Genomic DNA, 115,343 nt, shown 5'->3' on the forward strand with positions numbered 1-115,343 from the left:
CTTCAGGAAGGATTAAGCTTAGCAGGGATAGGTCAGTCTCTTTATTCACTGGATAATATTTATCTACAAAGAAAACTATTTTTCACTCTAGACCCAACTTTTGAGATTGATCCGATATTTTTAAACTTCCACCTTTTTTTATGGTTTTCTAAAACCTTTTATGGCGGCATATTTTTGATTTAAAGGCAGGTAACCAGTATTTTTCGCAACTAACCTGGTAGCTTGGGACAGGCTGTCATTCTAATACATTTACATAAAGCAACTTGAAATAATGGAAACTGAAAATTATACTTTGAAGGAGATACAGGATTTTGACGTAAATAATATTTATAAAGGATTGTCAGACCCTGAAATCACAAAATATTACGATGTCCATTTTGCCACTTTAAAGGAAACAGAAAAGCAAATGGAATGGTATAGAAACTTAAAAATAGAAGGAACAGGGGTTTGGTGGGGAATCTATGATAAACAGAATAATAAATTTTGTGGAGCTGCAGGTTTTAACAGTCTGGAAAAACAACATAAAAAAGCAGAAATTGGATTATGGTTATTGAAAGAGTTTTGGGGAAAGGGAATATTGAAAGAAGTTATGCCTAAGCTCTTTGAGCAGGGGTTTTTAAAATTAAACTTAAATAGAATCGAAGGATATGTAGTGAGTGACAATGCTAAATGTAAGAATGCATTAGAAAAAATCTATTTTACTTATGAAGGAACAATGAGAGAGTGTGAAATTAAAAATGGAGAGAAAATAGATGTCGATATATACTCGGTATTAAAAGCAGAATGGAAAAAATACAATCATTATAATAACTAAGCTTTTTTTGGTATTATTCCCCAACATAAATGCTCTCCTGATTAAACCCGTTCTTAGTCTCTTATCTTTATGTAAAGAATACCCTGTTTTAGGAGTTAAAATATTTTAGTTCCCGCACTTCATGTTACACTTCATTCAAAGAATTAGTCAGGCAAAATAAAAATTATAGTTTTGCAGAAAGCACTATATCCATAGAAATGAAAAAAGCAGTTAAACTATTTAGAATTGGTCTCTTATTAATGGTAGGAATCTCTTTAATAAGTGCTTGTGCTACAGTTAAAAAAACAAAACCGGTGATTAATAAAGAGAATACTGATTGGGAAAAGCTGAATTTAATAGGAAATGTGAAAGCTGTAAATGAAACTTCAACTACGAAATATCCCGATGAAGAAGCAAAAATAAAAACATCAAAGTATACTTTTAACCGGTATGGGAAGCAAGTGCTTTTTGAAGGGCCTAAATACTCGCATAAGAGTGTCTATAACGCTGAAGGGAAAATTTTAGAACAGAAACAATATTTTGAAAATAGACTGGAAAAGAAAATAACTTATAACTATTCCAGTGAAGGCAAAAGAACTGGTAAGAGTACCTATATGACCCCTACCTTTCAAACCAAGGAAGAATGGGAAGCCCATGAAGCCAATATAGAAAATCTTCCAAATGAAGGGCTATACCTTCAAAATAGACTTGACATTCAGGATAACGGCAACCAAACTATAACTGTGTACAAAGAAAATAAAGAAATTGATCATATACAGTACGAGGTTTACAAGGGGTCGAAATTAGTAGAAATTAGTGTAAAATATCCTTTTTCAGAAGTTTTTGGATATAAAAAGACCTGGAAATATGATGCGGACAATAACCTTAAAAAGTTTAAAAAATATGTAGGGTCTGCCGAAAGATTAGAACTTATTTGGGAGTATGATTATGATGAAAACGATAGAATAGTTAAAGAGACGTATTTGCGCTACATGCCTAAAAGCTCGTCGTCATTTAATGAAAATGGCCATCTTAAGGAACAGATTAACGCTTATTATTTAGATGAGGAAATTTCGGCTATTTCCTCATACCAGTATGATGCTAATGGAAGTCTAATTTCCAAAAAAAGGAAGAAATATAATGGTGAATTAGCACGTGAAATAACTTATGAACTCACTTACGATTCCAACCAAAATTTAATACAGGAAAACGTACACGATTCTAAAAAAGCCAGCGTTAATAACTATATGGAATATGATGAAAATGCTAATGAAATATATTATAAATCTGTTGATGCTAATGGAGATTTAATAGCAAAAGTTACCAGAAAATTTGATTCTGTTTCAAATATGATAGAACGTGTTGTTTATAAGGCTGATGAAAGCATAAGTTTAAAAGAGTCTTATGTTTACAATGCTAATAATAATGTAAGCAAACATATAGTTGAAAAACCTTTAGAAGAAACCATAGAGATAAAAACCCGTGATTATGACCACAAGGGTAACTGGATAAAATTTGAACTCAAATTTCTTTCTTCAATAAATAATGAGCTCTTTCAACAAGTGATTAAAGAGCGTGAAATAGTTTATTTTGAGTAATTGGCACGTATATATTGTTGCATTCAGGATAAGACAATTTCTTTTAAAGTATTTATAGAGTTCCTGGTGTAAAATCCTTATTCCAAGAAATGTAACCTAGATGATAGTAGGTGGTTGATTTAAAATGCTTTGGACTATTTTAGATACGGGGCAGCTTTTCCTGAAAAACCTTCCGTAGTAATCATTTGATTTGCAATGATTTCTCGATAATTGAGGTTTATCCCAATAATTATCGGGACTCCCGGGCTAGTCTCAAACAAAAAACTTTCCATTTAAAAACACGTTGTAACAATTTTATCTAAAATTCCTGAGTTCAATGATCTCAATACAATAAATAAAATTATTCATAACTTTTACTTCTATTTAAAGAAGAAAAAGCTCCAGTATAACTTCCGGTTAAAACATCACCATTAGCCAATTTAAAATTCATATTAACAAAAATTGAATTCTTAAGACCCTCAACGGAGAAAGTTCCTCCGATAATTTGGACTTCTTTATTATTTATAAATACCGATCCGTTAAACTTATAAGGGTCTCTTTCAGATAAAGAAGTATTGCTAATTTCATAAATACCATTAGAAAGATTATAAGTAGTTGAGCTGGTTAAAGAAAGATATATAAAAGTTTCAGCATCAGAAAGCTTATTTGTTCCACTTATTAAATCAAGTTCAAACTTTGATTTTGTATCATAAGATTCATTAGCTAATTCCACAGATTGAAGATTCCATACCTTATCTCCGATTTTAAAATAATTATCGGAGATAGTTTTGAAAGAAGTTGAAAGAAAAAAGATGCTAAATAAAGCGACCAAGGTGAGTAATATATTTCTCATAATTAATTAAATATATATAAAATTTTAACAAATATCGTTCCATAATCACAAGTACATTAATAAAACTGTTTACAACATTGGTTATAGCAAATAGCGGGTTTTGTCAAAAAAGTGTAATTTAAAAGATTAGGAAACAAAAGGAGGGGGAGACAAATGCACGTCTTTAATCCCGCTACTTGTTCTTAAACGTTGGCTTGCTATGAGGTAATTACTTTTTATTTGAAAAATCTTAGACATTCTCATTTTTTAATTCGATTGTGAGTGTTCCGAAAATGTAAAGACCTGGTTTATATTTAAATAAGTTATATCTAAAGAAAAATAGGCTAAGAAATAGTTATGTAATACATATTACCCTAAGATGTTTTATAAGTTAAGTTTTGTTAAAACGAACATACATATCATATTTGTTAAAATTCTTTAAATCAGTTTTTTATCCTTTTTTAGGTGCTTAATAGTCTTAAAGATTACTTAAATATTTTCTAAAATTCATTTGATAATGACGGTTGGGTCGAATTGTAGCTTTGCGCTGAATTTTTAACCAACTATCGAATGAAACATTATTATTTATTCTTATTGATTTTTGGCCTGTCTTGGCAAATACAGGCCCAGCAAAAAGAAATTACCGGTGTAATTACCGATCCCGAAGGAATTCCCTTGCCCGGGGTAAGCATTAGCATTAATTCTGGTAGCGTAGGAGCAGTTACCAATTTTGATGGCCAATTTGAGTTAATGGCCAGTACCGGAGATGTTTTAAGCATTTCCTATCTGGGTTTTTTAACTCAAAAAGTAACTATAGACAATAAGACCAACTTACTTATAAGTCTTGAGCCAAATACCGAATCTTTAGACCAGGTAGTGGTTACTGCACTTGGTATTACTAAAGCAGAGAAAAAAATAGGCTATGCAACTCAGGAAATAGCAACAGATGATTTAAAAAACATACCCATTGCTAATGTTGGCAATCTCTTTTCGGGGAAAGTTGCCGGTTTACAGGTTAGTAATCCACCCGGGATGTTTCAGGCCCCAAGTTTCTTGCTGCGAGGGAAAAAGCCACTAATTGTAATTGATGGGATACCGGTAAGTAGTGATTTTTTTGATATTTCACCAGATAATATTGGTGCAATCAATGTTTTAAAAGGTACTACGGCTTCGGCTTTATATGGCTCCAGGGGAAGAAATGGTGCTATTCTCATAAATACTAAAAATGCTACCGAAGAAGGCTTGACGGTTGAAGTATCTCAAAATGTTATGCTTACTGCCGGATATGCCGTTTTTCCTGAAACACAGCATGAATATGGAAATGGTTCCAATGGAAAATACGAATTCTGGGATGGCGCCGATGGCGGTATAGCTGATGGTGATATGATTTGGGGACCTAAGTTTGATGAAGATTTATTAATACCCCAATGGAATAGCCCTATAATTAATAATGAAACAGGAGAAGAAATTGCGTGGTGGGGTAGTGTAACCGGCACTCAATATGATGATCGCTCTAAATACTCCAGAAAACCCCTGCCCTGGGTGAGACACGATAATCTTGATGAGTTTTTGGGAACCGGTGTTATTTCAAATACAAACTTTAACATAGGACATAGAAACAAAAATGGATTTTACAGGTTAAATGGTAATTTTTCTCATAATAAAGATCGTGTCCCAAATTCCAGCCTTTCCCAGGGAGGCTTGAGTTTTAAGTCCCTTACCAACTTTAATGATAACTTAAGCTTAAGTAGTAAGTTGTCTTATAACAAAGTATACTCTCCAAACTCCCCTAATTATGGGTATAACCCCAGTGGGCATATGTATACACTTCTAATCTGGATGGGAGAAGATGTAAATGGAAAAGATTTAAGAGATCATCATTGGGTACCGACAAAAGAAGGTTACAGACAGGCTAATTGGAATTATGCCTGGTACAATAACCCATGGTTTGGTGCAGAAAATTACCAAAAGGGATACGATTCAAACTTACTTAATGGGCAGCTTCAATTGTCTTATAAGCTTGGAGAGAAATTTCAATTCCAACTAAGAGGTTCGGGTGTTTTAAAACAAACTTTTGAAGATCTGGAAAGTCCTAAATCTTACTTTAACTACAGTGCGCCCAGAGAAGGTTCTTACCAGACCTGGAATAAAAACCGTTTGAATATTGATTACGACTTTTTAGCGACCTATAATGATAAGCTTAGTGACGAGCTAGGGCTGGCAGTATATGCCGGAGCTTCAACTTTTTACAGAAGCCATAGAAATGAATTTGCCGCCACAGATGGGCTTACAGTGCCAGGAGTTTATAATATGGGGAATTCTACAGGACCCGTGAGGGCCGAAAATTACTTTGAACAAAAGGCCATCAATAGTGTTTATGGAACACTCGAACTGGATTTTCAGGATACTTATTTCTTAACAATGGCTGCGAGAAACGACTGGTCTTCTACGTTACCAAAGGAAAACAGGTCTTATTTTTATCCATCTGTATCCAGTAGCGTACTTTTAAGCAATATTTTGGATTTGCCGTCTCAGGTTAATTACATGAAGCTATTTGGCTCCTGGGCAAGGGTGTCTAGCGATTTAGAGCCTTATAAATTATCGTCCTACTATAATAATTCAGGGAGTTTTGGCAATATTCAAAAGCTTTATTATCCGTCAGAAATTGTAAATCCTAATATTGCTCCTGAAACTTCTACATCTTTTGAAGTTGGGCTTAATACGGCATTGTTTAACAATCGTCTGGCTTTAGATGCAACTTATTACAACACGGTAGATACCGATCAAATTATCAATAAGCCCATTTCCTTAGCTTCCGGATTCACTTCCCGTAAAATGAACGGAAATGAATATACCACCAATGGTTTGGAGCTATCTTTAAGTTTTAAACCAATTAGGAAAGAAAACTTTAAATGGTCTGGATTAGTGAACTGGTCAAAACAGGTAACACGTTTAACCAATATTACAGGAGATTCAGAAAAATTTGGGAACCTATCGCTTAATGATCGGGTAGATAGTTATTACGAAACCGAATGGAAAAAATCTCCCAATGGAGAGGTGATACTTAATGCCGAAACCGGTTTACCAACAAGAGATACGTATGTATCTTATTTAGGGCATTTTGATCCCGATTGGTCATTTGGTTTGGTCAATAATTTTCAATATAAAAATTGGCATTTAAATGTAGCCCTGGATGGCGTTTGGGGTGGAGTACTGCGCTCTCAGGTAGTTGAAAAAATGTGGTGGGGTGGAAAACATCCAAAATCTGTAGAATACAGGGATGAAGAATATGCTGCCGGTGAACCTATCTATGTGCCAGATGGAGTTAATGTTGTAAGTGGCGAGTTAGTGCGCAATGTGAATGGAGAAGTAGTGTCTGATACCCGTGTATTTGAAGAACATACTACCCCAATAAGTTGGCAAACCTGGTCTCAAAACTACCCATATCGTGCCAGGGTAACTGAGGAAGAAAGTGAAACTTTTGCGAATGTGTTTGATAGGTCTTACTTGAAATTACGTAGTGTATCCCTTAGTTATAATCTTACAGAAATGCTGGGAAGTAAAAGTATAAAAGATGCCAGTGTAAGTTTTAATGCTTATAACCTTTTTGTACTTACCAAAGGAGACTATTACACAGACCCCGATTTTAAAACCCAGGATAGCAATAATATTCAAGATCCGTCTTCACGTTACCTGGGAATTGGTTTAAACTTAAAATTCTAAATGATGAAAAACATAAAAAAGTATCTTAGTATCTTGGTTATGGCCTTGTTATTTAATGCCTGCCATAATTTAGATGAAATAAATGATAACCCGAACTATGTAAATGAAACGCATCCGCAACTTCTACTTACAGAGATCGCATCTAATGCTTTCCAGGTGGAAGGTACCCGAGCTTTATATGCATCAAGAATGATTATACAAACGGGTGAGGAGAATAATTACCAGTTTTATAAATGGGGAAATGGAAGTTTTGCTCCTTACAATGAGTTAAGGCAGATAACCAAAATGATTGAAGAGGCGCAACGAATTGAAAATTCTAATTATGTGGCAATTGGTAAATTTTTTAGAGCCTATTATTTTTATAAACTTAGCTTAAGTTTTGGAGATATACCTTATAGCGAAGCTTTGGCGGGAGAAACAGGCAATTACCAGCCGGGATACGATTCACAGGAAAGGGTTTTTGCTGGCATTATTAATGAATTAGATGAAGCTGCCGGCTTAATAAACAACAACGAAACTATTGATGGTGATATAATTTATAATGGAAACCCTACTAATTGGTTAAAGCTAATTAACTCATTTCAATTAAAAGTTTTAATGACTTTGTCGGGTAAAGAACAAGTGGAAGGAATAAATATAAGTGAAAAATTTAACGAGGTATACCAACGAGGAAACCTTATTAATTCTCTAGATGAGAACGCCCAGTTGGTATTTGTTGATCAGCAGGATAGCAGGTACACCGAGTTTAATTCCAGTAGCTATGCTTCAAGTATGTTTATGTCTGCTACTTTTGTAGATCTTTTAAAAGAATTAAAGGATAATCGTTTGTTTATTATAGCAGAACAAACTTCCAGTGCAACTTCTGAAGCAAAACCAATTGAAGATTTTGAATCTTATAATGGGGGCGATCCAACTGCAAATTATTCACTAATTAGTGAAACGCTAGTTGCCGATGGAAATATTTCGAAAGTGAACGCCAGGTATTATACAAACCCTACTACCGAGCCGCATAATATATTAAGCTATTGGGAAATAGAGTATATATTGGCTGAAGCAACTGTTAGGGAATGGATCAATTCAGATGCATCGCAACATTATGAAAACGCTGTTCGGGCAAATTTTGAATTTTATCGAAATCATGCAGAAGAATATAATATGTACTTATCTGAAGCTTATGTAAATCAATATTTATCGCAGGAAAATGTAAAATTACCTGTGGCCGATAAGGAAGTTTTATTAGAAAGAATCCTTACTCAAAAGTATCTTACAAGCTTTTTGCAAGGTGGGTGGACGCAATATTACGACTATCTAAGAACAGGCCATCCCTACTTTAAATTTACAAATGCTAACACGCCTCCTAAGCGATTTGTATACCCAAATGATGAGTATAATAACAATACCCGTAACCTTGAAGAAGCCATTAATTCTCAGTTTAATGGGAATGATGGAATTAGAGAAACACCCTGGTGGTTAAATTAAAAACTATGAAAAAAAACTATGTAGTACTAGTAGCTGTTTGTTTATGGACTTGCTTCCTACAAGCACAGCAAAATGAAAAAGTAATTATTATTAGCCTGGACGGCTTAAGATGGCAGGAATTATATGGCGGAGCCGATTCCCTGTTTATAAATAATAAAGAATTTGTTTCTAATACAGAAGCACTAAACGAGCAATTTTGGGGGCCTACTAAAGAAAAAAGGCGAAAGAAACTAATGCCTTTCTTCTGGAGTCATATTGTAGAGAACGGCGTATTGCTTGGGAATAGATGGGAAGAAAATAAGGTAAATCTTACCAATACGATGTTATTTTCATATCCCGGTTATAATGAAATCCTAACAGGAAGAGCCGACGATGAGCGCATAAATTCTAACAGCAAACATCATAACCCAAATGTGACTTTATTAGAAAAAGCTCAGGCTTCAAATACCTATAAAGATAAGGTAGAGGCTTTTGGTAGTTGGGATGTATTTCCTTACATCCTTAATGAAAAACGAAGTGGAGTTCCTGTAAATGCAGGCTATAGATCTTCTCATGCGGCAAACCCAACAGAAAAAGAACTTTATCTGGACCATTTGCAAAAACAAACTCCAAAAAGATGGGAAAGTGTAAGGTTTGATGTATTTACCCATAATTATGCTTTAGAAAGCTTACAATCGCGAAAGCCCGATGTTTTGTATATCGCTTATGGAGAAACAGACGATTTTGCGCACGAGGGGCGTTATGATCAATATTTAAAGTCTGCAAAAAGAACAGATGAAATGATTAAGGAAATTTGGGACTTTATTTCCAAAGATCCTTATTATAAAGACCAAACAACTGTTTTTATCACCACAGATCACGGTAGGGGTACAGGCGTAACTAAAGATAACGACTGGAGACATCACGGAAGTTCAATTCATGTGGCAGATCAAACCTGGATAGTGGCTTTTGGCAACAAAATTCAGGCTTTAGGTGAAGTGAAAAAAGATGCGCAATATTTTGTGCCTCAATTTACCACTACTATTGCTGAATTTCTAAACCTGGATTTAAAAAACGATTTTCCTGCCCTGCCAATAAAGAAATAAGTAATTATTTTATTAGATGTTTACAGGAAAATAAAACGTATAATATTAAAAAATAAAAGCCCCGAAGCATTAGTGTTTCCGGGGCTTATTTATTGGCACCGCTAAAGGCTGTAATACCCCGAGGTAGTTTACTGGATAATAGAGATTTAATGTTGCGGGACCTGTAGGTGATTTACCTTTACTCCAGAAATTAGTTTATAGTGCTGTTATACCGAGGTTTTAGATCTAAATTTTTAATGGTTTAAACACAAGAATTTAGTAAACCTAAGAAGCATTTTTCATTAACCGGCATTGGATTTTACATTAGAGAAGTCACATTTTTCCAGTCTACTTTTTTCAATAAATAGCATTAGGAAACCCCGATTGTTCCAATTCAGCCCAAAGCCAGAATTTGAGCGTAAGGTTAATAGCGATATCCAATCATCGCTTTCTCTAGGATCTTCATTTAAAACATTATAAAAGGGATAGCCAAGTAAATAGCTTTGATATCTTTTGTCTGTTTGATCTGAAACTTTATCGCATACGTAAGCTAATTGTCTTTTGTTTAAGCCTTTTTCCTTATATAATTCAGGTTTAAACGGAATGTCAACTTCTGGTTTAAATACAACATCTAAAAAGTATTTATCAGGAAAATTAGGATTGTTGTATGGTTCTAAGTTTTCATCGATATCAAATAAAAAGACTTTTGCATAATCCTTATCTGTCCAGGACATATTATTTTCGTCATCATATGCTATAAATATACTTAGCATTCCTTTTTTGGGAAGTAGCGTGTTTGCTGTGGGTATTTCACTTAGGTTAAATTGTGCTATAAACCTATAGTCATCATATTGATGTTTGGGCCATTTAAAGTTTTTGGGTACATCGGGATCACCTCCATATTTACTTAAGCCTTTTTGATCAAAGACATTTGCTTGTGTAATTTGTATGGCTGGAAGCATAATAGATTTTAAGTAGTCCTCTTTTTTATGTAAATCGTATTTTCCTTCTTTAATAATTTCCTCTAATCTCTCAATATCCATAGTGTATTTATTATTTGCCTACTGTTACAACCACTCTGCATCAATCCCCATTTCTATAAAATCATCGTAAACCTGGTCTTTAGCATAACATAATGTTGCTTTTTTTAGGTTTGGGAAGTGTTTGGCGTCTGCGCTAGATTCGATATCCCAATATTCTACGGCTCCGCCGGAAAATGGAGCTAAATTCATATAGATATCATTTCCGCCATCCTGATAGATTTCTGTAATTTCGGCAGCAAGGCGTTTAGGGATTGGTAAATCTTTAAAATACTGTACTACTTCTTCAATGGGCTCGTAAGCTTCTTTGTCTATATCAATCTCCCGTTTTTGATACCAATCTGCAAATTCATATAAATCAAATACAGGTTTTAGTAAATTTTTAGTGTACATTAACTCTTCTACCACCGATAATTTGAATCCAAAATCAGTAAAATTGATTGTTTCTTCCTCGAGTGATTTAATTAGGTACTTATCTTTGGGAATGCCTTCCCCACGTTTGTAGGGGACATAAGTGCTAACTTCTATGGCTTTAACCTGGTCTTTCTCTATAGAAAACCAGGCGCTTAGGTTATTTAATACTAAAGCTCCTGAAGAATCTCCTTTAAAAAGCTTTACACGCGCATCTACATGCTCTTTATAATACTTGGTAATCTCCTTATTTTCGAAATAAAAAGTTCCGGAGAAAATCTTATTTGGGCTAAAATTATAATCTTCAGCTTCCAGTACAATTGTTATGGAATCTATAAGTTTTCCATTTTTTGAATAGGCCAAAATTCCTAATTCATCCCAGGTGAATACGGTATTGTGTTTTAATTGATGTACGCTATAGTTCGTATTTAGAGATTTTTCCAAAGTGGCTAGCAACAAAGGGAATGCAATAGGAACCGAATTGATTTCAAAATTATTTGAAGATAATTGTATTGTTGTCATAGATAGGTTTTAGAGAGTTAATTACTTTAGGTATTATACCCTTTGGCGGTACCGATAGATTATAAAGGTTTTCTGGTTTTATAGAAATCGGCAAAAGAGCCTGAAATTTTTGTTACTTCCCCACCATCATGATAATACGCCCAAACTGAAAAACTACAATCAGGATCCAGATATAAATAATCTCCATTTTCGGTTCCTATTACAAATCCTTTGGCCACACGTTCTAATTTTACCCTACCAAACCTTAGTGAAGGCGCATAAGCTATTTCTCCAACTTCCTCCTGAATGTGTGTATATAATTTTAAGCATTCATAATTGGCAGCCTCACCAACTCCTTTCATTTCCCATCTTTCTAAAAGCGCTGCTTTCCCAAACATATTCCAGGTGCGTTTATCCCAACGGCCGTTATTTTTTATCTGGCATCCATCAGGGTTTTCATTTAGGAATTTAAGGTATGTAACCGGCAATTCGCGGTTGAAAGTAGTATTCGTTTCAAGTTTCATGAGTAATAGTTTTGCTTATGATTATACAATTACAAAGGTGAAAGCTTCTTTTTAGAGGTCGCTAACTGTTTTCAGGGATATTGTGTTCTAGAAGGGATGAGGTTTATTTTTATGAAGTAAGATTAAAAATCACCCTTTTCGGGGATTAATGACATTATTTCTCAGGTTAATTTTGTGATAAACAAAATTTTATGGAAGATAACACCAAAAATGCAGCTTTTTTAGACTCATTAAAGCGCAATAATGAGAAGATAAGAGACGACCGGGCCAATGCTATTGCAGAAGATGCGCATCTTATGTACAAACGAGAAACAGAAGATCTGGCCTTGTCTTTAAAGCGTCTAAAACGCGAACAGGAGAATATGTTAGATATGAGCCCTACCGACGCCAATAGTTTGGTGCTGGCTTCAGATTTTGATGCAAAAAACTATGTCTCTAAAGACCTGGAAATGGCAGTTAAAATAAGAAATCTGGAAATAAAATTAGAATTGGCCAAAAAGCGCTATGCGTATTTATTCGGGAGTAAAATAGAAGAACTATAATTATGGGAGGAGGAAGATTTAGTCACGAGGCGTATTCACGCTTAAGAGACTCAAAAGGATATAGTAATAAATCACGGGAAGAAATATTTACGGCAAGAGCTATAGATCCTGAAATGGATCCTGCTAAGGCACTTTTACGGGAATCCAGGGATTCAGCAGAGCATCCTGAATCTGTTTCAATAATTGTGGGACTGGATGTTACGGGAAGCATGGGTTTTGTGCCAGAGCATATTGTTAAAGAGGCTTTGCCAGACCTTATAGGTTCTTTAATGGAAGCAGGCATAGAACATCCGCAGGTATTATTTATGGGATTAGGAGATTTTGTATATGACACCGCACCTTTGCAAGTGGGGCAGTTTGAGTCTTCAGCAGAATTATTAGATCGTTGGTTAACCCGTGTCTACCTTGAAGGTGGTGGAGGCGGAAATAATCAGGAAGGTTATAATTTGGCACATTTGTTTGCTGCAAGGCATACCGAAATTGATTGTTGGGAAAAACGAAAACAAAAGGGCTTTTTGTTTACAATAGGAGACGAGCCTGTTTTTCCTACTATTCCCGGAGAAATTATAAGAAAATACACCTGTACTAATGAAGCTGAAAGCCCTACTACCGAAGCTATTATTAAAGAGGCGCAGGAGAAATACCATGTTTTTCATATGCATTTAGAGCATAATGATTGGTCTAAAAAACCGGGCCGTAAAGGAAACTGGAAGGAATTGCTGGGAGAGAATTTTATTGAAATTCCAGACTATAAAAAAGTCGCAAAACGAATTGCCGAAGTTGTGATACAACATCATAAGCCTACCTCGGGGAATACTAAGTCAGGTAGTACTGATACCGAAGTTGAAAATATGTTATAAATGCCAAAATGTAGCATTGTAATAGATTTAGGGTTTGGTGATGCCGGAAAAGGTTTAACTACAGATTTTCTGGCATCCCAACAACCTAAAGAAAGTCTGGTTGTTCGTTTTTCCGGTGGGCACCAAATAGGGCATACGGTAAGTACCGGTGCTTTTACACATACCTTTAGTAATTTTGGTTCAGGTACCTTGTTGGGCGTTCCTACCTATTATTCAGAACATACCACTTTGTTTCCTCCGGCAATTCTTCAGGAAGGGGGGTTTTTAAAAAAATATCATCCAAAATTAAAGTTTCATCCGCTGGCAATGCTAACCAGTATCTATGATATTGCTTTTAATAGGGCTGTTGAAAAGCAGCAGCATCACGGTTCTTGTGGATTGGGTTTTGGAACCACTATAGCCAGAAACAAAGAGGATGTCTATTTTTTCGCAAACGATTTGCAGTTCTCCTGGGTAATAAAACAACGTTTAAATAGCATAAAAACCTATTACGAGCAAAAATTGCTTAGTCAGCCTAAAAGTGTGCAGGAGTATTATAGGAATGAGCTTAAAACCTATAATGAAAATTATTATGTTGAAAGTTGTTTAGCGATAAGTCATTTTTATGAAATAATTCCCCTAAATAAGTTGGCCGATAGTTACGGACACTTTATTTTTGAAGGTAGCCAGGGGGTTTTGCTAGATACCCAGCACGGTTTTCATCCACATACTACCTGGAGCAATACCACTTCCAAAAATGCTATTCAGCTTATAAAGGCACAATTAAAAGAGGTTTTAAACCTGGATGTTTATTACGTGACTCGTTGTTATCAAACCCGGCACGGTAATGGTCCAATGGCTGAAACAAAAAAGGTTTCCTTACAGAATAATGAGCAGGAAGCGAATGAGACCAATGAGTTTCAGGGTGAGTTTCGTACGAGGGCTTTAGATATTTCTTTGCTTAATTATGCTTTAAGTTGCGACGAAATTTATCATCAGGATATGAATATTAGTAAAAACTTGATGATTACCTGCCTTGACCAGCTTCCGGAATTTTGTGCTGAAGATTTAACGGGAAAACTTACCCAAAATTTTAAAACCGTTTATGGAAGTTACGGTCCCGGTAGAACATTTGTTAGGGAAATTTCTGCTAAATAAAAAGAGGGCCTTCTGTAATTTTTAAAATCACCCCATTCAGTGATAAACCTCCTATAATTCCCGGGTATCTTAGTATGCTGTAAAATGAACTAAAAAGATAAATATGATAAGCTATACAGAAGATTTACACGAAATGAAATGGGATGATTTTAATTTCAAATCTATCCAGGTAAACACGCTGCCACTGCTTGAAGATCCAGACCATTACAATAACGGCTTTATTTTTAAAGATGCGCTTTTAGAAGCGGTTGAAAAAATATCGGGGAAGAAGGTTTTTAAATTGTTGTTTATAAGTCCGGATAATATAACCAGTACAAAATTCTATGCTATTGCTTTTTTGGAAGGTAAGTTTATCTTAACCGCCGAAATAGAAAATACAAGCCATTTTTATTCATGGTTTAGCAGCATAGAGCGCGATAGAAAAGACACTAAAAAGTTGAAATCTGAGATATATTCGTTCGGGAAAAACCTGTACAGTAGTCAGCCAGCCTCAAATTTCAAAGAAGGATATTTTTATAAAGATACCGGTGCATTTATAGCTGATTTTATTCCTAATGAATTTATAGCCGAAAAACTGGCAAAAGAGAAAGCCGATTTCCTGGCAGATTTTATTCAATTAGATGCCAAAATTGATTTTGAAGAAGTTAAACAAATCTTTGAAGCTTTGATAGCTGAAAAGGAATTAAGAGTTATTCCTCCAAAAAACAACGAGGCCATTTATGCAGAATTTGAGCAAGAAGCAGGTTTCCCTTTTCCTGCCATGATAAAAGACTATTTGAGCTTGCATAATGGAGTTGAAAATGCGGCCATTATGGGAGCTGAAAAAATTTTAAAAGAATGGAAGGATTGGAAAACAGTCTATGATGATTGGACGCAGGAAGAATTGCTGGATACTTACAGTACAAACCAGGGCAAAGCTTTGCTAATGTACACTACTCCATACTGGATTCCGTTTTTTGATTTACAGAATGGTAATTTTTTAGCTTTTGATTTTGCCCCCAATACAAAAGGGACTCCCGGTCAAATAATACGCTATGGTGCCGACCAGGAAATTGGTTATATCCAGGCCGATGATTTAGCTACTTTTCTAAAAAGCCTAATGGGTGATGAAGGTGAAATTCGAGATGAAGAGTGGTTTTATAAACCTTAATCTACAAACCACCCATAGCACAGATTAGAAAATAATTGAAGATTCCCCCCGACTTATGTCTACGATTTTTAAAACGAAAATAGTACCAAATTTAAATACAGCCTCTTTAGAAGCTTCTGAAGCACTATCGCTAATTCATATTTTGGAATTGATGAATGCAACAGATACTGAAGCTTATAAAGCTGCAAAAATTACTGGCAATGCGCAAAATATAACTAGTAATTTTAGCCAAAGACTTACAGAGCAAATCTACTATCACCCTACTTTTTATGCAGATGAAAAAGAAGGTTTGGAATTTATAGCCTCCTGGCTTCCAATTTTAGAACAGGGCTGTTTTCCCGATAAAAAAAGTGCAGAAAAATTAGTTGAGTTTCTAAAGTTTAGCCTGGGGTATTTTCAATCTCAAGCAATAGCCGATACTTATAAAAATCAAATTTTTAAGGTCTTAAAAGCTTTGGTTCAAAGTGAATCTGAAGCTTCACTTCCTGTAGCTCGTTTTCTAATTCAAAACGTATTTGATATAAGAGATTATTTGAGTTCTGATTTTCTAATTCAAAATTGCCTTAAACATACTATTTTATGCGGAAGCTATACAGTTGTTTCTCCAACAAAGGAAATAACCTCATTTCCATTTAAAATTAACCATGATTTTATTGAGCATTTTTATGAAGGGGATTGGTACCAATTAATTACAATAATACATCAAATATTACCTGTTGGACGCGTATATGCCCCCGGCGCATATCATGTTTTGTTAGCTTGGTTTAGTACCGATTTGGCTAAATTCTATGCAGATAATTTAGAGTTAGCTTTTGCTGCACATAGTGCCATAAAAGAACGCTTAATATTTGGTGAAGCAGAAAGTCTCGAACTACTTAATATAAAAACAGCAGAAGGTGTCTATCCCTTAATTACAGCATTGGGAGCTAAAAAGTGGGATGCCGGTGATGTGCTTCTCTTTAACAATCGCGATAAAGCTATTCCGCAAGTACAGGTAGACGCCTGTTATTTACGGCTTATAGATTGGCTATCTGCCAATGGTGGAGGTAATTTTAATTCAGAAGCATTTCAGGAGTATGGCAAACATATTTTAAGCGATAATAACATTGCTGCGCTTCCCGTTGATTCTATTGCATTTTGGTTTGAAAAATGCCACTCGAAATCAGGGAATTCAAGTCAGGTTGAATTTTACAATAACTTGTTTTCAGGCTTTCTTTCTGAATTTAAAAATGGCAAATTGCCGGTAATGCGTCTTAAAAATGAAGCCTTTCAAGTAACCGGCGAATATGTAATAAAGGAGGTATTTAAAAATTTAAACAATATAGGTCCATGGTTGGAAAGTTTTAAAAGCACTGGATTAAAAGACCCTCTAAATCAATTTATAGTTCTTTCATATTATGATGCACGTATTTCATTGTTAGATTTATACAGTGAAGAAAGTCGGCAGGTTTTGCACACCTACTTGTTAGACCTGGCTTACTCTTCAAGAAATGCATCAGAGAACATCAGGAAAGAAGGCTTAGCCTTAATTGTAAATATATTAGCATGTTTGTGGGGTACTCCCGCTAATTATACTAGAGTTAATGAAATTTGGGCTTTAAAAAGTATAGATAGTAGTGTTACTAAGCTTTGTAACGATTTTGCAAAAGAACAATATCTTAACGAAAAGCATTCGCTAAGCTTAAAACTTATTCAAGCGTGGTATAATTTTTTGGGTGACTATTATTACAGCGCTACAACAGAAGCTGTATGGGTTGGTGAAATGTTACAAACGCAAGGTATACGCTCGGCCAATTATTTTAATACTGTTCAAGATGATATGTCTTTCTTTTTAGACCGTACAGTTTCCCGGCTACTTCATTTTCATAAAAAGTGTAAAAGCAGTAATAATACCGATGACGTCTTAAGCCTTATTGCGACACAAATTGAAACCTATCTTTCTGATTTTCTTCAGGAGCTAAATGAAGATAAACTGGCTAAGCCCACCGTAAAATACCTTTCTGATTATAGTAAGAATAAAGTTTTTGGCTTCAGTACTAATACAGATTTATTGAATGCGATTATTGAATTTTATGATTTTCATTTTAAGCAAGAACCAATAATAGAATCCAAGGTAGTTGTAGAGCAATCAAAACCTGTAGAAAATACGATTAACGAAGTTAATATAGATAAAAATTATGTAGAGACAGTGCTTAATAATTTAGAAAACTATAAAACTACGGGTTCATGTGATACACAACTTCTTGCCGTATTAGATGAAAGAGTATCAGAATTAAAAACCTGGTATAAACAAGATGATACAGGTTTAGAAGCTCGATTTAATCAGGCACTTTATATGGCTTTGCTCGATAAAGACCTGGCGCCGGGAACAATATTGGAGACCTATGGTAATCTTTGTAGAAGTTTATTTGTAGAGCTGGTAAAGGGGTCTAAAATGGCAGGCTCTTATGCCCTTGGTTTAAAAACCATGGCAAATTCTGGAGCATATCCAGAACACTTAAAAACTGCTTTATTGCAGGTTATGGAAGATTTAAACGCATAGAAGAATGATACAAGAAATAAGTCCCGAAATACAAGACCAGCTAAACTTATCTGCTTTGATTTTAAAGAAGAATTATAATAGTGCCGATTTAACAAGTTGGTTTGGTTTTAACCTGAATGACGAGATGCATGTAAAGCAAGCTAAAAGACTTTTAAACCTTTATGGCATTAAATCTGGTTTGCACTTACGCAATAGCTTACAACGTTATGAAAATGGGGAAATGGCATCTATGGCTTTTGAAAAATTGGCGACAGAATTCCGTAGTGACACAACAGATACTTTTAAAGTAAAATACGATGCTTTAGATCATCCCGGGATTAAAAGTACCTATAAAATAGTCTGGAAATACCGTTTCAGTTTAAAGGAGCATAAACTTATTGGTTATGAAATGGCTTATTACATTTTTTTAATGCGGTTGGGAGGTGTTCTTGGGTTTATCACTATAGAAGAAATTATGCTTCGGTTGGAGGATGCAAATACTCGTTTGAAAACACTTTTTTCCAGTTGGGGAGAATTTCATCGTAACGTATGTATTGGCGATGAATATGTGTTGGGATCTACAGAGCAGGATATCAGTAAATTTCCCGGAACAAAAACACTGTGGGAGCATTACCAGCGTCTACATATACAACATGCCAATTGGTTTAAAGAATGGAAAAAATGAGTTTAAGAAAAGAAGAAGTTATACAGCATATTGAGCGTGCAGAACAGCTTTGTAATGCCAATCTCTATAAGCATTTAACACCTCATATTTCTGCAGTTCAGGAGAATTTTGAAGCATTGGATAGTGCTACAGAATATGCGCGATATTACCGGCTTGTAATGTTATATATTGCTGCTTTTGAAGAAATAAATATGCCTGTTATGCAATCGTACTTAGAGGCTCTGGAAGCTATAAATGAAATACAGGCGTCAGATTATGAAGTGATTTGCAGTTGCTACCACCAATGTCCCGATGCTGTTTACGAAAAAGCATTAATGCAATACCCTTATAACGAAACTTTGCATTTACACTATGCATTAAAGCTACAAAATGAAAAAAGATTCTTAGAAGCAATAGGCATTCTTAAGTATATATTAGAATGTTATCCTGCCACTACCGAGGCAAGACTTTTACTGTGGGAGATTGAAACAGCCTATTTAGAAGAATTATGTTGTTCAACTGAAGAAGCAGACTGTTATGAATTACTGGACTTAGCATCTGCCACACATAATTTAGAAGTATTAAAAGGCCTGGAACTAGACGAGCGTTTAGATGAAGCAAGCAAAAGCTTAATCTACATACAAATTGCTTTATGGGAAAAGAGATCTGTAGAGATATTGGAATACTGGAAGACAGAATGGAAATTGCTGGAATTATCTGATAGAGTTCGTTATTTATTGGCAGATTATGCCAGGGCATTTATGATGTATGATATGGTTTCCCAAATTTTAAGAGCACCATCTAAACCAGAATTTCCTACAGACGAGTTTACCTCTTTTAAGGAATATAAAGAATATATGAAGGCTGTTTCCAATTCGGGTTGGCAACTGGCGCAGCATCATTATTTATTAGTGGGGAATTCAGCCTATTTTCATACCGGAGATAGAAAGGTCCTTAATATTTGTATTGAGCAGGGGCTAGCGCTAAATCCTAAAAATCCTTTGTTATTAGTTTTAAAAGCCAAATCGTTCTATTTAGAAGAAAATTATAACCAGACCGCAGCAGCGTATCACGAAGCCTATAGAAACGGACTCGCTATGAGCGAATACTTGTTTTATTTATTAGAAGTAAATAATAGGATACAGAGTTGGCAGGGTATTTTAGACATTGTAACCCAGTTTCATAAAAGAAAATCGCCAACGCTTAAAACCATGTTTTTTAAAGCCCGGGCTTTAGTGATGTTGCAAGAGTTTGATGCCGCGCTTGAAGTTATAAATGAAGCCCTGCAAGACTTTCCCTTACCAGCGCATTCTTATGCTCCCTGGTTTTATAATTTACGAATGCTTATACATAAACGGAACCATAACTATAAGGCATTTCTAGAAGATATGCATGAAGAAATTAATTACTATAAAATAGGGGATAGTGATTATTGTAGTACCATGAATATGTGTGTAGAAACCATTTTTGAAATGGGCGATTATGAAGAATGTTACAAATTCGCAATCTATAATTACGAGCAGGAACAATTATCACCAGAGTTGTATCCAGTGCTCCAGTGGTTGTGTTTTTATTATTTTTTAATTGAAAAGCCAGATGATTTAAACGATGTTACTGAAAACGATTTAATTGAAGAGCCTACCACATTTATCGATTACAGGAATAATGGATTATTACACTGGATTATGGGAAATCATGATGCAGCAACAGCATCATTAGAGCTTGCCGCCGGCCTGGCAACCAATAAAGCCTACTATCTTAAACTGGCCTTAACCTGTTCAAAAGAAGCTTTTCATAATTCTAAAAGTATAAGGCTTTGCGAAACTATAAAAAAAGAGCTCCCAGAATCTCAAGAATGGAAAATAGACTTTGATTATGCTAATTTATTGAGAGAAGAAAAACAATATAAATCGGCATTACATGCGTTTAAGCAGGTGTTACAAGGTTATCCAGATCATTCTTTTTTTCAATTTCCAAAAGACGACAATCATGTTATGCTAAGAAGCTTAAAAGAATGTGCAAAGGAGTTAGGTGATATTCACGGGTTCACCAAATATAATGCGATGCTTTTAAGCAAGGATAATCCGTCTATAAATTTATTAAAGGAACATCAGGAAATAACAAACGAGAAAGACAAACAAGATATTTTTGTAAGGCATAATTTATTAGAAAGCTTGTTTCAATTGGGTACAGATATGAGTAAAGCCGAAAGTGAAGAGTTAATCCAAATTAAAACAAAAATAAGAACCAATTATTTCGCTGAAAGATGTTAGTTTTACTCGATAATCGAGATTTAATGTTTCAAGGCCTGCCCCAAAATCAAAAAAGAATTCCTTTTAATGCCTTGTTGGCTTGCCCCGAAGTAATTTACTGGTTTTAAAATGATACCGCTTAAAAAGTATACAAGCTTATTTTTATTTCTATTCTTAGGAATATGTAATGTTAGCCTAGCTCAAACACCAGAAAGTACGCCACTTTTAGATTCGCTTTCTAATGTATATGCAGAAAATTTATATACAAACCCGGAAGTCGCGAAAAAAGCAGCCCAGGAATGGTTGTCAAAAAGTGAGGCTTTAGATAAGAAAATCCATATAGTTAGGGCACACTATGCTTTGGGCAACCTAGGCAACATTTCGGGAGATTATAAAAGTGCTGTAGACCAGGCTGCAAAGGCCATTAATTTACTTAAAGAGCTTAAAATAGAAAATGGTTTGGCAGCCGCTTATAATGTATTAGCGCTAGGGTATAAGAACCTTGGGGATTATCCCAAAGCAATGGATGGTTTTATGCAATGCTTAGCTTATGCAAAAAAAATAGGCGGAAAGAACCAGGAAGCAAATGCCTATCAAAATATTGCCACACTTTATGTGTTACAAAAAAAATACAATAAGGCTGCTGAAAATTTAGATCGTGCCGCTAACTTATATCGGGAATTAAAAGATGACGACGGTGTACTCACTACCTTATTTAATTTTGCTAATATTTTAAAAGAACAAGGCAAGTTTGATCAGGCTCGTAAACACTACCAAACAGTTTTAAACTATAGAAAGAGAGAGGGGAACAAAGCCGTGATAGCTTATATAAATATTAACCTGTCACAGATGTTAGTTGAAGAAGAGCGTTGTGAAGAAGCAGTGGTTTCCTTAAAAAGAACATTATCGCTGTTAAAAGAACTAAAATTCAATTCTGATATAGCGATTGTATTAAATGATCTGGGCTTATGTGAAAGTGAATTAGGTAATAACAAAGAAGCAATAACCTATTTTGAGCAAGCCCTTGCCATAGGGGAAGAACAGTCTTTGTTAACTTACAATTCTAATATATATATAAATCTTTCCCAGCTATATCAAGATCAGGGCGACTATAAAAATGCTTTAAAATATTACCAAAAAGGAGTAGATACCAAATCTAAACAAAACTCACTTGATAAAGAAAAGTATGTCGCAAATCTCCAGGAACGTTACGAAACCCAGTTAAAGGAGACGCGAATAGCATTGTTGGAGAAAGAACAAAAGTTGGGGGAGGCAGAACTGCAAAAAGCAGAGCTTACTGTTAAACGGCAGGGAATTGTAAGAAATGCGTTTATTGCGGGTTTTATATTGGTTTTAATATCTTTAGTTATACTGCGGCTTTTTTACCTGCAGCGGCTTAAAGCTCAGAAAGAATTGAGTGAGCAACAGGAAGAAAATGCAAAGCAAAAGATTAACCAGATGATGAAAGACCATAAATTATCTGTAATAGAACGTTACCAGGAAGGACAGGACGAAGAAAGAGCACGTTTAGCCCGGGAGATACACGACGGAATAGGTAGTGACCTGGCCGGAATAAAAATTGCCTTTGAACACTACATAGAAACTCAACCAGAAAAACCACAAAGCAAAAGAATATTGAATGCTATTGGTAATGCTTGTATAGATATACGTGCGCTTTCCCATCAATTACACCCCTTAGCTTTTTCAAAAATAGGTTTTAGTAGTTTTCTTAGGGATTTTATAGATAAAATTTCTAAAAGTGCAAATATTGATATTCAAACTTTTTTCTTTCCGGAAGAAGATATTGATCGGTTACCGGAGGAGCTCCTTGCCGAAGCTTATAGAATTGTACAGGAATTAGTAAATAACATTCTAAAACATTCCCTTGCCACCCAGGCCGAAGTACAACTTACCAGGCATGAAAATCACTTAAATATTGTGATTAACGATAATGGACAGGGATTTCAGGAGAAGAAAAAACAAGGAATAGGATTACGAAATATAAAGGACCGCTTGCATAAGCTACAAGGTACCATAGAGATAGACAGCAGTGCAAGTAGTGGTACCTCAATTATGATAGATATTCCCTTAAATTAAAAATTGTGAAGAAAGTAAACATCATTATAGCAGACGATCATTTAATGTTTCTGGAAGGTATAAATACCATATTTAAGGATATGCCCGAAATAGGAGAGGTTCATTTAGCCACCGAAGGGAAACAGGTACTTAGACTGCTCAATCAATTTGAGGTTCATTTAATTATAAGCGATATTAGTATGCCAAAAATGGATGGTATAGAATTGCTTACGGAAATTAAAAAGAAACATAGTGCTATCAAAATTATCATCTTAAGCATGTTGGATAATCATAGAACGGTGCATAAGGTGATTCAAAAAGGAGCAGATGGTTTTGTGCCAAAATTTACAAGTAAAGAAGAATTGCAGAAAGCTGTACGTACTGTATTAAATGATGAACAGTACTTCTCTGATATTATAAAACAACGATATATGGAAAGCGTTTTTGAGCGTAAGAAGTATAAAAACATAGAACTCTCACCACGCGAGAAGGAAGTGTTGGCACTTTTAGGGGAAGAGCTTACCTCAAAAGAAATTTCGGAAAAGCTATTTATTTCTGTGAATACCGTAGAAACTCATCGTAAGAATATTCTTTTAAAAACCGACTCTAAAACCACTACAGGAGCCGTAAAATATGCCATAGAATCTGGGTTGTTTGATACCTAATTTGGCTTGTATTCAAGATTGAGTTTTAATTTTAAAGGCCTTCCGGGGTAACTTTTATTATCATAGCACTTTAACTGCTTCAGGGCCCCTACCTAAAATAAAATAGGTTTTTACTGGCACCGCCAAAGGGTATAATATCCCAGGGCCTGCCTCGAAATTAAAAATTTGTTTTCAACGAAGCCCTGTGGGCTTGCCCCGAGGTAGTTTACGAAGCCTTGCTGCTTATCTTAAGTTAATTTGTTTGTTGATATATAGCATTAATTCCTTCTGCTTCTATAACATTTTTTATCTGATTAAACTCTTCCTCGTAAGATGTCGTATCATTCTGGTCTGTTATCATCTCTCCCCGGTATATGTGTCGGGTATCTAAATCAAAATACAGGATGTATAAACCTTTCTGTGGGTTTTGGTATTTTCCTTCACCATCATTCTTTATACGTTTATCATCAAGGTATTGTACCCAGGCCGCTTTAGAAAGGGAAGATTTGTCTAAATATATTTTTCTGTAATTACTAATTTTAAAATAAGGGAATGCTTCGCGTATGTTTGTTCCTATTTTTTCTTCAATTTTTGTTTGTAAGGATGGGAAACCCTGTATTTTTTTTGATAATAGAAAATCTTTGATTTGCCAGGTATTTGTATGGGTTTCAAGTGGTATTTCTATGAAACCTTCTGGATATTGAGGAGTTTTAATTAGTAAATGCTGACTATATAAACTGTTCAATTCGTTGTAAGACTGGTTTAATCTTTCCATAAATTTAGGGATCAAATTGTCCAGTACTTGGGGAGTTAGGTCTTCTTTAAAAATTAATTCAATGCTTTCAATTTTGAAGTTAACATCCAGCCCGCTACTTTTAAAATCATTTCTAATCGCTTGTTTTGTTTCATAGATATTTATAGACTCTTTATAAAGATCATTAAAGGTAAGCTTTTCGGAGCCATACAGAGGCAAAGTATCATTTACTAATATGTTTTTCGCATTAATATGCGTGTAGAATTCAATTTCGGGTATTTTTTTATTGTAGATATGTACACTAAACATATTAGGATTCATCGTAGCAGCGTTAAAAAAGCGATTTAAATTTTTAAAATCTAATTCATCTTTATACTCTCTTTGTAAATATGTTTCGATATTTTTTGCAGCTTTATTTTTAGAGATACCACCAAACAATCTGGCGCAGCTACTAAAACCAATTACAATTACGCCAAGTAGTATTCCAAAGTATATCATTTGTTTCATAGTTATCATCTTGATTAAACTAAATTATAAGAATGTTGCAAAAACGGCCTCACGGAATTCCGTGAGTTTTCACTTTCATTAAAAGAAGTCAGTGTTTATAGAGGGGTACAGGGTATTTTTGAAGCATTAATTATAACTAAAGATATTTATAATGGGACTACAAGAAAAAAAAGCAGCTAAAGCAATTGAAGATCAATATTTAGGAGACTACCAAAAGGAAATAAATGAGACGGTAGGTAAAGAATTACCTGTTAATATTAACTGGGGTACTTTTGAGCTAGACTTTATAAAGTTTGTGCCAAGTGTTTGTTTACAGCGTCTTACCGATGCACTAAAGGAGGTTTGTGAAGACGATATGGGTAAGGAAGCTATACAGGAGAGTATCTCGTCTATTGAGGTGTATTGTATACCTAACGAAGGTGCAGAAGATAAAAAAGAATTAAAAATAGAAGATGAGGTATTTTCTCTTACAGCTTGTTGGGGCGGCCACCACAGTGGATATTTCTCTGATCTTGTAATACGTGAATTCCTGGAGAATAATCTATAAAATAACCTGGCAGAATCAGGCTATTATAAAAAAGAAGCTGTCGGAAAAGGTTTTAAAATCGTCATCTTGAATTTATTTCAAGATCTAACGTGTTGGTAATTAAAAACATGTTAGAAGCTGAAACAAGTTCAGCTTGACTAGAATAGACTTTTCAGACAGCTTTTTTTATTGGCACCGCCAAAGGATATAATACCTTGAGGTTTGCCTGGAAAATATAAGTTTATGTCCAACAAATATCTCGTGGGCTTACCTCAAGGTAGTTTATTTTAATGTTTAGTGTAAAATTAATTTATAGGTACATTGTTTAGCTCTACACCTCTTAAAGAAGCCGAGAAGTATACGCCTTGTTGGGAGTATGGATTATTTTCCATAAAAGATTGATTAAAACTAGTTACAGAAGAATTTTGAAAATTAAGGCTTAATTCGGGTTTGTCCTTATGCTTAAAGAATACCTGAATAGAGCCGGCCCATTCACCTTCCTGGTTGGCTACCCAGTTTAAGAGGAACTCATCTATTTTGGAGTTTATAGATCCAGATAAGTAAACTTCGGTTGTTTTTTCAGCATCTTTTCCATAATTATGAGAAGTAGAAAAGTTATAGTCAAGTTGGCTCAACTCAAATTTTTTTATGCTATTCTCGTCTCTTTTTAAGATAATTTCTATTCGGTCTATAATATTGTTTTGTTGCATAGTATATACTTTTTTACTCGATAATCGAGGTTTGTTAAGATAGTTATCGTGACCCCGAGGCTGGCCTCGAGTTAATTTACTTTTTAATTATCGGAAGAATTTATAGGTTTTTCTCTATTTGATTTTGTAGCTGGGCGGTGTCTGGAAAGCTTTTTAGTGCTTTAGAAATATCAATGGTAATTGAAAGCATATTTTCTTGTAATAGCACGTTGTTTTCTGAACCCAACTTAAAATTAAGCGAGGAAATTGATTCAGAAAAAGCTTCGTTGGCCATTTTATCTTTGGCAATGTTGGAGAGGGTTTCTTTTAATAAACCCAACACTTTAGAAGCATAAAATTTTTCAAGATCTGTAGGAGTTTCTTTGTAAGAATATGCTATAGAAACCTCTTTCCCTAAAGAATCGTTTAGTGCCAGCTCTAAGGTCTTAATGTGTTTTTTAAGCTGAAGTAGGCTAGGTATTTCGCTTTTATCTGGGCTAAAAGGAATTCTACCGTCAGAGAAAAGATAGGCATATGTATCGATGTTACTCACAGAGATCGTAGAAATAGAATGCGATGCTATGTGTTGAAAATGAGCTTTATGGTCGTACATATCAGCTAACAATATCACTTTCTTTTCTGTACAATGATTTACAAAAAAGCCGGAGGCACTACCGGAATGAGTGCTAATACTTACCTGTGGCATTCGGGGCTTTTCTTTTTTCCTTTCTTTATCTGCTATTTCCTGTAGTATTTTTACAACCTGATCTGTATCTAAAGCAGGTAATTCTAACATTGTTTTAAAATCCATGTTTATCTTTTTTAAAAGTGTAACAAAGATGCTTAAACCCGGAAGAGATTTTGTACCTGTTTTCCGTGATATTTTAGCTAAAAAAAGCCTTAGGGGTATTTTGAGATTCTAAGGCTTTTTTGATTGGTAAACAATTTAGTAGTAGGCTGTTAAGCCAATGTTTATTGCTACGGTTGTGATGTTGATTCTATTTTGTTTCCTTCTTTATCAATTTCAAACCATTCGTCACTTTCCACTCGTTTATGGTCATCTAAGTCGTAATATGTTTTTACGTTATAAGTAACTTCGGCTTTTCCATTTTCAAACCATTTGGCAAACTCATATTCACAGGGAATTACTACCTGGCCATATTTATTTGCGTATCCCATTTTACCATTTCTAAGAACTCTCATTAAGCCTTCATTAAAGGGTTCGGGGCCATTGTCGAACATAACAATGTCAAACAAAACATTTTGGTTCCTGTCTATAGCAATCTGCCGCCCATAGGTAGTATCGTTAGGATGTTCTAAAACATTGGCGTAAAATTCCAATGTGTCAGTTCCGTAATATGCATATTTCCCAAATGGAATGATGGTATCATTGTTTTCATTTACATATGCTACGCTTACACCAAACTGTAAATATTCCTGATTTGTTACTGCTCTTAGCTTAGTAGTAGAAACTGTATCAGATATAGGTCTATCATAATATTTGTGATTGGTAACTTCTTTTTTAATGTGGTTTTTACACGAAAAAGCCACTGAAATAGTAAAAACCAGTATTATTATTTGTCTTTTTTTTATTAGCACCGCCAAAGGGTACAATAGCCCCAGGTTTGCTTCTAAATTAAAGATTTGTTTCCAACGAATGCCTCGTGGGCTTGTCCCGAGGCAGTTTACTTTTCTAAATAGCATAAGAATTAGTTATATATCCTTAGTAAATTCTTTTTTTAGCTGGGTGTAACCCGGTGTTATGAGGTATTTGTATTTATTAGGGTTCATGTTGAAACCACCAAATTTTGAAATGTAGTATTTTAATTCTTTCAACTTTAGTTTTTGAAAGTATTCCGGCACATCATTTTCAAATCGGCAACCGTCAATATCTAAGCGATCCAATTTCGGTAAATCTGCAATCCAGGTGGGAAGATCTACAAACTCATTTCCACCAAGCGATAGGGTTTCTAAACTTGTCATTTTTTTAATATATTCAGGTAAAACTTCAAAGTTATGACCAATTAAGAACTCAGTAAGTTCTAATTCAGTAATGCTTTCAGGGATAGTATTTACTTCTCTGCTAATACCAACAAAGCTCAATTTCTTCAAAGATTTAAATTGGTTTAATTTAGAATAGCCTTCCATACCAAACTCATAACTCAAAGCTATTCTTAGATCATGCAATGCCGGGGCATGTAAGGCTTCAAGTGTTTTAAATCCGGTATAGCTTAAATCTAAAACTTTTAAATACGGTAATGACACCCGTGGAAATATAATAGAAGCCTCATAATGCCTTATATCTAATGTTTCCAAATTTGGTGTGTTCTTAAGTATGTCCCCAAGGTCGTTTGCTTTGTAAGAAGATAACTTTAAGTACTTTAATTGAGGCGCCGGCTGCGTGCTAAGAACTGCAGTACTTTCTTCCTCATTATTTAAATCCAGATGTTCCAATTGTGTACAATGCAATAAAACATCTTTGTAATTCGCTGTATTGGTGTGGACTTTCAAAGTATTTAAAGCCTCCGGCTTTGGCAAATACTGCGTTAGTTCTTCTTGCGTGTTTTTGTTCTTATTTATTTGTGAAAACTTTAATTTTTTAGTAATTAAAGTTTTAAATAAGTTTTTAGGATTTTCAAGAATAAGGTGAGCAAAGCTAGCTGAATCAGTTTCCAGATAATGTTTTCCGGGAATAAACTCTTTTATCACAAATAGTTCTAATTCTTTAATCTTTTTAGGTAAATTATCGCCTTGTAGTATAAGATTGGGGCAACTATTAAAACTTAAATACTCTAAATACGGTAATTTTTTTAGACCCTCGGGAAACGATTCCATGTTTGCATTGCTTATACTTAGGGATTTTAGTTGTGTGCATTTATCTATGTTACTAAATAAGGTTTCGGTGTTACTAACCATATGAATGGCTACAGATTCGAGTGTAGGCAACTCTCCCAGTCCTAAAGATAAATTGGTAAAATCAGGGTTATAATAGATTTTCAAACTTTTAAGATTCGGGAAACTCTTTGGATTTGCTAAAACATATTCCAATATTTTTACATCGCTAATTAATAACTCTGAGTTTAAAAAGGAGGTGCCAGTATTTAGTATAGGTATGTTTTTATCTAAGCTGAAGGAGTTGCAACTTTCTGTAAAAAGCTGTTTGTCTTTTATTCCTTTAATGGATGGAATTTCCCTAAAATCTATGCTTGATAGATTTTTTAAATTTTCAAGTCCGTCTGGAATTTCCTTTAAGTTGGGACATTTGTAAATTTGTATACGTTGAAGGTTTTTAAGACTGGTAAAACTATTGGGGAGTTTACTAATATTTTCCAGCCGAATAAAACTTAATTTCTCTAAACTTAAAGGAAGCTCAAGTTGCGAAGCATCTGTTAAGTTTACTTTTAAGAAAGTCAATTCTACTAAATTAGAAAGTTTATCTAAATGAAGCGAAGCTTGAAAACCTGTAGAAATATTTTCCAGGTCTAATTCTTTAATAGCTTCCAGGGTCCAAAAACTATCGGGAAAATATGCTAATTCAGGTAGGTCTAAATTAACAATTTCCAATTTTTGTAAATTTCCAATGGCCTCAGGTAGTTTTTTATAATTTCCTTCTATTTCCAGCACCTCAAGTGATTTTATATCACAAATTTCATCAGGAATTTCTTCTGAAAAAACTTCTTTAATGCGAAGTTCATTGATTCCATTTAAGCGTGAAATAAGGTCTGGTTGTTTCTCGAGTTTTTGAACAATAGCGGTATTGTCCATAAAAACTAAGGAAAAGCCCATCATATTATAGAGTTTTCCAATAGGGAATAAGGGATCTTTGGTGCCAAAATGAAGTAAGGTGTTAATTACTTTCTCGGAGCCTTTTCCGTTTTCAGGCAATTTATTACGTGTTTTAAACGCGCTATTTATCTCGGAGGTACCATATTCTTGCAGTATTTCAGAAATTTCAGCAATAATTTCTTTGTCCCTGCTTATTTTGCCTACCAGGAAAAGCTCATATAAAAAGGCTTCGGGATAGTTCTTTTCTGCTTTTATACTTTTATAATAGGTGGTAATGTATTCTTTGTTAAATTCCATTTTGATATCTTGATAGGGTTGAGGGTGCAGTCTTTTTTTATTGGCACCGCCAAAGGGTGTAATACCCCGAGGCTTGCCTTGAAATTAAAAATTTGTTTCCAATGAATGCCTCGTGGGCTTGCCCCGAGGTAGTTTACTGTAATAGATAAAAAATATTATAAGCCATATTATATGGTTATACCGTGAATTGCTTCCATCCTTTTAAGAATAGTAGGTACAAACAATGCGAATTTTGCATTGAATTCTTCCTGGGATTTTGACCTGTTTAAATTATTTCCCATAATTGTCCAGGTGGTATACAAAGCATTTTTTAAATCACCTTCCCCGGTATCAATATTCAAAGCTCTCATCAATCTTAAATTTTCATCATCATTGTAAAAGCCGGTTTCTTTTACGATTTCAAAAACCCGCTCAAATATGCTTTGGGTGTGCATGAGTTCGCTAATTTTTAAGGCTGGGTCTTGAGTATCACTTACAGCTTCAAACACATTTACCATTAAACTTTGCACTTTGCGGTTAATGCTAAATTCTAAATATTTCAAACCTATATTGTTCTTATTATTCACAGCAAAAATAAACCTGTCACAAAATAATTTTATCACGGTATTCAGCGATTTCTGTATTTAGTTCTTTACAGAGCATTTTTAAGTTTGTTGATTTTTGCAGATGCTATTTTATGTTTTAATTGGTATCGCCAAAGGGTATAATAACCCGACTTAGTTTACTATCATTGTAGATGTTATTGAAATATTTTACCAATAAGTTCCGACTAGAAATGTTAATCTTATAAATGCAATAACACTTTCTGAAGTCAGTTGCAAGGGCGCTTTTAAATCGGTTATTTCTTCATCATCTATAAAAACCACAAAAAGTCCGTCTTTAAAGGCGAGTAGAACATTATCAATGGCTTTTTGCAAATTGGCCAAATCTTTATTGGCTAGTTCGCCAAAACCTATTTTACCATTTTGCGCCTGTTCTTGTATTTCTGTAGGGCTTAAAAAACCAATAACATTAACTTCCAGGCGTTTTTTGTTGAAGTCTTCTACCTGGTTTTTTACGCAAGCGACTAATAATTCTTCCAGGTTTTTTGGGGTTTCTTCCAGTTTAAATGGGACTTGTTTTACCTTTTTTTTACCAAGTCTTTTCAGTTGTAATGTGAGTTCCATTTGTATAAAGATGTTTTTTGCGTTAGGGATTGTAGTGAAAAGCCCACAGTGCGATAGCACGAGGACTTGCAACAAAAAGCCCGCCCCACCTTAAGTGGGGAACGCCCTTATTGTTTAAAGAAATTAGCTATTTATTTGTGCTAAAATTGTTGGATCCTGTATTTTGTGATCTTCTGAAAGTAGTTTCATCTTAGAAATAATTTCTGCCGATTTTGGATCGTCGTCTACAAATGGCAAGAACATTCGCCCTCTATGCTGGCTGTGTACCGGGATTATAGATAATGCCAATCCATTTTTGCTCACCTGGCCGCTGCCTAAATGAATGCTATACTCGCCAAGACTACCTTTTACAAAAATGTGGCGGTCTTTAACATTAATGTTTTTAAGTTTGAATAATTTGGCAGATTCTTCGGCTAATGCAGCACGCATTTGCATGCTGCTGTGGCTGGCTTCTGGATCTATGCCACCAACGTGGGCTACACTCACCACAAGGTCAATGTCCCGCATTATTTCACTAAAAATCACCGATGGAATTTCTGAAAGTGGAACAGTTTTATAAGTGTCTACAGCGTGAAAGCAAACATCTTCCAGGGTTGGGGCCTCGGCATCTGAAGGTGAATACCAATCGGCCATGGCGTACATAGTGGCTATGAAACCGTGTTTATGATATACTTTTTGTAAACCATCTTCCATACTTACCGTCCAACCACGACCTCTTAAAAGCGCTACGGTTTTTTTAGGCTGAATTTGATGTCCCTGGTAACGTTCTGAACGATTACTGTGTTCCCGCTCATCTTCAGTGATTAAATACAATTCTCTAAATACTTGCTTAAATGGCTGTACTACACGCTCTGCAAATAAGTGTTTCTGGTACATATCCCATACCACTGCTTTGTATAAATGAGAAGGATGGGCAATAAGCAATACATCATCTTCTGCTAACTGATGTGTTTTACCGTTCGCATCTATTAAGTTGCCCTGTTGGTAAAATCCGGCAAGTTCTTTTTCAGGAACGTACATAACCAGCTTACTCAACATCACTTTTACGATAGGGTGTTGCATTAAATTATGAATTTCCTTCGCTGTAAATTCATCTTCGTTTACCATGGCATTTTCTAATGATAAACGAGTTCTACTGTATTGTCTGGACAAGTAGGCTTTATTTTCTTTTAAAGCGATAACCTTTTTGTCTTTACGCAATTTAGCAGGAATATTTTTTAGTGCTTTCCCGGCTTTGGTTACTTTAAGTTCTGTTTTGCCAAGCTCGTTAATAACCAATTCTATCACTGTTTCTTCTATGGTAATTTTAGCATTCTCCATAATGCTTTGGGTGGCTTTTGCCTCCATTGCCCAACTAAAGCGCACACGATCCTGGTAGCCCGCATTACGCGATAAGTTATCTAATGCTATGTCTACAGCCGCAGCTTCGCTTTCCTGACGCTGTGCACCAAATTGCTTACTTTCTTTTAAGAAATCCTGTAAGAGATTGTAGCGCTTTAGTACATCTTTTTCAGGTACGGTTTTGCTTAGAGGAATTAAGCCTAAAGCACGTACGTAATCTTTATCACGCTTGTCTTTAATTTTCTTTATGGTTTCAGTGATTTTTACTTCGCCCAGCATTACACCAGAATAAAGTTTTACCTGTCGATGCCCGTTTCCATCAGAAATGTATTTAGCAGCCTCGTGAAGTAGTTTCCAATTGGTTTTGCCTAAGCTTTTGTATACTTTGGTAAACCAATCTATATCGATAGCCCCTAGTGCAAAATCGCTTTTTGGAATATTGGAGTAACGAGAAATTATGGTTTCTTTTTCACTGTTCATATAATCTGAAGCGTGTGCCTGAAACCACCATACGGCATTTTCTAAATTATCGATTTTTAAATATTCGCCAACCACACTGGCCCATTGGGTGGCGTAACAGGCCAATTCTATAAAACGCTTTTTATTAATTTTTGAGGCCTTTGCAAGATTTTCAAAATCAGAATAAGACTCGGTGTCTTTAAATTGTGTCATTTTAAGAATGGCACTAAACTTAGATTTTTTACTGTCGCCGTAATAGCTGTAACCCCGCTCAAAAGTATCTTTCCCCAGGCGCTCCAGTACTCTAAATACATAATCTACACCTTCAACTTTATGAATAGCGTTAATATAATTAGAAGCAGGGGTTGCTATATCTCCGCGATTTAATTCGGTTTCTAATAAATTGGTTTTTAAAGGAAGAAATACATGTTTGGGAATTGTATTGCGTTCCAGACCTTTTCTATAGTTCATTCTGTAATTAAAGCCACCATCAATAATGGTCATTAATTCATTTCTATTTAAAGCCTGGAATAGTAGATCGTCATCATTAATCAATCCTTCTTTATAGAGCTTTAGTGTGACTTCAATTTCAGGAAATTCTAAGCTCCGTGTCCTGGTCTGTGCAGCTGTAAGTATTTTATTATCTGTGGCAACTGTAGGATACGCACAATTTTGAACCATTAAATACATTTTAATAGACCAATATTTTAAAAGCTGCTCTGAAGTAAGTTGATCTAAATGATGAACACCAAAATTAGGGGTGTTTGCCTGTATAATACTTGTCCAATTATATGTGTTGGTGTAATGGTAACCACGATCCTGAAACTTTGTTAATTTATATTTTTCAGGAAAATTGGCAATCATATCTTCATATATACTCAGTTTAAAAGATCCAATTGTTTGGGCATCTACATAAACTGCAAACAAGCGATTTAAAATCTCGTTGTACGTTCTGGACTTTGAGTAATAATTTTTTTCTTCATCTAAATTTAAACCTGATAAATCTGGGTAATACTGTCTTAAAAAGGGTTCTAATATTTTGTAGCTCCCATAGGGATAACTGTGATTGTTGATATACCTAATGGTAGCATAGAGTTCAAAATCATTAAGCTTGCTTTGTTCATACCATTCTATCCATACATGCGAAAGCGGAATATTATGTAAATGATCCTGAGCAGTAGCATCACTTCCCAGTTCCTTTATTTCATGAAGTCCTTTTTCAATAAATGTGGTATGAGTTTCTCCCTGATACCCCTGCATTTGATACTCATAATTTTTATTTTCAGCAACAATAGCAATTAGCGTGTTAACTTGTTTAGTAATCTTATTAGCATCTATAAAATCTTTAAATTTAAATGCCGAAAACTCTGATGTTGTGACCCCCAATTTATCGAAGAAATTCATTTTTTTCTCAAATTGAGGTTTTGGAATATATAGCGGTGTTAAGTTGTCATAATCAATAACACCAAAACCATTGCTAAAATTATAATCCTGCGTAGTCTCTAAAAACTTATCTAAATAAACCTGTTCGTTTTTAGTGATTTTAGGACGCTCATGATAAAGTTCTAATTGGGCTTCAATAAAATCAGATTGTTTATTGGCATCTTTCAAAAGGCTTAGAATCTCTAAACCGGCCAGGCGTTGTTCAATATTTTTTGCCGAAAGTAAGTTCTTAGTGCTTGTTCTTAATCGGTCTGCCGGTAGTTTTGTGATTATATGGATTAAAGCTGTGCGTAAATTTTTATTTTTTCGCCTTAGTAAATCTTCAGCAATCTCTAAATCTTTATCATAAAGGTGTATCGAATTAAATAAATTTAATCCTGTTGCCATAACCCCCTCATTTCGGTTATAAATGGCTTTTCTTGCTAAAGCTCTTTTCCAGGACGCTTCGTCGTAATCTAATTGTACTTTATTTTGCTGATCTTGTTTGTAATACAAGGAGTAACTAAAATGTTTTGGGAATACTTTGCGAATGTAGTTTTCCCTATATTCTGTAGGAAATTCTTCAAAATCAGTAGCCATTAACTCTAACTGCTGTTCTGTTGCGCTATTGATTAAAAATTGAAAGAAATAGGTTGGCCCGGGGACAAAGCTCCACCAGGAGAATATTTTGCTTTCGTAGGTTTTACCTTTTTCTGTAACGTTTTTGGCTACAGAAAGTAGCTTCTCGAAAGTGGAGTTATCTAAAGTAGTTACCGGTAAATTTACTGTCATCCAATGGTCCAGGGCATAATCTTTACCTAGCTCTGTGGTAAAATAGGGGACCAGGGCATCGTTTGTCCTATCTGTTTTCCAAATAAAATACAGTGCTAAAATCTTCTTGTTTCTATCTTCAGAAGTGAAAACAATTTCTAAGGCTTTTCTATTGGCAGTGTCAACATCTAAAATTCCTATAGCCCATAAACCAACTAAAACTTCTAAATTATCTTTGCTTTTAAGCAGTGTATCTGTTTCTTTTAAATCCAGGATTAAAGCTTGTGCGAGTTTTAAAACCCGGTTGATGATCGATTTTTTAGGTGTTTCCCAATTTAATCCAAACCAAGTGCTCACAGCTCTGGTAACACTGCTAAAACGGGTAAGGTCATTTTCTAGAATAACATTGATTATATACTTTAAAGCACCCAGACCAGACTCATCTAACGACTCTAGAATGGTTTGTCTTAAACCTTCCTGACGTTGCGCGGCCAGTAATAGTTTGGCCACCATTTCCCAATGCTTTTCCGTTTCAGAAAGTAACAGGGCTTTAATAATATCGGCGCTAATCCCCCCAATTTCATCCTCACCTTGAATAATGTCTTCTAGCAATTCATCAAAAGCGCCGTTTCCATTATGAAGTAAAGTGGCTAAGAAGTAGCTGTTTGCATTTGGAAAATAGGTGCTGTATTGAAAATGCTCTTGTAAAGACAAGCCACCAAAACCCTTTCTGCTAAATCTTAAAAATTGCGTAAAAAAATGTAATTTATTGCGTAAGGTATCTTCAGTTTTTATAGATCTAAAGGCTTGTCGGGAATAACCTCTTTGATAAGGTAAGGTGTCCATAAAGTCCCACATATCGGCCAAATAAGGAGCTTGAATAACCCCATACAATTGCATCCCTAAACGCAAGCCTTCTTCGGTTCTCCAGGGATTAATGTTAATAGCATCTTTAAATACAGTAATAAAATCTGGGGTATTGTAATACGTTCTATTTCCTTTATCAATTCTAGCTAAAATTTTACCTAAAACTTTATAAGGTTCAGTAAATAAACGAAATTCAGATGCGTCTATTTCCGGCTTTTTATGTCTATGAATATGTTTTTCAGCTTCTTCAAATGGAACCATATCTTGTTATGCTTTATATCTCTTAAATGTCAATTATTCAACTCTTAAAAATGCTAATAATTGTTTGCAAGGTAAACCTAATCGCAATTTTACTTCTCACGGTTTTTGGGGATATTTCTGAATAGTTTAAATTTTAGCCTATATTTAATTTAATCAATAATCGAGATTTGCGCCGGTAATTAGCAGGGCTCCAGGGCTTATCAGAAGCTAATTTGCGGGTGTTTAAATGACTATATTATTAATGAGATACTTTGTTAAAGTACCTGGAATTTAAATTTAGAACCGAAAAGCTTTAAGTAATAGGCATAAATGGTAGCTCTCTTTTATTGAATGAAAAAACTTGATTTTGTATTGCAATATAATCGCGTAAAATACCGGGGATAGCGCTTAAAATTATAAAGGCTAAGGTAGAAGCTATTTATACCTGAATTGGTTTTTTGTACGGCTTTCGTGTACGCTATGTATTGTGGGTATGGGGGAGTAGACGAGAGACTAACTTTCTATTTCAAATAGAGCAGGAGGTACTTTAATTGGCATCTTCAAAGGCTGTAGTACCCAGGGTTTGCCTCGGAATCCAAAAAAAAATCCATTTCATACCTTGTTGGCTTACCGTGAGGTGATTTACCAGAAGTCCTTCTTCAATAATTTATAGATAGTATTACACCGAAACCTTATCATAAGAAGAAAAGATGTTTTAGTGGTCTTAAAATTTACAATTACTGAAGAAGGTCTTAGATAGAAAATAAAAGCTTTATTTAGGGAGATTCATTCCTTTAAGCTGCGAACCTGGTAGATGCGCCAACTAACGCTGGTTAAATTTTTGAAGAACCCTAAGACTTAAGCTTTACGTTTTTTAGCATGTCTCCTGTCATTTGCTGCAGGTTATATTCTGGTGTCCATCCCCATTCCTTTTGGGCAACCTCATCATTAATGCTTTTAGGCCAGGTATCAGCTATATCCTGTCTAAAATCTGGTTGGTATGAGATTTTAAACTCAGCAATATGCTCTTTTATTGCTTCTGAAAGTTCCCGGGGCGTAAAACTTATCCCTGAAATATTATACGAAGTTCTTGTCTTAATGGCTGTACCAGGTGCTTCCATTAAGTTTAAAGTTGCCCTTACAGCATCTGGCATATACATCATGGGTAGCCTGGTATCTTCAGAAAGGAAACAGGTGTATTTCTTATTTTCTTTTGCTTTATAAAAAATATCTACGGCATAATCGGTAGTGCCACCACCGGGTTCAGCCGAATAGGAGATAAGCCCGGGGTAACGAATGCTTCTTACGTCTACATTAAATTTTGTAGCATAGTAGTTACACCATTGTTCGCCTGCCTGTTTTGAAATTCCGTATACAGTAGTTGGAACCATCCCCGGATTTTGAGGGGTGTTTTCGCGTGGAGTATCTTTCCCGAAAACAGCAATTGATGAAGGCCAAAAAACTTTTAATTTGTATTCTCTGGCGGCCTCTAAAACACCTAAAAGACTTTTCATATTAAGGTCCCAGGTAAATAATGGGTTATCTTCACCTTTAGCCGATAGGATGGCAGCTAAATGATAAATTTGAGTAATCCCTTCAGATACCACCAGCTCTTTTATTTTGGCGGAATCTATAGCATCTAAACTTATAAACTTTACCGATTGGAATTTTTCAGCAGATTTTGAATTAATATCACTAGCTAAAATATTTTCAGCTCCATATTTTGTAATAAGGGCATTGGTAAGTTCAAGCCCCAATTGTCCCGCTGCCCCGGTAATTAATATTTTTTCCATTAAAAAAGTAATTAAAATGTGTTTGTGAAAATGGGTTTAAATTAATTTTAAAGACTGCCTTTGCAGTTTAATCTATAATCGATATCTAACTACCTCGTCTATTTGAAACGAGGTAGTTTGTTAAAACTGAATTCGTAAGGTTTTTATTCTAGTTTCAATTTTAGTATCTGTAGCGTTAATAATCCTAATAAACTTTACCGCTTCTTTTGGGAAAGCTTTTATATGGCCATTTACTTCTTTCGTAGCCGGTGTACTCCATGTATTTCCATCTTTGGAAACCTGCCAGGTAAGTGCATCTAAAGAAGGCTCTAGTTTATAGCCAACTTCTTTTAGTTTTTTTACTTCCTCCAATTCAAATCCAAGGAAATCTTCAGCCTCAAACGTAATAACTTCCAATGGCGGGTTTAGCGACAGCACTTTGTTTTTAAACGTAATTGGTTGCTCTTTTAATTTATTGATATTGGTGAATAGGCTATGCGGATTAAAATTGGATTCAATTTTTAAACTTTCACCAAACTCTTTGTTATAGGCACTTGTTAATAAAGTAAAAGCTTCATCAATCATAGGAGTAATAACCAGGCTACCGGTTTTAATTCCCGGTTGATAGGGGTTTTGGTTTTCCCTACTATCCAATTCAAACATTTCTGTTTTTATCTTTAAAACAGAATTATAGTTGTCTTCAAATTCTTTTTGGTTTTTTGTTTGTAGCGCTTTTTGCATATTCAACATAGAGAGCCCTGCCTTTCCCAGATGTTTAAATTGCCTTACCCAGGGGCGAATTTCATCTAGTAGAAAAGGGTTGTCTTTACTGTTAAGCAGTTTTTCTGACGCATTAACCATTTCATTAAATTCAGCTTCTATTATATTTAGGTTAGCAATTTCCTGGTTGTTTTTAATTGATTTTAGGAACTCTTTGGCTTCAGGAGCAAATGCTACCGACTCTTTTCTTCGGTACCTGTGGCCATTTTCTCCTAAATCGCTGTTGTGTTTTGCGAAAACTGCAAGTGCTTCATAATTTTCAGGCATTAAATCTTTTAAAGATTTATGCCAGTTTTTTTCTGGGTGATAGCCTTCCATATTCCAGGTATAGTCGGCTACGCCATAAATACCAATTTTAGAGGCTTCGGCGTGTTCCATTGGGTTTGATGTAAAGCCGGAAAGATCCTTGGCAATTGTTTTGGCATTACCGTATGCAGGCCCCAAAAGCATATGGTTTCTTACATAGTCTGAAACAGGATAGTTCCACCAAATAAAAGCTTTACGCTTAATTTTAGCATTAATCCAATCCATAGTGGCCTCATCAATATCGGCAACAACGGTATTTCCTGTCCACATAATTTCAATAGATGGATCTAGTTTTTCACCCAAAGTCTCCAGGTATTTTCGGTCTGGATTAGACCAGGCCTTGTTATATTCGGTTGGGCACATTATTAAAGGCCTTACATCTTCTTTTTCCTTTACAAATTTATCGTTGAGGTAATTTAATAAGTTAGCCTGTTGGGTAGGGTCTGTTCCTTTTCCCGAAATATCATCGAAAAATACAGCAAAAGATCGAACCCCTAAGTCATACATATTCTCAAACTTTCTAAGCAATGCATCCCGATCTTTATCGTCCCATTTAATATCCTTTCCGGGGTGAATGGCCCATACAAAATCAACGTGATTTAAGTTAGCCCGGCTTACTAGTTTTTTAAGCTTTTCGGCTTCTTTTTCAGGATAAGGTTTTCGCCAGTTTGGCGAACTGTGGTAAGGATCATCTTTAGGGCCATAGATATAGGTGTTAAGTTTATTTGCCCCATAAAAATCTATTTGACGCATGCGGTTTTCAAAGGTCCAGGGAGTCCCATAAAAGCCTTCAACCACTCCTCGGGAAGATACATCTGGATAATCTATGATTTCGCCAAGGGGCCTCATAGAAGAACTTAATAAAGTTATTAAAGTCTTTGTTCCGTAGTATGCTCCGGCAGCATCCCTACCAATAACAAGGATATGGTTTTTTGTACTTTTAATATAATATGACTCCGGGCGATTTGGAACTTTTTTTAAGTCACGCTTTTTAAATTTATTAGTCACGTCGCCCACACGAATTGAAAGACCCTTTTTCAACGTATTTTCTTTGGTAAAATAGGTTGAAATCAAATTTTTGGTAGCTTCATCTGTATTCAATTGTTGAATATTGAAAAAGGATGGAAGCTGTACCGAATCTTTAATATTAACTTCTTGCGGAACCGGGTTTACACGATCAATTTGTGCAAACCCTGTACTTACAAGTAGAAAAATAAATATTTGGATGCTATATTTTATCATCTTTAAATAGAGTGTTAACCATTGTTATAGACGCTTACTCGATAATTAAGATTTATCCCGATAGTTATAGGGACTGTGAGGCAGGCTTCTGGTAATTTATTTTTGAAATTTACTTTCAAGTTCTTTGAGGTCAACTTCAGGCTCGTTTTCGTTTGGTTTCCTACTAAACTTAGAGTTAACTTCGGTATAATCATTGAAAAAACCACAATTTTCAAGATAATAGCCTCCTTCAACTTCACCACCGGCATAATCAATTCTATGCTTTTGATTAGCAGTAGCGTCTGCTGTAAAAATAGCATTAGAGAGTTCTATCCAACCCTGTTCCTCATCGTAGAGCCATTGATTTTTATAATGTGCTTTACGCGAAATATCTCCTGTTGCCGGAACAAAGTTTTCAAGGAAAGAATAGAGGCTACCCAGGTAATTGCTGGATTTTGGCCTTCTAAAACTGGCAATAATCTCCCATGCTCCATTTTCAGGCGCGTAGAAGTAGGCGGTATAATTGGTATGGTTGGGCCCTGCCGGCTCTCCTTTAAGTAAAAACTTATAAGTAGTATTGGTTTTCCACATAAATTTTTTATAGCTCTGTCCCCCAGAACCTTCATTACCAAATTCACCGGTATAAACATCCTCTCCTTTATTTAGCAGGATAATTTTCTGGTCTTCCGGAATTTCTGCAGGATCCTGGGTTTCATAAGGGCTCCAAACCGAAAACAGGATTCTACGTTCCTCTTCTGAATTTACCTGGATTCCAAAATAACCATGTGAGAATCCGTTGGCCATATAATAAGAACCTACTACATCCTCGCCTTCGGGAACTACTATTTCATTGTAAAAATAGGTTGGTTTTTTGCTTTCTTCCGGGATAGGGTAGCGCAAATGTACCGAAGGTCCGCGACGACCAAAATGAAAATTATCTTCTACATAATTCACTTCAGTATCGGTAACAGGCCCGGCCAATAGTAAATCTTTAATGCTCAATGAATTATTTGATCCGGGCTCTACAGCTTCAATAAGTACTTGTTGATACCCCGGTTCTTCAAGCTTAAATTCGCCAACATAAACATCCTGAAACTCTTTGTTTTTTACTTCTAGCTCCTTCGACTTTCCTGCCACACTCACCTTTAATCTAATGTTTTCTGAGTCTGCTTTTAGCTTGAGGCCAAGTTTTAGAACGCCAGATTTATTGCTTCTAAAATAACTTTCAACAGGTTTACTTCCGTCCCAATTAGAGATACCTTCTTTCTTAATTATTTTCCTGTCTTCTGCCTGATCTTTAGAAATCCAGGAGTTTTCGCCTATAGGAATTCGATAAGTGAAATCGGGGTTTTCTTTATGTTCGCTACAGGAGCTTAAGACTAAGCTTATACAGCTAATTAAAAATGCTAATTTGTAACTATTAATTTTCATTTGATCTTTTTTTGAATAAGGCTGCTTGAAAAGTCTATTGTTGTATTTAAAGATTTTTCAAGCAGCCTTATTTTAATTTAATTACTCGATAATCGAGATTTTATGATTCCAGATTTTTCTCTGCCCAAGCGGTTAATACCCTGGGTTGTTTGGTGTTAAATTTGGATTCTTGTCAATTGCATTTTGCGGAATTGGCAGGAGATTGTTCTTAGGCGCTTCAAATTGGCGGCTTTCAATTAAGTTTTCCGGCAAGCTTAGGGAAACATTATAATCTCCATTTGGCAAGGTAGTTTCAAGAACTTCACCTCTTTTTACACCTTTTAGTTCTCCATTTAAAACATCGCTGGCAATGTTCCAGCGTATAATATCGTCTCTACGAAGACCTTCCATAGCAAACTCGACTCTTCTTTCATTTCGAACAAGCTTTCTAAGACTTTCCTGATCTGCATATTTATCTCTATCTACGGCCGGCATTCCTGCTCTTAACCTAACAGCATCGAGTGCTTCATACAATTCATTGTCTATTTGCCCTAATTCTACTTTGGCTTCGGCAATTGTTAAAAGTACCTCTGCATATCTAAAAATATAGATGTCATTGCCCATGTTCCAGTATGGAGAGCCTGGGTCTGAATCCATAAAACTTGTGTATTTTTTGAAATTATATCCCGTTTTAGAGGCATTGTCTGCAGTATTGTAATAATCGGCATCGTTTTCTTCAATCGATCGGTAAACTTTACCGGCAAAAACCTGCCCCGGGTAAACTATAGAGGCCCTTAATCTTGGGTCGCGATTTTTATATGGGTTAGTTGGATCGTACTCTCCGGCACTTTGCGCTTCCTCTATGGTTTTACCATCAGCCATTTCAAAAGCATCAACTAAAGATTGTGTAGGCACTACTGAAGACCAACCCCCTATACCATTTGGTAAAAACGGGGTGAAATTAATTGAATAGGTGTTAGGGGTATGTTGTACCGATAAAATTACTTCGTTGTTTTTTTCGTTGGACGGATCAAATAAACCTGTAAAGCTGGGGTGTAATGAATAACTGCCTATACTGTTTGCGGTTGCCAAGGCCTTTTCATAGTCTTTAAAATAAAGGTAGTAACGCATAAGTAATGCCTGTGCTGCTCCTTTTGTAGCTTTTCCGAATTCTGCTTCCGAATAAGATTCCGGCAGAACATCTATTACAGAATTTAATTCGTCTTCAATAAATTCACGTATGTCTGCTTGTGGGTTCCTTGGAACTTTAGCTTCTTCGGGGGAAGCAAAATTTTGCGTTATAAGTGGAACATCACCATAATTTGTGGTAAGCACATAGTATTTATAGGCGCGTATAAATCGTGCCTGGGCCTTGTAAATATCTCTAACCTCTTCCGATACCTCTGTGGCGTTATCGGCATTGGCAAGGAATTCATTACATCTATTAATTGTTGTAAAGTTATAATACGATGCACCGGGATCTGCCGGTGAATTTTTTCCGTTTCCTATTTTGTTCCATCCTTCCCAGGGGAAATTATTATAAGCATTATCAGAACCTGCATCCCGGTACATAATAGAGCTACCACTTTGAAATTCGTTATAAATACCTGTAAGAGCCAAGTCTAAATCCTGTTTGCTTTTCCAAAAAGTAGAAGGGGAAAGCGCATCATCGGGGGCTGTATCCAGGAAGGAGTCTTCACAAGCGCTAAATGTAAAAACGATTCCTATTAAGTATATTAATTTTTTCATCTTGTAATAAATTAAAAAGTTAAATTAATTCCGATAGAATTGGTCATAACAACGGGATAGCTACTACCTCGTCCTGAAGGAGCTTCCGGATCCCATCCATCTAGATAATTTGTAATCGTAAATAAATTCTGTGCGGTGTAGTAAATTCTTAGCTTGGAGATGTTCCAGTTTTCCAATAGGTCATCCTGAAGGTTATATCCAAGTTGCAGGTTCTTCATTCTTAAATAATCTGTACTCTGTAGCCAATAACTTGTGGTTGAATTTTGCGGCATACTTGGGCCATTAATACCATCTATTAATCGAGGTACATCTGTATTTGTGTTATTTGGGGTCCATCTATCCAACCAAATTGAAGACGGTTTTTGTCCATCACCGTTAAGGGCGCCAATAGCATCAAAATCCATGTAGCCGTACCCACCGGTTGCTCCCTGAAAGATGGCCAATAAATCAAAGTTTTTATAGGCTAAACTCAAATTGGCTCCAAAGTTTAGATTAGGGGTAGAGTTACCCAGTAGTACACGATCGTTAGCATCTACCTTTCCATCGCCGGTAGCATCAACATAACGTAGGTCACCGGGTTGAATTTGTCCCGGGTAGAGTGTATTTATAGGGTATGCATCAATATCGGCCTGGGATTGGTGTAATCCATCTGTTTTATATCCATACCAGGAGTCAAGAGATTCTCCTATTCTACGAATTTGGCGACCATCAATAATGTTATTTGTTCCCGCTAGTTTTATTAACTCATTTTGATTATATGCTACATTTCCGCCAAAACCAAAATCTACTTCCCCAAAACGTGTTGAGTAATCAAGGCTTACTTCAATACCTTTATTTTCTAGCTCACCAACGTTATCATAAAAATTATTTAGCGCAAACTCGTTTGGAGCTGGCACCTTCATAATAATACCTTCGGTAAGCTTTTTATAGGCATCTATTGTTAGGTTTAATTTGCGAAATAATCTGGCATCTAGACCAATACCATAACTAGTTGTTTTTTCCCAAATTAATGCTGCATTTTTTGCATTAGAGATAGCAGCACCCGAAGTAATTTCACTATTAAAAGGGTAGTCTATTCCAAGACCCAGTGTTGGAACTGTTGGGTAGTAGTCATCAAGTGCATCCTGGTTACCAAGCTGTCCCCAAGAAGCTCTAAGTTTTAAATTGCTCACAGTTTCTCTAAACCCTTCAAAGAAGTTTTCATCAGAAATTCTCCACCCTGCAGAGAAAGATGGAAAGACCCCAACTCTGTTGTCTTCAGCAAAACGAGATGAAGCGTCAGCCCTTAGGTTGGCTTCAAATAAATAACGACCCAAATAGTCATAATTTACACGTCCAAACCAGGATACCATATTTAATTCCCTTGTATATCCTGTATTTTGCATACCGTTAGATGATCCTGCATCTAAATTAGGAAGTTCGGTGCTAGGGAAATTTTCACGGTACGCAGTGGTTTCTTTAAAATCATAAGATTCGGCATGATAACCGGCTAAAACTCCCAGGTTATGAACATCATTAAAACTATTGTTGTAATTAGCCGTTAAATCAATAGTATTTCGGGTGGTTGTTCTAAGGTCTTCGGTAAGCTTTGTAGGTCCGTGGTATTTATTCTCATTGTATTGGATTTCTTTGTTCATTTCTGAATTGTCCTCTTCTACGTTTCTATGAGAGATAAGGGCTTTTACATTAAAACCTTCAAAAATATCGGCCTGTACAGAACCTATTCCCACAAATGTTTTTCGATTGTAATTAATTTGTGGTCCCATATCTAACCAGGCAATAGGGTTTCCATCTGAAATTGTCCCGTAAGTACCATCTTCATTTTTATATGGTATCCAGGGTGCAATTCTATTTACCTGCCTTATTATCTGGTCTATACCATTACCCACATAAGCATTGTTAGGAGACTCACGATCCATTTGTGTATAGGAAAGGTTCATATTGGTGGTTAACCATTTTTTAGGCGTTACCGTAAGGTTTAACCTTGCATTGTATTCGTTTTTGCCGGTGTGTTTAATAATACCATCTTGTTTTTGGTAGTTAAGAGATGCCCTATACTTTGTGTATTCTGTACCGCCTGAAATTCCCAGGTTATTGGTGCTTACAAAGCCTGATCCCTGGTACAATAAGTCTTGCCAATCTGTATTAGGATGTCCATAAGGATCACTGCCATTTTGAAATAATTCTAAATCATTGTCATCAAATTTGGGAGCTTTTCCACTATTGGCCAGGGCTTCGTTGTATAGTAGGGCATAATCATAAGATCCCAGGTAATCTGGTAATCTTGTGGGGGTTTGCCAGCCTATATTGTTTGTTAATCGTACAGAAGGTTCTCCTGTTTTACCCGTTTTGGTGGTAATAAGAATTACCCCATTTGCAGCTTTAGAACCATAAATTGCGGCTGAGGCTGCATCTTTAAGGACAGAAATATTGGCTATATCGTTGGCCTGTACATCGTTTAATGATCCTTCAACTCCGTCTATCAAAACCATGGGAGAGGCTTCGTTCAGGGTGCCTGTTCCGCGAATCCTAATGGTACCTCCGTCGTTACCCGGCATTCCTGATGATTGATTTACAGATACACCCGGTAGTAAACCTGAAAGACCGGCAGAAACACTGGTCATAGGTCTATCTTCCAGCATGTCCCCGTCTACAGAAGCTACAGATCCCGTTAGGTTTACTTTTTTCTGGGTTCCGAACCCAACAACAACTACCTCATCTAGCGTAGCGGCATCCTGTTCTAAAACAATATCTATGGTAGTTTGACCACTCACCGGTATTTCCTTGGTGGCATAGCCCATATAGCTAACTACCAAAATCGCGTCCTTAGGAGCGCTAATATTGTAGTTTCCATCAAAATCTGTCATGGTGCCGTTATTGGTGCCTTTTTCTACAATGTTAACCCCGGGAAGTGTCATGTTTTTATCAGAAACAGTTCCCGTAATCTCAATTGTTTCCTGTCCTAACATTATGAAAGGGAAAAGTAAAACAATGAAGGTTAATAATAATTTTTTCATAAAATAGTTATAATTAATTAGTTGTTAATGAATGATAAATTGTTATAACGAAAGTTTAAATTTTCGTAAAGTTTGCAATTTCAAACGTTTTACTTACTTATCCAAAAATTATATTATAAAAATGTAATTAATACATTTATCTTTTTAAGAATGCTATTTTTGATAAAAAGTTGATATATAAATTATGTTTTGAGATGTGTTTTGAAGTGGTTTTAATTTAAAATGTTGTGTTATTTGTAAAATATTAAGAAGCTTTATTTTGTGGCTTTTAGAAGATTTAGCATATCGGAAATATAGATGGGGGATAGAGCAGGGGCTGGAAGTCTTCTGTTTAAGAAATTTAAAAAAAAACAGGCTGTCTGAAAAGTCTATTCTCGTCAAGCTGAACTTGTTTCAGCTTCTAACATGTTTTTAATTACCAACACGTTAGATCTTGAAATAAATTCAAGATGACGGTTTTAAAACCTTTTCAGACAGCCTGTTAAAATACTCGCTTATAATTATTGTTTAATTATTGCGTAGGATTTTGAGTTAAGGTTCCAGGGTAAGAGTTAATAGCATCTTGAGGGATATAATATACTACACGGAAATCTGTAGCGGGTATATTCTCAAACTGCTTGTGAGGTCCCGGGTATTCACGGGTAAGTTCTTTTCCATTACGGAATACATCATAACTTCTTTCTGCCTGATAAGCAAGTTCTAACTGGCGCTCCTTATCAATACGCTCACTGGCATTAGTGGCATCTAAATTATCATAACCGGCATCTACAATAGAACGCTCTCTTATAGTGTTTAAATCTTCCAGTGCAGCGCTATAATTGCCTAGTTTAGCATAGGCTTCTGCGCGATTTAAATAGATTTCGCCCAAACGACTAATTACAGGGGAGTGCAAGTGTGATTCTTCTCCTTCAAGGGAGGCTTTTGTAATATAGAATTGTGGATAAACCCTGTTGAGAGTTATATAATTATCTATAACTCCAGTATAGGTTTTTCCATCTTTATACTGAATAGAATAAATCTCCTGATCGGTATCTACAGCAGATAAGGTGTAGGTTTCATCTCCTTCAGAAGCAGTTATGGTATTTCCATTACGGCTGATGTCTGCCTGTACATAGTTTAATACCTCTCCATCTTTTTTAATAAAACGAAATACCTCGGTGTACTCTCCTGTTTCAGAATCCTGGGAATAAGTAGGCCTAATAAATGCAGCACGTGCGTCTACCATATTATAATTATCGGGACGCCAGTCGTTACGGCCTGTTTCGTTTAAAAGGCTTATATACTCGGCACTGGCATACATTTCGCCCCAGCCCATACCGCCTATATTGGCATACATACCTCCAACACCATAATAGTGGTCGTACCCAGAAAATTCTGAGGCTACACGTTTTACAGCGAAAATGGTCTCTGCATTATCTTCTGGAACAAAAGTATTGTATTCCATAAATTGCTCTCTTGGTAGCAAGGAAAATTTACCAGAGTTAATTACTTTATTCGAGTACTCTACTGCAAGTTGGGCATACTCTGTATTTGGCGATTCATAGGTTCCGCTCATATAAAGGTAAATACGGGACAACATAGCTTGAGCTGCTTCTTTTGTAGCGTATATAGGTTCACCTTCTAGAGTAAGTAATTCTTCAGCTTTCTTTAAATCGTCTATGGCTTGTTGGTAACTTTCTGCTACGGTGGCCCTATCTGGAAGTTCCAGGTTAATAACATCATCAGGCGTCCCATTTACAATAGGTACTCCCAGGTTTGATTCCGGATTTTGATAGTAAGGTCGGCCAAATGCACGTGTAAGGTAGAAATACATCATTCCTCTTACATAATATGCCTCTCCCAGATTGTTGTCAATCTCTTCGTTTTCACCTTCAGCAATCATGTTAATAATATTTGATGATTGCGCGATAGCTTTATAACCTGAATCCCAAAACTGGGTTAAACGATAGTTATTTGGAGTTCTGGCATAAGAGATAAATTCGTAAAATGGGTCGGTAGATGAGCCGCGAATCATCATATTATCCCCGGCATATTCTCCCATTCTATGCATAGGGTCGGACCAGGATTTTAACTGGGCATACATACCGTTAATAAGAGATTCAAGAGAAGCATCTGGATCTTCAATCACGCTATCAGAGTCCAGGCTTCCCTGGGGTAATCGATCAATTTCGCAAGCTGAAAGAGCCACTGTAGCGAAAAGTGCTATAATTATTTTTTTCATAGTGTTTCTTTTTAAAATTTCACATTAAGTCCAAGCATAAATTTCCTTGTCATTGGATATACCCCAGGTCCGGTTGAGCCAAGAACAGCGCCGTTATTTGCCGGAATCTCGGGGTCTACACCAGAATAGTCGGTAATCACAAATAGGTTTTCACCCGCTAGCGAAAGTCGCAGGTTGTCAATATTATATTTGCTTAGATCAAAATTGTAGCCCAGCGTTAACGAACGTAACTTTAGGAAATCACTTTTTTCCAGGTAACGGGTAGAAGTAGAATTTCCTTTATCCTGGTTGTTATATCTAGCTACGGGGTGGGTAGCGATATCACCGGGTTCTTCCCAGCGACTCCAACCTGGTTGTAATTTCATTTGGTTACGATCTGTATAGGTTCCGTCTGAGTCATACTCCTGTCTGGAATAATTATAGATTTGTCCTCCAATTGAATAACCAAAAACAGCATTCAGGTCAAATTGTTTGTAATTTAAGCTTGTAGAGAACCCACCAAAGACATCTGGAGATACTTTTCCGGTTTTTTCGAATGTAGCTTCCGAGTAATTAGAGGTGGTGGTTCTTGAGATTTCATTCCCATCGCTGTCCCTATCTACTATATACCACATAGGTAAACCATTTTCAGGGTTTACTCCGGCCCATTCCTTTAGGTAATAGGTGTCTACCGGGCGCCCGGGTTCTAACATTCTTTGTGCAGATCCTGCAATTCCCAAGCCATCACCAACAATAATTGGCCTAACGACATAGTTTCCATTGGCATCTTTAGTTTTATAAAGTTTGGTAAGCTTGTTTACGTTATGCCCTAAGTTTACATCTATGCTCCAGGTGAGGTCCTGGTTACGAATAATATCTCCACCAATGGCAAGTTCAATTCCTTTATTTTGCATCTCACCAATATTCTGCCAGATGCTGGTTACCCCGGTTAAACCACTAATTGGAACCCTGTACAAAATGTTTTCGGTATTTTTTTCGTAATAATCAAAAGTAAGCCTTGCACGATTATCAAATAGGCTCGCGTCAATTCCCGCACCACTAGTATATGTCTTTTCCCAGGTTAGGTTTTCGTTTCCTATTTGGCTAATTAAAGCCCCAGGATTACCATTGTAGCTTGCACCACTTGAAACAGCATAAAGGTCATATTGTGGGTATAGGGAACTCGGGCGATTTCCTACCGAACCGTATGATGCACGTAGTTTTAGAGCATTTACCCAATCGGTTTTAAACCAGTTTTCATTATGGATGTTCCACCCACCACTAAGTGAGAAAAAGTTCCCATACTTGGCATTGTCACCAAAGTTTGAGGCACCATCCCTACGGAAAGAAACCTGCCCCAGGTATTTATTATCATAATCATAATTAGCATTGAAAAGTACCGATTGTACAGCCCATTCACTAATACCACCTTTTGTACGTTCAGGTTTAGCTACTACATCAAGTACTTCAAATCCTGGGATAAACCCGGTGCCATACGCATCTAAAGTTTCACTACGATAGTCGTTATATTCATAGGCTAAAATTCCATTAAAATCATGTTTCCCCCAGTTTTTATTGAATCGTAATATTTGGTTAGTATATTGGCGTGTGTATTCTGAACGGTAATCGGTTATTCTACCATTTACACTTTCACCGGCACTGGAGCGAGGATCAAAATAGCTTTTCGCCTTATAGTGATTATATCTAATGTTGTTTACCGAAGAAAATGTAAGCCAGTCGGTTAGCTCTATGTCAAAATCCAAATTCCCCATAAACTCATAGTTTTTATTGGAAGAGTGGTTCCATTGAAGGTCGTATAGGTAGTTAGTGCTGGCACTGTTTACCCAGTCACTGGAACGATGTGGTACAAGGTTACCATCCTCATCGTACGGGCTATCCCATGGTAAATTAGAATACATGGCCGTGGTAGAATATTGCCTATCCTGAACATCGCGAAGCGAACCATTTATAGATGGTTTTATTTTTAACCAATCTGTTGGTCTATATTCTGTTTTAAAGCGAAAATTATATCGGGTATAATCAAAACCTTTTACGGCTCCCTGCTCATCATATAGCCCCACTGAAGCATACGACCTTAGAGTTTCACTACCGCCTTGTATAGAAACATTGTAATTTTGGGTAAAGCCACTTCGGGTAGCTACATCCCACCAGTCGAAATTACTATTTCTTAAATCAGAATTCCAACGCGGAAACGAGATTTCGTCGGCATTGGTAAACGAAGCATAATAGTCATATAGTTCAGCCCCGTTCATCATTTCCAGGTTCCCGTTATTAAGCTCGTTGATACCTGTTTTTGAAGAAAAACTAATAGTAGTTTCCCCCGGTTTTGCATTTTTAGTAGTTACCACAATAACTCCGTTGGCTCCTTGAGAACCATAAATTGAGGTAGAAGCGGCATCTTTTAAAATCGTCATGGTCTCAATATCGTCCGGATTTAATTCCCCCGGTCCTGAGCCAACAATTACACCATCAATAACCCACAACGGGCTTGTAGTTCCGCTTAAGGTAGCCTGACCTCTAATTACAACACTACCTTTAGAACCTGGTTGTCCAGAACCCGGTGCTACAAATACCCCTGGAGCTTTTCCGTTAAGCATATTTTCAACTGAAGGAGTGGTAACATCTCTTAAATCGTCACCTTCTACAGTTTGTAAAGCACCTGTTAAACTTTCTCTTTTCTGGGCACCGTACCCAACAACCACCACTTCATCTAAAGCAGCGGCATCCTGCTCTAAAACAATGTCTAGCTTAGATTGTCCATTCACTTGCACTTCTTTTGTAGCATAGCCCATATAACTAACTACTAATACGGCATCACTGGGTGCATTAATGGTATAGTTTCCGTCAAAATCTGTCATGGTACCGTTATTGGTCCCCTTTTCCACAATGTTAACACCGGGAAGCGTCATACCTTTTTCTGAAACAGTCCCTGTAATTTCAATTGTTTCCTGCCCCAGCATTATGTAAGGCAAAAACATTACAATGAATGCTAAAAGTGTTTTTTTCATAAACGTTTTTAGTTATTATTTAATGATTAATTGATAAAATGAAAATTTTAACTTTCATATGGTTTGCAATTTTATACGTTTTATTTACTTATCCAAAAGTTAACTTAAAATATGTTGTTTTTTAACATTAAGGTATCTTGAATTAAATAATCATTGGTAGTGTTTTAAGTACTTAATTTTGTTGGTATCGTACTTTTAGGAATGTGATTTTAAGCTTTGAATATGCAAAGTAGTTATATTCAAATTTGAAGATATGTAGCTTTTGATTTTGAAGATAACAGTGTTTAAAGCTTTAAAATGATAGCTTTTTTGAAAGCTTTAATTATTTATATTAAAAGTAATTTCTTATAAAATTACACCTGATGATTATAGTGTAAAAAATGTGAGAGATCATAATGTAGATCTCTCACATTTTAATTGGCACGGCCAAAGGCTGTAATACCCCGAGATAGTTTACTCGGAAAGTAATCCGTTTTCGACGGCCGGAATCCGAAACCGTTCTACTTCGGCATTTTGGTGTGCTTCTTTAAAAATATCGGCTGCTTTTTGTATAATTTCAGGATGGAGGTCAGCCAGGTTAGTGGTTTCAGCAGGATCTTCCTCTAAATTATATAGCTCCAGGCTAGGTTCTTCATTGTTATTGAGGTTTTTTCTAATTACCTTCCAATCATTTATTCGTATCGCAACTTGCCCGCCATATTCAGGAAATTCCCAAAACAGAAATTCGTGTTCTTCCTGTAGATCTTTTTCTCCCAGCAGTGTAGGTAGAAAACTAATACCATCTGTATCCTTGGGTTTAGGGAAACCGGTGAGATCTGCAAGGGTAGCCAGTACATCATATTGAGCTGAAATATGATCTGTTTTTGTTCCCGGTTTAATATGTCCTGGCCAGGAAGCTATCATAGGTACACGAATACCTCCTTCATTAACAAAACCTTTTCCGTAGCCGTATTTGCTTTTAAAAGGTTTGGCACTGTTAAACCAGGGGGAGTCTGAGCCTCCATTAAAAGTGGGGCCATTATCGGAAGTGAAAATAATCATTGTGTTTTCGTAAATACCTTCTTCTTTTAATTGGTCTACTAGTTTACCAACATTTTCATCTAAATAAGAAACCATAGCCGCATAGGTGGCACGCGGATAACGAACCGGGAAATACCCTTTCTCTCCAAGATATGGTTTTTCATCCCCAAATTTTTCAACATAATAATCTACCCAGCGTTTGGGTGCCTGAAGGGGAGCGTGAGGGATGGGAGTAGCCCAATAGAAAAAGAAAGGTTTGTCTTTATTTTCGTTAATAAAACTACTCATAGCATCATATATTAAATCCGGGGTATACTCATTTAGACTGTAGTTTTTATAACTATTTGGATCTATCGGATTGGCCCCCACCGGCAGTTTAGTGTTGGGTGCAATGGTATCGTTATTTAGGTGAACGCGGTTTTCATTTTTGTACAGGTGAACCGGGTAGTAGGTATGCGCCTGACGCTGGTCGTTATATCCGTAGAAAAAATCAAAGCCCATTTTTGTGGGGATAGAATTTGTGTGTGGAGCACCTAATCCCCATTTCCCTGCTATTCCGGTGCGGTAGCCTTCTTTTTGCAGTAATTTGGGAAACAAAACGGTATTCTCCGGAACTGGGCGTTGGCCTTCCAGGGTAGAGTCCTGGATCACCGCTCTATAATCCCAGACTTTACCACGCTCCCTCCATTCGTCATTTCCACGTATATAAGCATTTCCCGAATGTTTTCCTGTAAGTAACATATAGCGTGCAGGGGCACAAACCGGGGCGCTCGTATAATGTTGGGTAAACATCATCCCGTTTTTAGCCAGGGCATCTATGTTTGGGGTTTCAATTTTTTCCTGTCCATAGATCCCTAATTCGCCATAACCAAGATCATCTGCCAGGATATAAATAATATTGGGTTTGATGTTTTCATTTTCTTTATCGCTCTTTTTTTCTTGCTTGTTGGCACAGGAAAAAAAGCTAAGAATTATAAGAGGCAGAATACCGGCTTTACGAAGTAGTTTCATATTTGGGATTTTATGATTTAATGGTTGCCAATTAAATGAAATTGGAATTTAAATATTAAAAAAATCGATTCGGCTTGATATATAATTAGGGGTTTAGCAGCTTTAAAACGCTTAATACCGCATTATGATCGGATGCAATGCTATCCTGAATTACTTTGGTTTCAACAAGTTCCCAGTGATGTTTTGGGTAAAACATAACATAATCAATTTTTATATTTGGCTTGTTTGAAGGATAGGTGGGGACAGCACTTTTTTTATCGTAAGAGGCCTGCCACTTTTCTTCCAATAAATTTATGGTTGGGCTTCCAGGTATGTCGTTCAAATCGCCTGCGAGTACTGCTGGATACTCCAGTTTATCGGTTAGCTTATGGATGGCCCGGGCTTGTTTTAGCCTGTCTTTACCTTCTTCCAAATGGTCAAAATGGGTGGCAATAAACTGTATGGTATCTCCGGTAGTTGTTACCAGAGTGGCAAGTCCCGCCGCCTTTGGTTCGTTTTGAGGTGCATGGGGCAGACTTACATTTTCGGTTTTAATAAATGAAGTGCGGGACAACAGCCCTTCCCCGTATTCACCGCCATCATAATCCATTGCTTTTATAAATACAGGAGTTAATCCTGTTTTAACGGCAAGCTCGCTAAGGATATCCCTTTTGTTTACCCTGTTGGTTTTAAAGTCTACTTCCTGCAAGGCAACAAGATCTGGATTTGTTTTTTTGATTAAATCGGCAATAATATCCAGATCAAAATTCCCGTTGGTATTGGCACCGTGAAGAATGTTATAGGTAAGTACGCGAACTTCGGTACTTTTTTCCTTCTGTGCAGTTCCATTAACTACACTAAACAAGCATAAAGCCAGGCTTAAAAATAAAATTTTAATTTTCATGGAATATGATTTTACAGAGAATGAAGTTTTTTCCGGGCCTGTTTTATAATTTCTGAAGCTGATGCCGTTTCAAGATGCTCTAAAGTAAATTGAGATTCGATCTCTTCAAGTTTTTTTAAGGCCGCTATATTGTTGTTCTTTTTAAACTCATCTCTAAGAATCTGTAGTTTTTCAAAAGACTGAATTCCCGCCAGTAGTTTTTCAAATCGCAAAGAACTTCTTCCTTCAGGGTAAATAAAATAGGTATCCCCGGCGGCCCAGGTAGTAAACCTGCTGTCTAGTAGTGGTTCTAATACCCAGCTATTATAAGCCCAACGTAAGAATCCATCTAAATTACTGGCCGATGCATACCAGGCGTACCATTCGGTTTCAGCGGGGCCGCTAAAAGTAAAACTGTTAGGTGCGGTATGACTGCAACTTGTATAAAAGGTTGAAATTTTGCCCGATTCCTTTCTTTGTTTCAAAACTTCGGGCGCAAAACTGCTTTCCATACTAAGGCAATAATCATCTACATAAGGATATAGTTCAGGATGTTTGGCACCGGCAAAAGAGATTTTAAAATTTTTATCGGCTTTATGAATCACTTTAATAGTTTCCTGCATGGTTTCCATAGGGCGTTCGTCCATCGCGATATAGGTTTTTTCAAACCAGCCTTTTTGTTTTAAATGCTTTGAAAAAGAAGATAACATGGCTACCCAAACTTCTTCATACAGTTCCTCACCGGGTTGGGTTTCCAGATATTGGGTTTTATTGGAAGCTTCATCAAAATAAGCAAAGGTAAGTTTCCAGGGAATCATGGTATAAGCATTAATTTGTTTGGTTACACCAAGATTCATCATAAACTCCACCCATTTATCAAACACATCAAAATTAAACACCCATTCCCCATTCATTTTTTTGGTCCAGCGCACCATAGAATTAAAAGGATCGTGGGTTTGGCCATCCCAGGGACGGTCAATAATACTGGCGGTTATAGATTTACCTCCTGCATTGGCATAAGGAGTCATTTCTTTTTTAAGGGCATCAAAATGTGCCTTACTCCATAAATTGGTTTGATAATAGCGCGCTACTGCATAGGGGTTCTGCCAAAGATCTAAATGAAAATTCCAATCTTTTGGTTTGGGCAACACGCGCTCACTTACATTTATTGAAATTGGAAGTTTTTGAATTGTTTTTGATGCAGAGCGTATTTTTATAGTTCCGGAATACAAACCGGGACTTACATTTTCCGGTACTTTTATAGACAGCCACCCCGGTCTGCTAGTATTTTTCTCTACTTCTAAATTAGGGTTTATATGATCTATCACATCAGCTACAAGGGTAGAATCGAAGTTGGCGGGATTTCGATGTCCGCAGGCTCCTTTTCTGTCTTTATTAAGTTCATCGGTTAAAACATAGCGTACAAATGCGCTTTCCATATTATCTTTTGAAATACGGCTTTTTGTCGATTTATGTTGTAAATCTGAAAGTTCTACTGAAATATCCAGATCTTTTTTTCCGGCAGAAACAACCCATTGTGCAGAAACCTTCTCGCCTCTCCAGGCTTGTAGCTCTATTTTTTTGGAAAGTGTATTTTTTGAAACAGGCTCTTCTTTTTTATAACGTTTATTGGTATCTCCCCAGCCAACTATGGTTTTGTTGTTTTTTTTCCATTCCTGAAGTGGAGTAGAGGTGGGGTTGTCTAATTCGGTATAAGAACCTAAGGGGAATTTTTTCTGTCCGGTATTTTGACCTGAGTGGGTAACACCTTCCGGCACCTGGGAAAACAAGCTTCCTGATAGGAAAATAAAGCTCAGTAAAAAGACAGGATTTAATGATTTCATGCTTAATTTTTTTAATATGCTAAGTTTTAGCCTAATTTAAGATTTGTAAGTATTTATTTGTTTAAAAGTAGTATTATTTTCCTTAGCTACCATATTTTTAAAAATTTTGCTTTTAATTTCTTTCGAAAAGAAGATTTTTACGGTATAAGTTCCTTTTTCAAAAACTTTGGGTTTAAAATTTTTAGTATTTATTTTAATGGAATAGATCAATTCATTTTTATCATTAAATACTGAAATTACCGGTTTTAGGTTGGTTTTAAATCTCAATTCGGGTAACCAGGCTATAGCTTTTCTAGCATAATTATCTTGCTGGGAAATGGTAATTGGCCATCCGGGATTTTGATTTTCGGGTGTTGGTTTAACAAGTCGCGGCCAACATTCAGTTTTAATAGTCCTTTTTTCTTTATTAAAAGTAACCAGGCCATAACCGGTTGCCCGTTGACTAAGGATTTTAGGTTCTTGTGTGCTTTTATGCGGATTGGCGACGGCTAGCACACTTAATTTATTTCCAAAACCATCAATAAAATCGCCGGTGTAGGAAGGTTTTTTAAAAGTATGTTTAGAGAAATCTACAGGCGGCCAAAATCTTCTGGGCCAAATATTATTTAAGGCAGGCCCGGCAAAGGCATAGCCGCTATCTCCGTGATTTTGTACTCCATATTGAATGAATGATCCCAAATGTTGGTCTCCCGCAATATGAAAGGCAAAAGCCTTTCTAATAATTGTAATAGCTTCATCCCGTTTGTTGGCCGGCCAACCATTACTGTCCATATCTACCGTAAAGTCATCACCTTCTACATATTTCCCTTTTTCAGGAATAGCAAGCGATGGTACTACCTGATCGGTCAATTCATTTTTAGGTAGTGTAGCAACCGTAGCAAAGTTGGTTTGAGATAAGACAGCTTTCATTTCTGCACCATTTTCCCAATCCTCAACCCAATCTTCTAAAAATTTGTGCTGACGTTTGCCAAGTAATTCAGCTTCTATATTTTTATGCTTTTTTATATCAAAATCGGGATTGGTAATAAAGCCGTTCCACACTTTTGCTTCTTTGGGGAGTACATTTTTTGGAGCCGATTTAAATTTACGATCTTCCAATATGGCAAAGCTAATTCCGCCATAATTCCAATGTGTATAATAAACATTTATACCTTGCTTTACCGGTGTGGGATCAAATGGATCTGGAAGGTGGCTGGTTTGGGTAAACTGGATCATATTTACCCAATCTGCCGGCATTTTATAACCTCCCGAATCCTGGGCAGCAGCTCCAAAGTTTTTACTGGTATCGGCATTTTTTCCACTTTCACCCCAAACATTTCCATGATAAACATCATGGTCGTCGGGTATTATTGCACAGGGCTTGTGCCTAAATAGCTCGCGATAGGACCACCCAAACATATACCATTTTCTAAGATAATCCAGGCTGGTTTCCTCCAGGTTTCCGTTATAGGTAGCACCAAAGCCTCCGGTGCCTTCATAAAATTGATCTCCCAAAAACATTATAATATCCGGATTTAAAAGCCCCATATTGCTTACCACATCATTATCGGGAAAACCATAATCAAAATTGCAGCTAAAAACAGCCGCTTTTACTTCTTCTTTTTGTTTAGGCTCCCGGGCAATTGTTCCTTTGTATTCATATCTAATCGTTTCACTTTTTAAGGGAATTTCGGCTACTACGCGATAAGGTATAGCTTCCTTAAACTCCCATTTTGGGACTACAAAATTTATGGCACGGCTGGAAGCTTTAAAACTACTTCCAACTTCAGGTAATTTTGTAGATTGCTCCCTTTGCCATTGTCCGTCTTTAAAAAAATCCAGGTATACTTGGTGCCCGTCAATAGCTTCAAAAGGAGTACACTGGGCCGTTAGCTTTAATTTCTGATTGTGAAGTGTATATTGTGCAAAACAAATAGGGCCAAATAACTGAGTTTTTTTTGATTGAAGTTTTTCAGAAGAAATCTCCCAATCTGCAAAAGCCACAAAGTCTTCAGAAGTACTTTCTGTACTTTCAATATGCGACAGAAGAGCAAAATTACCTGCCAGCGATTGTGAAGGCAAGTTTGTACTTTTATCAGAAAAAAGTTTATTGCCGGTGGCTAAATCTTTAAGTGTAATTTCTAAAAGGTACTTATTATTTTGAGCTAAGGCTTTTATTTTCAGGTTTAGTTCTTTAGGCCAGGATTCTAATGAGGTGGGGATTAAAGTATCTCCCACTTTAATATCACCATCGGCGGAAAGACCAATATCGACACCCTGCCCAAAAACTGCTGAAGAGCGGTAATCTTCAAAACGACCTTTAGCGCCCAATCGCATTCCTATACAAGAGCCTTCCCCCATTTGAAATCCGGCTTCAGGTAAATGAATGTTAACCTGGGTTTGAAATGTTTCCGGGGTATCAGGTTTTTGTAAAGTTAATAGGTGTAGACTACGGTTTTTTTCTTTTACCCTACAGATTGCTTTAGCATCTTTTAATTGCCAATCCTGTAGTCTGTTTCCCCAGTATTCAGGACCAACCCATTTTATGTCTGGCCAATTCTCCCAATTACTTCTGAATAAAACCTCTTGTGGCCTACCCCAAATTTTTTCTAAATTTAGGGCGCCTGGGATAAAAGCGGGCGCTATAGCTCCTAAAGAAATGGTCTTTATATATTTTCTGCGATCCATGATAATTGATTTAATGCTTTTTTTATAATGTTTTGTGGAACCTAAAGGTTGTGTGAGATTGTTTGATTTTTAAGTTATTTGTAGGCTAAGATGAATTGTAGATGCATTATCTTACAAAGTTGAAGTTCCTACCATAGCTTATAGAACCATTTATTAAGTCTCCATCACATTTTTGAATCAACTCTGCTTTTAAAGCTTCTACTTTTTCAGGATACTGTTTTGCAAGGTCTTTAGTTTCCTTAAAGTTATCAGGGAGATAATATAATTGGAATATTTTTTTGGGAGCAAAGTATCTAAGCTTCCATCCGTCTTTTGTAATTAAAGCGGGTCCCATAAAAGAAGCAAAGGCTATAGAATTATGTTCTTCAGCTTTCCCTGGATTGCCAGGCATTAACTCATTAAGATAAGAAACGCCATCTTTGTTTTCTTTAAGTTTAACATCAAGCATATCTGCCATTGTTGTCATAAAATCGTAGTTGGCAACAAGCTTTTGAGATTCTGTACCCGATTTTAATTTTTCTGGCCAATAGAAAAATAATGGTACTTTAACGCCACCATTCCAATTACTGCGTTTAAGGCCTGCCTGACCTTTATTGCCATTAAAAACATCGCCTCCAATTTCACTATAGAATTTATCGGTAATATTGTTAAAAGGCTCATCGGTTTTTATGTTTTTATATGGCTTTGCTGTTCTTCCTTCGTAATTATAATAAAGTTCATGGCCATTATCTGATGAAAATACGATCATTGTATTATTTGCGATTCCCAGGGCTTCCAGCTCATTTAAAATAACCCCTAAGTCATCGTCTAATCTTTTTACCATAGATGCGTAGGCTTTTTCTATTTGGGTAAGTGAATCATTAAAGGCTACCTCGGGATGAATAGCGGGTATGGCTACAGGGCCGTGAGGGAGTTGTGTTGAATGATATAAAAAGAAAGGTTTCTCTTTATTATCTCTAATAAACTTCAACATTTTATTTAAGAACAGGTCTTGTGAATAGACGGTTTTTCCATTTAGGTCCCAACGGTCTCTTTCCTGAGATTCATCAGATCCAGATTCTCCGGTTTTTGCGGCATCCGGGTGGGTGTTTCCCGGGATGGAGATTCGTTTACCATTTTCATGTAAAAACATGGGATAAAATCCGTGCGCCTGGGTATGATCGTAGTAGCCATAATGGTAATCCCATCCATGATTATCCATTTGTTTGGCAGTGGTTAAAAAACCATAGTCTAATTTGCCTATTTGCCCTGTAACATAATCTGCTTCTTTAAAAATTTGAGGTAGATACACAACATCTGGCTCTTTACCAATAGCGGAATTGATTGCTTTTTGAATTGATTCGTCTTTGGTTGCATCGGTTGCAGATTCTTTATATCCTTTCCCGGAAGTGAATACATATTTATCTTCCCGGCAGTCATTATATCCGGTAAGAAAAGTAGCCCTTGAAGGGGCGCAAAAAGTACTGGAATATGAATTATTAAAAACAACCCCTTTTTCAGCCAGCTTATCTATATTAGGTGTTGTAAAATGTTCTTGACCGTAATAGGAGAGTAGTCCCTCCCCTAAATCATCGGCCATGATATAAATTACATTGGGTTTATTAACATTCTGTAATTTACTATTTTGAGCCTGAATCACCAGGACATTAAAAAGGACGAGTGCCCAGGTACTACTGATGATTAATCTTAAAATTTTAGTTTTCATAGAATTATTAAATGATTTTTATTCCAGTATTTTTAATACAAATGGGTTAACTGAGGGCTTAATAGATATAATGTAATACCAGCGATTTTGTTTAGGAATACTAGCATAAGAACCCAAATAGGTTTATCGTTCTTTATTAAAATCATTTGTAGAGCTTCAATGGTAAATGTATTTATATTATCAATTTTGTAAGGGCTTACTCTTTTTTAAATTCTAATTGGTTTCCACTCATAATTAAATTATTATTTTCCCGGGATAGCTTTAACAGTAGTATATTTTTATTTTGTTTATTGGGATAATAGGTTATTTCAATATCAGATTTGAAAACTAATTTGGAGTTTTTCAATTTTTTTTCAATTCCGTTTTGCCAGGTTCCTTTTAAAATTCTTTCACCTGTAGAATTGATTAATTGAATCTTTGCCTTAGAATCTTTAAGTAGATGTATTGATTCAATTTTAGCACCTTTCTTATTTAATGATATATTTGAACTTACCGGAACCCATTTTCCAAGTAATTCGACACTAGTATAATCTCTTTTACTATTATTTTGTGACTCACTATTTACACAAAATGTAAAAGAAATGGCTAAGCTTATTGCCAATAGAAGGATTTTGAACGATCTCATTAAAATGTTTTTATATTTTATACTAATTGCTATTAGCTTATTTATTAAAGAATTTATGAACCATATTGTAGTGAAATTCGAAGGCTATTTCTCTATCATGGCACTCGAACACGGGCGACATAAATTTTTGTTTCCGGTAATAGGTTCTTAAGTTTTTTTATGTTTTTGGAGGAGATTTTATTTACAAATGAGAGGTTTTCTATTTTTAAATTCTTTAACCAATCTGGAATTTTTATTTTATTAGTATTCAAAACCTCTAAAACCCAAATTTCATCTAGATTTTTAAGGCTTTCAGGAATTGTATCTCTTACAGAGAACCAGCCTTTAGTTATAATTTTGTAGTCTTTCGGGGAAGCTGTTGTACTGTTTTCTATTTCATGTTCTACAACGGCGTCATTTTTCTCTGATTTTTTGGGGACTTTAAACGGTATAACGGTAATTCCCTTATTGACTTTTTTTCCGTTTATCTGTTCATTGATCTCCACTTTAGTTTGTGGAAACCATTGTAGTATTTTATCTTTTTCGGGTGTTGATATTGTACCTTTTATCTTTAAATGGCCTAATCGAATATCTTTAAGCCAATTTGGAATATGCACTTCTTCTTTGAATTCAAGGCTTAAAGTATATATTTCATCAAACTTTTTTAAAATTTCCGGCACTTCAATAATCTTTAGGTTGATGCCTGAACCTCTAACCTCTGAGGGGATATTCTGGATAGCTAACTTTTTCTGTAATCCCTCCTGGTCAACATCTTTTTTCCTTATCATCCAACTGATCCTGGGTTTGAGTGCAAAGTTTTCGGAATTTTGTTCCAGGCCTATGAAGCCGCCCCACAATTCCAACATGTTTTCTTCTGTGTGGCCGCCATTCACTTCAATAAATTTTAAATCGACTTTTACCATTTCTTCGGGTAAGCTTTCTCCTCCTTTCAACTCTTTTAAATTGTTTCGTTTCCCATCTTTGTTGTAAGGAAAGAATTTCACAATCCAACCATCAATAATATTTGGAGCACCATATTTTTCCTGGGAGTGATACTTAAACATATTTCTCCAGAAGTTTTTGTCTACATCCCCATTTGAAGCTCTTACAAATTCCTGAAGCAGAGGTTCAAGCTCCCCGGTCCACCATTTTAAATTGTATTCTTCCAGTTTTCTGGTCTTATCAAGTATTTTTTGCCAATCTTCAGGAGTTCCTTCTAAAGTGATTTTAGGAATACCGCATACCACCAGCATATGTACAAACTCGAAATAAGGCTCCATAGCTTCCATGATGGTGATTTCAGAAGCTACTCTTTCAATCGATGTAGTAGTTGAAAAATCTGATGTCAGGATACTGATGAGTTCTTCTCCGGTATGTTCGGCTATTTGTGAAGTAAATTTGGGAAAAATAGCTTCCCATTTTTTGGCATCTGAGGTCAGGCCGTCTTCTGATTCTACTACCAGGCTAAGTTTCCCCGAAAAATCAACAAAATGTTTCCTCAAGAGCTCAGGATTGGCATTGACGTGTCGTGCAAATCCCTGGCTAATCAGCAACCAAACCATATCTGGTGACAATACAAAAGGTCGGTGGTCTGCATAAGCAGCGTACATCCCATTAAAAAAAGAATTGTAACCATAATTCACCAGGCTGTCCGGTGCTGCACTTTTTGCCACGATTTGGTACTCAAAATCAATTGAGTGCTTTTCCAGGTGCCATTTGCCAAGGTCTGCATCTTTTAGGATTAGATTCTTATAAATACTATTATAAGATTGTACCCGCAAGAGCTTATCTGGTTTTGACAGCTCTTCTACCTCAAAAGTTATCCCTTCTTGTGCAAAGAGTGTAAGCGGAAAGTAGATCAACAAGATTTTTATAAGGTGCTTCATGTGGTCGGGTTTTTTGTTTAAATGAACAATCGCTAGTTCCAAAATGGCAGGGATTTATTCATATACTTTAATTGATCCATCTTGTGGTATTAATTAAATGACATTAGACTTCCAAATATTGCCAGGCCCGCAAAGAGGAAAATCAATAATACCACACCTATTAGTGATATTATAAGCCCGGCAATGGCCAGGCCATTGGGTTTGTTGAACAATCCAACAAAAGACAAAATCAAGCCGAGTAGCCATAAAACCCAACCTAGAAGTGGAATCCATCCAAGAAATAAAGCAATTAAAGCTAAGACAAAACCTGCAGTTCCCGCGCCGTTGGAGTTATTTTGTCTTGGGTTTACAACTATAGTTTGCCTTTGAGGATCATTTTCCGCTTCGCATGCTTGTGAATTTTGATTCATAATTAATATGGAATTTTGATGAACTATAACTGGTTTATAATCAATTGTTTGATTCGTATTTTATCTGGATAATGGTAAACGTGTCCATTCTTCATTAACCCAATTTCCCATATTATTTTTCCAGGCCATCATTAATGTTTTTTCATTTTTCAATTCATACCGAAGCGTTCCACGACTTCCATTTAATTTGGGATCCATTGAATGTTTTATAACACTTTCTACTAAAGTGCTATCAGTTTTTATTTCATAAGTGCCATATTGCCCAATAGTTGTACCTTTTTTTGGGTCTTTTGTTCCCCAGGTTACAAAGGTGAAAAATGTCCTGTCTGGATTAATTAATTTATAATTTCCAGATAATACTGGTATCAATTCTCCATTCTTTGGATGTATTATTCCCGTTTGCCTCCAGATTCCAACAATAGATTCTGATTCTGGGATTTGAGTTTGTTCAACTTGTGCATGTGCTAACATGGAAGAGGTCAGGATTAATAGTATAAAAAGATTTTTCATCTTGTAATTTATTTGAATTATGGTTTTTTTGAGTGAGTTTGATTTTATAAAGTTGATGAATCGTAAACGAAGTTTCTCACTTCTTTAGAAAAATTAATATCAATTCCAATTACGTTGTTTATTTCTTTTCATCATTGCTTATGAATGAAATCCAAACTTTACTATAATTTTTAGTTTTTTCTGAAGCCTTAGAGATTATTTTCGCACAGCTTTTTCCAAACGATTTATAATCTTCAATAGGCTTACTAACATTAAAAAGTTCTACTTTTATAGTGCTTAAAGGTCCTTCTTTTGATTCAGTTGAAGGATTTCCTGTCAATTTATAATCAATTTTCCGGCATTCTGTTAATGTTTTAATTTCAGAGATTGGTGCTGCAATATTTTTATCAGTTTTAAGAAATGGATCTGATTTATAGGACGAAAAGAAAGCAATACTAATCCAATTAGCATTACTTTCTTTTATTATTCATCTTTTAAAGTACTAATATCTATTTTTGGCTTCGGTAGGTTCATAGCCTTAATTTCGGCCTTGCATTGGTCTACCATTTTCTGGGTCATTTTATAGCTGTAATTTCCGTAGTCGTTATAATCAAATTCCCCTACGTAGAAAAATCCATATTTATCAAAGAAATCGGTTAGGTCTGTCTTGCTAACTTTAGAGGCTGTTTTAACAAAATTAAGTTGATATTCAGCAGGATTATTACCTCTGGCACCCCAGCCACCAGAATGCCGAGATCCTCGTCCCTTCTCACGCACTTCCTTTCCTTGTTGGCGAAAAGCTTCAAAAAGATCAGGATAGAAGTCTGGGTTTTCGCCCATACCCGCGAAATAGAGTTGCAATTGCCAAAATGGAACTACTCTATTAAAAACATCTTCATCTTGCAAATAGCTAATATTACCTTCAATAATACTTTCGCGAGATTTCACATAATTGTTTTGTTTGGAAATTCTACTTTCATTCCCAAAAGAGGTGGTTACATATAAGGAGAAAATATTGTTGCTTACTTCTCCCAGGCCTCCCCAATTTAAATATGGACGCAACTGGTGTACATGGCCAACCTCATGGCTAAAGCCCCAGCAGGGATCGCCCTTTATCACCCGGTCTGGATCTACCACCATAGGCATTGCGTTACCGGGATCTGTACCCATATATGCTACTCCATCACCATCTCTAAACATATAGTAATTATAATTTACTCGTGCTAAAATGCGGTTTTTGGGAACTTTGTTATATTTAATCAATCCCAAAATGCGATGTTGTCTATATACCAGGGAATCGTAATTATTTATCAATTCCATTCCTTTATTATAGGCATACTTCTTTATGGCTGCTGCCGGGTAGGCAATTTGGATATGTTTTCCACGAGCATCTACTATGGGGTAAACAGCGTCGTCTACCAGCGCATTCCAATCGGCATCACTATCGGTAGTGCTGTCAAAATAGCCATTTACCTGGGCAGCTGGGAAATGAACTTGTATTTGCTTTTCTTTTTCGGGCTCGTCAGAGAAATAATCTATATAGGCAAGGCCATCAAATTCTGTTAGGTTTATTATGTTAGCTCCATTTTGAAGTGGGAATTCTTTTTTTTCAATACCCCATCCCGCCGGGTCTTTAGTTGGATCTATGCCTTCCGGCGCACGGCGGTTCCAGTTTACGATCACTAATCCCACTTCAGAATCCTCGCGAATTCCATCGACCAGTACAAGTTGCTTCCCTTTAGGCATATAAATACCTGTAATATTTTCATACTTGCTATAGCCGTCTCCTATCATTAATTCCTGCCCTAAAACAGTAGGGGAGAGGTAGGCTTTATAATTGGCCATACGAAAATTGGGGTCGTAGTTTTTGGAATATAACTTACTGGCTGTTTCTCGTAATAGATCATTTTTAATATTGGCAATATCCCGTTTTTTAACCTTCTTTCTTAAAGAAAGGGCCATGGGGGTTTCAAATACAGAGAGATCCTTATATATAGAGGCTATTTCGCTAGCTGATTGACCATGTGCCGATACTATAAGAAAAGTAGCAATTAGAATTGAAATTAACTGTTTTTTCATGTTTGTATTAATTATTTTTAGGTGCTTCCGTGATAATAATTTGTAGTTTAAAAAAATGAAAGATTAGAGGTAAAGAGAAGTTTTCTATGTTTTCTAATAGTAAATAAAAAACCCCGAAACTCATAATGTATGCTTCAGGGTTTTTAAGGCTAACTATTTAAACATGAATACAAATTTTAATTTAACTGTATTTCTTCTCGTTGTCCATCAACTCCTACAGCATAGAATTTATCTTCATCGTCATAAGACTTAACACTAAATGACGTCCTGGGAGAAGTATAAATTATCTCTCCGTTTCTTTCTTGTTGAAAAACCGTAGCGTTATTGGCCCCCGAAATACTAATATCTGTGCCGGAAACACTAATACTGCCGGGTGATAGGCTGCCGGAACTTTTGTATAAATCTACACTTTGATCGTGAATATACTCCACAGCTTCGCTGGGTTCTGGATATCCTTTAGACTTTACATAGGCTATAACATCATCGGCCATTTGTTGGGTAACGGTAAGATTCCCTTGCCCGTAATCGTTTAGGTCAAAACTACCGGGAGTAAGAAAACCCCAGGCCTTAAAGAATTCGGTAAGGTCTAATTTGGCAACATCTGAAGCTATCTTAACGAATTCAACCTGACTGGCGCCGGGATTTGGCTGATTTTCTTCTACACGAACCATTTCGTAAACATCTTTATAAAAGTCTTCCTGGCCACGCACATTGTCCATATATAATTGTAATTGCCAAAACGGGATTAACTTTACAAACACATCGCCTTCTTCAGCATGTGCTTTTTGGTTTAAAAGATTGGTAAAGCCTTTTTCATAGCGGTTGTTATATTCTCCCAGGTTTTCAACATCGATCCTGGCTCCATTACCCCAACTGGTTTGTACGTATAACGAATGAATATTATTGGTTACCTCCGTCATTCCCAACCATTTTAAGCCGGGTCTGGTTTGGTTTATGTGACCAACCTCATGGGCAGGACCCCAGGGAGAAGATTTTAGGGTTTGCGGATTGGTTAATGCCCCCATTGTTCCTTTTGCATATTCCGTGCGGTATGAGGTGGCAAACATATACATATCCTGATGGGTATTGGTTCTAAAGTACATACGGGTTTTATTTGCCCTGTCGTATTTATATAAGCCCATAAATTCCTGTTCCATATCTACCAATTCATCGTAAAGACCAATAAGTTCTTCTACATCTGTAGTGTTTTGTTGTAAATCGTCGGTAGTATAAGTAAGATGGGCTAACTCGCCTAAAATATCGAAGTGGCTATATTCTGCATTTCCAATAAGTTCCTGCCAGTCTTCGTTGGTATGTTTTGTTACATCGTAATAACCATTAATTTTTCCGGTTGCGAAATTGGCTTTAACTTTATAATCCTGTTCATCCTGGTAAATTAGATAAGCAAGCCCTTCGGTGGTTACTTTAAAACGATTTAATCCCGGTTGTAGCACGTGGTCTTCACCACCAAATCCCTGATTATGGTTTACCACACGAAGAATTATTTCTCCCTCAAAATCGTCCATAAAAACAACCATTTCGGTACCCCACTTCACATAAATACCCGTTACATTATCGTAGATTCCATAGGGTACGGTCTTGTTTTCGGCTGCGATTATGTTGGGATCTGGGTAGCTTTTAAATTCGCCTATTCTAAATTCATCATAAACATCTTCATGAATGGCCATAGCCATGTTTTTAATGAATTCATTTTCTATAGCTTCAATATCCTCAAGGCTAGTACCGGGTTTTAATTTTGTTGCTGCTTTATCTTCAAAAATGCTTAAGCTTTCCTCTACAGAAGCACTTTTTTTATAAAATTCAATTTCGGCAAGGCTTACAAAATCATTAATTCCTTTAGTTACCGAAATTTTAAGGCTTTTAGGGTCTTTAAAACCTTCCGGGAAACGTATAATCTTGGGGTTCCCTGGTTTGTCAAATTCAAATTCAAGAAATTCCTGGTACTCCTGTTCATCACGGTTTTGGATATGAACAACTCCTTTTTTTATCCATCCGTTATTATTTCCGTCACTACGAGGATAAAGAATAAAATAATCTATTTGGTCGGTATCTTCTTTAAAAAAGTATTCCAGTTCAACAGGATATTCTGTGCCATTACCCCATGGGCTGTGATAATTAGTACTTTTATCACCGTCTATAGATAAATCAATATCTGTTCCCGGTTGGTGTTGACTGGCAGTAGCATTATCGGGATTAATTTTTTCATCTTTTGCAATTTTATTAGCATCTCCAGGATCGTATTCTGTAGGAGGCTCAGGTTTTGCAATAGGTGGTTCTGTGATTTCTTTTTCTATCTCATCTTTATCAGAGCAGCCAATGCTCACTAAAAGAAAAAGCATAAAAAAAATAGGTGATTTATTGATGATAATTTTCATGTAAAAATTTTTTAGATAATGGGGATGTTTGGTTTAAAAGAATTCAGCTTTTTTGAAGTCGAGTGTTTATTAAAATAATTTTATGTAGCTGAAACTTTTTTAGGATCGAAAATGAAACGAAATCCTAATAGGCCATTGGGGAAAAAAGTCACTTATTTCCAACAACTAAATTATGTAAGAATTGTAAAACATAAGTAATCATTAAAAAAATGAAACTACAAAAAGAAGTTTATTAAAATAAAAAGCCAGGCTGCTACTAGTGAGCAACCTGGCTGATTTCTATCTTTAAAAGTTATAATATTCTTCTTCGGCCTCTTCTTCTTTATCAACTATAGCAGATTTCATTTTGTAAACGGATAATTCTCCTAAGTGCACATAATTTTGCCCTCCATTTTTTAAAAACATTACTCTAAAATAAGAAGAAGAGTAATTTTCATCAAAATTAATTTTGTATTCTCTAGAGTTATCGTCTACGGGTAAATTTTCTCTTGACTCCCATACACGTTCCCAATTTTCACCATCTGAAGAAATTTCCAGACCAAATTGTGAAGGACGTCCAGATACATCCGCATTTTTTCTAAATCTATACTTGACAGCACCAATCTCTTTCTCTTCCTTAAAATTTATCTGTACCCAATGTGGTAACGGTTGGACACCACTAGACCAGGCAGAATGCCAAAACGTGTCTGGATCTCCATCTATAAGATCTTCTTTTGGCCCTGCACGTTCCTCTTGAGTGTAGGTATCGATAATTTCGGGTATCAATTCTTGTTTCTGTAAATCATCTGGAAAATAAGTGATTTCAGGTTTCCTTTTAATGGGACGTACGGGTTCAGTAGTTAAAATTTGCCCATCAGTTTTTGCTGTTGGAGTTTCATTAACTGTTTGTACTTCAAAACTAAATTCCTCTGCATTAATTAAGCCTTCAACCAATAAGGTGTCGGTAAATTTACTCACTTTTTCAAGCACATCTTTCCCATTCTTTTTATATCTCACTTCTAGATAAGTAAACGCGCTATCAGAAGGTATTTCCCATTTTACCAGGGCGGCACCAACCCTAGGTTCAGCGGAGACATTCGTCACATTGGACGGTGCCGGTAGGTTTTCATCATCCTTATCGCAACTTATTACGAAAAGAGACAATAAAGCAATATATAATAGTTTTTTCATTACGTTTGTTTTTTAATGTTAGTATCCAGGATTCTGAATTAACAGTTCGTTTTTATTGATTTCAGCCTGTGGAATAGGCATTAAATAATTTCTTTGACTAAAATTCCTTGGAAATTTAACCTCGGTCACCTGGAAAAATTCTTCATCTGTTTCTCCCTGTATATTCATTCCCTTAACTTTCGAATCAAGATATTCTTCAGCAACTTGCCACCTTCTTAAATCCCAAAATCTATGATTTTCTAAATAGAGTTCTATGGTTCTTTCCTGGCGAACAATTTCTCTAAGAGTTTCCTGGTCGTTGGCGCCACCAATTGGAGCCCAGGCTTCGTCAATAGTGGGAATTCCTGCCCTCACTCTTACCTTGTCTATATACTCTTTTGCAGTATTTAAATTCTGACCGGTTTCTATTAAAGCTTCCGCATAGTTTAAATATAATTCAGCGAGTCTAATCACAGGCCAGGGGTAATTAACACTTACCTGAAGACGGCTTTGATCCAATAGCGGAGCAACACCTTTTTTGTTTAAGTAACCGGTAGGACTATAGTTATTGCTACGACCCTGAATACCTTGATCGTCATTTCTTCGATATTGAGCCAGGATTCTTTTTTTATCTCCACGAACTATCTCATAGTAATCATTGTGATAAGAAATCCACGCCTCAAAACGAGGTTCTCTATTAAGGTTAAGAGATAAAGTGTTACCTAAGGCAGTGCTGTCTATATTATATCTACCTTGATAATCAAATTCCGGATCTTTATCTATGGGAAGGCCATTTTCTGTATAAAAACTTTCTAAAATTGTTAGAGTGGGAGCCAAACCATTCCAGGAGGTTCCAGGAATAAATGGTGTACTTTTGTTTTGGAAATAATATACACCTTCACGTCTGGTCTCAGCCCAAATCAATTCGTCGGTTTGTTTATCTACGTAAACATAACGAAGATCTTTTTCAATTGGATCTTCCGGAAACTCTGAGTCATAATCGCTATTTCTGTATAATTTATTACCTGCAGCCAAAGCCATATCTATAGCTTCTTTATTAGCATCTGCAGCTCTTTGCCATTTATCTTCCTGATACGAAGTGCTAATTAATTGGTTGCCGTCCAAATCTGTAAACCCATCAAATAAACTGGATTTATTTGCGCCACCTCCATTGAATAAAGGTGATGCAGCATATAATAACATTCTTGCTTTTACTGCCTTTGCGATAACGCTGGTAGCTCTTCCATAATCACTAGAACTAGTTTGTTCCATAGGAAGGCCCTGGGCTGCTTCATCTAATTTATTTGCTATAAAATCTACACTTTCGTCGTAGGTAGCCCTTAAAGGATACTCTTCAACTGGCATATTAATATCAAATTGCTTATCTGCAATCACTACTGGGCCATACATTCTTAATAAAAGAAAATGAAAGTAACCAATTAGAAAATCGGCTTCCGCTTTATACTGGCTTTTAGTACTTTCTTCAATACCATCTACACCATCTATATTATTTTTAAATATATATGCCTGCCTAACCCCTTTATATAAATCGTTCCAATAAGAAATAACAGGGTTCGAAGCGGTATATTCTCCTCTGGGAAATTGCGCCCAGTTTTCATGTTCAAATGCAGAAACTACTTCATCTGCAGTTAGCAAGTCAATAGAGAATGAATTACGCTGATTAGGGATATAACCATAAATTGAGTATAAATACCCCAAAGCTGCATTAGGATTTCTAAATGCATCTTCATCAGTAGGTCGTTCGTCAGGAACGATATCTAAATAATCTTCACACGCCGTAAAAGAGAAGGTGAAGGTAAAAATTAATAAAAATATTATCGGTTTTTTCATAATGCGTATTTGAGTATTAGTTGAATCTTAATTGAACTCCCAGGTTAGCTATAGTTTGTGTTGGGTAACTTAAACCACTACCGCCTCCCTGCTCGGGATCCCACTTGTCGAATTTCGAAAATCTAAGTAGGTTATATCCACTAACAAAGAAACGTGCTTGCTTGTAAGAATAACCTATTTCTGCACTTCGTAATTTAAGGAAGGATCCATCTCTTAGCCAATATGAAGAGTTAGCTGTATTATTTCCGTTATCTAATTTAGATAGTTTAGGATACGCTGCATAAATATCTGGATTAGTAGGGCTATAATGATCGTCTGCTACCCACTGTAATACATTTCTTAAACCCTGGCTTCCAAATGGGTGAAAACCACTTACGAAGAAAGAGGTTCTTTCAACTCCCTGTAAAAGAAAAGACATGTCCCAATTTTTATAATAAAGGGATGTACTTAAACCATAAACAATTTCTGGGGTAGTAGGGTACCCCATTCTCGTTCTGTCATCACTATTTATAATACCATTCCCGGTTATGTCAGTATATTTTATATCTCCACCTGAAACAAAACCTCCCAATTGTTGTACCGGGCTTGCGTCTACTTCAGCCTGATCTATAAAAAGCCTTTCGGCTTCATAACCCAATAAGGTTCCTATGGGATGGCCAACAGCAGATAAGTTTGGAAACTCAGAAAAAGGCGGTTCATTATTTAACTCAACGTTATTATGAGCGTAAGTAAAGGTACCTTTTGCACTTATACGAAAATCTTCATTGAACTGTTTATTATAGTCTAAGGAGAAATCTAGACCTTGATTAGTCACTTCCCCAAGATTTGCGTAAACATTGGTTCCTGCAGTACCAAAAATTGTAGGTATTGTAGAAGATATATCTACGAATATGTTTTCACGTTTTTCATGATAAAGATCAATTTCAAAAGAAAAAGAATTTAATAAGCCAACTTGTAACCCAATGTCTAACTTATTAGCCGTTTCCCAGGTAATATTTCTATTTGCAAATTTGTTGTAAACTGGACCTGAATATGAGGTGTTTTGCTCAACTCCGGTCGTAAAGCCTCGTCCACCTAAATCAATATCTGATAAATATGGGAATCTTGCACCACCAATTCTGTCATTACCTACCTTACCATAACTTACTCTTAATTTTAAGAGGTTAATAACATCGGTCAAATCTCTAAAGTAATCTTCGTTACTAATTACATAGCCAACGGCTGCAGATGGGAAAAATCCAAAACGTTTTCCTTCAGCGAAATTTTCCGAACCATTGTAACCAAAGTTGGCTTCAAATAAATATTTATTATCAAAATCATAAGTTGCTCTACCGGCATAACCTATTCTTCTCTCAGGTAAACTGCTTATTAAGCCATCCGGATTATTAATAGCAAATTCAGTTTGGTTATATAATAATAAACCTGATACACTATGTTTACCAAAAGTCTGTGAATATTCCAAAGAAGGTTGGAAATAGAATCTTCTGTCTCCCGAAGTACCTGTACCTGTTCCCAGAGAAAGATTTTGAGGTTGTCCTACCATTTCTAAATTATAGCTGCCATTTGGTAATAGTTGAGGGTTGCCTATCTCATATTGGTTGTAACCTCTAGACCTTACTACGTTGGTATTGGCCCAATTTTTAAATGAAACCAAACCTTTCAGTGTTAGACCATCTAATAGGAAGTTTAGTTTTTGTTCTCCGTTTAAAGTGGCTAAAACTGTACTCTGGAAATTACTTGTGTAACCGCGTGTTAATTCGGCAAATGGGTTTGGCCAACCGGCATTTACCGCACCACCTGTTTTACCACCGTATTGAATATCACGAGGGTCTGTAATACTATCTAAGGGAAAATACATAGGGAAATCTACAGGGTTGGTATTCATGGCACCATTGTAAATTCCCTGAACACTTGTTGATGGTCCATCATAATATCGCAACTGAGTGTTAAGCTTTAATGCAACTTTTGTAGTTGGCGAAAGTTCAGCATCTATATTATTTTGGAATGTGAATTTTTGCACTTCTATATTGTTGTCATAAGAATTCATGTCGAAATTTTTGAGAAGTCCTGTTTGGCGATTTAGGGTTGCACTCATAAAATAGCCTACCTTCTCACCTCCACCTTGAATGTTTACGTTTGCTTCCTGGTTGTAGGCTGCATCTTTAAACATTTCATCATACCAATCTACATTTGGGTAAAGGTACTTATCCCGACCTTCTGCTGTACCTTGAATTTTATCCTGTGTATACAAAATTTCTCCAGTACTTCTATTAGTTACAGCTTCATTGTATAACCTCATATAATCTACACCATCGGCAAATTCTGGCGTTTCAGTAGGAAAAGTAACCTGAGATTGTATTCTGGTGTAAATTCTAGGTTTGTCAAAATTTTTCCCTGTTTTGGTGGTGATTATTAAAACCCCATTAGCACCGCGTGTACCATATACTGCCGTAGCGGTAGCATCTTTTAAGACAGAAACACTTTCAATAATTTCAGGAGATAAAGCGTTTAAATCACCGCTGGAAATTTCTACGCCATCCAGTAAGATTAATGGGTTTTGGGCTCCACTAAACGTAGAAATACCGCGAATAAAAAAGTTAGCTGCATCAGCTCCCGGCTGTCCCGTACGCTGCACAGCTATAATTCCAGATAGATTACCTGCTAAAGAGGTAGATATATTGGTAGAAGCTGTTCTAAGTTTTTCAGGTTCTATCGTGGAAATAGCACCTACTACACTTATTTTTTTCTGAGTACCATAGCCAACTACTACAACTTCTTCTAAGGCAGAGGCGTCTTCTTCTAAATCGATATCGATTTCGTTTCTGCCATCTACTTTAACTTCTTTAGTGGCATAGCCTAAAAAACTAATCTCTAAAGTTGCATTCTTAGGTACTTCAATAGAATAATTTCCATCAAAATCGGTCATCGTTCCGTTAGAAGTACCTTTCTCAATAATATTGGCACTAGGTACGGGGATACCCGTTTTTGCATCTAGTACCGTTCCTGTTACAATAATGTTCTCCTGGGCATAGACCCCTGAAAACATTAAGCAAAAGAAAAGTACAAATACGTAGCTGTTCTTCATAATTACTTTGGATTTTGTTAGTTATTGGTTTAATAAATTTTTATAACGAAAATAAAATGTTTCGTTAACGTTGTGCTAATATATTGAAATTAATTAATTAACAAAAAATTATTAAAAAAAAATAGTTTTAGGTAGTAGTTGGGGTGATGTATTGTTGTTTAATGAAATGTATCTTCGGTTTTATAAGACTAGGAAGGTTTTTTTAGGAATATAATCTTCTTAAAACATAAAAATATTTTCGTAACATTGCTTTTTAAATTTAAAAAGTATGTTAAAAAGAAAGTTTTTTGCAATTGTCCTTGCTGTGTTTTGTGGGGCTAATGCTTCCGCACAAAAGGAAGAGATAGATGTGTTTCAAAATCCAAATTATCAGGAAGAGAATAGACTTCCTATGCGATCTTCTTATTTCTCATTTGAAAATAAGGAGCTGGCACAATCTGGAAGTAAGTCGGCTTCCAATCGCTTCTTAGATCTTAATGGGACCTGGAAGTTTTTTTGGACAGCGCATTATGATAATATTCCGGAAAATTTTCAAAACGAAGATTTTGATGATTCCGGTTGGGACGATTTTCAGGTGCCGGCCAATTGGGAATTCAACGGATATGGAACCCCTATTTATGTAAACCATCCTTTTGAATTTGCGGTAGACGATCCAAACCCTCCATTTATAGAAAATGAAAAACAACCGGCCGGAGTTTACCGTCGTAACTTTTCATTGCCGGAAGAATGGGAAGACCAGCAGGTTTTTCTTCATTTAGGTGCGGTGAAATCTGCATTTAAACTTTATGTGAATGGTGATTATGTAGGGATGGGAGAGGATAGTAAGCTAGAATCAGAATTCGAACTTACCGAATACCTAAAGCCCGGGGATAACCTTATTACGGTTGAGGTGAGAAGATGGCATGATGGGAGTTACCTGGAGGCGCAGGATTTTTGGCGTATTAGCGGAATACAGCGAAATGTTTACTTGTATTCACGACCTAATGTACATTTTTATGATCTGTTTGTGAAAAGTGGATTGGTTAACAATTATAGAGATGGAAATTTAAGCTTTGATATTGAACTCTGGAATAGAACAGACCTGGAGCAAGGTGAACATAAGGTTGAGGTTGAGTTAAAAGATGCAAATGGTTTAAGTCTTTATAAAGAGACACAACAAGCTATTGGCTTAAAAAGAAAACTTGGGAAAACAATTTTACGCTTTGAACAAGAATTTAAAAATGTTAATTCCTGGTCTGCGGAAACCCCTTATTTATACGATTTAAATATAAGCCTAAAAGCTCCTAATGGAGATGTTATTGAAAGTATTAATCAAAAAGTTGGTTTTAAGACTTATGAGGTTGTAGGAAATGAATTTTTGGTAAACGGTAAACCGGTTTTGTTTAAAGGAGTGAATCGTCATGAGTCGCATCCCGAAACACATCACGTGGTCACTGAAGAGCAAATGTTAACCGACATTAAAATAATGAAGGAGCTTAACATGAATGCGGTAAGGTTATCTCACTATCCAAACGATCCCAGATGGTATGAGTTGTGCGATGAGTATGGCTTTTATGTTATTGACGAAGCAAATATTGAATCTCACGGGATGTACTACAACCCTGAGCGTACGCTTGGAAATGATCCTGAATGGGAACATGCCCATATGCTAAGGATTAAGCGAATGGTAGAACGGGATAAGAACTTTCCTTCTGTTGTGGCATGGAGTATGGGGAACGAAGCAGGAAATGGTTATAATTTTTATAAAGCCTATAATTGGCTAAAAGCTTTTGATCCTACCAGGCCGGTACAATACGAGCGTTCTACAACCGAGTGGAATACCGATATTATCGTTCCGCAATACCCGCACCCAATGAGCATGAAACGTTATGCTGAAAATGGATTGGATCGCCCTTATATTATGAGCGAATATGCACATGCTATGGGTAATAGTATGGGGAATTTTAAAGAATATTGGGAAGTAATTGAAGAATATGACGGCTTGCAGGGCGGTTATATTTGGGACTGGGTAGACCAGGGGATTTATAAGGAAGTAGATGGCAAGAAAATTTTCAGCTACGGTGGCGATTGGGGGCCGGAAGATGTGCCGAGTGATAATAACTTTTTAATTAACGGGGTTATTATGCCCGATCGTACCTGGAATCCACATGCCTACGAAGTTAGAAAAGTACACCAGGAAATCGGTTTTCAATTTAACAAAGAAGAAAATGTTATAGAGATTTTTAATAAGTATTTCTTTCGTGATTTAGCTAATTTTAAATACGAAATTAACTTACTTAAAAATGGGGAGATTGTAGAAACTACTAAAGTTGATCCTATAAGTCTGGCACCACGTAATAAAACCCAGGTGGTACTTGGGTTTAATGTGCCTACTGATACTACTGCCGAATACAGGCTGCACGTGCAGGCCAGGCTTGCATCAGAAGAAAATCTAATGAGCGCGGGTACGCTTTTGGCCGAGGATGAATTCCAGGTTACTAATCCGGTTTCTATGGCTCCTGCTTTAAGTGCAACTGAATTTAAGGTAGAAGAAACTGATGATGAATTGAGACTTTCTAAACGTGGTTTTTCTATTAAATTCAATAAAAATACAGGTAGGTTCTTTGATTATAAGTTCAAAAGAAATATTTTGATCGAAAAAGGACCTGAGCTTTCTCTTTTTCGTCCTTTAGTTGATAATGATTTTGGTGGTAGATTAAACCAAAATTTAGATTATCTAAAAGAACCGGGGGTAGAAGTTGAAAAAATAACCCATAAAGCAAATTCTGAAGGAGGTTATGAGGTAGAGGTACATTTTAACTTGCTGGATGGCGATGCCGGGTTTACTCAAACCTATGAAATATATGATGATGCTAAAATTAAGGTTTCCAATAATTTTAAAGCTTTAAAAGGAGATCATAAACTTTTAATGAAAGTTGGAAACTCTTTAGAATTGCCTAAAAATCTGGAGAACTTTAGTTGGTATGGTAGAGGGCCATGGGAAAGTTATGCAGATAGAAAGTATAGTGCTATGGTTGGAGTTTATGAAGGTTTGGTAGAAGATCAATATCACCCATATGTAAGACCTCAGGAGTCGGGAAATAAAACAGATGTTAGGTGGGCTAAAGTTTCAAATGGAAGAAGCACCGGCGTTAGAATAGATTTTGTAGATAAACTTTTAAACGTTTCTGCACTTCCATATTCTTTGGAGCAACTTTACCCTTCTTCTGAAAAAGATCAGGAACACTCTGCTTTGTTAGAAAAAGATGATGTGGTACACCTGGATATAGATCTTACACAAATGGGGGTAGCAGGAATTAATAGCTGGGGAAGTTTAGCCTTGGAACAATACCGTGTTCCTTTTCAGGATTATGAGTATTCGTATATTATTTCTCCTATAGAGTAAGCCTTAAAAAGTAAAAAATAGATGAAAAAATATATGAGCATAGCTGTCATGAGCCTTATTTTAAGTGCTTGTGGCAGTAATGCTTCAAAAGAAGTGAAGAAGCCAAATATTGTTTTTATTATGGCTGATGATTTGGGGATTGGTGATTTGGGGGTGTACGGTCAGGATGTTTTTAAGACTCCTAATATCGATAAGCTGGCTGCTGAAGGCATGAAGTTTGAAAATTTTTATGCCGGTAGTACTGTTTGTGCTCCTTCACGTGCGGCTTTGTTGACCGGGCAGCATACCGGGAGTACTCATGTTAGGGGGAATGGGGAATTTCCTCTGGATCCAGATAAAAAGATTATCCCTGAGATCTTAAAAGAACAAGGCTATACTACCGGAATGTATGGTAAGTGGGGCTTGGGTTTAAAAGGTTCTTCAGGTTCGCCTGAAAAGAGAGGTTGGGACGAATTTAAAGGTCATTTGCATCATGTAGATGCTCATTTTCAAATGCCTGATTCTCTTGATGTGATTAAGCAGGGTAAGTTGGAGAAGGAAAAAACGCCTGAAAATAGCTACGCAAACGAATTGTTTACAGATGCTGCAGTTAATTTTATTGAAAACCAGGAAGCCGGCAATCCCTTTTTTCTTTACCTGTCTTTTACAATTCCGCACGCAGAACTCCTTGTTCCTAATGAATTTATGGAAAACCACCTTACCGAAGATGGAGAAAGTAAATATAAACCCGAAAAAGCCTGGCCGGAAGGACGTCATTATGGAGGGCAAAAATATCCAAAAGCCGCCTATGCAGCATTGGTTGAGAGTATAGATGCTTATGTTGGTCGGGTAATGGACGCGCTTAAACAAAAGGGGTATGATGAGAATACCTTAATAGTGTTTACAAGTGATAATGGCACTCACCTTGAAGGAGGGAGAATCCAGGCCGACGTAGATTACTTTAAAAGTAGCGGGGTGCATAGAGGTGTAAAACGTGATCTTTATGAAGGTGGAATAAAGGAACCTTTTATAGTAAGGTGGCCGGCCGTTGTTGAGGCGGGAGCTACTAGCGATTTTAAAGGGGCTTTTTGGGATGTTTATCCTACTTTTTCTGAGATTGTAGGTTTGCCTATAGAAAACGAGGCTGTAGATGGAATATCATTTCTTCCTACTTTGAGAAATGAAGGAGACCAAAAACAACACGATTACCTCTATTGGGAGTTTCATGAATTTGGAGGAAAACAGGCTTTGTTAAAAGGTGATTGGAAGGTTGTACGCCTTGGTGTGAATAAAAACCCCGATGCTCCGGTAGAGCTATACAATATTTCTAGTGACCCCGGCGAAAAGAAAAACCTTGCAGAAACTAATCCGGAAAAGGCAAAAGAGTTGCAAATGTTAATGGGTTCAGTGAGAACTCCAAATGCTAATTTTAATTTTAAGGAAAGTAAGTAAACCGTTGCAATAAGCTTTAAAGTTCCTTTTTTTAAATGGAGGTGAAAAAAATAAATTTTCGTTTGGATAGAAAATATTTGTTTTTTATATAATTAGAGAGTTAAAAATTTTTATTTGATAAATAAATTATTTTTATTTGAAGAATGAAACATAATGGATTGTTGTAATATTATAAGAAGAGTATTTTGAAAACAAAAAAATCAGCATATACAAAAAAAGAAATCGAAGGCCAGCCTAAATTGTGGCAGTTGGTTTATAATTTAATTTTGGCAGAGGAACAAGGGATTAAAGATTTTCTGGGACCTCTGTTTGAACAAAAAGATTTGGAAATTATACTAACAGGAGCCGGTTCATCGGCGTTTGTTGGGGAAGCAGCGCAAGGTTTGGTGCAAAAAAATACGGGCTGCCTAACCAGGGCGATAGCAACAACCGATTTGGTGACGCATCCCGAGAACTTTTTTCCGAATAATAATAAACCTGTTCTTTTGGTTTCTTTTGCCCGTTCAGGGAACAGTCCTGAAAGTGTAGAAGCTGTAAACCTTGCCAATAAGTTCTGTTCTAATATCCATCATTTGGTAATTACCTGTAATAAAGAAGGTGAACTTTATAAGTATAGTGAAGCCAATACTAAAAATGCTTTAGCTGTTTTGCTTCCTGAAGAGGCCAACGATAAGAGTTTGGCGATGACAGGAAGTTTTACTTCAATGTTGTTAAGTGTTTTATTGGTGTGTAGTAGGGGTAGTGTAGTAAACTTTGAGCATGAAGTAGGTAAAATAATTGAGCAGGGAGATCTAATTCTAAATAGTTATGAGTCCCTTAAGGAACTTACACACTTAGATTTTGATAGAGTGGTGTTCCTTGGTTCAGGTCCTATGCTAGGTATTGCTCGTGAATGTCATTTGAAATTACAGGAGTTAACCGATGGTAAGGTGGTTTGTAAACACGATTCCTTTTTAGGTTTTAGACATGGGCCCAGGGCCGTTACCAACGAAAAGACTCTGGTAGTATATCTTTTTTCAGGATCGGAACATGTTTATCGATATGAACGTGATCTTGCCGTTTCCATTGGTGCAGATCCTAGGGGTATCTGGTCTTTAAGTGTAGGAAGGAAAGAAGATCAGGAAATCAATGCAAACCTTAACCTTGATTTGCAGTTTGAACAAGATCAGCAATTTAATATTGTTCCTGCTACTATAATAGGGCAGGTGCTGGGATATTATAAATCTTTGCAGCTAGGCCTTGATCCGGATAATCCTTCGGTTTCCGGCACGATAAGTAGAGTAGTGCAGGGTGTTACAATTTATGATTACCCCGAAAATGTAAATATATGATTCTTAGTCTGTGCTTAAACCCATCCATCGATTCTTATGCGCATATCAAGGGTTTTGAACCGGGTTCGGTAAACCGCATAGAGAGCCTTGAAGAATACCCCGGTGGAAAGGGGGTTCATGTGGCTATGGCGCTGGCCGAGCTGGGAGCCAATTCCCGGCTTTTAGGTTTTTGGGGTGGCGCAGCCGGTGAATGGATAAAAAATCAATGTGAAGCACTTAAAGTAGCTTCAAACGGAGTTTCTGTTTCCGGGAATAACCGCAAATGTTATACTTTTATTTCAGAAAATTCAGCTCTACATCATACAGAATTGTTAGAGCCCGGGCCGACACTTAGTGTTAATGATTTTGAAAATTTTTTAGAAGTTTTTCAGAATGAATCGGCTAAGAGTGATTTTATCTGTATCTCGGGCTCCTGCCCTAAAAACGCCCCGGAAGATGCTTATGCGCAACTTATTAGAATAGCCAAACAAAAGCAAAAAAAAGTTATTCTGGATTGTACAGGTATTCAGTTGGAAAAGGCGCTTGAAGAAGGTTTTTTTGGAATTCATCTAAACCATATTGAAGCAAAATCCCTTTGTGGTAGTTCCAAAATTGAAGACTTACAGGAATTCTTTGGTGATAAAGTTCAATTAATAGCTCTAACCCGTGGAAGTGAAGGTCTGGAATTAGCCTACGAAAATAAAATTATAAAATCCCAAATTAAACTTCCGCGGGAAGAGATAATAAGTACGGTAGGGAGTGGTGACTGTTTAACCGCAGGAATTGCTTTTGCCTTGCATAAACAACTAAAGCATTCAGAAATAGCTGCCTGGGGTGCCGCCTGTGGTACTGCAAACTGCCTTAATGAAGACCTGGGAATGTTGAAAAAAGAGGATGTAGAAAGAATGTTGAAAAAGGTGCAAATTAAAACGTATGAGTAACAAAAAAATATTGGTAGTTGGAGAACTTAATATAGATCTCATTTTAAATAATATTCAGGGTTTTCCCGAAGTAGGTGCAGAAAAGGTTGCTGAAAATATGGATTTTACCCTGGGTAGTTCTTCGGCTATTTTGGCTTCTAATATAGCCTCTCTTGGTATTTCAACTTCCTTTAGCGGATTGTTGGGTAAAGATAATTTTGGGGAATTTATTCTTAACCAACTACAGTCTAAAAATGTAGATACCCGTTTTGTTCAATTTAGTGATCAGTATAAAACCGGGATTACCGTAGTGATGAATTATGATCAGGACCGTGCAAATGTTACCTACTGTGGGGCTATGGATGTTTTTAATATCAACCAGTTGCCATGGGAGCATATTCAGGAATTTGACCATCTTCATTTTTCAAATTATTTTCTACAAGCTGCTATGCGGCCATCTATTGTTGAATTGTTTAAAAAGGCCAAAGAAGCCGGCCTTAGCACTTCTTTAGATTTACAGGTAGACCCTAACGATGCATGGGACTTTAACTATAAAGATTGTTTGCCTTATGTAGATGTTTTTCTTCCCAATGAAAATGAAATTATAAAGCTAAGCGGAAAGGATACACTTGAAGATGCGGTTGAAGAAATAAGAAAGTATAGTAATATTCTTGCTCTTAAACTAGGGGATAAAGGCGGGCGTGTGCTTACGGAAGCTGAAGATATCAGTATAGCACCTTACCTTAATAATGCCTATAAAGATGCTATTGGCGCAGGCGATTCTTTTAATGCAGGTTTTCTTAAAAAGTACCTGGAAGGTGCTAGCTTAAAAGACTGTTTAGAATATGCAAATCTTACGGGTTCTTTGAGTACTACTGCTGCGGGAGGAACCGGTGCATTCGGCCAAAAAAATGAAATTGATATAAAAATTGAACAAATTAGGAATAAGGAATTATAATGAAATTAAAAGATAAATTACAGCAATTACGAAGTGAAGGCCGTGGAATTTTAGCCACTAATTTTTATAACGTAGAAACCCTGCACGGAGTCTTAGCTGCTGCGGCAGAAATGAACGAACCATTAATCCTGCAACTAACACAGAGCTCTATAGACTATATGGGGCTGGAAACTGCGGTAAATTTAGGCCGTACCGGGTTGAAACAATTTGGTGTAGAAGGTTGGATACATTTAGATCATGGCGGTTCGGTAGAATTGGCGCAGCGTTGTTTAGACGCCGGTTTTGATTCGGTAATGATAGATGGTAGTGAACTGCCTTTTGAGGAAAATATAAAAATAACCAAAGAAGTTGTTGAAAGAGCTAAAAAGTATGGGGCACATGTAGAAGCCGAATTAGGCTATGTTGCTAAGCTAGGGCAATCTCACGACGATAAGGTTTTTACTCAACCCGAAGAGGCTAAGCAATTTGTAGAAGAAACCGGTATTGATGCACTTGCCATAGCTATAGGTACTGCACACGGATTCTATAAGCAAGAACCCGAATTACAATTAGACTTGCTGGAGAGAATTGCTGAAGCTACTCCGGTAGGATTGGTATTGCACGGAGGTTCTGGGGTTCCCGGTTCACAAATGCAAGCCGCTATTACCCGCGGTATTTGCAAAGTAAACCTGGCTACAGAAATCAAGAATATTTTTATGAAAACCCTGCAAAGCGAATTGAGAAATAATGAGGAAATAGATTTAAGAAAGGTGTTTCCTGTAGCTACTGCAGAAATAACCAAACTGGTTAAGGGAAGATTGGAAATAGTAAAAAACAATGTTTAGAATTAGCAGGTATAAAGAATAATAAGCCTTTAAAATATATGCCAGGGGTTAAGTTTTGGGAATATTCTTTATTATCTAGCGTTGCTTAAATAGAAAAAATAAATCTTATGATATCAAAATTTATAGACGCTCACGTTCATTTAAACACGCTTTCTTCAGAGAAAATGGAGAAAATGATGGAGTATAACGCCGGCTTTCTCTCTATAAATACTAATATTCCATTTTTTGAAGGAATTGAGGAGCAGGAAAAGATAATCTTAGAATTTCAAAAGAAATATCCGGGCAGAATAAAATATTTTACGACTTTCAACTTTAAAAAATGGGGACAGCCCGATTTTGTTGAAGATGCTATTGCGCAAATAAAACGCGGTTTAAACAATGGCGCGGTAGGGGTGAAGATATGGAAAGACCTGGGCTTTGATTATCACAAACCAGATGGTAGTTTTGTGATGATAGACGACCCAATATTCGACCCTATTTTTGAATATATCCAGGAGAATAATATTATGCTTATAGGGCACCAGGGAGAACCAAGAAATTGTTGGTTGCCACTGGATGAAATGACCGTAGATTCAGATAGAAATTATTTTAAAGAACATCCCGAATATCATATGTTCCTTCAAAAAGAATATCCTTCTTACGAAGAGCAAATGCAGGCTAGGGATAATATGCTGGAAAAATTCCCGGGAATCACCTATGTGGGGCTTCACCTTTTTAGTATGGAGTGGAGTATAGACGAAGTGTCTAAACGCCTGGAGAAATACCCTAAAACTTTTACCGATGTTGCCGAAAGGGTTTGTCATTTACAACTCCAGGCAAAAGACAACTGGCAGGGAGTTCGTGACTTTATATTGAAATATCAGGACAGGATTATTTACGGTACCGATGTTATAGACGATGGAAATACACCTGCGACCGAAATTGCTGAACGTTTTGAATGGCTATGGAATTTTCATTTTGATTTCTTTGCAACCAATAAGGTGTTGGAAGCGCCTGAATTTAAAGGAGAATTTAAGGGTTTAAACCTACCTGAAGATGTGGTAGAGAAAATATTCTATTCTAACGCCAAAAGAATTTACGGATTTACAGATTTTTAATTAAGAATAAAAAAATCATTTCTACATGATATAAAACTGTTGTTAGGAATGACTGCTCATTAGAATTAATACTTTTATTATGAAAAATAACCGAAGAGATTTTTTAAGAATTACCGGTCTTGGTGGACTTGGTTTAGTTACTGGAAGTGCGCTAAGTTGTAAAGGGCCAGAAACTTTATTGGCAAATACGCCTACGGGGCCGCAACAGTTTAATATGAGTGGTTATGCTGCTCCAAAATTAGAAACTGTACGAATAGGTTTTATTGGGTTGGGGATGAGAGGACCCGGTGCAGTGTATAGAATGAGTCAGATTGAAGGGGTTGAGATTAAAGCTTTATGTGATTTGCGCCCGGAACAGACTGAAAAAGTAAAGGCTGAATTGGCAGATACTGCACACGATCCAGATTTGTATTCGGGTAGTGATAACGCGTGGAAGGAAATGGTAGACCGGGACGATTTAGATTTAATCTATATCGCTACTCCCTGGGATTGGCATACACCTATGGCTGTTTATGCTATGGAAGCCGGTAAGCACGCTGCAGTTGAAGTACCTGCTGCAAAAACCATTGATGAATGTTGGGAGCTTGTAGAAACTTCAGAGCGAACAAAAAAGCATTGTATGATGCTGGAAAATTGCTGCTACGATTTCTTTGAGTTACTTACTTTAAATATGGCACGTCAGGGATATTTCGGTGAAATTATTCATGGAGAAGGAGCGTATATTCACGATTTGTTAGACCTTAATTTCCGTAAGGACGCCTATGAAGATATGTGGCGTTTAAGAGAAAACTACGAAAGAGATGGAAACTTGTACCCAACACACGGGCTTGGGCCTATTTGCCAAATAATGAATGTGAATAGAGGAGATCAAATGGATTATTTGACTTCACTTTCAAGCAACGATTATCATATGGCGGCAAAGGCCAAAGAATTGGCTCAGGATGATCCTTTCTATAACCAGTTTGTTGGTAAACAATACGCGGGTAATATGAATACTACCATGATTAAAACCAAAAACGGTAAAACTATCATGGTTCAGCACGATGTTACTTCACCACGTCCATATTCACGTATTCACCTGGTGAGTGGTACCGAAGCCTTTGCAAGAAAATGGCCTACCCCGGGGAGAGTAGCTAAAGGACATTCCTGGTTGAATGAAAATGAAATGACAGAGTTGGAAAAGAAATATACTCCCGAAATTGTTAAGAAAGTTGGAGATATGGCTAAAAAAGTAGGTGGCCATGGAGGTATGGATTTTATTATGGATTGGAGGTTGATAGATAGCCTTAGAAACGGTTTACCACTAGATCAGGATGTATATGATGCAGCTTTATGGAGTGCAATTACGCCACTCTCGGTAGACTCTGTGAATAATAGAGCGCAATCTATGGATATACCTGACTTTACAAGGGGAGCCTGGAAGAATAACGCTCCGGTAGATATTACATTAGACGGTGGAGGAACCACTAATGTTATTTTAAGAAGTTAGAAATCCTTTACTACAAAAAATAATTTTATAATTTTTTGTAGTAAATTTTCAAACGAAATATTTTTTTTAATAAATTCCTGTTTTTGTTGTAATCATTAACAGGAATTTTTTATTTTTTATCTAATTTTGAAGTAAATTTATTAAAATTCATAATTAGACTTGTAAAAAAGTAAATGACCTTTTTTGTAAGCTTAAAAAATGTTATGGCAATAGAGCATTTTCATTCTCAGTTAAAAATAATTGTATTGGGAAATTATCTTGTTTTTTATTTCTAAAGCAGTTTTGAATGTTTATACTCTTTTGCTAAAAGTATTAATATATTAAAAATAATTTATGAGAAAAGCCGCAGCCCGCCGATCAAAAATATTGGAAATCCTCGATGAATTTAATAAAGTTAACGTTACTGATTTAAGTGAAAAGTTTCAGGTTAGTGAGGTTACAATTCGAAATGACTTAGATAAACTCGAAAAAAATAAGCTGTTGGTGAGGGCTCACGGTGGTGCTTTTAAGACCAATAATCTAGCACTGGCTGTATCGGAGAAAAAAAGCATTAACCGCGATCTAAAACGTTTAATTGGGAAAATGGCGGTAGATCTTATACAGGAGAACGACTCTATTATCCTGGACTCGGGTACTACTACTTTTGAGATTGCAAGTAATTTGGGTAAGTTCAATGAAATAACTGTCATTTCCAATGCGCTGGATATTGTAAATAACCTTGCACAGTTTGATAATCTTAAAGTTTATATGCCAGGAGGCTATTTAAAAGAATTTTCTATGTCGCTGGTAGGTCCTATGGCCGAACGCAATTTAAAACAGCTCTTTTGCAATAAATTATTTCTTGGAGTTGATAGCATTAGAAGTAATGTTGGTTTCTTTACACACCATATGGAGGAGGCCTACCTAAACCAGATTATGATAGATATTGCCGAAGAAGTAATTGTGGTGGCAGATTCTACTAAATTTAAAAAAACCGGACTTGCTTTTATTCAGAATTTTGAAAAGGTAGATAAGCTTATTACAGACGATGGTATTGATGAAGCAGATCTTTTAATGCTTAAAAAGAATAACGTGGAAGTTTTAATTGCCAGAACGAGTGAATAGAAACTAAAAATTTATATATTTGATATGTAATACATAATACATATCAAATGAAGAACATGTTTGCGGCGACTTATGCGCCAATGAAAGAAGATTTTAGTCTTAATCCGGAAGTAGTTGCCAACTATTCCAAATTTTTGTTACGAAATAAAGTATTTGGGGTTTTTGTAAATGGTTCTACTGGAGATTTTGTTTCACTTACCGGAAATGAGCGTATTGAACTTCTTGAAGCCTGGTCTGAGCAACGAGAGAACGGACTTTACTTAATTAATCACGTAGGTAGCAATAGTTTAAAAGAGGCAGAAGATTTGGCGAAAGCTTCAGTAGGTAAAGCTGATGCGATAGCAGCTATTGCTCCTTTTTATTTTAAGCCTGCCAATTTACAGCAATTGCTGGATTATTGTAAGGTAATTGCTGTTAAAGCTAACGACCTACCTTTTTACTATTATCATTTACCAGTTTTAACCGGTGTGAACTTTTCTATGACTGCTTTCGCAGAAATGGCTAAAAAGCAAATCCCAAACTTTGCCGGGATAAAATTCACAGAAAATAACCTGATAGAATTCCAAAAAACAAATCTAAATCATCCCGACCTGGATATATTCTTTGGTGTAGATGAGGCTTTTTGCTCTTCCTTGAGTTCATTGTCAAAGGGTTGGGTTGGAAGTACTTACAATCATTTAAGCCCGCTTTTTCATGAAATTAAAGCTGAATCTGACAAAGGCAACTTCCAAAAGGTATTAAAATTACAAAATTTGGTAGTTACGTTTGTAGAAACCCTTAGTAGCTATGGTAGTTTTAATGGAAGTGGAAAAAGTTTTATGTCGGCGTTAGGGGTAAATTGTGGACCATCCCGTTTCCCTCATCCAACTTTATCGACAGAAGAATTGGAAAATGTCTCTAAAACCTTCGATACCATAGGGGTATCCGCTTATTTTTCGTCATAAGCAAAATTTTTTTATAAAATTATTATGTATAACATAATGCATTTGTTTACATTAGCAATGTTAAAAAACAACAAATTAAATCTTAATTTTATGAGAAAAAGATTAAACTTTCTTGAATATGCGCTCCAAAGCATATTCTTAGTGAAACATGGAAAGGCTCCGAATAGGGGGCTTCTTGCTGCACTTATGCTAGTTTGTTTTGGGTTTGCCTTAAATGCCCAGGATGTTGAAATTTCAGGGGTTGTTTCTGATGAAACCGGTATGCCCTTGCCTGGTGTTAACGTAATTGTAAAGAATACCAGCAGGGGAGTACAAACAGATTTTGACGGGAAGTATACCATTTCTGCCAGCGCCGGGGAAACTTTGGTTTTTAGCTACCTTGGCTTTAAAACTTCCGAAATCGATGTAGCGGCAAATACTTCAAATCTAGATGTAGTCTTGCAGGAAGATTTGTCTGGTTTAGATGAGGTAGTGGTTACAGGATACGGGAAACAATCCAGGGCGAAGTTAACCACTTCTATCGCCAAAATGGATACCCGTATTCTTGAAACTTCCACTCGCTCTAATGCGGCAACTGCTTTGCAAGGTACGATTCCCGGCCTACGAGTTACCAATAATACCGGACAGCCCGGTGCTACTCCAAATATTGTATTAAGAGGAGGGACAAGCTTTGACGGTTCGGGTTCTCCTTTGATTTTAATTGATGGTGTTCCCGGTAGTTTTTATGCTTTAAACTCCGATGATATCGAATCTATAGAGGTGTTAAAGGATGCAGCTGCAACCGCTATTTATGGGGCAAGAGCTGCAAATGGAGTGGTGTTGGTGACTACCAAAACTGGTGAAGGTGGTAAGTCTACCATAACTTATAAACAAAAGTATAGTATTAACTATAAAAGGGAAACACCAGATTACCTAGATGCTGCCAACTTTATAAAATATAACCGACAGGCTATTTTATATTATAATGAAGCTACCGGAAGAAATAATTTTGACGCCGGATTCTTAAATGGAGCTTTAGCTTTTGGAACAGGCGGTAATACAACCAACTCGCCATTTACCACCCAATATTTAACCAACGAAAATAGGTATTTATTGGATTATCCAGGTTGGGGTACAGTTACAGACCCGGTAGATCCAAGTAAAGAAATTTTGTTTCGCCAAAATGATGTTGGGGATTTAATTTATCAGCCCAGCACCTCTACCGACCATTATATTGGTTTTCAGGGCGGAAATGAAAAAGGATCTTATTTTGCCAGTTTAGGGTATTTAGATAACGATGGGTTAATATTAGGTTCAGGGTTTAAAAGATATTCTGGGAAATTTACCGGTTCGTATAATATTTCAGATAGTTTTAGAGTGAACTCAAATATTCTATATGCACACTCTAATCTGAATTTAAGTCCGCTGGGAAGCAATAACACGGTTTTTAGAAGATTTGCGGGCCAGGCACCAACATCCAGAACTTATAATAATAATCCTGATGGAAGTCTTTCTGACGATTTAAACCCAGGAACGAATCCAGGCTTTGGTAACCCGTTGTATTATCAGGATAAATTTATCAGAGATAATGTGGAACAAAGACTAACGGCATCGGTTGGGATAGACTGGGATTTAATGTCTAATCTTACATTTTCTCTTACAGGAAGCCATTTTACAGTAAATAATTTGGATGAATCATTTAATAAAGCTTATTTAAGTGGAAGTTCTTTGATTGAAACAAGAAATGCTTCAGCCAGAGCGCAGAAAACACTTAGAAATCAACTTACCGGAACTTTAAATTATACGAAATCTGTTGATAAGCATTATTTCGACTTGCTTTTGGGAGCTGAATATTACCGCGATGAATATTTTACATTTAGCGCAGGTACTAAAAACTCCCCAACAGATTTAATTCCTACGCTTAATGCCGGTGCTGAATCCAATGGAGTTCCTTCAAGCTTTAGAACCCTTCAGGTAATTGCGTCAGGTTTTGGGCGTTTTAATTATGATTACGACGATAGATATTTATTGGGACTAACTTTTAGATATGATGGTTCCTCCAGGTTAGGAAATAATAAATATGGTTTTTTTCCGGGTGTATCTTTAGGTTGGAACGCACATAATGAGGAATTCTTTAAAGATTCTGATATTAAAAACGTCTTCACTAAAATTAAACCCAGACTTAGTTATGGGGTAAATGGTAATCTTGAGGTTTTAGGTAATTTTAGTTCTTTTGGTTCTTATGGATCGCAGGGAGTTTACGATGGGCAAACCGGTTATGCCAATACTTCTTTGCCAACATTAGATTTGAGATGGGAGAGGTCTACTACCACAAACTTTGGTCTGGATGTTTCGTTATTTGATAATAGAATAAACTTAATTGCCGATTATTTTATTCGTGATGTAGAGGATAAGCTTTCTAACTTAACACTTCCTTATTGGACAGGATTCAGTGGAATAACTACCAATAATGGTATCTTAAGAAATAAAGGTTTTGAATTGCAATTAGGAGCAGATTTAGTTCGTGGAGAAGATTTTCAATGGTCTTTAAATGGTACCTTATCTAAAATCAAAAACTTTGTAGTAGAATTACCTGAAAATGATAACGAATTAAATCGCCAGGGCGGAACTCAAATTTACAACCCTAATACCGGAGAATTAGAATGGGTTGGAGGTTTACAGGAAGGCCAACGTGTTGGTAACGATTTGGTGGTAACTTACGTACAGGATTATATTTATGCCAACCAGGCAGAAGTAGATGCCGATGCCAATGTTCAGGATGATTTTCTACCAGATCCTTTTAAGCGGTATCCCGGGGATGTGGCTTGGGTAGATGTTAACGGTGACGATGTAATTAACAGTTACGATAGAAAGGTGATTGGACGAACTACTCCTGATTTTTACGGCGGACTTTCAACAAATATGAGTTATAAGAACTTTAGCTTGTATCTGAAAACAGATTTTGCTGCGGGCCATGTAATTTATAATCATATTCGCGGAAAAGGTTTGGCGCAAACCCAGGGTAACTTAAATCAGGATGCTTTAGTACTTGATTCCTGGACTCCTGAAAATACCGATACCGATGTACCAAGATTTGTTTTTGTTGATGCCCAGGATAACATTTTTAGAGGAAATGAAGGTACGGTAAATAGCCGGTTTTGGGAAAAAGGAGATTATTTGGCAATAAGGGAGTTAACCCTTAGCTACGATCTTCCTACAGAGAAGTTTACCGATAAAATAACAAAGTTGAGTTTATATCTAACCGGTACCAACCTTCATTATTTTAAAAGTTACAGTGGAGACACCCCCGAATTAGGTGGATATCAGGCGGGAGAATTCCCTCTACCGAGAACATTTACTTTAGGACTTAATTTAACCCTTTAAAAAGATATCAAGATGAAATTTATATATATAGTTTTAGCCTTATTTGTGCTAAGTTCTTGTGATAGTCAATTAGAGATTGATGCGCCAAGTGAACTTACCTATAATGGCTTTTGGGAAAGTGAAAATGGAGCTCGAGCAGCACATTCAGGGCTCTACGGTACTTTTAGAGGTGCTGCAAATACCTTTTGGGTATTGGGAGCCATTAGGAGTGATGTTTGGGGAGGTCAAACCTTTGAATCTCCCTTTTATCAGGACCTTATAGAGTCTAATATTACCGTTTCTACAGCTCCCTTTGGAGGTTGGGGTGGTTTTTATTCTAGAATTCATAAGTTGAATGACTTTATTCAAAATGTTCCTAATATAGAATTTAATAATCCAGAAGATAAAGAACATATGTTGGGCCAGGCTTATGGCTTAAGGGCATATTACTATTATACCTTATTAAAAACCTGGGGGCCTGTACCAATTAGTGAGGAAATATTGAATACAACATCGCCCGATGGATTGAGTAAAGGACGATCTTCAGAAGAAGAAGTGATGCAGTTTATAAAAGCCGATATACAACGATCTTTAGATGCTTTTGGCGATGATGCATCCTTCTGGAATGGCAACAAAAATTATTGGTCTAAAGCTGCTACCTTAACTTTAAAAGGAGATGCATATATCTGGTCTGGTAATTTGCTTGGTGGTGGTAACACTGATTTTACCGAAGCTAAAAATGCCCTGGAGCAGGTGGGGCAAATAGCTAATGTTGGTTTGGTTGAAAGTTATACCGACCTATGGGGAGCAGATAACGAAAACAATAGTGAGTTTATTTTTGCTATTCAATACGCCGAAGATGAGGCCGGGAATTTCTATAACGCCTTTACCGGAAGAAGTACCGAAATTTGGCCACAGTTTGATGAAGATGGAAATTCTATGGAAGGCTTTATTATAGCCGGTTCTAACCGTTATGGCCCCAGTGAAAAAACACTTTTATTGTCTGATGACAATCTGGATGCCAGAAAAGATCAAACTTTTATAAGACTGTACAGCGATTCTAATAACGGGGCAGGTTATCCTAACTATAATGCCAATAAATATTTTGGTTCAGTCTTAAATAAGTTTTTGGGACGTGTAGATGGAAGTGTTAGAATTTTTGATAGCGATATCCCTGTGTATAGGTATGCCGATGTGGTTTTACTAATGGCAGAAGCTAAAAATTATTTAGGTGAGGATCCATCTTCAGAAATAAATCTAATTAGGGAAAGAGCCTATGGAGATGATTACGATCCAGCAATTCACGCTTATTCAAATGGATCTAAAGCAGAGAATACCGAAGCTATTCTAAATGAACGTTATATTGAATTTATAGCTGAAGGAAAAAGATGGTGGGATTTGAGAAGAGCCGGTGATCAATACGTGATAGATAATGTTGAGTTTCTGGACGAGGGCGATGAATATAAGTTGAAATTGCCAATTACCTTAGATATGATAGGTAGAAATCCACTACTGGAACAGACTGAAGGCTATGAATAATGATTAACCCCATGTTTATTATTTGTTTGTTAGCAGTAAAAGGCCGCTTTGGCGGCCTTTTATAATTAAATTAGTAAATTATCTCGTAGCCGTGCCTATAAATGTTTTATTATATATTTTAAATTAATAACCAGAGGCGGGCTTCTGAGCATTAAACCGCTAGTATATATTAAATTAAATTGATTAAAAATGAAAAAATTAGTAGTACTATTAGTATTAAGTGGCTTTTTACAGAGTTGCAAGAGTAATAATAATGAAAAAGAAAAAGAAGTAGAGGAAGTAAAAGAGGCTAAAGAAAAGGAATTGGTCTTTACAGACTTATTTAATGCCACAAATAAAGAAGATATTGCTTGTTACCGTATTCCATCTTTAATAACCGCGCCTAATGGAGACCTTATAGCTGCCATAGACGAACGCGTGCCTTCCTGTGCCGATTTAAGAGGTAGTAAAGACATAAATATTGTTCAGCGCAGAAGTACCGATAATGGTAAAACATGGAGTGATATTGAAACCGTTGTGAATTTCCCCGAAGGAGAATCGGCATCAGATCCTTCTATGATTGTAGATGAAGAAACTGGCGAAATGTTCATGTTCTATAATTTTATGGATTTGGAAAATGAGCATAATGTTTATTATTTACACGTAGTTAGCAGTAAAGACAACGGTGAAACCTGGAGTGAACCCAGAGATATTACCAACCAGATTGCCAAAGAAGAATGGCATAAAGATTTTAAGTTTATTACATCGGGTAGGGGAACACAAACCAGTTCTGGAAGGTTGTTGCATACCCTGGTAAACCTTGATAACGGCTTGCATTTATTTGGTAGTGATGACCATGGTAAAACCTGGTTTTTAATAGATACACCTATAAAGCCTGCCGATGAATCTAAAGTAATAGAACTCGCAGACGGTAGGTATATGATTAATGCCCGGGTTAATACCGGAGAAGGTCACCGTTATGTGCATATCTCTGAAGATAAAGGTGAAACCTGGGAAACCCGTGCCGAAACTAAATTAACCGATCCGGGAAATAACGCCAGTATTATTAGGTACAGTCATGAAGGGGCTGATGCAAAAAACAGACTGCTTTTTTCAAACTCTAATAGTGCCGATTCCAGGGAGAACTTAAGTGTTCGCATTAGTTATGATGAAGGGGAAACCTGGAGCGAAGCAAAAACTATCTATGAGGGGGCTGCAGCTTACTCAGATTTAACCGTGCTGGAAAACGGGGAAATTGGTGTGTTTTTTGAAGCCGATAATTATACCAGAAATCTCTTTACAAGCTTTTCTTTAGATTGGTTAACCGATAAATAAGAACTTTATATATCGGTTTTACCCATTCGATGAATGAAACCGCTATAAGTTAGACCTCACAGGTTTCTGAAATCTGTGAGGTCTCTTATATTAGGGCTTATTAGAATGTATTAACGATAGAATAGTTTTTTTAGTAATAATACTGTTTGCGAATACTCAGTTAAATTTTATGTTTAATTAACTATCAATATTAAATATATGGAGGGCTGAACTTTTTGTCAATTCTATTGTTCTAAAAACCATTTTAATACTTAAATTTCCCATTTTTAAAATTAGATGAAATTGAATAGAATAAAGACTTTTTGTTATTTAATAGGCGTTTTCGCTTTAGTTGGGTGTAAATTAAACAACACGAAAGCCGTAAAAAATGATTCCTGGGAATATTTATTTAATGGTGAAAACCTTGATAATTGGATCGTTAAAATTCATAAACATGAGTTGGGAGACAATTATGCCAATACTTTTCAGGTAAAAGATGGTGCTATTCAGGTTAGTTATAAAGATTACGAAAAATTTGATGAGCGCTATGGTCATCTTTTTTATAAAGAACCCTTCTCTAATTATCATTTAAAATTTGAATATCGCTTTACCGAAGAATGGCTGGAAGATGCTCCCGGTTATACGTATAGAAATAGTGGGGTAATGTTTCATTCCCAGAATCCCAAAACAATTTTAAAAGATCAGGATTGGCCTATATCGGTGGAGTACCAAATGCTTGCCGATGCCGAAGATGGCAATCCGCGGCCAACCGGAAATATGTGTTCTCCCGGAACAGAAGTTTTCTATAAAGGCAAAATGGATCCCCGCCATTGTATAAATTCTTCTTCAAATACGTATCCCTGGAACGAATGGGTGCAGGCCGAATTGATTGTGCAAGATAGCCTTGTTACCCATAAAGTGAATGGCGAAATAGTCTTAACCTACACAAAAACACAAATAGGAGGTGGTACTACTAATGGTTATAATCCTGAAATAAAACAAGACGGTAAAATGTTAACCGAAGGCTATATTGGTTTGCAGGCTGAAGGCCAGGGCGTATTGTTCCGGGAAATTAAAATTAAACGTCTGAAATAGTGTTTTTATCACTTTCTCCCTTAAAAATAGAATCAAAGTGAGGCTCTAAATGGTGGCGCATGGCATTTCTAAAGGTTTCGGGGGTTCCAATCTTTATATTGTCCATTAACATTCTATGGGTTACAAAACGTCCCGATGAATATCTATGTTTAAAATCCTGAGGTGTGTTTTTAAGGTGAACATATTCAAAAACCGGCAATAACAATTGCTGAAAACCTTGTAAGGTTTTATTATCAGAAATTTGGTAAAGTTTTCCGTGGAAGGCTATTTCTTTATCCAGGCTAAAATAACTTTTGTCCAATTCTTGTTCTTCTTCCTCTTCTCTTACAACAATCTCTTCCAGTTCATCCAGGTCTTTTTGGGTTTTTCTTTCAAATAGAAAATCTGCCATTCCCATCTCCAAAATCAGTCGTAGTTCAAAAAGGTTTTTTAAAATACCTGTGCCAAGAAGGCTGGGGTCCAAGACACGGGAAAAATTATTTATAATATCGGGCTCTGTAAGTACCATACCCCGGTGTTTTTTAGATTCTACCAGTCCCAGGGTTCTTAACCTTAATAGGGCTTCTCTTATCACCGTTCGACTAACACCCAGAGATTCCGAAAATTCTAGCTCTTTCGGGATAGGATCTCCAGGTTTTAAGTTATTATTTTTAAAAAATTCTAATAGCCGTATTTCCACTTTATCAACAAGGGAAAGCGTATCAATTGGTTTTAAATTCTTCATAGTTTGCAAATATCCCGAAAAGACTAAGAAATAAAAATATTTTATAAAAAATAAGATAATAAAATAATAAAGATATAACTAATTTTTATATTCGTATTATGTTATACATATGTTATGAGATCAAATTTATATAAGACTGCACTTTTAGAAAATGTTATTCCTTTTTGGAGTAAAAATTCAATTGATAAAGATTTTGGAGGTTATTTTTCCTGTCTAACCAGGGAAGGTAAAGTTTATGATACAGATAAGTTTGTTTGGCTTCAGGGAAGACAAGCCTGGATGTATTCTTATTTGTACAACAATCTTGCTCAAAATGAGCAATGGCTCGAAATTGCCAAAAATGGTATCGATTTTTTATGTAAACACGGAATGGATGAAAATGGAAATTTCTATTTTTCCTTAACCCGTGAAGGTGAGCCGCTTATTTCGCCCTACAACATCTTTTCTGACTGCTTTGCCACCATGGCATTTGGGCAATATGCAAAAGCCACCGGGGATAAGCAAATTGAAGAATTGGCAAGAAAAACATACTATAATATTCTGGAACGCCGTAAGAATCCAAAGGGTAAATACGAAAAATCTACCGGAAACAGGGCCTTGCGAAATTTTTCCCTGCCTATGATTTTATCGAACCTTGTTTTAGAATTGGAATCTGTTTTGCCTGAAGAAGAGGTGAACAGGCGAATTAATGATAGCGTTACGGAAGTGATGGATATTTTTCTTCAGGAAGACGGACTTATCTACGAAAACTTAAATCCTAATGGTTCATTTTCAGATAGTTTTGAAGGTCGCCTTATAAATCCTGGGCACGGTATTGAGGCTATGTGGTTTATGATGGATATTGCGGAAAGAAAAAATGATAGGAAATTATTGGACAAAGCCATACAGGTAGTTTTAAATACCCTGGAGTTTGGTTGGGACAAAGAATATGGCGGAATCTTCTATTTTCTTGATGTGAAAGGATATCCTCCTCAACAGCTGGAATGGGATCAAAAACTATGGTGGGTGCACCTGGAAGCACTGGTGGCACTTGCAAAGGCTTATAGTTTAACCGGTGACCAAAAAATTTGGGATTGGTATAAAAAGGTTCATGACTACGCCTGGACTAGATTTTCGGATAAGGAAAATGGTGAATGGTTTGGTTATTTAAATCGGCAGGGGGAACCACACCTTACTTTAAAAGGTGGAAAATGGAAAGGTTGCTTCCATGTACCCAGGGCTATGTATCAATGCTGGAAAGCCTTCCAACAAATTGAAAGTAACGCTCCAACTTCAAAATAATTTAGGTAATTAGAAAACTTCATTCCTGAATCAAAAAGAAAACTTAAAAAATTATGAAGTATAAATTTTTAGTTTTCTTTTTGATAATTATATTTATGCGAAATTTTTATTTAGAAAGTTAATTATGAGAAAAATTATTACCTCCTTATTTTTAACCATGAGCATTATATCCTGCGATACATCGAAATCTTACGAGGAATTTGCTAAAGTTGAAAATAAAAAGCAGGATTATGCTATAATTCCGCTTCCGCAAAAAATGGAAACTTCAAAAGGGGTTTTTATTGTTGATGAACATACTAAAATTCAGGTAAGCCAGGATTTAAGGCAGGAAGGTCAATTTCTTTCAGACTATATTGAAGAAGTGACCGGTATTGCTCCTGAAATAAAATTGAATGAAAAGGAGGCAGAACGAAGCATCAGTCTTAAAATTTCAACTGATTTTGATAGGGATGAGGCATATAATTTAATAGTTACACACGAAAAGGTTGTAGTTGAAGGTGCTTCTGCTAAAGGCGTTTTTTATGGAGTACAAACACTTAAGCAACTATTACCATTACAATCTGAAATTGATGCTGAATCTGCAGAAATAGCTATTCCTGCCGTAACTATTTCAGATGCACCGGCATTTGACTATAGGGGTATGCATCTGGATGTAGCTCGACATATGTTTCCCGTAGATTTTATTAAAAAGTATATAGATCTTATAGCGATGCATAAAATGAATACTTTTCATTGGCATTTAACCGAAGATCAGGGGTGGAGAATTGAAATAAAACAATATCCAAAACTTACCGAAATAGGCTCTATTCGAAAAGAAACGATGATAGAAAAGAACTTTGATCCTTATAAAGGTGATGGTAAAGAATATGGCGGGTATTACACGCAAGAGGAGGTTAAAGATATTGTGGCCTATGCAGCCAAAAGACACGTGACTGTGATTCCTGAAATAGAATTACCTGGGCATTCTCGTGCAGTCTTGGCCGCTTACCCAGAATTAGGGAATGGTACCGGACCTTATGAAGTGGCGACAAAATGGGGTGTTTTTAAAGAGATTTTAGCTCCAAAAGAAGAAACTTTTGAATTCCTTGAAAATGTTTTAACCGAAGTTATGGAATTGTTTCCAAGCGAATATATTCATATTGGTGGAGATGAAGCGCCAAAAACAGAATGGGAACAAAGTGCTCAGGCACAGGAAGTGATAAAGCGAGAAGGTCTTAAAGATGAACACGAACTGCAAAGTTATTTTATTAGAAGAATTGAAAAATTCTTAAATGAAAATGGTCGTCAAATAATTGGCTGGGATGAAATTCTTGAAGGTGGCCTGGCACCTAATGCCACTGTAATGTCCTGGAGAGGCAACCAGGGTGGTATTGAAGCAGCCAAACAAAAGCATAATGTGGTAATGACTCCAAATACTCATTTGTATTTTGACCACTATCAAGCCGACCCCGAAACTGAACCTTTGGCTATTGGAGGTAATTCTACAGTGTCTCATGTTTATTCTTTTGATCCTGTTCCCGAAGAATTATCAGCGGGGGAAGAAAAGTATATTTTAGGAGCTCAGGCCAATGTTTGGACCGAGTATATGAAAGATTCAGATTACGTAGAATATATGGTTTTGCCCAGGATGACTGCTTTGTCTGAAGTAGTATGGACCTATCCTGAAGAGCGAAACTGGGATGAGTTTAAAGCACGCTTAGTCGAGTTTAAAAAGCTTTATGACCAAATGGATTTAAATTATGCCACACACGTTTTTGATGAGGTGAATAATGAAGAAAATACACTGGCAGATGAATAGAAGAACTTTTGTAAAACAAAATATAGCAGCATCAGCTCTTGCAGGCCTTGGATCGGTTGGTGCTTATGCCGCCAATATTTCTGAAAATAACTTTTCGAACCAAAAGAAATTTAATCTTAACTATGCGCCACACCTGGGTATGTTTAGGGAACATGCCGGTGATAATCCTATAGACCAGTTAAACTTTATGGCCGATGAGGGCTTTACGGCCTTTGAAGATAATGGTATGAAAGGAAGGGATAAAGCACTTCAGGAAGAAATGGCAGCTACCATGGCTAAGAGAAATATTCAAATGGGCGTATTTGTAGCGCATACTATTTACTGGACCAAGCCAAATCTCGCTAGTGGCGATAAGAATTTGAGAGAAGAATTCTTAAAAGAGATTAGGGAATCTGTAGAGGTGGCTAAACGTGTAAATGCAAAATGGATGACGGTAGTGCCCGGGTATATAGACCAACGGCAAAATATGCAATATCAAACGGCCCATGTGATCGAGTCACTTAAAAGGGCTGCCGATATTCTAGAGCCTCATAACTTAACAATGGTTTTAGAGCCTCTCAATTTCAGGGATCACCCCGGTTTATTTTTAAGCGAATCACCCCAGGCGTACCAAATTTGTAAAGCTGTTGATAGCCCAAGCTGTAAGATTCTTTTTGATGTTTACCATCAACAAATCCAGGAGGGGAATTTAATTCCAAATATTGAAGCTACCTGGGATGAGATAGCCTACTTTCAGGTAGGTGATAATCCTGGAAGGAAAGAGCCTACAACCGGTGAGATTAATTATAAAAATGTTTTTAAGTTCATTCATTCTAAAGGCTTTGAAGGCATTGTAGGTATGGAGCATGGGAATTCCAAGAAGGGAAAGGAAGGGGAAAAAGCAGTAATTGAAGCTTACAAACACAGTGATAATTTTTAATAATGAATTATAGATATCTGTTAATATGCTGTTTAATGCTAGTTTCATTAAAGTTTTACAGCCAGGAAAATTTAAAAGCTTATGTTCAGGGAATTTCCGGAACCGATCTTAGTATTGATATGGTTGCCATCCCTGAAGGAACATTTTTAATGGGGAGCGATCCTGAAGAATTTGGGCATTATAAAGATGAGGCCCCTTTACATAAAGTTCAAATAAATCCATTTTGGATGTCATCAAAAGAAATTACCTGGAAGCTCTATAAGCTCTATCTGGAGCGCCCCTTAGGTGATCTACCTTCAGAAGATAAGGCGAATAAGCCAACCATAAAAATTGATGCTGAATCTGGAGCCACTATGCTTTCAAAGAAGGCTAACGATGTAAATATAAAAGTTGATGCCGTTTCGGGTGCTACCATACCTTATGTAGATATGAGTTTGGGAATGGGCACAGGAGATGGGATGCCGGTGGTGAATATCACCTATTTGGCTGCGCAAAAATTTTGCAAGTGGCTTTCAGCTAAAACCGGTTACTTTTACAGGCTTCCCACCGAAGCTGAATGGGAATATGCCGCAAGGGCAGGGAGCCAAACGGCCTATCATTTTGGGGATTCTCCCGAAAATTTGGGAGATTATGCCTGGTTCTATGAAAATAGCGATGGGCATTACCACGCTGTAGGAACTAAAAAACCTAACTCTTGGGGGCTTTATGACATGCATGGGAATGTAGCCGAATGGACATTAGATGCATACGATTCCGAAACTTATAAAAATCGCTCTGGACTAACAAAAAACCCTTTTGAAATTCCGAATGAAGAATATCCGCACAGCGTTCGTGGGGGTTCATATTATGACGATGCCGAATATTTAAGGAGTGCAGCAAGATTAGCTTCTTCTGAAAATTGGAAAATGCGCGATCCTCAATTTCCAAAAAGTAAGTGGTGGAATACAGATGCTGCTTTTGTTGGTTTTAGGATTGTTCGCGATCCCAACCCACCATCTGAAGAAGATAAAGCTAAATATTGGGGCAATGAAAATCCCTAAAGTTTTAAAAGAATATTAAATGCACCACTTTAGAATTAAATTATGAAAAAGAATAAACCAAATACTTCTCAATTATATAAGAATTCCCGCAGAACGTTTTGTAAAAACACCGCTTTATTCACTGCAGGAATGATGATGCCTGCTATGGAAGTGAACGCCATGTATAATGTGTTTAACGATAAAAAATTAAAATTGGCCCTGGTGGGTTGTGGTGGGCGCGGTACCGGAGCTGCAAACCAGGCTTTAAAAGCAGATGACAATGTTGAATTGGTGGCTATGGCAGATGCTTTTGAAGACAGATTAACGGGAAGCCTGGCTCAGTTGGAAAAAGAATTTTCTGGTTCAGATAAAGTTAAGGTTAAAAAACAAAACTGTTTTACCGGTTTTGATGCTTATAAAAAGGCCATAGACCTTGCTGATGTTGTAATTTTGACTACTCCTCCCGGCTTTAGACCTTATCATTTTGAATATGCCGTAAATGCCGGTAAACATGTGTTTATGGAAAAACCGGTAGCTACAGATGTACCGGGAATAAGAAAGGTGCTGGACGCAGCTAAAATAGCTAAAGAAAATAAACTAAATGTTGTAGTTGGCCTGCAGAGAAGATATCAGAGAAACTATATAAAGACAGCAGAACAAATTAAAAAGCGTGAAATTGGTAAAATCTTATCTGGGCAGGTTTATTGGAACAGTAGTGGGGTGTGGGTAAAACCAAGACAGGCAAATCAATCTGAAATGGAATACCAAATGCGCAATTGGTATTACTTTAATTGGCTTTGTGGAGATCATATTTTAGAACAACATATTCATAATATTGATGTGGCAAACTGGTTTATTGGTGAGTACCCTATATCGGCCCAGGGAATGGGAGGAAGACAGGTAAGAACAGGACCCGATCATGGAGAAATTTTCGACCATCATTTTGTGGAATTTAAATATCCCGGTGGAGCCGTAATCTCCAGTCAATGTAGGCACCAACCCGGCACCATGTCTAAAGTAGGAGAAGGCTTCCAGGGTACTAAAGGTATTGTGGAAACCAATGATGCCGGTGTGGCGAAGTTAGTTGATTTTCAAGGAAATGATATTTTTAGATATAGAAGTAGAAACGATCCAAATCCTTATCAGGAAGAACATAATAAATTATTTGAGTCAATTAGAAATGGCGAAGTAATAAGTGATGCCGAAAACGGGGCTAAAAGTACTATGGCTGCAATTATGGGACGTATGGCAACCTATTCTGGCCAGTTTATTAAATATGAGGAAGCGATAAAATCTAATTTGCAACTGGTGCCTGAAGATTTATCCTGGAATTCAACGCCACCCGTAACACCAAATTCCGATGGGCATTATACAATCCCTACACCCGGAAAAACAAGAGTAATTTAGTTTTTTTCAGTTGATGCTACCGGTTATTGGATTATTTCAGTAACCGGTTTTTTTTAATTGTAAAGACCTGGTTTTATAATTTTATTGGCACCGCCAAAGGGTGTAATACCCCGAGGCTTGCCTCGAAATTAAAAGTTTGTTTCCAATGAATGCCTCGTGGGCTTGCCCCGAGGTAGTTTACTCATTGCAGCTACTATAGTCAGGTTTTTAAATACAGTAAACATCATATTTAACTTTTAAAAAAATGAAAAAAATCTTTTCGGTACTTTGTATGTTATCGGTTTTTCCGGCCTTGGCACAAATAGAAATATCCGAAATTTTTACAAGTAATATGGTGCTTCAGCAGGATAAACCAATAAAAATATGGGGAAAGGGCTTGCCCGGTGATAAATTGCAGGTCAATTTTTTAAATGAAACCGCACAAGCTTCGGTAAGAGCCGATTCTACCTGGCAAATCGTTTTTAAAAAACAGCAAGCCACCACAAAACCCCAAACTCTTGTGGTTAAGTCTTCAGAAGAAAAGATAATCCTTACTAATATTCTTGTAGGCGATGTATGGCTACTTATAGGTCAGTCTAATATGGAGTGGCCTATGCGGGCCGAAATGCATTATAAGGAAGCTAAAAAGGAAGCTAAAAATCCTAATCTACGCTTTTTTAACCCAACGTATATTGGCAAAAATATCTACGGAACCCCCTATGATAAAGACCAATTAAATAGCCTGAGCAATAACATTCTTTTTCAGGAATCAAAATGGGAGGAAAGCGATAGTTCTTCTTTTAAGGATATGAGTGCGGTAGGTTATTATTTTGGTCGGGAAATAGTAAACGCCGAAAATACCCCTATAGGATTAATGAATTTAGCTATTGGTGGTGCACCCATTGAAACTTTTATTGATATACAGGCGCTAAAAAAGAATAAACAATTTTCTCCTAAAACAAAGGGAAACTGGCTTAAAAATGATGCGCTCCCGGTTTGGATACGAGAACGCGGAATGCAGAATGTTGGACATAGCCAGGCTATAAATAACCATGCTTACAAGCCCGGTTTCGCATTTATAACGGGGGTAAAACCTATTTTAAAAATGCCAATAAAGGGTATTTTGTGGTATCAGGGTGAAAGCAATGCCCAGGAAATGGCAAGAGTAAATGAATATCCTGAACTACAAAAACTAATGATTAAGGACTATAGAAAGCAATGGAAAGATAAGAATTTACCTTTTTACTGGGTACAATTATCTTCTATAGATACTACTAATTATGATTCCCATTATTGGCCTGAATTTAGGGATGGACAAAGAAAACTTCTAAACGAGCTGGAGCATGTTGGAATGGCGGTGAGCAGCGATGTTGGAAATAGGAATGATATCCACCCCCGTAATAAAAAAGCCGTTGGAAAAAGGCTTGCTCGATGGGCCTTAAAAAATGAATATGGAAAAGATATTATAGTTTCTGGCCCGCTTCCTCAAAAAGCGGAGTATAAAAATGGAAACATTATTGTTGAATTTAAATATACCGCGAAAGGTTTACAAACTTTAGATGAGAAAGCTATTCGTGGGTTTTCTATTGATGGCAAAACGGAACTAACGGGAGAAATTAAAGACAAAAAAATAATAGTTCCCAGTGCCGAAAAACCTGAGTATATTTACTACAATTGGCAGGCCTATACAATTGGCAACCTAGAAAACTCTGAAGGATTGCCGGCATCTACATTTAAGATAGAGGTTATAGAAAACTGATTAATTGAATTTAGGTAAAAGTATACCCTCTAAATTTTTGATTTATTGATACCACCAAAAGGTATAGTACTCCCGAAGAGTAGCCTCGAAAATAATTTTTTTTAAGCTTTGTTTATTTGCAGTGAGTTACTTTGCATAAGTATTACGCCTTTCTGGAAATTTTTCAATATTCCAATCTAGTCTTAATTGGTATTCTAACTTAAATTATTTGTGTTTCTCAAGTGTAGTACAATTCTCCCTGTTTTTTGTTAGTTTATATATTGTAAAAAGTCTTTTTGAAGTTATTATTAATTAATCTATGAGACTGAAAATCTTATATTGTAAATGTGTTTTAAGATTTTTTAAAGAATAAACTGGTTTATATGTATAACATAATACAAAATTAGTATCTTAGGCCAAAAAATATAGTATATGCATATTCGTCTTTTTTTGGTTTTTAGTCTATTTTTTGTTCTTACGGCTCCTTCGTTAACGGGCCAAACTAATGATAAAATAGAATTTAGTTGGAATTCGTTACCCGACTTACCTTTAGAAAAGGGATTGAACGGAAGTTTTACCGGGATTCATAATGATGCATTGATAATTGCGGGTGGAGCTAATTTTCCGGGGCGTTCTGTTTGGGATGGAGGTGATAAGGTTTATTACAATAGTATTTATGTACTTGAAAAGGATAAAAGCGAATTTAACTGGATAAATGTAGATAAAAGCCTTTCTAAGCCAATGGCTTATGGCGCTTCAGTAACAACCAGTGAAGGTTTATGGTGTATTGGGGGGATGAACAAAGAGGGGGTTTACAAAGATGTTTTTCTTTTAAAATGGGATGCGAAAGCTAAACAGCTTTTGGTAGAAGAAAAACCATCTTTACCGGTTCCATTGGCAAATATGGAAGCAAGCCTAATTGGCGACAAAATTTATGTTGCAGGGGGACAAAAGGAGCCGGGGGGTAAGGCTACAAAAGCTTTTTACTCGTATTCAGATCTCCAGGGTTGGAAACAACTGGAAGATATTCCCGGCAAAGGTCGTATTCAACCGGTGGTAATTGCTCAAAACAATGGAAAGACCAATGTGGTTTATGTTTTTAGTGGTACCCATTACGACCCCGGTGCCGAAGATCCCAACGAGTTTTTGTCAGATGTATGGCAATACAATCCCTTGTCAAAAAAATGGATAGCCAAGGGCGATGTTCCTTCAAATGAAACCCCCGGGTTAGATGGCGGTTATATCGGGGCTGCTCCGGCAACCAAGCTAGGAGATGCGCATATTTTGATCTTTGGAGGAGCAGGAGGTGAAAATCAACTATACAAAGATAGACTTCAGCTACAAAATCAACTAAAAGCGCTTCAACAGCAAAACCTTGATTCTTCCATTGTGGCCAGTAAAATCGATTCGCTATCCCAGGCAATTTCAGAGAACTTTCAAAACACTTCTTTTTCAAAAACTATTTGGGCCTATCACACGATTACCGATACCTGGACCAAAAGAGGTGAAATTCCGGGTAAAACTCAAGTAGTGGCAAAAGCCCTACAGTGGGAAGACGATATTATTATTCCGTTAGGGGAGCTTAGCCCCGGAGTACGTACATCAGCTATCCATAAAATTAATGTGACTCCTCGTGAAACAGATTTTGGATGGATTAATTATACAACCTTAATTGCATATTTGGCTTTAATGATTGGAATTGGGTGGTATTTTTCCAGAAGAAATAAAAGTACTTCCGATTATTTTTTAGCAGGAGGCAGAATACCATGGTGGGCGGCCGGTTTGAGTATTTATGCTACGATGCTAAGTGCTATTACCTATCTTTCCCAACCGGCACTGGCATTTAGTTACGATTGGCAAGCTTATCTCGGTTACTTTACCATTTTACTTATCGTGCCCCTTATTATAACCTTTTATCTGCCATTTTTTAGAAAGTTGAATATTACAACTGCCTACGAATATCTTGAAAAACGCTTTAATATTGTAATTAGGATGTTTGGAAGTGGTTCTTTTGTGCTGTTTCAATTGGCCAGAATGGGAATTGTTGTTTACTTACCTGCACTTGCTCTATCTACTGTAGTTGGCATAGATATTTATTCGGCCATTATTATTATGGGGATATTAGCTATTGTTTATACTGTAATGGGAGGTATAGAGGCGGTTATTTGGACCGATGTTATTCAGGTAATCGTACTTATTGGTGGTCTTATTCTTGGCCTTATTTATATAGCGGTAGATATTGGCGATGTAAGCTATATTTTTTCTACGGCTTATGAAGATAGTAAATTTCAACTTTTCGACTTTAGATGGAGCTATACCGAAGTGGTAACCTGGTCTTTATTTTTAGGGACCTTTGCCCTTAATTTTGCTCCTTACACCACAGATCAGGCGGTAGTACAGCGTTATTTAACAACTTCAAATGAAAAAGAAGCCAGAAAAAGTATCTGGATGAACGGAATTGTTTCTATTCCGGCAGGATTGCTTATTTTCCTAATGGGGACTTTCCTATATGTTTATTTTAGGGATAATCCCGAGTTTTTACAGGTAGGAATGCAAAACGATGGAATATTCCCTTTATTTATTGCAGACCATCTTCCTCCGGGAGTAGCCGGTTTGGTGATTGCCGGAATTTACTCTGCAGCTATGTCTAGCCTTGATAGTAGTATGCACAGTGTTTCTACGGTAATTACAGTAGACTTTTATAAACGATTTAATAAGAATCATACAGAAGTTACCACTATGAAAGTTGCCAGGTGGGTAACCATTACGGTTGGTGTACTGGGAACTTCGGTTGCTGCGTTTATGGCAGCTTATCCAATTGCTTCGCTATTTTTCTTTTTTCAGGAAATAGTAGGTCTTTTTGGAAGTGCTCTGGCGGGAGTGTTTATGTTGGGAATTTTCTTTAAAAAAGCCAATTGGGTGGGTACCTTGATTGGGGCTGTGCTTAGTGTGGCTTCCCTGGTGCTGGTAAAATACTATACGCCTATCAATTTTTATATCTACCCACTTATCGCTATCCCGGTTTGTGTAATTGGAGGCTATTTGGCCAGTTTGATTTTTAAGGTTGAAAACAATAATAATTCTAAAGACCTGGTTTATCATAAAAACTTAAAACAAAATCAATTATAGAAATGAAAAGTTTTCTAAGCTTGGTTTTATTGTTATGCTTTGGCATTTCAATAGGGCAGAATGAGGTAGAATTAGATTGGTATAATACAGCAGAAATGGAGCTTGGTGGAAAAGTGAAGGCTTCTACATCTAATCCTTATCAACGCTTTCCCGATTCTATGCAAAACCTGGTAAGAAAAAGAGTTTGGGAGTTATCTAAGAACCCTTCCGGTGTTTATGTTGATTTTGAGACCGATGCTTCTCAGGTTATTGTTAAATATGTGGTGAATGGGCCACTGCAATTTCCGCATATGCCTGCTACCGGTGTTAGTGGGGTAGATTTGTATCTCTCTCAAGATAATACCTGGAAATGGCTTAAGGGCCGTTACCAATTTCAGGATACCATTTCATATCATTATCGGTTAAAAGATACTGTAAATGGCATAAAGCATAATCTACGTTTATATCTGCCGCTTTATAATACTGTTTCCTATATGGAAATTGGGGTTGATGAACAGTCGTATTTTAAAAATACATCAATTCCAGATAAGAACCCCGTGGTAATATATGGTACTTCTATTACCCAGGGAGCCTGTTCTGGGAGGCCCGGTACAACCTGGACCTCTCTTTTAGAACGGCAAATAAATACTCCGGTTTTTAATTATGGTTTTTCTGGGAATGGGAAACTGGAGAAAGAGGTTATTAACTACCTTTCACAACTAGAGGCAGAAGTTTTTGTTTTAGATTGTCTCGCAAACTTTAATCCCGGCCAGGGTTTGGATGCCGAAGAAGCTAAAAAGCGACTTATAAAAAGTGTGGAGGCCCTTCGGAAATTAAATCCTGAAACACCAATAGTACTCACCGATCATGCAGGCTACCCCTATGGTGAAGTATATAATCCCGAAAAAAAGAAATATCAATTGCTAAACAATGCAAATAGGGAAGCTTTTGAATTCCTGGAAAGAAAAGGCTATAGAAATGTTTATCTTTTGGAAAATGAAGATCTTGGTTTAGATCAGGATGATTTTATAGATGGGGTTCATCCTAATGACGCCGGAATGAAAAAGTATGCCGAGGCTTATGGTCGATTATTATTGAAAATAGTTAATTGAAAAAATACTTAGCATTAACACTTGTTGATCGATTCAGCCCTAATGGCAGGTTATTGGTCTAAATTTCTTTTTTGTACTACTGAATTTAGCAATATTTAGACTCAGGTTGATAATTTTTTTAGCTTGCCAAAAGCTGCTGATTTAGCATGAGTAAATATCTTTTTTAAAACACCCTACTTGAAATAAAAGAATTAATCAAAATAAATGAGAATGTTTAAATTAAAAAGAAACCGGATTTTAGCTTATTTAAGTCTTCTGGTAGTGCTAATGGTAAACCAAATTGCCCACAGTCAGGATGCATATTACCTTAATCCCGAAAAAAATCAGGAAAATAGGGAGCCAATGCGGGCTTCTTATATGGTTTTTGAAAATGAAGCTTTAGCTGAATCGAAAAACTGGAAGGCCTCAGAGAATTATATCAACTTGAATGGCCAGTGGGATTTTAAATGGTACAAAAGCCCTAAACAAGTGCCAGATAATTTTTATGCTTCCGGGACTACCGAGATATCCTGGGAAAAGTTTGAAATACCGGCAAACTGGGAGGTACATGGTTATGGTATTCCTATTTATGTAAACGCTACCTACGAATTTGATAATCTTATAGAGGTTGATCCTCCTAACATCCCTTTAGATCATAACCCAACCGGAATTTATCGTCGCAGCATTGAAATTGGTGAAAATTGGGACGGTAAAGATGTGTTTTTGCACGTAGGCGCGGCAAAATCAAATCTTCAGGTATGGGTAAATGGAGAATATGTTGGTTATGGAGAAGACTCTAAATTATCTCAGGAGTTTGATATCACCCCCTATGTTAAAACCGGTGAAAATGTGGTTGTTATGAAGGTTATGCGCTGGAGTGACGGCTCTTACCTGGAAGGACAGGATTACTGGAGAATGAGCGGTATTACCCGTGATACTTACCTTTTTGCAAGAAAAAAAGTAAGGTTGCAGGATTTCACCATCAACACTAACCTGGATGCAAATTATAAAGATGCAAGCTTAAGTATTATCCCTGAATTCACCGAAATCCCTAAGCGCGATAAGCATAAACTGGAAATTGTTCTTAAAGATGACGACGAGAAAATCTACAGCTTAGAAAAAAGTATAAGTGAGTGGCAGGAATTGGGAAAAATTGAAATAGATGTTCAAAATCCCGATAAATGGACCGCCGAAACCCCTAACCTTTATAAACTTAGTTTTAAACTAAAAGATAAAAAAGGAAAACTACAGGAGGTGATTGAACAACAAGTAGGTTTTAGGGAAGTTGAAATCATAAACGGACAGTTATTGGTGAATGGTGAACCTGTTCTTTTAAAAGGGGTTAACAGGCACGATACAGACCCCACCACGGGGCAGGTGGTTTCTCGTGAACGCATGCTTCAGGATGTTAAGGTTCTTAAGGAATTTAATTTTAATGCAGTTAGAACTTCGCATTATCCTAACGACCCCTATTTTTATGAGCTTTGTGATAAGTACGGTCTTTATGTGGTAGATGAAGCGAACATAGAATCTCACGGAATGGGATATGCGCTTACCAGGACACTTGCAAATAATCCCGATTGGAAAGAGGCACATCTAGAACGATTGGAGCGAATGGTAGAAAGAGATAAAAACCATCCCTCAATCATAATTTGGAGTATGGGAAATGAAGCCGGAAATGGATATAACTTTTATGCGGGTTACGACCTGATTAAAGAATTAGATTCAAGCAGGCCGGTACAACATGAGCGTGCTATTGTTCCCGGGCAGCCAAAAGGGCAAATGAATGTAGAATGGAACACCGATATTATTCCACCTATGTATCCTTCTATAGACGATATGAAGCAATATGCCGAAAGTAACCCGAATATGGATAGGCCGTATATTATGTGTGAATACGCACATGCTATGGGGAATAGTATTGGGAACTTTGTAGAGTATTGGGATTTTATTAGAAACCATAAGAACTTTCAGGGAGGATTTATTTGGGATATGGTAGACCAGTCTATTTATAAAACATTAGATGATGGTACCAAAATCCTGGCCTACGGTGGAGATTTTGGTCCGGAAGGAACCCCAAGTGCCAATAACTTTTTGAATAATGGGGTATTTAGTCCGGAAAGGGATCCAAATCCACATGCCTGGCAGGTTAAAAAGGTGCAGCAGGAAATTCACACAAAATTGAAAGATAAATCTGGGAAAATTAGCGTTTATAACGAGCAGTTTTTCCGCGATCTTTCAAATGTGAAGCTTAATTGGGAAGTTGCCTTAGACGGAAAAATAGTAGCATCTGGCGAAATAGTGGAGTTTAATGTTGCCCCACAGGAAACTAAAGAATTTGAAATACCGGTAAATATAGAAGGGAAAGAGTTTAAAGAAGCTTTTTTAAACATTTCTTATACCCTTAAAGAAAAAACTGAACTTTTAAAGAGAGGTCATATAATTGCAGAGGAACAATTAACATTGGAGGAAAGGAAAACTTCAGCGTTGGATATAGTTCCCGTTAAAGGTTTAAAGGCTGAAAATAGCAATACAGAATTAAGCTTTACTGCAGAAGAAGTAAGTTTTGTTTTTGATAAAGAAACAGGCTTTTTAAAAGAATATAAAGTTAATGGGAAAAATATAATCAAAGAAGGTTTTGCGCTTCGACCTAACTTTTGGAGGGCTCCTGTAGATAACGATTACGGAGCAGGATTGCAAGCAAAACTAAGGCCCTGGAAAGAAGCTGCCGAAAATTTGGAACTTAAAAGTTTGAAGCAAAATCATGAAAACGGCATTCTTAACGTAATGGCCAGCTATAGGTTAGAAGAAGTGCATGCCGATTTAAAACTTTACTATAAACTAAATGCAGCGGGAGAAATTCTGGTAGATTTTAAATTGAATATTGATGAAGATCAGGAGGTTCCTATGATTTTTAGGGTGGGAATGAAGGTGGCTATGCCTTCAGGCTTTGATAATTTGAAGTATTATGGTCGCGGACCTTACGAAAGCTATGCTGATAGAAAGGAAAGTGCGTTCATTAAAGTTTATGACCAAAGCATAGATGAGCAATATTATCCATACATTCGTCCGCAGGAAACCGGTAATAAAAGCGATGTTCGTTGGTTAATTTTAGAAGGAAGTGGTGTTAATTTGAAAATAACCGCTAACAAGCCTTTTAATTTTACAGCCCTAAATTATCTTATGGAAGATCTTGACGATGGAGAAAAACGTGAACAAAGACACGCTGGCGAGATTAAAAAAAGAGAGCTAACAAATCTTTTTATAGATACTGCGCAAATGGGGCTTGGAAGTATTAACAGTTGGGGTAGGTTGCCTTTAAAAAAGTACTGGTTAACAAATAAGGAATATAACTACAGCTTTAAGATAAGTCCAGAGTAAAGGACTATTTAAGACCTTACCAACTTTTATAATTGTGAGTTTTCATTTTGTGAATAAATTTAAATCAAAATAAATATTAAATAAAGTATACAATAATGCTTAAATCTATAGTTAAAAATTGTTTGGGCCTAGCTTTTGCACTTATAATTACTCCTGTTTTGGCGCAGGAGGTAAAAACAATTAGTGTGTTTGATGAAGTGCCTGTAAATTTTAATGGGGAAAAGAAAAATATTGCCAATGTGGAGTATCTACAGTCCGGGCGTATTATTTTAAAGAAAATCAATGTTCCCAAATACCCCAGGGGTACTGATGTAAAGGTTAAAGTAACAGTGAAATCTGCCGGCGATCGTTGGGATAAATCTGGATCTCTATTTGTAATTCCAAATCCAGATAAGCTAGACTTTATTGATGTAGCGAAAGGAAATGCCTCTTACCCGAAAGAGGCAGGACGTGGTGAATACCCGGGAATTAAATTGGGAGGAGATTATGAGCCTGCATTGGAGGTTTTAAGGTTTATGACTCCTTTTGGAGTGGGATACTACAGTGATGAAGAAAAGAATCCAAACATAAAGTATAATAGGCCTGTTTATGTTCCAAGGTGGGAAGATGAAGTGTCCTGGGAGATGGATGTTTCTCAGTTAGAAAGCGAGCTTACCGGTGAAATACTTATAGGGGCCTGGATAGATACCTGGACGCCTGAGGGGTATACGATTAGTGTCGATTTTGAGTATTCTGGGCGTGAGTTAAGTAAGAAGATTGTAAAGCCATTGGTAAATACTGTTTATTATGCAGGACAAAAACATCCCGACCTTTTTGCTTTTAGTCCGCTAAAAGCAGAGTTTGAATTACCGGAGAAAGCTAAAAACGCCAAGCTTTATTACATTACAACCGGTCATGGTGGACATAGTGGTGGTGATGAATTTATACAGTTGAGAAATACGGTGAAATTCAATTCTGAGACCGTTTTAGATACCATTCCATGGAGAGACGACTGCGCAAGCTTTAGAAGGTTTAATCCATCTTCTGGCGTTTGGATTCGCAAAGATTCAGCCCGAGCTTATAATAGACAGGGCGAAAAAGTTTTTAGTGAGGTTCAGGAGCGTTTGGCTTCTTCAGATTTATCGAGGTCTAATTGGTGTCCCGGTTCAAAAGTGGCTCCTTACGAGTTGGAACTGGGAGATTTACAAGCTGGTAAACATGAGCTGGAAATTGATATTGATGCTACTCCAATAGATGGCGATAAATTAAATCATTGGCTGGTGACGGCCTATTTGGTTTATGAAGAGTAGGCTTAAGTAAACTATTTTCAAATTAATAAGTTAAGACGGGACCATAAGTTAAAAGCTTTGAATGTTCCGTCTTTTTTATTATTGCTTCCTCCGAAAAATCCAAATTTTAAACATACCCCCAGGGGGGTAGTTAAGTTCGATTTTTTTAGATAATCGAGATTTATCCTTATGCTTGTAGGGGCTCTGAGTCTTGCTTGGAATTAAAAATATCTACCTATTAAATAACTACTAAGAAATCTACTTATTGTTTTGTAAAACAGAGCTTTGCACTTTTCTAATGGTTTTAAGATTATTTTTGGTTGAAGAAATATTCAAGGTATCTTAAGATTATAGAGCTTGAAAAAGTAAATAAAATATAGGCCATTTAGCTCTAAATTAAAGCTTCAATTTAAGCTTAAGTGGCGTAATCCTTTATAATTACAGCATTTTTCTATTAAAATGAGACTAATAATTTTAAGAAACGATAACGTTTTCGTTTGTACAGCGATTGAAATGTGTTGTCAGTCGAAATTATTATTGATATTTAAAATTTATATCAATTTTTGGTTAAAATTAAGAAAACAGGGTTTTACCTTGTGATTAAATTTAACTAAAACTTATAGTGTAATGAACAGAAAATTATTCTTGTTTGCTTGTTTATTCTTGTGCAGCATTAATTTGATGCTGGCACAAACTCAAACGGTGAGCGGTAGTATTGTAGATGCCGAAAACGGCATGCCGCTTCCGGGAGTTAACGTAATTGAAAAAGGAACTAGCAATGGGGTCTCTTCCGATTTCGATGGGATGTTTAGTATTGAAATTGAGGGAGGAAGTATTCTGCAGTTTTCTATGTTGGGGTATGTAACCCAGGAAATTAAGCCTAACGGGTCGGAAATTCAAGTTGAATTAGCCCCCGATACCCAGGCACTTGATGAAGTGGTAGTAACGGCTCTTGGAATTAAAAGAGAGAAAAAGTCACTAGGTTATGCTCTTCAGGAAGTTGGAGGAGAATCTTTAACGCAAGCTCGTGAAAACAACCTTGCCAACGCGATGACTGGTAAGGTTGCGGGCTTACAGGTAGTTAGAGGTAGTGGTGGCCCTGCAAGCTCTTCTAAAATTGTTTTGCGTGGTAATAACTCTCTTACCGGAGATAACCAACCCCTAATTGTTGTAGATGGTGTACCTATGGATAACTTTACAGGTGCTGCAAATAACGATTACTGGAACCCCTCTCCCGATATGGGGAATGGTTTAGGAGATTTAAATCCTGAAAATATTGAGAGTATGTCGGTTCTTAAAGGAGCTTCTGCAGCAGCTCTGTATGGGTCTAGGGCCGGTAACGGTGTGATTTTGATTACTACTAAAACCGGTAAAAAGCAGGAAGGACTGGGTGTAAGTTATTCAACTAATATTGGTTTTCAGTCAATATTTACCTCACCAGACTTACAAGATTCTTATGGGCAAGGCTCTAACGGGCAGTATGACAATCAATCGGGTTCGAGCTGGGGTCCTAAGATAGAAGGTCAAACTGTAGAGAATGCTGAAGGAGAACAAGAGCAACTTCGTGCTTACGATAACCTTGATAATTATTTTGACAATGGTTTAAATGTAAACCATAGTTTATCTTTACAACAACAAGTTACTGACGGTACATCATTATTTTCATCGGTAAATCATTTAGATGATAATAGTTTAATTCCGGGAGCAAGTTTAGAACGTTTAAACTTGATGACTCGTGGAGT

76 protein-coding genes (1 of these 76 running past the window's edge) are annotated in these 115,343 nt (G+C 36.5%); 41 read left to right on the plus strand and 35 right to left on the minus strand.

The window, feature by feature from the left end:
- The 3 genes from GUB10_RS15945 to GUB10_RS06495 all read left to right on the plus strand — a co-directional run.
- Nucleotides 1-183: hypothetical protein (locus tag GUB10_RS15945; protein ID WP_227740330.1), on the plus strand; the 183-nt coding region annotated here is incomplete at its 5' end.
- Nucleotides 184-271: 88 nt separating this feature from the next.
- Nucleotides 272-814 (plus strand): GNAT family N-acetyltransferase, encoded by a 543-nt coding sequence (locus GUB10_RS06490; RefSeq protein WP_193710630.1) that lies wholly within the window; start codon nt 272-274, stop codon nt 812-814.
- Nucleotides 815-1,011: 197 nt separating this feature from the next.
- Nucleotides 1,012-2,391: an RHS repeat domain-containing protein gene (locus GUB10_RS06495; RefSeq protein WP_193710631.1), complete on the plus strand. Its 1,380-nt coding sequence runs from the start codon at nt 1,012-1,014 to the stop codon at nt 2,389-2,391.
- A 340-nt stretch (nt 2,392-2,731) separates the two neighbouring features.
- Here GUB10_RS06495 and GUB10_RS06500 read toward each other — a convergent pair whose 3' ends face one another.
- Nucleotides 2,732-3,223 (minus strand): hypothetical protein, encoded by a 492-nt coding sequence (locus tag GUB10_RS06500; RefSeq protein ID WP_193710632.1) that lies wholly within the window; start codon nt 3,221-3,223, stop codon nt 2,732-2,734.
- Nucleotides 3,224-3,772: 549 nt separating this feature from the next.
- Between GUB10_RS06500 and GUB10_RS06505 the strand changes: the two genes are divergently transcribed.
- From GUB10_RS06505 to GUB10_RS06515, 3 genes are read left to right on the plus strand one after another with little or no spacing between them, the layout of a single operon-like run.
- Complete coding sequence (locus GUB10_RS06505; protein WP_193710633.1) at nt 3,773-6,925, plus strand: SusC/RagA family TonB-linked outer membrane protein; 3,153 nt, start codon at nt 3,773-3,775, stop codon at nt 6,923-6,925.
- The gene (locus tag GUB10_RS06510) at nt 6,926-8,404 is read left to right on the plus strand and encodes a SusD/RagB family nutrient-binding outer membrane lipoprotein (RefSeq protein ID WP_227740331.1); all 1,479 of its coding nucleotides are present in this window, start codon (nt 6,926-6,928) and stop codon (nt 8,402-8,404) included.
- Nucleotides 8,405-8,409: 5 nt separating this feature from the next.
- Nucleotides 8,410-9,489 (plus strand): alkaline phosphatase family protein, encoded by a 1,080-nt coding sequence (locus GUB10_RS06515; protein WP_193710634.1) that lies wholly within the window; start codon nt 8,410-8,412, stop codon nt 9,487-9,489.
- 281 nt (nt 9,490-9,770) lie between these two features.
- Here the strand turns inward: GUB10_RS06515 and GUB10_RS06520 are convergent, their stop codons facing one another.
- From GUB10_RS06520 to GUB10_RS06530, 3 genes are read right to left on the minus strand one after another with little or no spacing between them, the layout of a single operon-like run.
- The gene (locus GUB10_RS06520) at nt 9,771-10,511 is read right to left on the minus strand and encodes a DUF1963 domain-containing protein (protein WP_193710635.1); all 741 of its coding nucleotides are present in this window, start codon (nt 10,509-10,511) and stop codon (nt 9,771-9,773) included.
- Nucleotides 10,512-10,535: 24 nt separating this feature from the next.
- Nucleotides 10,536-11,441, minus strand: coding sequence for a hypothetical protein (locus GUB10_RS06525; protein ID WP_193710636.1), 906 nt, complete (start codon nt 11,439-11,441; stop codon nt 10,536-10,538).
- Between the two features lie 59 nt (nt 11,442-11,500).
- Nucleotides 11,501-11,944: an SMI1/KNR4 family protein gene (locus GUB10_RS06530; protein ID WP_193710637.1), complete on the minus strand. Its 444-nt coding sequence runs from the start codon at nt 11,942-11,944 to the stop codon at nt 11,501-11,503.
- A gap of 191 nt (nt 11,945-12,135) precedes the next feature.
- On the opposite strand from GUB10_RS06530, the gene GUB10_RS06535 reads away from it, so the two are divergent.
- The 9 genes from GUB10_RS06535 (at nt 12,136) to GUB10_RS16130 (ending at nt 23,811) form a co-directional block, all read left to right on the plus strand.
- The gene (locus GUB10_RS06535) at nt 12,136-12,486 is read left to right on the plus strand and encodes a hypothetical protein (protein WP_193710638.1); all 351 of its coding nucleotides are present in this window, start codon (nt 12,136-12,138) and stop codon (nt 12,484-12,486) included.
- A gap of 2 nt (nt 12,487-12,488) precedes the next feature.
- Nucleotides 12,489-13,346 carry a hypothetical protein gene (locus GUB10_RS06540; protein ID WP_193710639.1) on the plus strand — a complete coding sequence of 286 codons (858 nt, stop codon included), beginning with the start codon at nt 12,489-12,491 and terminating at the stop codon, nt 13,344-13,346.
- Nucleotides 13,347-14,483: an adenylosuccinate synthetase gene (locus GUB10_RS06545; RefSeq protein WP_193710640.1), complete on the plus strand. Its 1,137-nt coding sequence runs from the start codon at nt 13,347-13,349 to the stop codon at nt 14,481-14,483. It begins immediately after the preceding gene.
- A gap of 103 nt (nt 14,484-14,586) precedes the next feature.
- Nucleotides 14,587-15,633, plus strand: coding sequence for an SMI1/KNR4 family protein (locus GUB10_RS06550; RefSeq protein WP_227740332.1), 1,047 nt, complete (start codon nt 14,587-14,589; stop codon nt 15,631-15,633).
- A 55-nt stretch (nt 15,634-15,688) separates the two neighbouring features.
- Entirely contained in the window at nt 15,689-18,175 is a 2,487-nt protein-coding gene (locus GUB10_RS06555) for a hypothetical protein (protein WP_193710641.1), read from the plus strand.
- A gap of 4 nt (nt 18,176-18,179) precedes the next feature.
- A complete protein-coding gene (locus tag GUB10_RS06560) occupies nt 18,180-18,839 on the plus strand; it encodes a DUF1266 domain-containing protein (protein WP_193710642.1) in 660 nt (219 codons plus the stop codon).
- Entirely contained in the window at nt 18,836-21,091 is a 2,256-nt protein-coding gene (locus GUB10_RS06565) for a lipopolysaccharide assembly protein LapB (protein WP_193710643.1), read from the plus strand. Before GUB10_RS06560 ends, GUB10_RS06565 begins: the two co-directional genes overlap by 4 nt.
- A 108-nt stretch (nt 21,092-21,199) precedes the next feature.
- Nucleotides 21,200-23,167: a tetratricopeptide repeat protein gene (locus tag GUB10_RS06570; RefSeq protein ID WP_193710644.1), complete on the plus strand. Its 1,968-nt coding sequence runs from the start codon at nt 21,200-21,202 to the stop codon at nt 23,165-23,167.
- Nucleotides 23,168-23,172: 5 nt separating this feature from the next.
- Nucleotides 23,173-23,811: a response regulator transcription factor gene (locus GUB10_RS16130; RefSeq protein ID WP_193710645.1), complete on the plus strand. Its 639-nt coding sequence runs from the start codon at nt 23,173-23,175 to the stop codon at nt 23,809-23,811.
- Nucleotides 23,812-24,043: 232 nt separating this feature from the next.
- Here the strand turns inward: GUB10_RS16130 and GUB10_RS06580 are convergent, their stop codons facing one another.
- Complete coding sequence (locus GUB10_RS06580; protein ID WP_193710646.1) at nt 24,044-25,051, minus strand: hypothetical protein; 1,008 nt, start codon at nt 25,049-25,051, stop codon at nt 24,044-24,046.
- Nucleotides 25,052-25,202: 151 nt separating this feature from the next.
- Here GUB10_RS06580 and GUB10_RS06585 point away from each other — a divergent pair, with 151 nt between their 5' ends.
- Entirely contained in the window at nt 25,203-25,598 is a 396-nt protein-coding gene (locus GUB10_RS06585; RefSeq protein WP_193710647.1) for a hypothetical protein, read from the plus strand.
- Nucleotides 25,599-25,882: 284 nt separating this feature from the next.
- Here the strand turns inward: GUB10_RS06585 and tssD are convergent, their stop codons facing one another.
- The 29 genes from tssD to GUB10_RS06730 all read right to left on the minus strand — a co-directional run bounded on the left by tssD (nt 25,883) and on the right by GUB10_RS06730 (nt 75,157).
- Nucleotides 25,883-26,287: a type VI secretion system tube protein TssD gene (gene tssD / locus GUB10_RS06590; protein ID WP_193710648.1), complete on the minus strand. Its 405-nt coding sequence runs from the start codon at nt 26,285-26,287 to the stop codon at nt 25,883-25,885.
- Between the two features lie 100 nt (nt 26,288-26,387).
- Entirely contained in the window at nt 26,388-27,077 is a 690-nt protein-coding gene (locus tag GUB10_RS06595) for a hypothetical protein (RefSeq protein ID WP_193710649.1), read from the minus strand.
- A gap of 167 nt (nt 27,078-27,244) precedes the next feature.
- Complete coding sequence (locus GUB10_RS06600; protein ID WP_193710650.1) at nt 27,245-27,970, minus strand: WG repeat-containing protein; 726 nt, start codon at nt 27,968-27,970, stop codon at nt 27,245-27,247.
- A gap of 9 nt (nt 27,971-27,979) precedes the next feature.
- On the minus strand, nt 27,980-30,349 hold the full coding sequence (locus GUB10_RS06605) for a hypothetical protein (RefSeq protein WP_193710651.1): 2,370 nt from the start codon (nt 30,347-30,349) through the stop codon (nt 27,980-27,982).
- Nucleotides 30,350-30,516: 167 nt separating this feature from the next.
- On the minus strand, nt 30,517-30,891 hold the full coding sequence (locus GUB10_RS06610; protein ID WP_227740333.1) for a hypothetical protein: 375 nt from the start codon (nt 30,889-30,891) through the stop codon (nt 30,517-30,519).
- Nucleotides 30,892-31,101: 210 nt separating this feature from the next.
- A complete protein-coding gene (locus GUB10_RS06615) occupies nt 31,102-31,515 on the minus strand; it encodes a hypothetical protein (protein WP_193710652.1) in 414 nt (137 codons plus the stop codon).
- Nucleotides 31,516-31,638: 123 nt separating this feature from the next.
- Nucleotides 31,639-36,636: a DUF4132 domain-containing protein gene (locus GUB10_RS06620; RefSeq protein WP_193710653.1), complete on the minus strand. Its 4,998-nt coding sequence runs from the start codon at nt 36,634-36,636 to the stop codon at nt 31,639-31,641.
- Nucleotides 36,637-37,466: 830 nt separating this feature from the next.
- Entirely contained in the window at nt 37,467-38,408 is a 942-nt protein-coding gene (locus GUB10_RS06625) for an NAD-dependent epimerase/dehydratase family protein (protein WP_193710654.1), read from the minus strand.
- A gap of 120 nt (nt 38,409-38,528) precedes the next feature.
- Nucleotides 38,529-40,715 carry a beta-N-acetylglucosaminidase gene (locus tag GUB10_RS06630; RefSeq protein ID WP_193710655.1) on the minus strand — a complete coding sequence of 729 codons (2,187 nt, stop codon included), beginning with the start codon at nt 40,713-40,715 and terminating at the stop codon, nt 38,529-38,531.
- 96 nt (nt 40,716-40,811) lie between these two features.
- Nucleotides 40,812-42,125: a DUF3472 domain-containing protein gene (locus tag GUB10_RS06635; protein ID WP_193710656.1), complete on the minus strand. Its 1,314-nt coding sequence runs from the start codon at nt 42,123-42,125 to the stop codon at nt 40,812-40,814.
- 132 nt (nt 42,126-42,257) lie between these two features.
- Nucleotides 42,258-43,853 carry a RagB/SusD family nutrient uptake outer membrane protein gene (locus tag GUB10_RS06640; RefSeq protein ID WP_193710657.1) on the minus strand — a complete coding sequence of 532 codons (1,596 nt, stop codon included), beginning with the start codon at nt 43,851-43,853 and terminating at the stop codon, nt 42,258-42,260.
- An 11-nt stretch (nt 43,854-43,864) separates the two neighbouring features.
- Entirely contained in the window at nt 43,865-46,870 is a 3,006-nt protein-coding gene (locus tag GUB10_RS06645; RefSeq protein ID WP_193710658.1) for a TonB-dependent receptor, read from the minus strand.
- Nucleotides 46,871-47,381: 511 nt separating this feature from the next.
- A complete protein-coding gene (locus tag GUB10_RS06650) occupies nt 47,382-49,091 on the minus strand; it encodes a RagB/SusD family nutrient uptake outer membrane protein (protein ID WP_193710659.1) in 1,710 nt (569 codons plus the stop codon).
- Nucleotides 49,092-49,102: 11 nt separating this feature from the next.
- On the minus strand, nt 49,103-52,099 hold the full coding sequence (locus tag GUB10_RS06655; RefSeq protein WP_193710660.1) for a TonB-dependent receptor: 2,997 nt from the start codon (nt 52,097-52,099) through the stop codon (nt 49,103-49,105).
- Between the two features lie 453 nt (nt 52,100-52,552).
- On the minus strand, nt 52,553-54,130 hold the full coding sequence (locus tag GUB10_RS06660) for an arylsulfatase (protein WP_193710661.1): 1,578 nt from the start codon (nt 54,128-54,130) through the stop codon (nt 52,553-52,555).
- Between the two features lie 85 nt (nt 54,131-54,215).
- Nucleotides 54,216-55,013, minus strand: a complete 798-nt coding sequence (locus GUB10_RS06665; RefSeq protein ID WP_193710662.1) for an endonuclease/exonuclease/phosphatase family protein — start codon at nt 55,011-55,013, stop codon at nt 54,216-54,218.
- 11 nt (nt 55,014-55,024) lie between these two features.
- Nucleotides 55,025-56,836 carry a DUF4091 domain-containing protein gene (locus GUB10_RS06670; RefSeq protein WP_193710663.1) on the minus strand — a complete coding sequence of 604 codons (1,812 nt, stop codon included), beginning with the start codon at nt 56,834-56,836 and terminating at the stop codon, nt 55,025-55,027.
- A gap of 36 nt (nt 56,837-56,872) precedes the next feature.
- Nucleotides 56,873-59,503, minus strand: a complete 2,631-nt coding sequence (locus tag GUB10_RS06675; RefSeq protein ID WP_193710664.1) for an alkaline phosphatase D family protein — start codon at nt 59,501-59,503, stop codon at nt 56,873-56,875.
- A 106-nt stretch (nt 59,504-59,609) separates the two neighbouring features.
- A complete protein-coding gene (locus GUB10_RS06680) occupies nt 59,610-61,208 on the minus strand; it encodes an arylsulfatase (RefSeq protein ID WP_193710665.1) in 1,599 nt (532 codons plus the stop codon).
- Between the two features lie 196 nt (nt 61,209-61,404).
- Nucleotides 61,405-61,809 carry a hypothetical protein gene (locus GUB10_RS06685; RefSeq protein WP_193710666.1) on the minus strand — a complete coding sequence of 135 codons (405 nt, stop codon included), beginning with the start codon at nt 61,807-61,809 and terminating at the stop codon, nt 61,405-61,407.
- Between the two features lie 119 nt (nt 61,810-61,928).
- Nucleotides 61,929-63,698 (minus strand): DUF4419 domain-containing protein, encoded by a 1,770-nt coding sequence (locus tag GUB10_RS06690; protein ID WP_193710667.1) that lies wholly within the window; start codon nt 63,696-63,698, stop codon nt 61,929-61,931.
- 89 nt (nt 63,699-63,787) lie between these two features.
- Nucleotides 63,788-64,108, minus strand: a complete 321-nt coding sequence (locus GUB10_RS06695) for a hypothetical protein (RefSeq protein WP_193710668.1) — start codon at nt 64,106-64,108, stop codon at nt 63,788-63,790.
- A gap of 60 nt (nt 64,109-64,168) precedes the next feature.
- Entirely contained in the window at nt 64,169-64,579 is a 411-nt protein-coding gene (locus tag GUB10_RS06700) for a DUF4488 domain-containing protein (RefSeq protein ID WP_193710669.1), read from the minus strand.
- Between the two features lie 157 nt (nt 64,580-64,736).
- Complete coding sequence (locus GUB10_RS06705) at nt 64,737-64,937, minus strand: hypothetical protein (RefSeq protein ID WP_193710670.1); 201 nt, start codon at nt 64,935-64,937, stop codon at nt 64,737-64,739.
- Between the two features lie 143 nt (nt 64,938-65,080).
- Nucleotides 65,081-66,676 carry a M60 family metallopeptidase gene (locus GUB10_RS06710; RefSeq protein WP_193710671.1) on the minus strand — a complete coding sequence of 532 codons (1,596 nt, stop codon included), beginning with the start codon at nt 66,674-66,676 and terminating at the stop codon, nt 65,081-65,083.
- 176 nt (nt 66,677-66,852) lie between these two features.
- The gene (locus tag GUB10_RS06715) at nt 66,853-69,072 is read right to left on the minus strand and encodes a M60 family metallopeptidase (RefSeq protein WP_193710672.1); all 2,220 of its coding nucleotides are present in this window, start codon (nt 69,070-69,072) and stop codon (nt 66,853-66,855) included.
- Nucleotides 69,073-69,357: 285 nt separating this feature from the next.
- Nucleotides 69,358-70,242: a discoidin domain-containing protein gene (locus tag GUB10_RS06720; RefSeq protein WP_072881318.1), complete on the minus strand. Its 885-nt coding sequence runs from the start codon at nt 70,240-70,242 to the stop codon at nt 69,358-69,360.
- An 18-nt stretch (nt 70,243-70,260) separates the two neighbouring features.
- A complete protein-coding gene (locus GUB10_RS06725) occupies nt 70,261-72,072 on the minus strand; it encodes a RagB/SusD family nutrient uptake outer membrane protein (RefSeq protein ID WP_193710673.1) in 1,812 nt (603 codons plus the stop codon).
- Nucleotides 72,073-72,088: 16 nt separating this feature from the next.
- Complete coding sequence (locus tag GUB10_RS06730) at nt 72,089-75,157, minus strand: TonB-dependent receptor (protein WP_227740334.1); 3,069 nt, start codon at nt 75,155-75,157, stop codon at nt 72,089-72,091.
- 268 nt (nt 75,158-75,425) lie between these two features.
- On the opposite strand from GUB10_RS06730, the gene GUB10_RS06735 reads away from it, so the two are divergent.
- From GUB10_RS06735 to GUB10_RS06800, 14 genes are all read left to right on the plus strand, one after another.
- Nucleotides 75,426-78,542, plus strand: coding sequence for a glycoside hydrolase family 2 TIM barrel-domain containing protein (locus GUB10_RS06735; protein ID WP_193710674.1), 3,117 nt, complete (start codon nt 75,426-75,428; stop codon nt 78,540-78,542).
- Between the two features lie 33 nt (nt 78,543-78,575).
- Complete coding sequence (locus tag GUB10_RS06740; protein ID WP_227740335.1) at nt 78,576-79,973, plus strand: arylsulfatase; 1,398 nt, start codon at nt 78,576-78,578, stop codon at nt 79,971-79,973.
- Between the two features lie 185 nt (nt 79,974-80,158).
- Complete coding sequence (locus tag GUB10_RS06745; protein WP_227740336.1) at nt 80,159-81,304, plus strand: SIS domain-containing protein; 1,146 nt, start codon at nt 80,159-80,161, stop codon at nt 81,302-81,304.
- On the plus strand, nt 81,301-82,224 hold the full coding sequence (locus GUB10_RS06750; protein ID WP_193710676.1) for a 1-phosphofructokinase family hexose kinase: 924 nt from the start codon (nt 81,301-81,303) through the stop codon (nt 82,222-82,224). Before GUB10_RS06745 ends, GUB10_RS06750 begins: the two co-directional genes overlap by 4 nt.
- Nucleotides 82,217-83,161 (plus strand): carbohydrate kinase family protein, encoded by a 945-nt coding sequence (locus tag GUB10_RS06755; protein ID WP_193710677.1) that lies wholly within the window; start codon nt 82,217-82,219, stop codon nt 83,159-83,161. The genes GUB10_RS06750 and GUB10_RS06755 overlap by 8 nt, the downstream gene beginning before the upstream one ends.
- Complete coding sequence (locus GUB10_RS06760; RefSeq protein ID WP_193710678.1) at nt 83,161-83,985, plus strand: class II fructose-bisphosphate aldolase; 825 nt, start codon at nt 83,161-83,163, stop codon at nt 83,983-83,985. The genes GUB10_RS06755 and GUB10_RS06760 overlap by 1 nt, the downstream gene beginning before the upstream one ends.
- A gap of 107 nt (nt 83,986-84,092) precedes the next feature.
- Nucleotides 84,093-85,082 carry an amidohydrolase family protein gene (locus tag GUB10_RS06765; protein ID WP_193710679.1) on the plus strand — a complete coding sequence of 330 codons (990 nt, stop codon included), beginning with the start codon at nt 84,093-84,095 and terminating at the stop codon, nt 85,080-85,082.
- A gap of 79 nt (nt 85,083-85,161) precedes the next feature.
- Nucleotides 85,162-86,571: a Gfo/Idh/MocA family protein gene (locus tag GUB10_RS06770; protein ID WP_193710680.1), complete on the plus strand. Its 1,410-nt coding sequence runs from the start codon at nt 85,162-85,164 to the stop codon at nt 86,569-86,571.
- A gap of 333 nt (nt 86,572-86,904) precedes the next feature.
- Nucleotides 86,905-87,675: a transcriptional repressor AgaR gene (agaR, locus tag GUB10_RS06775; RefSeq protein WP_193710681.1), complete on the plus strand. Its 771-nt coding sequence runs from the start codon at nt 86,905-86,907 to the stop codon at nt 87,673-87,675.
- 47 nt (nt 87,676-87,722) lie between these two features.
- The gene (locus GUB10_RS06780) at nt 87,723-88,619 is read left to right on the plus strand and encodes a dihydrodipicolinate synthase family protein (RefSeq protein WP_193710682.1); all 897 of its coding nucleotides are present in this window, start codon (nt 87,723-87,725) and stop codon (nt 88,617-88,619) included.
- 90 nt (nt 88,620-88,709) lie between these two features.
- A complete protein-coding gene (locus GUB10_RS06785; RefSeq protein WP_227740337.1) occupies nt 88,710-91,982 on the plus strand; it encodes a TonB-dependent receptor in 3,273 nt (1,090 codons plus the stop codon).
- Between the two features lie 12 nt (nt 91,983-91,994).
- Nucleotides 91,995-93,500: a RagB/SusD family nutrient uptake outer membrane protein gene (locus GUB10_RS06790; RefSeq protein WP_193710683.1), complete on the plus strand. Its 1,506-nt coding sequence runs from the start codon at nt 91,995-91,997 to the stop codon at nt 93,498-93,500.
- Between the two features lie 189 nt (nt 93,501-93,689).
- Entirely contained in the window at nt 93,690-94,814 is a 1,125-nt protein-coding gene (locus GUB10_RS06795) for an exo-alpha-sialidase (protein ID WP_193710684.1), read from the plus strand.
- A gap of 276 nt (nt 94,815-95,090) precedes the next feature.
- Entirely contained in the window at nt 95,091-95,888 is a 798-nt protein-coding gene (locus GUB10_RS06800; RefSeq protein WP_193710685.1) for a DUF1080 domain-containing protein, read from the plus strand.
- Here GUB10_RS06800 and GUB10_RS06805 read toward each other — a convergent pair.
- Entirely contained in the window at nt 95,872-96,612 is a 741-nt protein-coding gene (locus GUB10_RS06805; RefSeq protein ID WP_193710686.1) for a FadR/GntR family transcriptional regulator, read from the minus strand. The genes GUB10_RS06800 and GUB10_RS06805 overlap by 17 nt on opposite strands.
- Nucleotides 96,613-96,726: 114 nt before the next feature.
- On the opposite strand from GUB10_RS06805, the gene GUB10_RS06810 reads away from it, so the two are divergent.
- The 11 genes from GUB10_RS06810 to GUB10_RS06860 all read left to right on the plus strand — a co-directional run.
- A complete protein-coding gene (locus GUB10_RS06810) occupies nt 96,727-97,893 on the plus strand; it encodes an AGE family epimerase/isomerase (RefSeq protein ID WP_193710687.1) in 1,167 nt (388 codons plus the stop codon).
- A gap of 124 nt (nt 97,894-98,017) precedes the next feature.
- Nucleotides 98,018-99,691 (plus strand): beta-N-acetylhexosaminidase, encoded by a 1,674-nt coding sequence (locus GUB10_RS06815; RefSeq protein WP_227740338.1) that lies wholly within the window; start codon nt 98,018-98,020, stop codon nt 99,689-99,691.
- Nucleotides 99,684-100,610, plus strand: coding sequence for a hydroxypyruvate isomerase family protein (locus GUB10_RS06820; protein WP_193710688.1), 927 nt, complete (start codon nt 99,684-99,686; stop codon nt 100,608-100,610). The genes GUB10_RS06815 and GUB10_RS06820 overlap by 8 nt, the downstream gene beginning before the upstream one ends.
- A 35-nt stretch (nt 100,611-100,645) precedes the next feature.
- Nucleotides 100,646-101,650, plus strand: a complete 1,005-nt coding sequence (locus GUB10_RS06825) for a formylglycine-generating enzyme family protein (protein ID WP_193710689.1) — start codon at nt 100,646-100,648, stop codon at nt 101,648-101,650.
- Between the two features lie 42 nt (nt 101,651-101,692).
- Nucleotides 101,693-103,036: a Gfo/Idh/MocA family protein gene (locus GUB10_RS06830; protein WP_193710690.1), complete on the plus strand. Its 1,344-nt coding sequence runs from the start codon at nt 101,693-101,695 to the stop codon at nt 103,034-103,036.
- 244 nt (nt 103,037-103,280) lie between these two features.
- Nucleotides 103,281-104,774, plus strand: coding sequence for a sialate O-acetylesterase (locus GUB10_RS06835; RefSeq protein ID WP_193710691.1), 1,494 nt, complete (start codon nt 103,281-103,283; stop codon nt 104,772-104,774).
- Between the two features lie 411 nt (nt 104,775-105,185).
- Nucleotides 105,186-107,882: a sodium/solute symporter gene (locus tag GUB10_RS06840; RefSeq protein ID WP_193710692.1), complete on the plus strand. Its 2,697-nt coding sequence runs from the start codon at nt 105,186-105,188 to the stop codon at nt 107,880-107,882.
- Nucleotides 107,883-107,884: 2 nt separating this feature from the next.
- The gene (locus tag GUB10_RS06845; protein WP_193710693.1) at nt 107,885-108,973 is read left to right on the plus strand and encodes an SGNH/GDSL hydrolase family protein; all 1,089 of its coding nucleotides are present in this window, start codon (nt 107,885-107,887) and stop codon (nt 108,971-108,973) included.
- Nucleotides 108,974-109,183: 210 nt separating this feature from the next.
- A complete protein-coding gene (locus GUB10_RS06850; RefSeq protein WP_193710694.1) occupies nt 109,184-112,333 on the plus strand; it encodes a glycoside hydrolase family 2 TIM barrel-domain containing protein in 3,150 nt (1,049 codons plus the stop codon).
- 95 nt (nt 112,334-112,428) lie between these two features.
- Complete coding sequence (locus tag GUB10_RS06855) at nt 112,429-113,622, plus strand: PNGase F N-terminal domain-containing protein (protein WP_193710695.1); 1,194 nt, start codon at nt 112,429-112,431, stop codon at nt 113,620-113,622.
- Between the two features lie 606 nt (nt 113,623-114,228).
- Nucleotides 114,229-115,343: the 5' end (the start) of a SusC/RagA family TonB-linked outer membrane protein gene (locus GUB10_RS06860; protein ID WP_193710696.1), read on the plus strand. Its footprint extends 2,002 nt past the window's final position; only the first 1,115 of its 3,117 coding nucleotides appear in the window; it begins with the start codon at nt 114,229-114,231; the stop codon falls past the right edge of the window.

Source organism: Salegentibacter sp. BLCTC (genome assembly GCF_015143665.1).
Classification (GTDB): Bacteria; Bacteroidota; Bacteroidia; order Flavobacteriales; family Flavobacteriaceae; genus Salegentibacter; species Salegentibacter maritimus.

Bases quoted from the DNA above. Each gene is read 5' to 3' on its own strand.
- GUB10_RS06490 (WP_193710630.1), top strand. From the start codon at position 272: ATGGAAACTGAAAATTATACTTTGAAGGAGATACAGGATTTTGACGTA.
- GUB10_RS06495 (WP_193710631.1), top strand. From the start codon at position 1,012: ATGAAAAAAGCAGTTAAACTATTTAGAATTGGTCTCTTATTAATGGTA.
- GUB10_RS06500 (WP_193710632.1), bottom strand. From the start codon at position 3,223: ATGAGAAATATATTACTCACCTTGGTCGCTTTATTTAGCATCTTTTTT.
- GUB10_RS06505 (WP_193710633.1), top strand. From the start codon at position 3,773: ATGAAACATTATTATTTATTCTTATTGATTTTTGGCCTGTCTTGGCAA.
- GUB10_RS06510 (WP_227740331.1), top strand. From the start codon at position 6,926: ATGATGAAAAACATAAAAAAGTATCTTAGTATCTTGGTTATGGCCTTG.
- GUB10_RS06515 (WP_193710634.1), top strand. From the start codon at position 8,410: ATGAAAAAAAACTATGTAGTACTAGTAGCTGTTTGTTTATGGACTTGC.
- GUB10_RS06520 (WP_193710635.1), bottom strand. From the start codon at position 10,511: ATGGATATTGAGAGATTAGAGGAAATTATTAAAGAAGGAAAATACGAT.
- GUB10_RS06525 (WP_193710636.1), bottom strand. From the start codon at position 11,441: ATGACAACAATACAATTATCTTCAAATAATTTTGAAATCAATTCGGTT.
- GUB10_RS06530 (WP_193710637.1), bottom strand. From the start codon at position 11,944: ATGAAACTTGAAACGAATACTACTTTCAACCGCGAATTGCCGGTTACA.
- GUB10_RS06535 (WP_193710638.1), top strand. From the start codon at position 12,136: ATGGAAGATAACACCAAAAATGCAGCTTTTTTAGACTCATTAAAGCGC.
- GUB10_RS06540 (WP_193710639.1), top strand. From the start codon at position 12,489: ATGGGAGGAGGAAGATTTAGTCACGAGGCGTATTCACGCTTAAGAGAC.
- GUB10_RS06545 (WP_193710640.1), top strand. From the start codon at position 13,347: ATGCCAAAATGTAGCATTGTAATAGATTTAGGGTTTGGTGATGCCGGA.
- GUB10_RS06550 (WP_227740332.1), top strand. From the start codon at position 14,587: ATGATAAGCTATACAGAAGATTTACACGAAATGAAATGGGATGATTTT.
- GUB10_RS06555 (WP_193710641.1), top strand. From the start codon at position 15,689: ATGTCTACGATTTTTAAAACGAAAATAGTACCAAATTTAAATACAGCC.
- GUB10_RS06560 (WP_193710642.1), top strand. From the start codon at position 18,180: ATGATACAAGAAATAAGTCCCGAAATACAAGACCAGCTAAACTTATCT.
- GUB10_RS06565 (WP_193710643.1), top strand. From the start codon at position 18,836: ATGAGTTTAAGAAAAGAAGAAGTTATACAGCATATTGAGCGTGCAGAA.
- GUB10_RS06570 (WP_193710644.1), top strand. From the start codon at position 21,200: ATGATACCGCTTAAAAAGTATACAAGCTTATTTTTATTTCTATTCTTA.
- GUB10_RS06580 (WP_193710646.1), bottom strand. From the start codon at position 25,051: ATGAAACAAATGATATACTTTGGAATACTACTTGGCGTAATTGTAATT.
- GUB10_RS06585 (WP_193710647.1), top strand. From the start codon at position 25,203: ATGGGACTACAAGAAAAAAAAGCAGCTAAAGCAATTGAAGATCAATAT.
- tssD (WP_193710648.1), bottom strand. From the start codon at position 26,287: ATGCAACAAAACAATATTATAGACCGAATAGAAATTATCTTAAAAAGA.
- GUB10_RS06595 (WP_193710649.1), bottom strand. From the start codon at position 27,077: ATGGATTTTAAAACAATGTTAGAATTACCTGCTTTAGATACAGATCAG.
- GUB10_RS06600 (WP_193710650.1), bottom strand. From the start codon at position 27,970: ATGCTATTTAGAAAAGTAAACTGCCTCGGGACAAGCCCACGAGGCATT.
- GUB10_RS06605 (WP_193710651.1), bottom strand. From the start codon at position 30,349: ATGGAATTTAACAAAGAATACATTACCACCTATTATAAAAGTATAAAA.
- GUB10_RS06615 (WP_193710652.1), bottom strand. From the start codon at position 31,515: ATGGAACTCACATTACAACTGAAAAGACTTGGTAAAAAAAAGGTAAAA.
- GUB10_RS06620 (WP_193710653.1), bottom strand. From the start codon at position 36,636: ATGGTTCCATTTGAAGAAGCTGAAAAACATATTCATAGACATAAAAAG.
- GUB10_RS06625 (WP_193710654.1), bottom strand. From the start codon at position 38,408: ATGGAAAAAATATTAATTACCGGGGCAGCGGGACAATTGGGGCTTGAA.
- GUB10_RS06630 (WP_193710655.1), bottom strand. From the start codon at position 40,715: ATGATAAAATATAGCATCCAAATATTTATTTTTCTACTTGTAAGTACA.
- GUB10_RS06635 (WP_193710656.1), bottom strand. From the start codon at position 42,125: ATGAAAATTAATAGTTACAAATTAGCATTTTTAATTAGCTGTATAAGC.
- GUB10_RS06640 (WP_193710657.1), bottom strand. From the start codon at position 43,853: ATGAAAAAATTAATATACTTAATAGGAATCGTTTTTACATTTAGCGCT.
- GUB10_RS06645 (WP_193710658.1), bottom strand. From the start codon at position 46,870: ATGAAAAAATTATTATTAACCTTCATTGTTTTACTTTTCCCTTTCATA.
- GUB10_RS06650 (WP_193710659.1), bottom strand. From the start codon at position 49,091: ATGAAAAAAATAATTATAGCACTTTTCGCTACAGTGGCTCTTTCAGCT.
- GUB10_RS06655 (WP_193710660.1), bottom strand. From the start codon at position 52,099: ATGAAAAAAACACTTTTAGCATTCATTGTAATGTTTTTGCCTTACATA.
- GUB10_RS06660 (WP_193710661.1), bottom strand. From the start codon at position 54,130: ATGAAACTACTTCGTAAAGCCGGTATTCTGCCTCTTATAATTCTTAGC.
- GUB10_RS06665 (WP_193710662.1), bottom strand. From the start codon at position 55,013: ATGAAAATTAAAATTTTATTTTTAAGCCTGGCTTTATGCTTGTTTAGT.
- GUB10_RS06670 (WP_193710663.1), bottom strand. From the start codon at position 56,836: ATGAAATCATTAAATCCTGTCTTTTTACTGAGCTTTATTTTCCTATCA.
- GUB10_RS06675 (WP_193710664.1), bottom strand. From the start codon at position 59,503: ATGGATCGCAGAAAATATATAAAGACCATTTCTTTAGGAGCTATAGCG.
- GUB10_RS06680 (WP_193710665.1), bottom strand. From the start codon at position 61,208: ATGAAAACTAAAATTTTAAGATTAATCATCAGTAGTACCTGGGCACTC.
- GUB10_RS06690 (WP_193710667.1), bottom strand. From the start codon at position 63,698: ATGAAGCACCTTATAAAAATCTTGTTGATCTACTTTCCGCTTACACTC.
- GUB10_RS06695 (WP_193710668.1), bottom strand. From the start codon at position 64,108: ATGAATCAAAATTCACAAGCATGCGAAGCGGAAAATGATCCTCAAAGG.
- GUB10_RS06700 (WP_193710669.1), bottom strand. From the start codon at position 64,579: ATGTTAGCACATGCACAAGTTGAACAAACTCAAATCCCAGAATCAGAA.
- GUB10_RS06710 (WP_193710671.1), bottom strand. From the start codon at position 66,676: ATGAAAAAACAGTTAATTTCAATTCTAATTGCTACTTTTCTTATAGTA.
- GUB10_RS06715 (WP_193710672.1), bottom strand. From the start codon at position 69,072: ATGAAAATTATCATCAATAAATCACCTATTTTTTTTATGCTTTTTCTT.
- GUB10_RS06720 (WP_072881318.1), bottom strand. From the start codon at position 70,242: ATGAAAAAACTATTATATATTGCTTTATTGTCTCTTTTCGTAATAAGT.
- GUB10_RS06725 (WP_193710673.1), bottom strand. From the start codon at position 72,072: ATGAAAAAACCGATAATATTTTTATTAATTTTTACCTTCACCTTCTCT.
- GUB10_RS06730 (WP_227740334.1), bottom strand. From the start codon at position 75,157: ATGAAGAACAGCTACGTATTTGTACTTTTCTTTTGCTTAATGTTTTCA.
- GUB10_RS06735 (WP_193710674.1), top strand. From the start codon at position 75,426: ATGTTAAAAAGAAAGTTTTTTGCAATTGTCCTTGCTGTGTTTTGTGGG.
- GUB10_RS06740 (WP_227740335.1), top strand. From the start codon at position 78,576: ATGAGCATAGCTGTCATGAGCCTTATTTTAAGTGCTTGTGGCAGTAAT.
- GUB10_RS06750 (WP_193710676.1), top strand. From the start codon at position 81,301: ATGATTCTTAGTCTGTGCTTAAACCCATCCATCGATTCTTATGCGCAT.
- GUB10_RS06755 (WP_193710677.1), top strand. From the start codon at position 82,217: ATGAGTAACAAAAAAATATTGGTAGTTGGAGAACTTAATATAGATCTC.
- GUB10_RS06760 (WP_193710678.1), top strand. From the start codon at position 83,161: ATGAAATTAAAAGATAAATTACAGCAATTACGAAGTGAAGGCCGTGGA.
- GUB10_RS06765 (WP_193710679.1), top strand. From the start codon at position 84,093: ATGATATCAAAATTTATAGACGCTCACGTTCATTTAAACACGCTTTCT.
- GUB10_RS06770 (WP_193710680.1), top strand. From the start codon at position 85,162: ATGAAAAATAACCGAAGAGATTTTTTAAGAATTACCGGTCTTGGTGGA.
- agaR (WP_193710681.1), top strand. From the start codon at position 86,905: ATGAGAAAAGCCGCAGCCCGCCGATCAAAAATATTGGAAATCCTCGAT.
- GUB10_RS06780 (WP_193710682.1), top strand. From the start codon at position 87,723: ATGAAGAACATGTTTGCGGCGACTTATGCGCCAATGAAAGAAGATTTT.
- GUB10_RS06785 (WP_227740337.1), top strand. From the start codon at position 88,710: ATGAGAAAAAGATTAAACTTTCTTGAATATGCGCTCCAAAGCATATTC.
- GUB10_RS06790 (WP_193710683.1), top strand. From the start codon at position 91,995: ATGAAATTTATATATATAGTTTTAGCCTTATTTGTGCTAAGTTCTTGT.
- GUB10_RS06795 (WP_193710684.1), top strand. From the start codon at position 93,690: ATGAAAAAATTAGTAGTACTATTAGTATTAAGTGGCTTTTTACAGAGT.
- GUB10_RS06800 (WP_193710685.1), top strand. From the start codon at position 95,091: ATGAAATTGAATAGAATAAAGACTTTTTGTTATTTAATAGGCGTTTTC.
- GUB10_RS06805 (WP_193710686.1), bottom strand. From the start codon at position 96,612: ATGAAGAATTTAAAACCAATTGATACGCTTTCCCTTGTTGATAAAGTG.
- GUB10_RS06810 (WP_193710687.1), top strand. From the start codon at position 96,727: ATGAGATCAAATTTATATAAGACTGCACTTTTAGAAAATGTTATTCCT.
- GUB10_RS06815 (WP_227740338.1), top strand. From the start codon at position 98,018: ATGAGAAAAATTATTACCTCCTTATTTTTAACCATGAGCATTATATCC.
- GUB10_RS06820 (WP_193710688.1), top strand. From the start codon at position 99,684: ATGAATAGAAGAACTTTTGTAAAACAAAATATAGCAGCATCAGCTCTT.
- GUB10_RS06825 (WP_193710689.1), top strand. From the start codon at position 100,646: ATGCTAGTTTCATTAAAGTTTTACAGCCAGGAAAATTTAAAAGCTTAT.
- GUB10_RS06830 (WP_193710690.1), top strand. From the start codon at position 101,693: ATGAAAAAGAATAAACCAAATACTTCTCAATTATATAAGAATTCCCGC.
- GUB10_RS06835 (WP_193710691.1), top strand. From the start codon at position 103,281: ATGAAAAAAATCTTTTCGGTACTTTGTATGTTATCGGTTTTTCCGGCC.
- GUB10_RS06840 (WP_193710692.1), top strand. From the start codon at position 105,186: ATGCATATTCGTCTTTTTTTGGTTTTTAGTCTATTTTTTGTTCTTACG.
- GUB10_RS06845 (WP_193710693.1), top strand. From the start codon at position 107,885: ATGAAAAGTTTTCTAAGCTTGGTTTTATTGTTATGCTTTGGCATTTCA.
- GUB10_RS06850 (WP_193710694.1), top strand. From the start codon at position 109,184: ATGTTTAAATTAAAAAGAAACCGGATTTTAGCTTATTTAAGTCTTCTG.
- GUB10_RS06855 (WP_193710695.1), top strand. From the start codon at position 112,429: ATGCTTAAATCTATAGTTAAAAATTGTTTGGGCCTAGCTTTTGCACTT.